An 83,729-nucleotide genomic window follows, 5' to 3' on the forward strand; every position below is an offset into this window, starting at 1 on the left:
TCACCGGAACCCCGCTGACCCGGCGGCTTGCTTGCCGTTGTTCCGTGTCAGTGGAGGCGCATTATAGGGAGTAATTCCGAGGTGACAAGGGGAAATGCAAAAAAACTTTTCGTTCGCTCGCTTTTCCATCAAGACGCTGTTTAAACGCCCGGTTTGCTGATCATTTGCGCGATTTCTCGGGCAAATCGGGAGACCTGTTGCCAGTCGGTATAGACCACTTCTTTACGGGTATCCGTTTCGCCCCCGGTCATTTTCATAATCAGGCGGATCATAAACCGATCGTACCAGCGGTAACGCGGGTAACGTAGCGCCCCGGCAAACACCGCGCAGCTCTGCGGCTGCCAAGGCGAGTTGAGCAGAAACTTGCGCGTATAGCTATTGGTCTGCGGCGTGCGCTTCTCGGGTTTGCGCGCAACCAGGTTCACCGAAAAGAATGCCCCCGGCAGCGCCTGCAATGCTGCCAGGTGCTTTTTCACAAAGCGGTCCACCGCCGGATGAAAGTGTCCGTAGCGAATCGATGCGCCAATCACCACGCGATCATAATGATGCCATTCCACGTTATCGGTACGGTTCAGATTCAGGGTATCCGCATCGATACCCAGCTCTTTCAGCTCAGAGGCGAGAAACGAAGCGATTTCACGGGTCTGCCCGTCGCGGGTGGAAAAGAGAATTAAAGTTTTCACGAGCACTCCTGTTATTCGCGCCAGAAAGTGGGAGTAAAGAGCACCAGTAAGGTGAACACTTCCAGACGACCAAACAGCATATTAGCAATCAGGATCCATTTCGCGACCGGGTTCATGGTGGCAAAGTTGTCCGCGACGACGCCGAGCCCAGGCCCGAGGTTGTTCAATGTCGCCACCACGGAGGCGAAAGCAGAGAAGTCATCCACCCCGGTGGCGATAATAGCCAGCATACTAATGATAAAGACCAGCGCATAGGCGGAGAAGAATCCCCACACCGCTTCCAGAATACGTTCCGGCAGCGCGCGGTTACCTAATTTAATGCTATACACCGCATTCGGGTGAACCAGACGCTTAAGCTCACGGTTGCCCTGCTTGAACAGCAACAGGATACGGATCACCTTTAAGCCACCGCCCGTGGAGCCAGCGCAGCCGCCGATAAATGCGGAGCACAGCAGCAGCACCGGCAGGAACAGCGGCCAGCGCGCAATGCTATCGGTGGTGAATCCTGCGGTGGTCGCCATCGACACCACCTGGAAAAACGCCTGATTCAGCGTCGTCAGCACCGAGCCGTACACGTTATGAAGCCATAGCACCAGCGTACAGACGATGACCAGCGTCAACTGGACGCCAATGAACATTCGAAACTCAGGGTCGCGCCAGTACACCTTCAGGCTGCGTCCGCTCAACAACGAAAAATGCAGACCGTAGTTACAGCCGGAGATCAGCAGGAAGATGGCAATGATGGAGTTGATCATCGGGCTGTTGAAATAGCCGACGCTGGCATCGTGAGTCGAGAAACCGCCGATAGCGATGGTGGCGAAGCTGTGCCCTATCGCATCGAAGGCCGGCATACCGGCAAACCAGAGCGCCAATGCGCAGGCGACCGTTAGTAACACATAGATAAGCCACAATGTCTTTGCCGTCTCGGCGATGCGCGGGCGCATCTTGTTATCTTTCAGCGGGCCGGGCATTTCCGCGCGGTAGAGCTGCATTCCCCCGACGCCGAGGATAGGCAGAATGGCCACCGCCAGCACAATGATCCCCATGCCGCCGAACCACTGCAGCATCTGCCGGTAAAAAAGGATAGCGTGCGGAAGCGAGTCCAGCCCCACCAGGGTGGTCGCCCCGGTCGTCGTCAGGCCGGAAAATGACTCGAAGAAGGCATCCGTCACCGTCAGGTTCGGCTGTTCGGCGAATATAAAGGGCAAGGCCCCTACGCTACCCAGCACGGTCCAGAACAGCACCACGATCAGAAACCCTTCACGAGATTTCAGTTCGCCCTTTTGCTTACGGTTCGGCCACCACAGCATGGAGCCGATCGCCAGAGCGACAAAAAAAGTTTGAGTGAAGGCCCGTCCCGCGCCATCGCGATATATCAGGGCCACTAATCCCGGGACGATCATTGTCCCCGAGAATAAGATGACCAGCAGTCCAACGATTCGGGTTATGGCGCGAAAATGCATCTCTGGCGCTTCCTTTGATAGGCAAAAAAACAGAGGGGATTATTCGTTAATCTTCAGCAATTGCAATGAACCGCGACTAAAATCAGCCAGTTTTGCTGAAAAAGCCGCCACTTCGGCCTGGGGAAGCGCCACGCGCAGCCGAACCGACGCCAGATATTCGCTTTCAACGACATTCCCGGAAAATTGGGCGAGCAACGCTTCAACGCCGGCCAGTTGCCCATATTCACATTGCAAAGTATATGCCGTTAACGGCGTCTTGCGCAGCGTCGTCAACTGCGCCAGCGCCTGATGGACACCGCCGCCATAGGCTTTCACCAGGCCGCCGGTGCCCAGCAGGATACCACCGTAATAACGTACGACGACAGCGGTTATCTCACCGACGCCGCTACCCATCAACTGCGCCAGCATCGGTTTACCCGCCGTTCCCGCCGGTTCGCCATCGTCTGAGAACCCAAGCTGTTGCGAATCATCAGGCGGTCCGGCGACCCACGCCACGCAGTGGTGGCGAGCATCGGGGTGATCCGCTCTGACCGACTCGACAAAGGCTTTCGCCGCCGCCACGCCGTCGGTATGCGCCAACAGCGTGATAAAACGGCTCTTTTTGATCTCCTCAACGACGGAAACTGGCGCCGCCGGGATTAACCAGCTCTCCATCAGGCCAGCTTCAGATCGCGCGTCATGTTTTCGATACTGTTTTCGTGAACCACCACGTTATCTTCGATACGGATCCCGCCGAATGGCTTCATGGCGTCAATTTTTTGCCAGTTGAAGTGCTTGCTGAACGGGCCTTCACGCCACGGCGCCAGTAACGACTCGATAAAGTAGATGCCGGGTTCAATGGTCAACACCATCCGCGGCTCGATAATACGGGTGCAGCGCAGATACGGGTATTTCGCTGGCGCCGCCAGATGCGTACCGGAGTCGTCTTGCATAAAGCCAGCAACATCATGCACCTGCAGACCCAGCGGATGACCAATCCCGTGCGGCATAAATGGCCCGGTCAGATCGTTCTCCACCATCGCCTCTTCGCTCATGTCAGTGACTAACTGGTGTTTACGCAGCAGCTTCGCAATACGCTGATGGAACTGGATATGGTAATCAACGTAGCGCGTCCCGGCTTTCATGGTGCTAATCAGCGCCAGCTGCTCGTCGTTAACGTCTTTAATCAGATGGGCGAAATCGTTATCGCCGTGTGCCGCCCAGGTCCGCGTCAGATCCGCGGCATAGCCGTTATATTCCGCGCCGGCGTCGAGCAGGAAGCTGCGCATCTCCGCCGGAGCGCGATGGTCCAGTTTGGTGTAGTGCAGGACGGAAGCATGCTCGTTCAGCGCCACGATGTTGCTGTAAGGCACGTCGGTATCGCGGTGACCGGTGGCGGTAAGATAGGCCTGGTTGATATCGAATTCGCTCATCCCGGACTGGAAAGCCTCATAGGCCGCACGATGACCATTCACCGCCGACTTCTGCGCTTCACGCATACAGGCCAGCTCGTAATCGGTTTTGTAAGCCCGGTAGTAATGCAGATAATCGATAACCCCTTTCGGGTTGATCTTATCCGCAGCGATTCCCAGGCCCAGCGCGCGCTCCGGCACCGGCCCGATATAGCCAATATTACCGCGAGCGGCAGGCAGTTGGCTGCCGATGCCATCGGCCTTCGGCAGCGCGACCACATCGACCTCTTCGGTCCAGAACGAGGTCGGCAGCGGCTCAACGTTATGCCAGTAATCAACCGGCAGATAGAACCACAGCTTCGGTTTATTCACACCGTCCACCAGCAACCAGCAGTTAGGCACCTGAGTCACCGGCACCCAGGCTTTGAACTGCGGATTGACCTTGAACGGGTATGGATGGTCATCAAGGAAGACGTTAACCAGCTCGCCGGAGTGAATCAGCAGAGCATCCATCTGAAAACGGGCCAGGACGTCGCGGGTACGTTCTTGTAGGGTAACAATATGATTTTTATAGAGCGCGGCCAGGGATTCCATCTTTTGTCCTTTGCTTTTATGGGATCGTGATACTCCGCATCTTAGCACATCGACCTGCGTGCGGGTGATTTCCGCCGGATGTGATCCGACCAGCAATTATTTAAAGAGTAATTTGCAATTCTTTAACATAAATTCCACACTCCGTCTCATCTGGTATGACCAGATCATATTGCTGGATTCAGGAGACTGACATGCTCTACAAAGGCGACACCCTGTACCTCGACTGGCTGGAAGATGGCATCGCCGAACTGGTGTTCGATGCCCCAGGTTCGGTCAACAAGCTTGATACCGCAACCGTAGCCAGCCTCGGTCACGCGCTGGATGTACTGGAAAAACAAAACGATCTCAAAGGCCTGCTGCTGCGCTCTGAAAAAGCGGCGTTTATCGTCGGCGCGGATATCACTGAATTCCTCTCTCTGTTCCTGGTCCCTGAGGAGCAGTTAAGCCAATGGCTGCATTTTGCTAACAGCGTCTTCAACCGTCTGGAAGATCTTCCCGTCCCCACTATCTCTGCCGTCAATGGTTACGCGCTGGGCGGCGGTTGTGAATGTGTCCTGGCGACCGATTACCGCCTGGCGACGCCGGATCTGCGCATTGGTCTGCCGGAAACCAAACTCGGCATTATGCCAGGCTTCGGCGGCTCAGTTCGTTTGCCGCGTCTGCTCGGCGCCGACAGCGCGCTGGAGATCATTGCTGCCGGGAAAGATGTCGGCGCCGAGCAAGCGCTGAAAATCGGCCTGGTGGATGGCGTGGTCGCTGCGGAAAAACTGCGCGACGGCGCGCTGGCGATCCTGCGCCAGGCGATTCAGGGCGACCTGGACTGGAAAGCGAAACGTCAACCGAAGCTGGAGCCGCTGAAACTCAGCAAAATTGAAGCGACGATGAGTTTCACCATCGCCAAAGGCATGGTCGCGCAAACCGCCGGGAAGCATTATCCGGCGCCTATCACCGCGGTGAAAACCATCGAAGCCGCTGCGCGTCTTGGTCGTGAAGAAGCTCTGGTGCTGGAAAATAAAAGCTTTGTCCCGCTGGCTCATACCAACGAGGCCCGCGCACTGGTCGGTATCTTCCTGAACGACCAGTACGTCAAAGCGAAAGCGAAAAAACTGACCAAAGATGTCGAAACACCGAAGCATGCTGCCGTACTGGGCGCTGGCATTATGGGCGGCGGTATCGCATACCAGTCGGCCTGGAAGGGCGTGCCGGTGGTGATGAAAGACATTAGCGACAAATCGCTGACCCTTGGGATGACCGAAGCGGCGAAGCTGCTGAATAAACAGCTGGAACGCGGCAAAATTGACGGTCTGAAGCTGGCCGGAGTCATAAGCACCATTCAGCCGACGCTGGAGTATAGCGGTTTTGATCGCGTGGACGTGGTCGTTGAAGCGGTGGTGGAAAACCCGAAAGTGAAGAAAGCGGTACTGGCGGAAACCGAGGCAAAAGTGCGCCCGGATACCGTACTGGCATCCAACACCTCAACGATCCCCATCAGCGAGCTGGCCAGCGTTCTGCAGCGCCCGGAGAACTTCTGCGGCATGCACTTCTTTAACCCGGTGCATCGCATGCCGCTGGTTGAAGTGATTCGCGGCGAAAAAACCTCGGATAAGACCATTGCCAAAGTGGTGGCCTGGGCCAGCAAAATGGGCAAGACGCCAATCGTGGTCAATGATTGTCCCGGTTTCTTCGTCAACCGCGTGCTGTTCCCCTACTTCGCCGGATTTAGCCAGCTGCTGCGCGACGGGGCGGATTTCCGCAAAGTCGACAAAGTGATGGAGAAACAGTTTGGCTGGCCGATGGGCCCAGCTTATCTGCTGGACGTGGTCGGCATCGATACCGCGCACCATGCTCAGGCGGTCATGGCGGCGGGCTTCCCGCAGCGGATGCAGAAAGATTATCGCGACGCTATCGACGCCCTGTTTGACGCCAACCGTTTCGGGCAGAAGAACGGCCTCGGCTTCTGGCGCTATAAAGAAGACAGCAAAGGTAAGCCGAAGAAAGAAGAAGATGCTGCCGTCGACAGCCTGCTGGCCGACGTCAGCCAGCCGAAGCGCGATTTCAGCGATGAAGAGATTATCGCCCGCATGATGATCCCGATGGTTAACGAAGTCGTCCGCTGCCTGGAAGAAGGCATTATCGCCAGCCCGGCGGAAGCGGATATGGCGCTGGTATACGGCCTCGGCTTCCCTCCGTTCCACGGCGGCGCCTTCCGCTGGCTGGATACCATCGGCAGCGCGAAGTATCTCGATATGGCGCAGCAGTACCAGCACCTTGGGCCGCTGTATGAAGTCCCTGCCGGTCTGCGAGACAAAGCGCGCCATAACGAAGCGTATTATCCCCAGGTAGAGCCAGCCCGTCCGGTTGGCGCTCTGAAAACGGCTTAAGGAGTCACAATGGAACAGGTTGTCATTGTCGATGCTATTCGCACCCCGATGGGCCGTTCAAAGGGCGGCGCATTTCGCCACGTGCGCGCGGAGGACCTCTCCGCGCACCTGATGCGCAGCCTGCTGTCGCGCAACCCGTCTCTTGAGGCAAGCGCGATAGACGATATCTATTGGGGCTGCGTACAGCAAACCCTCGAGCAGGGTTTTAACATCGCCCGTAACGCGGCGCTGCTGGCGGAGATCCCGCATTCGGTACCGGCAAACACGGTTAACCGTCTGTGCGGTTCTTCCATGCAGGCGCTGCACGATGCCGCACGCATGATCATGACCGGCGATGCCAGCGTCTGCCTGATTGGCGGCGTGGAGCACATGGGCCATGTGCCGATGAGCCACGGCGTCGATTTCCACCCGGGCCTGAGCCGTAACGTGGCAAAGGCGGCAGGGATGATGGGGCTGACCGCTGAAATGCTGGCGCGTCTGCACGGCATTAGCCGGGAAATGCAGGATCAGTTCGCCGCGCGCTCCCACGCCCGCGCCTGGGCTGCGACCCAGTCCGGCGCATTCAAAGCCGAGATTATCCCCACCGGCGGCCACGATGCCGATGGCGTACTGAAGTCCTTTAACTATGACGAAGTGATCCGCCCGGAAACCACCGTCGAGACGCTGTCTACCCTAAGGCCGGCGTTTGACCCGGTGACCGGTACGGTAACGGCGGGCACCTCTTCCGCCCTTTCCGATGGCGCGGCGGCGATGCTGCTGATGAGCGAAAGCCGCGCCCGCGAACTGGGTCTGAAGCCACGCGCCCGCGTCCGTTCGATGGCGGTGGTCGGCTGCGACCCGTCTATTATGGGCTATGGCCCGGTTCCCGCTTCGAAGCTGGCGCTGAAAAAAGCGGGCTTATCCACCAGCGATATCGACGTCTTTGAAATGAATGAGGCCTTTGCCGCGCAGATCCTGCCGTGCATTAAAGATCTGGGCCTGATGGAGCAGATCGATGAGAAGATCAACCTCAACGGCGGGGCGATCGCGCTCGGTCATCCGCTGGGTTGTTCCGGGGCGCGTATTAGCACCACGCTGATTAATCAGATGGAGCGTAAAGATGCCCAGTTCGGCCTCGCCACCATGTGCATCGGCCTGGGACAAGGGATCGCCACCGTGTTTGAGCGGGTGTAAATTTACAAAAGGATATCTCACAGCCAATGGCGTCAGAACAAGGCGGCAAGCGAGCGAATCCCGATGAGCTTACTGAAGTAAGTGATTCGGGTGAGCAAGCGCAGCCAACGCAGTGATGACGTCATTGGCGAAGAGAGACAGTTTAGTTGCCGTTCTTCCCGCCTGTCAGGGGCGGGTTTTTTATTTGCAGATATCAGATAAAGGCAAACGCGTCGCCAAACAGGCGATCTTCGCGCGCGCCGCGTTCGTTGCAGAACAGGTCGCGAGCAATCTTAGCCATCTCGAAACGCCCGGCAATATAGATATCGTGATCGGCCAGGGTACCGTAATCCTGCAGCACCGCGGTCAGCACGGTGCCGGAACGCCCACGCCAGCCCTCTTCCGGCTGCTCAACCACCGGCTCGATGCGCAGATTTGGATGCTTGACGCTCAAGGCTTCCAGCTCGGCCAGATCGTACAGATGTTTGGTCTCGCGACCGCCCCAGTAAATCGCGATATCGCGCTGAGGATTGCGTGACAGCGCGGTGAGCAGAATAGAACGCACATAAGAGAAGCCGGTACCGCCGGCAATCAAAATCAGCGGGCGGTCTTCATCTTCACGCAGCCAGGCTTCGCCATGCGGAATATCAACCTCAATTTCACGCTCTTTCAGGATGCGATCCATGACCGCCATCGCGTACAGATTGAGCTCCGAGGCGCCGATATGCAGTTCGATAAACTCCTGTTCCGCCGGCGTGGAGGCCATGGAGAATGGGCGTTTGTCGCGCTCATCCATTACCACCATCAGATACTGGCCAGCGCGGAAAGAGAATGCCGCTTCCGGTACTAATCGAACACGATACACGGTATCGGTAATCGCCTCCACCGAGGTCACTTTACAGCTTAAGGTTGTCATGCGTCCCCTCTGTCGGGTCTAAAGAGCAAAACAGCGGCGTTAGCCCCGCTTACTGTTGTTTAAAGATGGCCAGATCATCCCAGATGGCGTCAATGCGCGCCGTGACGGCAGGATCTTTTTTGATTGGGCGACCCCATTCACGCTGGGTTTCGCCAGGCCATTTATTGGTGGCATCCAGCCCCATTTTTGAACCCAGGCCGGAAACCGGCGAGGCAAAATCCAGATAATCAATTGGCGTATTCTCTACCAGTACCGTATCACGAGCCGGGTCCATACGGGTAGTGATCGCCCAAATCACATCGTTCCAGTCGCGGGCGTTAACATCGTCATCGCAGACAATCACGAATTTGGTGTACATAAACTGGCGCAGGAACGACCAGACGCCCATCATCACGCGCTTGGCATGGCCTGCGTACTGTTTTTTCATCGTCACCACCGCCAGGCGGTAGGAGCACCCTTCCGGCGGCAGATAGAAATCGACAATTTCCGGAAACTGTTTCTGCAGGATCGGGACGAAGACTTCATTCAGCGCCACGCCCAGCACCGCAGGCTCATCCGGCGGACGGCCGGTATAGGTCGAATGATAAATCGCGTCTTCACGCTGGGTAATATGGGTGACCGTAAACACCGGGAACTGGTCTACTTCATTGTAGTAGCCGGTATGGTCGCCATACGGACCTTCCGGCGCCATCTCCCCGGCCTCGATATAACCTTCCAGCACAATCTCTGCGCTGGCAGGCACCTCAAGATCGTTCGAGACGCATTTCACCACTTCGGTTTTGGTGCCGCGCAGCAGCCCGGCAAAGGCATATTCCGACAGCGTATCCGGCACCGGGGTCACTGCACCAAGAATGGTCGCCGGGTCGGCGCCGAGTGCCACAGAAACCGGGAAGCGTTCCCCCGGACGCGCCGCGCACCACTCCTGGAAATCCAGCGCGCCGCCGCGATGAGACAGCCAGCGCATAATCAGTTTGTTTTTGCCAATCAGCTGCTGGCGATAAATCCCCAGGTTTTGCCGCTCTTTGTGCGGCCCACGGGTCACCGTCAGCCCCCAGGTGATCAGCGGCGCGGCATCTTCCGGCCAGCAGGTCATAATCGGGATTTTCCTCAGGTCGACGTCATCGCCCTGGATGATTTTTTGCTGACAGGGGGCGCCGCGCAGACGTTTGGTGGGCATATTCAGCACTTGCTTAAACTGCGGCAGCTTATCAAACAGATCGCGGAAACCTTTGGGCGGCTCAGGCTCTTTCAGAAAGGCTAACAGCTTACCCACCTCGCGCAGCGAACTGACGTCCTCCTGACCCATCCCCAGCGCCACGCGCCGCGGCGTGCCGAACAGGTTGCACAGCACCGGCATGGTATAGCCTTTCGGATTCTCAAACAGCAGCGCAGGACCGCCAGCGCGCAGGGTGCGGTCGGCAATTTCGGTGATTTCCAGGTGAGGATCGACCGGCAGAGTGATACGTTTTAGTTCGCCCTGTTGTTCCAGGAGTGTCAGAAAGTCGCGAAGATCGTGATATTTCATGAAAGTGTTATTGACCTCTCTACAGGCGGCTAATTATACGGTGTTCAACGGCGAGATGCTGTAATTTTGTTAAATTAGCGTGAAAGAATGCTGAAATTTGGATTTCAATTATAATGGCTTTCGCGATTACACCAGCCATTTGTTATGCTTGCCGTTATTAGAAGTGGAATGAGTCATTATGCAAGCCTGGTACTTACTGTATTGCAAACGTGGGCAGCTACAACGAGCCCAGGAACATCTGGAACGTCAGTCAGTTAACTGCCTGATGCCGACGATTGCGCTGGAAAAAATCATTCGCGGTAAACGCACCATGGTCAGCGAACCGCTGTTCCCGAACTACCTGTTTATTGAGTTCGATCCAGAGGTGATTCATACCACCACCATCAGCGCCACCCGCGGGGTTAACAACTTCGTGCGCTTTGGCGCCCTACCCGCTATCGTCCCCTCGGCGGTCATCCACCAGCTCTCTATCTACAAACCGGAAGGCATTACCGACCCGGAAACGCCGCATGAGGGCGATAGCGTACTGATCACCGACGGCGCGTTCGAAGGCTTACAGGCTATCTTTACCGAGCCGGACGGTGAAGCACGCTCTATGTTGCTGTTAAACCTGCTGAATAAGCAAGTCCTGCAGAGCGTTAAAAACACCGATTTCCAGAAAATCTAAGCGCCGTTAACGTCGACGCCAAACAGCGCCCTGACGTTGGCGTCCGTTTGCATCTCAAGCCACTGCGCCTCCTCGCCGCGCCAGGCCGCGACGCTGGCCAGGATATGCGGCAAATACGCGGGCTCGTTACGACGCGAGGCGGGTTTCGGCTTGAGGTCGCGCGGCAGCAGATAGGGCGCGTCAGTTTCCAGCAGCAGACGTTCCGCCGGGATCGCCGGCAATAGCGCTCGCAGCTCGAGCCCGCGCCGCTCATCGCATACCCAACCGGTAATGCCGATAAACAGCCCCAGATCCAGACATTCCTGCACCTCGCTGCGGCTGCCGGTAAAGCAGTGCAGCACCGCGCCCGGGATCTTCCCAAGCCAGGGTTTAAGCAGCGCCAGAAACCGGTCGTGGGCGTCGCGGCAGTGTAAAAACACCGGCATCGACAGCTCGGCGGCCAGCGCCAGCTGGGCACTGAACGCCTCCTCCTGCTCCTGGGGCGTGGAAAAATTACGATTAAAATCCAGACCGCACTCCCCTATCGCCACCACCTGCGGCTCGCGGGCGAGGGCATAAATCGCCTCGGCGACCGCTGGCGTCCAGCTGCTGCCGTCATGGGGATGAACCCCCGCCGTGGACCAGCAGCCGGCGTAATGACTCGCCATTCTCTGCGCCTGCTGGCTCTCCGGTAAATTTGTGCCGGTCAGCAGCATGCCGTGAACCCCTGCCGCCCGGGCGCGCGCCACCACCTCATCATGGTCGCGGGCAAACTGTGAACTGGTCAGATTAACGCCGATATCAAACATGATCGCTCCATATGACAACCGCCCTGACGGGCGGTTGGCGGTATTACTCTTCTCTGTGCTCAGCGGCTTCAGCTTCGGCCGCGGCATCGTCATCACGCGTCAGGCGCTTCCCGGTGTAGAAGCGGGCGAAGAACACCCCGACTTCAAACAGGCAGTACATCGGAATAGCCAGCAGCGTCTGCGAGAACACGTCCGGCGGCGTCAGCAGCATCCCCACCACGAAGGCGCCCACCAGCACATACGGCCGTTTTTTGCGCAGCTCTTCCGGCGTGGTGACGCCCATCCAGCAGAGCAGCACAATAGCGACCGGCACCTCAAAAGAGACCCCGAACGCCATAAACAGCGCCATCACGAAGTCGAGATAACTGCGGATATCGGTCGAGACCAGCACCCCCTCCGGGGCAGCATGGGTCAGGAAGCCGAACGCCAGCGGAAACACGACAAAATACGCGAAAGCCATGCCGATATAGAACAGCAGCGTGCTGGAGACCAGTAAGGGCACCACCAGCCGGCGCTCATGCTTATACAGCGCCGGCGCGACGAAGGCCCATACCTGATACAGAATAATCGGCACCGACAGGATCACCGACACCATGAAGGTCAGCTTTATCGGCGTAAAGAAAGGTGAAGCGACATCGGTGGCGATCATCGTCGCGCCTACCGGCATCTTGCTGATAAGCGGGGCCGAGACCAGCTGATAGATATCATTGGCGAAATAGACCAGCGCCAGGAAGATCACCAGGATAGCAATGATGCTGTTGAGCAGACGCTTGCGCAGCTCAATCAGATGCGAAATTAGCGGTTGTGTATCGTCTACGCCCATGTTTACGGTTTATCACTCGATGCGGGGGAAGAATGGGGGGCAGCCGCCGTAGCGGTTGTTTTCTCTGCCGGTGAAGCGGGTTGCTCGTCGGCCACGGGATCCGGCGCATGAACCGGAGCGCTGGCCTGATGTTCTGCCGTCGCCGGCGTGACGTCCTGCCGCTGCGCTTCGCTGCCTTTCACCACCGGATTATGGATGGTATTCGCTTCGTCACTGGCCTTTTCCGGGTCGTGGGCACTATAGGAGCGCTTCATCGACTCCGCGGCCTCGCGCAGCTCATCCATGGAGGCTTTCAGCTCCGGCGTCAGGTTATTCAGGCTGGCCTTTTCCACCTTCTTGAGGCTCTCCTGGAACTCCTGCAGTTTTAGCTCCTGAGCCAGCTCATTCTGTACCGTGGTCGCCAGCGACCGTAGCGTACGGATCCAGCCAACCACCGTTTTAACCGCGACGGGAAGCCGCTGTGGCCCCAGAACGATGAGGCCAATCACAAACACCAGCAGTAGTTCACTAAAACCAATATCGAACACGAGTTACACCTGCTCTTTGTCGTGGCGTTTTGTCTCGTCTTTTTTTGCATCATCCTGTTTATCGGCGATAGTTTTCGCCGTGAAATCTGCGTCTGGCGCCGACTTTTCAGGTTTATCATCATCACTCATGGCTTTTTTAAAGCCTTTGATGGATGCCCCTAAGTCTGACCCCAGTGAGCTCAGCTTCTTCGTCCCGAAAAGCAGAACTACGATGACGACAACAATTAATAACTGCCAAATACTGATACCACCCATACACGTTCCCCTATGACAGATGATGAATTATGTGGACGCATTATACACGCCATCCTGCCAGCCGCCTCGCCGTCAGGCCACCGGCATGATTTTGCGCAAATAAGCCTGCGTCATGAAGAGGCGAACCGATCAGCGGGTTTTTCGCCAGCCAATCAGCCAGGTCACGATACCGCCGGCCATCAGCCAGCCGGGCATCATTCCCCACTCAGGGCGATGGATAAAGAGCAGCGTACCACTGAGCAATAAAACCGCGCCTATACCAAACAGATAACGGGATTGGCCCTGGCGCACATGGCGCACATGCATATCCCGCACGATAGTATCGACGCTGGTCTGCAGCTGTTTGCTCTGCTGCAGGCTCTGATACACCAGCTCAGGTATTTCAGGCATTCTTTCGATCCAGAACGGCGCTTTGTCTTTAAACGCGCGCACCAGCGCCGGAATACCGACCTGATCTTTGATCCACGACTCAAGGAAAGGCTTCGCCGTTTTCCACAAGTCTAACTGAGGATAGAGCTGCCGGCCTACCCCTTCTACGTAAAGTAATGTCTTCTGTAGCAAAACAAGCTGCGGCTGGACTTCCATATTGAAGCGCCGCGCGGTGTTGAACAGATTTAGCAGCACGTGGCCGAAGGAGATCTCCGCCAGCGGCTTCTCAAAGATGGGCTCGCAGACCGTGCGGATCGCGAACTCAAACTCTTCAACATTGGTGTCCGGCGGAACCCAACCGGAGTCGACGTGCAGCTCGGCAACCTTACGATAATCGCGGTTGAAAAAGGCGATAAAGTTTTCCGCCAGATAGCGCTTATCTTCTTTGTTCAGCGAGCCGACAATGCCGCAGTCGATGCCAATATACTGCGGATCTTCCGGGTGCTCGTAGCTGACGAAGATGTTGCCAGGGTGCATATCGGCATGGAAAAAGCTGTCGCGGAACACCTGGGTGAAGAAGACCTGCACACCCCGCTCCGCCAGCAGTTGCATATTGGTTCCCTGAGCCTCGAGCGCCTCCACGTCGGACACCGGAATGCCGTAGATGCGCTCCATCACCATCATGCTTTCGCTGCAGTAATCGGGGTACACTTCCGGCACATACAGCATCGGGCTGTCTTCGAAATTACGCCGCAACTGAATGGCGTTGGCGGATTCCCGCAGCAGGTTCAGCTCGTCCAGCAGCGTTTTTTCATACTCACGAACCACCTCCTGCGGGCGCAGACGTCGGCCGTCAGGCAGCAGTCGCGGCACCCAGCGCGCCAGGCGGTAGATGAGCTTCATGTCCGCTTTAATGATCGGCAAGATATCCGGGCGGATAACCTTGATCACCACCTCTTTGCCGTTCTCTTTCAGACGCGCGGTATGCACCTGGGCGATAGACGCCGAGGCTAACGGCTCAACGGAGAAATCATCAAACCAGGCCTCCACCGGTAGGCCACCCATCGCTTTTTCTATCTGCTGCTGCGCAAGCTTCCCTTCAAAGGGCGCCACGCGGTCCTGCAACAGCGCCAGCTGATCGGCAATATGCGGCGGAAAGAGATCCCGCCGCGTGGAAAGCATCTGGCCGAATTTAATCCACACCGGCCCCAGCTCCTGGAGCGCCAGCCGCAGACGGGCGCCAAGAGGTTGATCCTGATGGCGGTTTGGCATCCAGAAGAGCATCCGCCGCCAGATACGCAGCGGCAGCGTGATCCGCATTTTGGGGATAAGCTCATCGAGCCCGTAGCTCAAAAAGGTGTGGATGATGAAATACAGGCGCCGTAATTCTCCTGGCGTCATTTGCCCTCCAGCGTTTCCAGCCGTTTTTCCAGTGCGGCCAGCGCGCGTTCAATAGCCGTCGTCTCTTCAGCAAACCAGGCCAGCTCCAGCGGCCCCGGTGCCAGGCGCCACTCTTCAGTGATCGCTTCAGCGACATAACGCTGCTGGCGCTGCGCGCCCTTCAGTAAAAACTGAGCGCCGCCGCGGAGGACTTTACCGACGCCTTCGGCCACGATGTCACCGGTATAAGGCGCCAGCAGCTCAGCGGGATCGAACTCTGCCAGATCGCACAGGGTGACCATGTTCTGCACCACCTGCAGATCGCCCTGCACTTCCAGCTCGCCGCTACGGATAAGCGCCGTCAGTTGTTGACGGTTGCGTAGTTTTGGCAGCACGCTGAGCCGGGTAATCACGGTGCAGTCAGCCTCTCCGTCCCAGGCGCTCAGAACATCAACCTGGCGTTCACTGAACACCAGCACCACGGGCGTAGCGAAATCCTGCAGCTTTACCCGCAATACCTTGCCCAGCAGGCGCTGGCGGGCGGGTTTTAGCGCTTTGTCGCGCCAGAGGAAAGTATTTAGCGCCGTTTCAATGCCAGCGGTCACCAGGGGTGTGAAAGGCATAGCGTCCCTCCTGTCAGAACTTGTAACCGCGATGCAAAGCAACGATACCCGCCGTCAGGTTGTAGTAGTCCACGCTTTCGAAGCCTGCATCCTGCATCATCCCTTTCAGGGTTTCCTGGTCCGGATGCATACGAATAGATTCCGCCAGGTAGCGATAGCTGTCGCCATCTTTTGCCACCAGCTCGCCCACTTTCGGCAGGATATGGAAGGAGTAAGCGTCGTAGGCTTTGCTCAGCGGTTCGATAATGGGTTTAGAAAACTCCAGCACCAGCAGACGTCCACCCGGCTTCAGCACGCGGTACATCGAGCGCAGCGCTTTCTCTTTGTCGGTCACGTTACGCAGACCGAAAGAGATGGTGATGCAGTCAAAGGTATTATCAGCAAACGGTAGGGCTTCCGCGTTGGCCTGAACATACTCAACGTTACCCACGATGCCGATATTGCGCAGCTTTTCGCGGCCCATTTTGAGCATTGAATCATTGATATCAGCAAGCATAACGCGGCCGGTTTCCCCTACCAGACGGGAAAACTTAGCCGTCAAATCACCGGTCCCCCCCGCCAGATCCAGCACGGTCTGCCCGCGACGTACGCCGCTGCAGTCGATGGTGAAACGCTTCCACAAACGATGGATACCAAACGACATCAAGTCATTCATCACATCATACTTTGCGGCGACAGAATGGAATACATGCGCCACCATGTCTGCTTTCTGCTCTTTAGCGACCGTCTGAAAGCCAAAGTGCGTCGTTTCTTGTGAATCCTCAACCATCTTTATGCCTGCTTGCTTTTCAAGAAAATGTTCACTGAGTGTATCAGACTCAGCGCATTTCCCATACGTTTCAGCGTGGCGGAGCCGCCTCCCGGCTACGCACCGGCTCGGCAGAGTCGGGTGAAAATGCCTCATTTTCCGGCAGGTTATCCTCCGCTTCGAGACGATATTGATCGTCCTGAGCAATGGCTTGTTCAACTAAATCAGGATTAATCCCGCGCTTGACCTCCACGCCCAACCCGCGAAAAGCCTCCGCCTGGGCCAGAAGATTACCGCGCCCGGAAGCGAGCTTTTTCATCGCCTGGCGATAGTTCTCTTGCGCTTTATCCAGACTCTGGCCGATAGCGGACATATCGTCCACAAACAGGCGCATTTTGTCGTAAAGGCGCCCCGCCCGCTCGGCGATCTTCTGCGCGTTGCGGCTTTGGTGCTCATAACGCCACAGATTGGCGATGGTGCGCAGGGCCACCAGCAGCGTCGTCGGGCTAACCAGCATAATATTATTTTGCAGCGCCTCGCTGATGAGCTCGGGCTGACGGTCGATGGCCAGCAGGAATGCCGGCTCGACGGGAATAAACATCAGCACATAGTCTAGGGAGCGCAGGCCTGGCAGTTGCTGATAATCCTTGCGCCCCAGCAGGCGAATATGATTTCGCACCGAAGCAAGGTGCTCCTGCAGCGCGACTTCGCGGGTGTAGTCGTCCTCGGCGTTGAAATAACGCTCATAGGCGACAAGGGTCATTTTGGCGTCGATAACCACGTCTTTACCCTGCGGCAGGCGCACGATGACGTCCGGCTGCATCCGCGAGCGGTTGTCGGTCTCGATGCTGACCTGGGTTTGGTACTCATAGCCTTCCCGCAGGCCGGAGGCCTCCAGCACGCGGGTGAGAACCACTTCCCCCCAATTGCCCTGGGTTTTGTTATCGCCCTTCAGCGCTTTGGTCAGGTTCAGCGCCTCCTGCGCCATCTGCGCGTTCAGCTGCTGCAGGTTACGGATCTCATGCGCCAGGGTGTGCCTTTCTCGCGCCTCCTGACCGAAGCTCTCCTGCACCTGCCGGCGGAACCCGTCCAGTTGTTCGCGCAGCGGTGTCAGCAGGCCATGCAGGCTCTGGCGATTTTGCTCATCGACGCGTCGGTTGCTGTGTTCGAAAATGCGGTTGGCGAGGTTTTCAAACTGCTCGCTCAGGCGCTGCTCGCTGTTCACCATCTGGCGGATCTTATCTTCCGCATGCAGCTGGGTGGATTCGAGCCGGGTGGTAACCTCACGCAGATCGGCCTCCAGCGAGGTATTGATATCCCGCAGGCTGCGCAGCTCGTTGTTCAGCAGCTCGCACTCTTCACGCCAGTGGGCTTCCTGGACCAGTTGCTGACGGGCAGCGCTCAGCTCAATATCCAGCTCTCGCCGCTCCTCGATAAGATCGGCCCGAATTTGATCGGCGCGCGCTTTGGTCGCCAGCCAGCCGACGATTAACCCGGCAGCCAGTGCGATAACCGCGCTGATAATAATGGAGAGATCCACGACGCCCCCTGCGATAACCTGATGACACAAAATAGAATTGTGCTGTACAAACGTCCAGTTTAAAAGGAATTTCCTGCGAGAGGCGACGCAAAAAAAAGGCCGGAGGATCCGGCCTGAAGGGAAAGCGGTTTAATTACAGCAGACGGCGCGCCGCTTCGACGACGATTTTCACCGCGTGGCTTTCGGTTTGCTTCATGGTTTCGGCGTTAGGGATCTCTTGCTGGGTACGGTTAACGATAACCCCAGCCACCATCCCGGCGCGCAGGCCCTGGCTGGCGCACATGGTCAGCAGCGTAGCGGATTCCATTTCATAGTTCATCACGCCCATCGCCTGCCACTCTTCCATAGAGCCTTTGAAGCGGCTCACCACGCGACCGGAGAACGTGTCGTAACGCTCCTGGCCCGGGTAGAAAGTATCCGAGGAGGCGGTCACGCCGATATGGGTGGTGGCGCCAATGGATTTCGCCGCTTCCACCAGCGCGGTGGTGCAGGCGAAATCTGCGACGGCCGGGAATTCCATAGGCGCGAAGTGCAGGCTGGCGCCGTCCAGACGCACGGAGGCGGTGGTGACCAGCACATCGCCAACGTTGATGTGCGGCTGAATGGCGCCGGTGGTGCCAATGCGCAGGAAGGTACGTACGCCAAGCTGCGCCAGCTCTTCCACAGCGATAGACGTAGACGGGCCGCCGATGCCAGTGGAGCAGACGATCACCGGTTTGCCGTCCAGCTCCGCGCGCCAGGAGGTAAATTCGCGGTGGGATGCCAGCTTAGCCGGCTTATCCATCAGCGCGGCGATCTTTTCCACACGCTCCGGATCGCCAGGGACGATAGCCAGCGTAGCCCCTTGTAAATCGTTCTTGGTGAGGCCGAGATGAAAAACATCAGACTTGGACATAAAAAACTCCTCTGTGGGTCGAATTATCAGCAGAAGCAAAACGGTACTGTACAGAAGCCCCAGGCAACATTTTGTGATGATAGTCACCAAGAACAATAATGATTGCAGTTGTTTTTCAGTAAATAGTGATACACATCACATTAACAAGTTATATTCATCGTCACAGAACAAAAGATAGCCGCTTTCAGGCACTGTGCGTTATTACCGCCCGAACTAAAGGTAAAGGGTCTATAGTTACTGATGCGCTAATAAATAAGGGTACGGAGAATACCATGACCACCACCAAGCAACCTGGATTCGCACCTGCAGCCTCGCCGCACGCCGCAACCGCCGTTCATACGCCGGAAGAGCATATTGTCGCCGGAGAGACCTCTATTCCCTCTCAGGGTGAAAACATGCCGGCTTACCATGCCCGTCCGAAAAACGTCGATGGCCCATTGCCGATCGTCATCGTGGTACAGGAAATTTTCGGCGTGCATGAGCATATTCGCGATCTTTGTCGCCGCCTGGCGCAGGAGGGCTATCTGGCTATCGCGCCTGAGTTGTACTTCCGTCAGGGCGATCCGAATGAGTATCACGATATCCCAACCCTGTTTAAAGAGCTGGTTACCAAGGTGCCGGACGCGCAGGTGTTGGCGGATCTCGACCACGTCGCCAGCTGGGCGGCGCGTCATGGCGGCGATGCCCATCGTCTGCTGATCACCGGCTTCTGCTGGGGCGGACGCATCACCTGGCTGTATGCCGCACATAACCCGCAGCTTAAAGCGGCAGTGGCCTGGTACGGCAAGCTGGTGGGAGAAAAATCGCTGAATTCGCCAAAACATCCGGTGGATATCGCCGTCGATCTCAACGCCCCGGTGCTCGGCCTGTACGGTGCGAAAGACGCCAGCATTCCGCAGGACACCGTCGAGACGATGCGTCAGGCGCTGCGGGCGGCTAACGCCACAGCGGAAATCGTGGTCTATCCCGAAGCCGATCACGCCTTTAACGCCGACTATCGCGCCAGCTATCACGAAGAGTCAGCCAAAGACGGCTGGCAGCGAATGCTGGCCTGGTTTGCGCAGTATGGCGGAAAAAAAGGGTAATCGCCCAAAGCATGAAAAAAGGAGGCAAATGCCTCCTTTTTGATTTTTCCGGTGACGATCAAGCGGACTGGCGCAGATTCCGCGCCGCTTGCACCATATTCGCCAGCGCGGCGCGCGTCTCCGGCCAGCCGCGGGTTTTCAGGCCGCAGTCCGGGTTGACCCACAGCCGCTCCGCCGGGATACGCTGCGCGGCTTTTTCCAGCAGCGCTTCGATCCACTCCACGCTCGGTACGTTTGGCGAGTGAATATCATATACTCCCGGCCCGATCTCATTGGGATACTCGAACACTTCGAACGACTCCAGCAGTTCCATGTCGGAACGCGAGGTTTCAATGGTGATCACGTCAGCATCCAGCGCGGCGATGGAGTCCATGATGTCGTTGAACTCGCAATAGCACATGTGGGTATGGATCTGAGTATCGTCTTTGGCCACCGCAGCGTTAAGACGGAAGGCTTCCACACCCCACTGCAGATAGGCATCCCAGTCGCTGCGCTTCAGCGGTAAACCTTCGCGCAAGGCTGGCTCATCAATCTGGATGATGCCGATACCGGCCGCCTCCAGATCCGCCACTTCATCACGCAGGGCCAGCGCAATCTGTTTCGCGATGGTTTCACGGCTGACGTCTTCCCGCGGGAAGGACCAGCACAGAATCGTCACCGGTCCAGTGAGCATTCCTTTCACCGGCTTGTCGGTCAGCGACTGCGCGTACTTCGCCCATTCGACGGTGATCGCCTGCGGACGGCTGACGTCGCCGATCACCACCGGCGGCTTCACGCAGCGGGAGCCATAGCTCTGCACCCAGCCGTTTTGCGTGAAGATGAAACCGTCCAGATGTTCACCGAAGTATTCCACCATATCGTTCCGCTCGGCTTCCCCGTGCACCAGTACGTCTAATCCTAACCGCTCCTGCTCGACGATCGCCTGCTTAATATGTTCCGCAATGCCGGTACGATAATGACTGGCGTCAAGATTTCCCTTTTTGAAGTCCAGGCGCAGGCCGCGGATCTCGGTCGTCTGCGGGAATGACCCGATGGTGGTGGTCGGCCAGGCCGGCAGGTTAAAGCGTTGACGCTGTGCCTGAGCGCGAACCTCATAGGGGCTGGCGCGCTGGCTGTCCTGAGGAGTGATCGCCGCCAGCCGTTTTTCCACCGCCGGGTTGTGTACGCGAGACGAATGGCGACGAGCATGGACTGGCGCGCTCCACTCGGTAATCGCCGCCGTATCGCCGCTGTTCAGCGCATCGCGCAACAGCGCCAGCTCACCGCATTTTTGCAGAGCGAAGGCAAACCAGCTCTTCACTTCCGCATCAAGGCGCGTCTCCACGCTCAGGTCGATCGGGCTGTGCAGCAGAGAGCAGGATGAAGCGACCCACAGCTCGCGCTTACCGACGAGGTCTTTAATTTGCGCATACTTTTCGGCGAGATCGGCGCGCCAGACGTTACGCCCGTTGATCAGGCCGGCGGACAGCAGCCAGTCGGCCGGCAGACGTTTATGCAGTTCGGCGACATCATCTTTACCGTGGACCAGATCGACGTGCAGCCCCTGGACCGGTAGCGCAGCAATGGTCTCGAGATTGTCGCTAACGCCTTCAAAATAGGTGGTCAGCAGCAGTTTGACCTGGCCCTGCAGGGCGTCATAAGCCGGTTTAAAGGCCTCCAGCCACGCTGGCGGCAGCTCCAGCACCAGCGCCGGTTCATCAATCTGCACCCACGCAATGCCGCGCTTCGCCAGTTCGGCCAGCACCTGCTGATAAACCGGCAGGATGGCATTCAGCAGGCTCAGACGGTCAAACGGTTCGCCTTTCACTTTGCCCAGCCACAGATAAGTCACCGGCCCCAGCAGCACGGGCTTGATCTTGTGGCCCAGCGCCAGCGCTTCGTCCACTTCATCCAGCAGTTGGGTCCAGGTCAGTTTGAACTGCTGGCCCTGCACGAACTCCGGCACCATGTAGTGATAGTTGGTGTTGAACCACTTGGTCATTTCCGCGGCGGCCGCTGGCTCGCCGGTGGGCGCGCGGCCGCGGCCAATGCGGAACAGGGTATCGATATCGACAGAGCCGTCTTTGTTCTGATGACGAGCCGGCACGTTGCCAAGCAGCAGGCTGGTGGTCAGAACATGGTCGTACCAGGCGAAATCGCCCACCGGCAGCAGGTCAATACCGGCCTGCTTCTGCTGCTCCCAGTGACGGGCGCGCAGTTCCCGGCCTACCGCCAGCAGCTCCTCGCGAGTGGCATTGCCCGCCCAGTAGCTCTCTTGCGCTTTTTTCAGCTCGCGACGCAGGCCAACGCGAGGGAAACCGAGGGTGTGGTTAATAATTGTCATTTTTTGAGCCTCATAATTGCAATCCGAAAGATTTCGGATTTAGGGAAGGCGGCAAACTTGCTCATCCCCAGGAGCTTACTGAAGTAAGTGACTGGGGTGAGGAAGTGCAGCCAACGCACCATAAATTCGAAAGATAAAGGATTTAGCCGTCCAGATGTTTACACATCCATAATTGGCAGTTACTGTATATTCCTCAAGCGCAAAATGCTCATGGCGAAGTGAAGGACTTTCATGATCGAAATTAAACATCTGAAAACGCTGCAAGCGTTGCGGAATAGCGGTTCACTGGCGGGCGCAGCGGCTGCCCTGCACCAGACCCAGTCCGCCTTGTCTCACCAGTTCAGCGATCTGGAACAGCGTCTTGGCTTTCGTCTCTTTGTGCGTAAGAGCCAGCCGCTGCGTTTTACCCCTCAGGGGGAGATCCTCTTACAGCTGGCCAACCAGGTGCTGCCGCAGATCGCCCGCGCCCTGCAGGACTGTAACGAACCGCAGCAGACCCGGCTGCGGCTGGCTATCGAATGCCACAGCTGTATTCAGTGGCTGACGCCGGCGCTGGAGAATTTCCGCGCCCGCTGGCCACACGTGGAAGTCGACTTCCATTCCGGCGTCACCTTCGACCCGCAGCCTGCGCTGCAGCAGGGCGAACTGGATCTGGTGATGACCTCCGATATCCTGCCGCGCAGCGGTCTGCATTACTCGCCAATGTTTGATTATGAGGTGCGCCTGGTGCTGGCGCCTGAGCACCCGTTAGCCATGAAGACGCTGATTACGCCGGAGGATCTGGCCGCGGAAACGCTGCTGATTTATCCCGTTCAGCGCGGACGCCTCGACATCTGGCGCCATTTCCTGCAGCCGGCCGGTATCAGCCCCCAGCTAAAAAGCGTCGATAACACGCTGTTGCTGATCCAGATGGTGGCAGCCCGGATGGGCATCGCCGCGCTGCCGCACTGGGTGGTGGAAAGTTTTGAACGCCAGGGTCTGGTGGTGACCAAAACCCTGGGAGAGGGATTATGGAGCCGGCTGTACGCGGCCGTTCGCGATGGCGAGCAGCGTCAACCGGTCACCGAAGCGTTTATTCGCTCTGCGCGGAACCACGCCTGCGATCATCTGCCGTTTGTCCGGAGTGCGGAGCGACCCAGCGTCGATGGACCCACAGCGAGGCCAGGATCACCAACGCTCCGCTAATAAAGCTCGGCCAGTGCGGCTGCTCCTGCCAGATGGCAAGGTTAACCAGCAGCCCGGCGGGGACATGGACGTTATTCATGATCCCCAGCGTGCCGGCATCCACCTGTGTGGCGCCATAGTTCCACATAAAGTAGCCCAGCCCGGAAGCCACCACGCCCAGCCACACCAGCACGCTCCACTGCAGCGTGGTGGTCGGCAGCTTCTGTGGGTTGCCCAGCATAAACCATGCCGCCACCGCCACGATAAAGGCCCCGACATAGAACCAGGCAAAGGCATTGTGCTGCGGCATCGGTCGCACCTCCATCAGGCGCTTATACCCCACCATACCGATGGCGAAGCAGAGGTTTGACAGCTGCACCAGTAACAGCCCGGTCCAGAAATGATCGCTGACTTTGTCATAGCGGATAATCGCCGCCCCCAGAACCGCCAGCGCGGCGCTCAGCAGATAGCCCCAGCGCAGTTTCCGTCCGCTGAGCAGATCGTAGATCAGCGTGATATACAGGGGAGTAAACACGGTAAACAGCAGGAATTCCGAGACCGTCAGATAGAGATAGGCGCGGAAAGCCAGCAGGTACATGATGCCAAGCTGCATCGCGCCCACCAGCATATAGAGCACGATCGTGCGCGGAGAATGGCCTCGCGTGCGCAGGAAAGGCAGGAACACCAGCGCCGCCAGGCCCACGCGCATCAGTACCGAAAAATAGCTGTCGACGCTACCGGCCAGGTACTCGCCAATCAGGCTAAAAGAAAAGGCCCACAGGATAGTGGTGATAATTAACAGCGCCACAATGGTCGTCTCGTTGGATAAAGAACAGGCATTGTAGCGAAGAGTCAGGTTGACGACTGGGTAATTATTCGCCAGTCGTCAATCTTTGTCAGTCGAGGTACAGCTTACGCAGGTAGTGCGGGACCGCATCGTCGGCGTTGCTACCGATCACTTCCAGTTCCGGATGCAGATCCTTCAGCCGCTGGTGGGCGTTGGCCATAATGCAGCCTTTGCCGGCCATCGACAGCATCTCGGCGTCGTTCATGCCGTCGCCGAAAGCGATGCAATCTGACAGACTGTAGCCGAGCATTTTCGCCACTGCCTCCAGCGCATGCCCCTTCGATACCCCGCCCGCCATCACCTCCAGGCAGGTTAAGGTGGAGAAGCTGACGTTCACGCGATCGCCCCAGCGGGCGTTCATCGCCTGCTCAAGCGGCAGCAAATGTTCGTGATCCTCACAGGTAAAGAACACCTTGCTGATCCCCTGCGGATCCAGTTCGCCCGGCTCATACAGCTTGTAGTTAAACACCGCCTCTTTGAAAAAGCGCATCTCTTCCGGGCGATGGCGGTTCATATACCACTCATCTTCCCGATAGACGTTAGTGACGATTTTCGGGTCGTTACGCACGATCTCAAACAGGTCGGCGGCAATATCACGGTCAAGGTTATGGGCGAAGATTTGCTGACCATCGCTATCGTGAACGCGGGCGCCGTTAGAGGTGATCATGTACGACCGGATGCCAAGATTATCGCGGATCTGCCCGACGTCGATGTAGTGTCGGCCGGTGGCGAAGACGAAATTGATCCCACGGGCGGTAAGCAGCTTCAGCGTCTCTTTGGCATAGGGGGTCAGGAAATGATCGGGGGAAAGCAGCGTGCCGTCTAAATCAGACGCAACAACCTGGTACATAAAAAAGTTAACCTCTAAGCAGGGCGACGAGCGTTATCGTCGGATTAAGTATGTCGATTGAAAAACTCGACGATGGCATTGAGCGCGACTGAGCGCATAGCGTCCTTTTCAAAAAGGATCTCATGGTATGCCCCTTCAATGACGAGCGGCTTTCCGCCCTCACAGGGATGGCCGGCGGCGGCCCGTAATTCACAATAGCGGTCGTGCATCAGATTATCGACCACCCGCTCCTCCTCCGCCTGCAGCAGCAGCGTCGGGGCGGTATCTTTATCCACATTCGCCAGCACTTCGTCACCGGCCAGCATGCCTTCGCGCACCCAGTGCCAGGTCGGGCCGCCGACCTGCAGTCGCGGCTCGTCGGCATAGAAGCGCAGGTTACGACGATAGCGTTGTCGACTGTGCGTCAGCACGTTAACGGCAAAAGGCAGCGCCCGCCAGCGTCCGGTGCCGATGGCATACTCTTCGCGAATGCGCTGATGGCCCTCAGCCCAGTCGAGAATATGGCGCACCATCCAGTCCGGCAGCCTAATGATAATCCCGAACATCGGCGCGCAGAGCGCAATCGCATCGCAATGCGCCTGGTAGCGTTGCAGAAAGAGCGTGGCAATCGCCCCGCCCATAGAGTGAGCGAGGATAAACCGTTTTCGCCAGTGGCCGGGGACCACCTGCTGCTGCCAGAGCGCAGCCAGGTCATCAACATAATCGCTGAAGTTCACCACGTGCCCGCGGTGAGTATCAGAGAGCAGACGACCCGAGCGACCCTGACCGCGATGGTCGATGATCATCACGTCAAAGCCGCTGTGAAAGAGATCGTAGGCCACTTCAGCATACTTCACGTAGCTTTCAATGCGCCCAGGGCAAATCAGCACCAGTCGATCGTGATTTTGCGCGCAAAAGCGAACAAAGCGTACCGGTACGTCATCGACGCCTTTAAATTCAGCCTCTTCGCGCTGTCGCCAGAAATCCGTCAGCGGCCCCATGCTAAAGGCCGCAAACGCGTTTTCTCGTGTTTCCCAGTCCTTTTTCTGCCCAAACATCGGGTTTACACCCCTGTTAACCGCTGAAAATCGTTTTTTTGCCGTGCATCACACAATGCTGACACAATAGCGTATTGTGGCATAAAAACAGACAATCAGGGAGTTTCTCATGACCATTGAGTGGTGGTTCGCCTACCTGCTGACATCAATCATTCTCAGCCTGTCCCCGGGTTCCGGAGCGATTAATACCATGACCACCTCCATTAACCACGGTTACCGCGGCGCGGCGGCGTCAATTGCCGGTTTGCAGACCGGGCTGGCCATTCATATCGTGCTGGTCGGCGTCGGTCTCGGCACCCTGTTCTCCCGCTCGGTGCTGGCCTTTGAGGTGCTGAAATGGGCCGGCGCAGCCTATCTTATCTGGCTGGGTATCCAGCAATGGCGCGCGGCAGGGGCCATCGACCTGAATACGCTGGCGAAGGCGCAGACGCGCGGCAAACTGTTCCAGCGTGCGGTGTTCGTGAATCTCACCAATCCCAAAAGCATTGTTTTTCTGGCCGCCCTGTTTCCGCAGTTTATCCTGCCCCACCAGCCCCAGGTGATGCAGTATCTCGTTCTGGGCGTCACCACCATCGTCGTCGATATCATTGTGATGATTGGCTATGCGACCCTGGCGCAGCGCATTTCAGCCTGGATTAAAGGGCCAAAGCAGATGAAGGCGCTGAATAAAGTCTTTGGTTCACTGTTTATGCTGGTTGGGGCGCTCCTCGCCTCCGCCCGTCACGCCTGAATGATGAAATCTCGCTCGCAAAGAGAGGTTCGCCTGGCGGGCGAAGCAATCTCTCTGCGCGAGCCGGCGCGCAAAGCGGGAAATTAATTTTTTTGCCCGCTGTCGACGCTGAGCCCACCGTGCCAGGATGCCGCCAGATAGGTGATTCACGGATGAACGGCGATGGCAGAAACGGCGACCCCTCATGATGCGGTATTTAAAACTTTTCTCTCACGGATAGAGACGGCGCGCGATTTCATCGAGATCCACCTGCCTCCGGCGTTAACAGCGATCTGCAAACTGGATACCCTACGTCTGGAATCCGGCAGCTTTCTTGAAGACGACCTCAGGCCCTACTACAGCGATATTCTCTACTCGCTGGAAACCACCCGCGGTAAGGGGTATGTCCATGTTCTGATCGAGCACCAGAGCGCCCCCGATAAACTGATGGCCTTTCGCTTAATGCGCTATGCCGTCGCCGCCATGCAGCGCCATCTGGAGAACGGCCATAAAACGCTGCCTCTGGTTATCCCGGTCCTCTTCTATCAGGGACGACGCAGCCCCTATCCCTGGTCTATGAGCTGGCTGGATAATTTCGCCGATCCCGAGACCGCCCGCCAGCTCTATAGCGGAGCGTTTCCGCTGGTCGATATCACGGTGATCCCCGACGACGACATTATGCAGCACCGCAGCATGGCGGCCCTGACGCTGGTGCAAAAACACATCCGTCAGCGCGATATGGCGCAATTGCTGGATAAGTTGACCCAACTCTTAATGCTGGAGCCGATGAGCGGACAACAAATCACCGTATTGGTAAACTATATGGCTCAGGCAGGGGATGCCGAGGATACTCGGACACTCTTATACGGGCTGGCACAGCGCGTGCCGCAGCATGGAGGATTACTGATGACGCTGGCGGAAACATGGCTCGCAGAAGGTATGGAAAAAGGCATCAGGAAAGGCGTACAGCAAGGTATAAAGGAAGGCAAACATCAGGCCCTGCTGCAGGTTGCCGAAGCGATGCGCAAACGCGGTATTGATGACGAAGCGATTATGGAAATGACCGGTCTGTCTGAAGACGAGCTGCAGCGGCTTCGCCACTGACACTTTCTCCACCCGGATATAGCCGGGTGGAGCATCACGCCAGGTTAACGCGAGATAATCAGGTGGATGCCGAAGCCCGCAAACAGCGTGCCGGCGATACCGTCGATCCACTTCGCCATCCGCTGATAGCCGCGGCGCATCCCCGGCAGGGCGAACAGGCTGGCAACCACCATAAACCAGGCCAGCGTCTCCATGATAATCAGCAGAAAAATACCCCAGCGCGCGCCGGCGCCAACGCTGTCACCGACGAACAGCGAGAACACCGAGCCGAAGTAGATAATCGCTTTCGGGTTCGCCAGATTGGTCAGCAATCCCTTCAGAAAGCTGCGTCCGCTGCGAGCCAGCTCAACCTGCGGCTCTGGCGGGGATACCGCCTCTTTTTTCAACGCGCCGCGCAGCATCTGGTAGCCCATCCAGCACAGGTACAAGCCCCCGCCGACCATAATGATGTTGTGCAGCCACGCCATTCTGGCGAGGATCAGATTCAGGCCGAGCAGCGCTACCCCCGCCCAGATCATTACGCCGCAGGTGATCCCCAGCACTCCCATCATCGCCTCTCTGCGCGAGCGGCTGATGGCCGTTTGTGAGACAAAGAAAAAATCCGGCCCCGGACTCATCAGCGCAATGATATGCACCAGCGCCACGGTAAGGAAAAGCATCAGCATAGTTAACTCGCAGGAAAATAATGAAGAGGATAACTATTCTGGCACTTTTATAGCCAGCTGACTACTCGTCGTCGCCATCGACATGCGACCGGATCAGCGCCATAAACGGCTTGCCGAAACGCTCGAGTTTACGTGTCCCCACGCCGTTGACGCTGAGCATTTCGCCGGCGGTTAGCGGCGACTGCTCCGCCATCTCAATAAGCGTCGCGTCGTTAAAGACCACGTACGGGGGAATGTTTTCTTCATCGGCAATCGCTTTACGTAATTTGCGCAGCTTGGCAAACAGCTTACGATCGTAATTACCGCCGAAGGATTTCTGCATCGCCTTCGGCTTCAGCGCCACGATACGCGGTACGGCAAGCTGCAGCGGGACGTCGCCGCGCAGCACCGGGCGTGCGGCTTCGGTCAGCTGCAGCGCGGAGTGCTGGGCGATATTCTGCGTCACCAGCCCAAGGTGAATCAGTTGGCGGATCACGCTCACCCAGTGCTCGTGACTCTGTTCCCGGCCGATGCCGTATACCGGGAGCTTATCGTGGCCCATCTCACGGATGCGCTGATTGTTGGCGCCACGCAGGACTTCCACCACATAACCCATCCCGAAGCGCTGGTTGACCCGATAAATAGTGGAGAGCGCCTTACGGGCGTCCATTAAGCCATCGTACTGCTTCGGCGGATCAAGACAGATATCGCAATTGCCGCACGGCTCCTGGCGTCCTTCGCCAAAGTAGTTCAGCAGCACCAGACGACGACAGGTCTGGGCTTCAGCAAACGCCCCCATCGCGTTCAGCTTATGCCGTTCGATATCCTGCAGCGGCCCGGCGGGCTTCTCTTCCAGACAGCGGCGCAGCCACGCCATGTCCGCCGGATCGTAAAACAGCATCGCTTCCGCCGGCAGGCCGTCACGCCCGGCGCGGCCGGTCTCCTGATAGTAGGATTCAATATTGCGCGGGATATCAAAATGCACCACAAAGCGGACGTTCGGCTTGTTGATGCCCATCCCAAAGGCCACTGTCGCCACCACAATCTGCAGATCGTCGCGCTGGAATTTCTCCTGCACGTCGGCGCGCACGTCGTTTTCCAGGCCGGCATGGTAAGCCGCCGCGCTGATGCCGCGGCTCTGCAGACGCGCGGCGGTATCTTCCACTTTCGAACGGCTGTTGCAGTAGATAATGCCCGATTTGCCGCGCTGATCCTGGACGTAGCGCATCAGCTGGTCGAGCGGCTTGAATTTCTCCATCAGCATATAGCGGATGTTCGGCCGGTCGAAGCTGCTGACCTGTATGAGCGGATCGTTAAGTCCCAGCAGACGGACGATATCGCGGCGGGTGGTGTCATCGGCGGTGGCGGTCAACGCCATAAACGGGATCTGCGGCATCCGCTGACGAAGCTGGCCCAGCGCGGCATATTCCGGGCGGAAGTCATGGCCCCACTGGGAGATGCAGTGCGCTTCGTCCACCGCCAGCATCGCCAGATTCCAGTTCGCCAGATGCTCAAGGAAATTGTCGAGCATCAACCGTTCCGGGGCGATATACAGCAGACGAACCTGCCCGCTGCGGCAGCCGGCCATCACGTCCTGCTGCTGTTCGCGGCTCTGGGTCGAGTTCAGACAGGCCGCCGCCACGCCGTTGGCCAGCAGCTGATCGACCTGATCTTTCATCAGCGAGATCAGCGGCGAGACCACTACCGTCAGGCCGCCCATAACCAGCGCCGGTACCTGATAACACAGTGACTTGCCGCCACCGGTCGGCATGACCACCAGGCAGTCACGGCCCTCGAGCACCGTCTCGATAATCGTCTCCTGGCCAGGGCGGAACTGCTGGTAGCCGAAGGTCTCTTGTAAAACCTGCTTAGCCAGCGATTCCTGATTTAATACTTCCGCCTGTGCCACGTTGACCCCATTTGCCTGAAAAGAAAACAGGCGCTATTTTCAGCGCCTGCGAGCCAGAGTGCAACGATTAAAACAGATCGTTGAGCATTAGCCCGACGCCGACGCGCGTTTGATTAAAGTTATAGTCGATAAGCGATTCGCCGTAGCCGCTGTAGATCTGGGTGTAAGCGCGAACATGTTTGGTGATGGGATAGCTCACCCCCAACTCCGCCCCGCCGTAGCCAGTGTTCCAGTTATATTGCCCCTGCGCGCTGAGGATCGCCTCGCCCAGCTGGTAACCCACCTTCAGGCGGTAATAGCCCATATATTTGGTGATATCCGGGTTATCATCGGTGCTGCCCACCACATACCAGGGTTTCACTTCCACCAGCCAGTTGCCATTTTGCGCCATCAGGCGGGCATAGAGCCGGTTCCAGCTGCGCGAGGTGGGATCGGAGCGGCCATTCGAGTCGTGGTTATATCCCATTTCGATATCGCGCAACGTCCAGCCGGCAAACTGATAGTCGGTGGCAAAGCCAAGAAACAGCTGGGGTTCGTAGTTGGTTTCGCGAAACGGCGCCGACTCTTTGCTGTTGGAGAGCTGCCACCAGGACTTCTGGGTATAGGACGCGCCGAGCAGCGAATTATCCCCCAGGATGCCGCGCCACAGCGGGAAGGCGAGGCTCAGTTGAAACTTCACTTCATCTTTACGGGCATTTTCGGCCCAGTCATAGCTGCGAATCGCCTCTTTATTGAGATCGCTGGTCCACGTGTAGAGCAGATAGTTGCTTTCATAAGGGTAGAGCAGAAAAGGATTATCATGATCCTGTAGCAGGTTGGCGATAATACTGCCGCGCACTGCTGGTTTGTCGTGTACCGACGCATCCTGCGCCATAACACCAGCCGGTAGCGCGCACAGCGCCGCCAGGCAGGCCAAAGAGATACGCATGCTGGTCTCCTGATAAATAGTTTTTATTTTTGTTTCACCTGAAGACATTCTACCTGTTTATTAATCCCCTGCCCCCAAATCCACTCCGAAAGTGGAAATCAATATTTTAGAAGCATAAAATCAACATTTTATTAACGAATGGAACCGGTGTTATGTCTGAACTTACTGCCGAAGCAGCTCTGAAACTGGTGGGGGAGATTTTCGTCTATCACATGCCGTTTAACCGCGCCCTCGGCCTCGAACTGGAGCGCTATGAAAAAGCGTTTGCCCAGCTCAGCTTTAATAATCAGCCGATGATGGTCGGCAACTGGGCGCAAAGCATTCTGCATGGCGGTGTAATCGCCTCCGCGCTGGACGTCGCCGCAGGTCTGGTCTGCGTTGGCAGCACCCTTACCCGCCATGACACCATCAATGAAGAAGAGCTGCGCCAGCGGCTTTCCCGCATGGGAACCATCGACCTGCGCGTGGACTACCTGCGTCCGGGCCGCGGCGAACGTTTTACCGCGACCAGCACCCTGCTGCGCGCCGGCAATAAAGTGGCGGTAGCCCGTGTGGAACTGCATAACGAAGCTCAGGTATATATTGCCAGCGCAACAGCGACCTATATGGTGGGTTGATTGCCCAAAATCGAGTAACATCACTCTCTTTGGCAATGGATTTTACCGATGGATGCGAAACAGACGCGGTTGGGGATTATTCTGGCCCTCGCCGCCTACTTTATCTGGGGTATCGCGCCGGCGTACTTCAAACTTATCTACTATGTTCCCGCCGATGAAATTCTGACCCATCGCGTGATCTGGTCTTTCTTCTTCATGGTGGCGCTCATCAGCGTTAGCCGTCAGTGGCCGCAGGTGAAAAAGTTGCTGAAGACGCCGCGCAAGATCTTCCTGCTGGCGCTCTCTGCGGTGCTGGTCGGCGGCAACTGGCTGCTGTTCATCTGGGCGGTGAATAACCACCATATGCTGGAAGCCAGCCTCGGCTACTTTATCAACCCGCTGGTGAATATTCTGTTAGGGATGATTTTCCTTGGCGAACGTTTCCGTCGCCTGCAGTGGCTGGCGATGATCCTCGCCTTTTGCGGCGTGCTGGTGCAGCTCTGGACCTTTGGTTCGCTACCGATAATCGGCCTTGGTTTGGCCTTCAGCTTTGCCTTTTATGGTCTGGTGCGGAAGAAAATCGCTGTCGATGCGCAGACCGGCATGCTGGTGGAAACGCTGTGGCTGTTGCCGGTGGCGGCGATTTGGCTGTTCGGCATCACCGACAGCCCCACCAGCCATATGGGGCAGAACCCCTGGTCGCTCAATCTGCTGCTGATGGCGGCGGGCGTGGTGACCACCATCCCTCTGCTGTGCTTCACCGGGGCGGCAACGCGTCTGCGGCTCTCCACGCTGGGCTTTTTCCAGTACATCGGCCCGACGCTAATGTTCCTGCTGGCGGTGACGTTCTACGGCGAAGTGCCGGGCAAGGATAAAATGGTCACCTTTGGCTTTATCTGGGTGGCGCTGGCGATATTCGTGATGGATGCGGTGTATACGCAAAGGCGGGGGCGTCGGAGCTAGGACATTGCCGGATGGCGGCTCCGCCCTATCCGGCTTACAAAAGTACAGCACTCAGGCCGGATAAGCGCAGCGCATCCGGCACAACAACTACAGCCAGTTTTTACGCTTGAAGTAGAGATACGGCGCCAGGCCAGCCAGCATCATAAAGACGATCGCCCCCGGGTAGCCGAAGCTCCAGTGCAGCTCAGGCATAAATTCAAAGTTCATCCCGTAGCTGGAGGCCACCAGAGTTGGCGGCAGGAACACCACCGACACCACCGAGAAGATCTTGATGATGCGGTTCTGCTCGATGTTGATAAAGCCCATCGCCGCCTGCATCAGGAAGTTCACCTTCTGGAACAGCGATTCGTTGTGCGGCAGCAGGGATTCGATATCGCGCAGGATCTCCCGCGCCTGCTCCAGTTGGCCCGCCGGCAGGCGCGCTTTGCGCACGAGAAAGTTCAGCGCGCGCTGGGTATCCATCAAACACAGGCGGACCTTCCAGCCGATATCTTCCAGCTCCGCCAACGTCGACAGCGCTTCGTCGTACTCATCGCCCTGGTGGCCTTCCATAATCACGCGGCTCAGCTTTTCCAGGTCGCTGTAGATGTTTTCTATCTCATCCGCCAGCTGTTCGATTTTGGTCTCGAACAGATCTAACAGCAGCTCGTAGGCGTTGCCGTCCACCAGGGTCTGGTTACGCACGCGCATGCGGTAGAGGCGAAAAGCGGGCAGTTCACGCTCACGCAGCGTAAACAGGCGCCCTTCGCGGATGGTAAACGCCACGGTAGAGTTACCCGCGTGATCGTCGGCATCTTCGAAAAAGAAGAAGGAGTGGATATGTAACCCGTCTTCATCTTCAAAGAAACGCGCGGAGGCTTCGATATCTTCCAGCTCCGGGCGCGTCGCCAGGTTCTGACCCAGTTCCGTCTGCACGCGGCTTCGCTCATCGTCGTCAGGCTCGACCAGATCGACCCACACCGAGCTGGCGAGGTGCTTGATCTCATCGGCTTCCAGGCGCGTTAAACGATTGTTTTCCAGTTGAAATGCGCTCAGCATGACCGGGACTCCCAATGCAAAAAAATTATCGGACAGTTCGGTGGGCACACAGAAACAAATTGGGTTTCAGACCATTAAGCCTGACTCAGCGCGACGGGAATGGGGCAGGTCGCTGACAACCGCTAAGGCTATCAGCATAAGAGGATAGCCTTAGGAGTTGTTCCTGAATGACAGGAAGTTGAGCCAGCATCTACTGGGTGTGTCCAAGGCGAATGTCCTCTTAGCGTAATCGTGCGCGCATGTTACGCCAGCGCAAAATCGGCGTCAACACGCAACGGAACGCGAAAGCGCAAATCAGGCGCCTTAACGTATAAAGGTAGCAGAATATTACAAAATAATGATATTTTTCTTAAAGTTACACTTCCTCGAGCCGGGCGTAAGCCGCGACCAGCCATTTGATCCCCTGACCCTGAAAAGCCACCTGCAGCCGGCTGTGCTCGCCGCTGCCTTCGAGGTTGACGATGGTGCCTTCGCCAAACTTCGGATGCCGTACGCGCTGGCCTAATTTGTAGCCGGTATCGCTCTCGGCAATCGGCGCGCCCAGTCGCTGATGGTTTACCGGGCGGCTCACCGTAGCCCGCAGACGCACTTCTTCTACGCACTCCTGCGGCAGTTCTCCAATAAAGCGCGACGGCCGATGGTAAACCTCTTTGCCGTACAGACGGCGGGTTTCCGCGTAGGTCAGCGTCAGCTTCTGCATGGCGCGCGTCACGCCAACGTAGGCCAGACGACGCTCTTCTTCCAGGCGGCCGCCTTCATCAAGGGCCATCTGGCTCGGGAACATCCCCTCCTCGACGCCGACGATGAACACCTGCGGGAACTCCAGCCCTTTCGCCGAGTGCAGGGTCATCAGCTGAACCGCGTCCTGCCAGGTATCCGCCTGTCCCTCGCCCGCTTCCAGCGCGGCGTGGGAGAGGAACGCCTGCAGCGGCATCAGATCTTCATCTTCTTCGTTGTAGCTAAACTGGCGCGTCGCCGTCACCAGCTCCTCTAAGTTTTCAATACGGGTCTGACCCTTCTCGCCTTTCTCCTGCTCGTACATCGCGCGCAGCCCGGAGTCTTTAATCACCCGATCGGTCTGGACGTGCAGCGGCATATCGGTGGTCTCCTGCGCCAGCGCGTCAATCAGCTCCATAAAGCGCTGCAGGGCGCTGGCGGCGCGACCGGCCAGCGCTTTATCTTTCAGCAGCTCGCGGCTGGCCTGCCACAGCGTCAGCTGACGATCGCGCGACGTCTGACGCACCACGTCCAGCGTGCGGTCGCCGATGCCGCGAGTCGGCGTATTGACTACGCGCTCAAACGCCGCATCGTCGTTACGGTTGGCGATCAGACGCAGGTACGAGAGCGCGTCTTTGATTTCCTGGCGTTCGAAGAAGCGCATGCCGCCATAGATGCGGTACGGCATACTGGCCTGCAGAAGCGCCTCTTCCAGCACGCGCGACTGGGCGTTGCTGCGATAGAGGATGGCGCACTGCTCCAGCGCCCCGCCGTTCTCCTGCCAGGTTTTTATCCGGTTCACTACGAAGCGTGCTTCGTCGAGATCGTTGAAAGCGCAGTACAGCGAGATCGGCTCGCCGTCGGCGCCGTCGGTCCATAGCTTCTTGCCCAGGCGACCGTTGTTGTTTTCAATCAGGGCGTTGGCGGCGCTGAGGATGTTGCTGGTCGAGCGATAGTTCTGCTCAAGGCGGATGGTTTCCGCACCGGGAAAATCGTTAAGGAAACGCTGAATGTTCTCGACCTGCGCGCCGCGCCAGCCGTAAATCGACTGATCGTCATCGCCGACGATCATCACCTTGCCGGTATCGCCCGCCAACAGGCGGATCCACGCGTACTGAATGTTGTTGGTATCCTGGAATTCGTCGACGAGGATATTGGTGAACCGCTCACGGTAGTGCTGGAGGATATGCGGCTTATTCAGCCACAGCTCGTGGGCGCGCAGCAGCAGTTCGGCGAAGTCCACCAGCCCGGCACGATCGCAGGCTTCCTGATAGGCCTGATAGACCTTCTGCCAGGTCTGCTCGACCGGGTTGCCGTAGCTCTGAATATGATGCGGGCGCAGCCCTTCATCTTTCTGGCTGTTGATGTACCACATCGCCTGACGCGGCGGCCACTGCTTCTCATCGAGGTTCATCGCCTTAATCAGACGCTTCAGCAGGCGCAGCTGGTCTTCGCTATCGAGGATTTGGAAATCCTGCGGCAGGTTGGCGTCCAGATGGTGCGCGCGCAACAGGCGGTGGGCCAGGCCGTGGAAGGTGCCCACCCACATGCCGCCCTGGGTGGTGCCCATCAGCTGGCCGATACGGTGGCGCATCTCTGCCGCCGCTTTGTTGGTAAAGGTCACCGCCATAATAGAATACGGCGAGCAGTTCTCCACGCTCAGCAGCCAGGCGATACGGTGCACCAGAACGCGCGTCTTACCACTGCCCGCCCCTGCCAGAACCAGCATGTTGGTGCGCGAGGCCGCTACGGCTTCACGCTGTTTGTCATTAAGGCTGTCGAGCAGGTAAGAAACGTCCATTGGCACCGCCGGAAGAGAAGGGGTTACACGAACCCCTGTTAATATATACAGAGTAACTGGTGATTATATCAGCGAGGTCAGAGATGCCAACTGTGAAATTTCAATATGCGGCAGCAGGCGGCTGTCCGCGGTGTGCATCAGGTCCGCGCCTTGCGGTTTGATCCAGCAGGCCTGCATGCCACAGCGCAGCGATCCGGCGACGTCAGTGGTCAGGTCATCGCCGACGTGCAGAATATGCCCGCGCGGTAAGTTCAGGCGCTCCGCCGCCAGATGGTACATGTCGGCAAACGGCTTGGAGCGGCCATCCGGCCCGGCGCGCAGCACAAAGCGGAAATAGTCGCTCAGGCCGAACAACTCTGGTCGGGCGTTGCCGTTGGTAATCGCCACCAGCGGCCACTTCTCCGCCAGCTTCGCCAGCGTATCGTGGGTCTCCTGCGGGACATCGACGCGGCTGCGCCACTGGGCGAAGTGTTCCATCGCCGCATCGGCCCCCGCTTTCGCCTCGTCGGCGGAGAGTCCGGCGTTACGCATGCCTAACTCCAGCGCACGGTGGCGCCAGACGGTCACGTCGTGATAGATCTCAGGCTCGGATGCCAACAGCGTCTGGCGCAGCTGATTAAGCTCATGGGCGTCGAACTGGCTGAGCGACGGATGGTAGCTGCGTACAAAAGCCAGCGACTCGTGCATCGTCCGGTCAATGACCGGGCGGTTATCATAAAGGGTATCGTCCAGGTCAAACGTCAGCGCGGAAATCTGGCCCAGAGGTCGGTAAAAACGCATTATTTCCCCCGTTTTGCGCGCGGATGCGCGGCATCGTACACCGAGGCAAGGTGTTGAAAGTCGAGATGGGTATAGATTTGGGTGGTGGAGAGGTTAGCATGACCCAACAGCTCCTGCACACCGCGCAGATCGCCGCTGGACTCCAGCATATGGGTGGCAAAGGAGTGGCGAAGCTTGTGCGGATGCACATGGCTGTTCAGCCCCTGCTTAATGCCCCACTCGGCGAACCGCTTCTGTACGTTGCGCGCCGAAATGCGCTTGCCCAGTTTCGACAAAAACAGCGCGTCGTCGTCAGTACCGAACAGGCCGCGTAAATCCAGCCAGTGCTCAATCCACATCACGGCGTTGCGACCGATCGGCAAGCGGCGCTCTTTGCTGCCTTTGCCCATCACCCAGACCTCGCCGCTTTCGAGATCGAGATGTTTGATATCAAGGTTGACCAGCTCGGACAAACGCAGCCCCGCGCCGTACATCACCTCCAGCATCGCCCGGTCGCGCACCGCCAGCGGATCGTTGAGATCAATATCCAGCAGCCGATTGACGTCATCGACATCGATATTTTTTGGCAGGTGACGGGGAATTTTCGGCGCGGCAATCCCTTTCGCCGGATTGGCGCTGAGCTCGCCCTGGCCGACCAGCCAGTCAAAGAAACTGCGCAGCGCCGACAGGCGAAGCGCCAGGCTTGCCGGGCCTAATCCCGCGCGGCGACTGCGCACCGCAAAACTTCGCACCTGAGCGGCATCGCACTGCGACCAGCTTTTCAGACCCGCCTCATCCGCCAGGGCAATCAGCGCGTCCAGCTGTCGCTGGTAATTCAGTAACGTGATCGGGCTGAGCTGGCGTTCAACGCCAAGGTGGCGCAGAAAGCGGGCGACGGCGGAGAAGAGAGGAGAATCGGTCATGCGCGTTCAATCCAGCGCTCCAGCAGGCCGGGCAGCATCTGGGCGATCTCCTGCAGCAGTTGCGTCCCCTGTCCTGGCTGATAATGCTGCGCATCGCGGCTGCTAAAGAGCATCACGCCAGGGGCATTATCGCCGCCCAGCAGCGACATCGCCACTGACCCAATGGCTTTCGCCTCCGGCAATACCACCAGCAGCTCCGGACCGTTCAGCGGCCCAAGGTAGTGGCGCGCCTGGCCCAGACGCTGAATACGGATCGGCTCAAACGCCTGCCGGCTTAACGCCAGGTGGGTAAACTTCGAAGGCGCGCCCAGGCGCCAGCTGTCAGGGAACAGGCGCACCGTGGCGCCCGCCAGCCCCAGCTCGCGCGCCCAGCGGTGAAGGCGGTTAAGCATATCGTCGAGGCTCTCCGCCGCCGCCAGCCGCGTTTGCAGCTGCAGCAGGCGCTGGAACAGGCTTTCATTGGCTACCGCCTGCTCCATCAGCAGCGACATATTCTCTTCCAGCACATGGATATGGTTACGCGCCCGCATCATGTGCCACTCCACCAGCGAAATCGTACCGCGCACCGGATGCGGGACGCGGAGATGTTCGACCTGGGCGGCATTACGAATAAAAAATTCAGGATTTTGCAACAGATAGTCCACCACTGCACGATCGTTCAATGCGCTGGCGACCTCCTGCTGTTCTTCCCCGATTGGTTTCATAAATGAATAAATCCATCATAGACATGGGCCGCCGGGCCGGTCATAAACAGCGGCTGGCCCGGGCCTTTCCAGGCGATATCAAGACGACCGCCGGGTAATTCCACACGTACCGTTTCAGCGAGCAACCCCTGCTGGATCCCCACCGCCACCGCGGCGCAAGCGCCGCTGCCACAGGCCTGGGTTTCCCCCGCGCCGCGTTCGTAGACGCGCAGACGAATATGGGACCGGCCGACCACCTGCATAAAACCGATATTCGCGCGCTCCGGAAAACGCTCATGGCTTTCCATCACCGGGCCGAGGGTTTCCACCGCCGCCGTATCCACATCATCCACCTGGATAACGCAGTGCGGGTTCCCCATGGACACCACGCCGCACAATACTGTCTGCTCGGCGGCACGCATGATATAGGTCTTTTCCGCTTTGTTGGCGCGGAACGGCACCTGGGAGGGCTCGAAGTTGGGCTCGCCCATATTCACCCGCACCAGATCGTCTTCCGTTACGCTTAATACCATACGGCCGTTGGCCGTACTCACGCGGATATCACGTTTATTGGTCAGGCCTTTCAGCCGGACGAAACGCGCGAAACAGCGCGCGCCGTTGCCGCACTGCGACACTTCGCTACCGTCGGCATTAAAGATCCGGTAATGGAAATCCAGATCCGGATCGTAGGGCGGCTCCACCACCAACAGCTGATCGAACCCGACGCCAAGGTGGCGATCCGCCAGGCGGCGAATCAGCTCCGGCGAGAAAAAAACATTCTGCGTTACCGCGTCAACGACCATAAAATCGTTGCCAAGGCCATGCATTTTAGAGAACTGCATCATCTACTCCAGTTGCGCGGAACAGAACGTTATCGTTAGTAATTGACCTGGCTCGGACCACCGGTATCGCCACGATCGTTACGATCCGGCGTTGAGCTCTGAATGCCCGGGTTAACCGGTTTGGTCGGCGGCGGCGCGGTTTTATCAGCCGGCGGGAAATAGAGAGGCCCTTTCAGACCGCAGCCGGTCAGGCTGAAGATCGCAAACAAAACGGCAAGCGTAGGAAAAACGTTTTTCATTGATAGTTGCCCGTGATTCATTCTTTCTGCTTTCTATCATCGCAGGAGAAGACGTAAAAGCAAGCCTTTAGCATCCGACTGCGCGCGCTTTTGTTTCGCGCTATACTGCGACCCATCTTCAAAAATCAAAAAAGCAGAATAAAATTATGAACGACAGTGAATTCCATCGCCTGGCCGATAGCCTGTGGATGACCATCGAAGAACGCCTGGATGACTGGGACGGCGATAGCGACATCGACTGCGAAATCAACGGCGGCGTGCTGACCATTAGCTTTGAAAACGGCAGCAAAATCATTATTAACCGTCAGGAGCCGCTGCACCAGGTGTGGCTGGCCACCAAACAGGGCGGCTACCATTTCGATCTCAAAGGCGACGAGTGGATCTGCGATCGCAGCGGTGAAACCTTCTGGGATCTGCTGGAGCAGGCGGCGAGCCAGCAGGCCGGTGAGACGGTGAGATTCCGTTAATGACATGTTTCCCGGATGACGGCGCATTGCGCCTTTTCCGGGCCAAATCTACGAGTAGCGCTGCTGCAGCACCGGCGAGGCGGTAACGTCCTGGCTGGTGGGTATCGCGGCGGCAATCGCCTGGGTGCGGAAAGGGATCACCTGGGTGCGCCCGTCCACCTCGACAATCTGATAGAACTGCGGCAGGTTGAAGTTGATAAAACTGGAGCCGTAGGTAAAACGATCGTGCGATGACGAATAGAAGCGGCTGACGTCGCGCACCAGCTCCTCTTTGCTGCCCTCGCAGTGGTGATAGACCTCAGCGCGGTTGCTCTCATCGAGAATATAGATGTTAAAGCCGCTGTCGTTGTTATCCGCGTCTTCAAAGAAGAACTGGATAATCCCTTCGCTGGCGAATCCGTCCACTACCGCCGGCAGCTTAACGTGATTGGTTTCCACCTGCACCGACAGGCCATGGAGCTTGTTGTGCGAGATAGCGCCGTAGAACTCAATGGCGTTTTCCAGCTTCTGCACCGAAACGTTAAGACGCTCGAAGAACAGTCCCCAGGTCTGGCCGGAGACGCGCAGCGCTTTAAAGCGCCCGGTATCCTGACGGGTACTGGAGAGACGCAGTTCGATGCACTCGGAGATCATCTGCTGTACGCGGGTGCGGATCAGGCCGCGCAGATGCTGGCTATAGCAGAAGACCTCCACGCTATCCGGCGGCGCGGCATCCTGATGCATTTTACCAAGGATCGTTTTCAGCGCTTCAATCATCGCCTGCTCGCCGTTGAAATGCAGCGTACGCACTTCATTCCACGAGTTGCGATACAGCAGGTCGACGCTGCCGATCAGGCATTTTTGCTCTTCGCCGAAGCTGAAAACATCGAGCTTACGGAAATCGAAGTGCACCACCTGATTGCGGAAGGCCGCCGTCGGGTCATATTCGAGGTTAACGATAATCGCCAGGTGGCGAATTTCGCACGGGCTGTATAGCGCTTTTGGCGTGGGCGCCGGCAGGCGCAGCGGGAAGTGGTGCGACACATCGGCCACCATCTCCTGCAGCTTCGCCAGATCGACGATGCCGTTGCCCTTAATAAACAGGCGGGTGCGTGAGGTCAGCAGGCCGTTAAACCAGGCCCAGGCCACCAGCTTATTAAGATAACGGTTATATTCCAGCGGCTGATGGCTGATGATCGATTCCATATCCGGCGCGCGGTTATACAGATACCAACCGGTACGGTTGGCGCGACCCGGCGGCACGTGGATAAAGGTCAGATTCGGTTCCGAGAGATCCGGCGAAATTTGCGGGTTCACCAGCGTCACTTTGCCCGGCAGCGCTTCAAAGGCCGCATACAGCTTACGCGTCAGCACGCCGATATCCTGCGGACTGGCGGAGACGCTGAGGTTATTGCGCCGTGCGAAACGGATCAAATTACGATAGCTCTGCATCATCGCATCGAGCAGTTCGTTGTGCGCCTTGCGCACTTCATCAATTTTCCAGTTCGCCCGGTTGTCGAGCATCATCAGACGCTTTTCATCCCAGCCCCACGCGTTGACCAGCTGGCTGACGACTTCGCGACGCCAGCCGACGCAGGCGCGCTCGCGGCTGAGTTTTTCGCACACTTTCAGGTAGAAGCAGCGGCGCACCAGGTCGAGACGAGTTTCATCGTCAATGGCCTGGAGGTAGGTGGTCACGCGCTCCAGCATCATGCAGTAGGGGTCGAGTCCGAAGGAGACGATCTCGCCGTCGTGCAGGCGCTGTTTGATATCTTTCGCCAGCAGGCGGTTGTTGGGGTATTCCCAGGAGTAGGCTTCCAGCAGCAGCGTTTTCAGCACCGCTTTATAGGGCGAGTCGATACTCTTATACAGCTGCCACAGGCTGGCGCCGAAGTACTCTTCCGCCGACAGTGAACTAAGGCCGCCGAGATCGAGCCACTCGTTTGGCGTCAGCACGCCCTGGGCATACAGCCCCATGACGTAATCGTCGTAATGCTCTTCTTCATCGCACGGCACCATATTCCACAGAATACGCTTGCCGGCGAGACGCACCGCGGTGCGGTAGAACTCATCGAGCAGTAAAATATGCTGGGTCGAACCGCAGTCTTCGCCGCCGAGGCTGCCGCTTTCGTTATGGCGGAAGCGGTTTTCGTCGATCAGGAAGAAGCTGACTTCCACGCCGAGCGAGGCCGCCCAGCTCTCAAGCAGGCTGCATTTTCGCTGCAGCAGCTGGCGCTCTTCGCTATCCAGCCAGGCCTGGTGACATACCCAGATATCAAGATCGGAAGAACAGCTCTGGCCGACGGAGGAGGTACTACCCATCGAGTAGACGCCGGTGATCGGCAGCTCGCCTTTTGGCGGCTCCTGGGTCTGCATGCCGCGATGCAGTTCCAGTTCTTCAAGATAGTGGCGTTGGGTTTCATCAGGCGTGTAGAGGCAAATGCCACGGGGAACGTTACCGTCAAGGTAACCCGGCATCAGCGGGTGATGATAATGTAATAACGTTGGCAGTAGACTGTAAACCTGCTGGAAAGCGGGTCCCATGGCAGCAAGCGCGCGATCCACGCGCAATTGGTTGATGGCATCCAGTCTCTGTTTCAGTGTCTCAATATAGAGGTACAAGACATATCGCCTGATGTTCAAAAACCCGAGGTACAATAGTACGGAGGATTTCAGTATTTCAACAAAAACCGTCACCATTCGTCGTCGGTGTGGTTGTGATGAGCAGCGGACGGACAAATGGTTTAAAACGTGATCAATTTAACACCTTGCTCATTGACCGTAAAGAAAGATGCGCTACATACAAGTGTAGCACCGTTTATTACCTGTAAATTCCTCACTACGCCTCCGGCAACCGCCACGCGCATGAAAGGTTAAAAAAGAGTGGGCCGGAGCTATCTCCCACATAAACCGTGAAAACTAACATCCGTAAGACAACAATGTTAGGATGGTTAGTGGTCGACAATGACGGTAACAAGCATGTTAGACAAAGTTTTGAAAATTGCCACACGGCAAAGCCCGCTTGCGCTATGGCAGGCGCAATATGTTAAAGCGCGCCTCGAACACGCGCATCCCGGACTGAAGGTCGAGCTGGTGCCGATGGTCACTCGCGGGGATGTCATCCTTGATACTCCGCTGGCAAAGGTGGGTGGCAAGGGCTTATTTGTGAAAGAGTTAGAGCTTGCCATGCTCGAAGGGCGCGCCGATATCGCCGTTCATTCGATGAAAGATGTGCCGGTGGAATTCCCGGAGGGTCTGGGGCTGGTGACTATCTGCGAGCGCGACGATCCGCGCGACGCGTTTGTCTCCAATCACTATGCCTCGATTGATGAACTCCCGGCCGGCAGCGTCGTTGGCACATCAAGTTTACGCCGTCAGTGCCAGCTGGCCGCCACTCGTCCGGACCTGGTGATCCGCTCTCTGCGCGGTAACGTCGGTACCCGGCTGAGTAAGCTGGATAACGGCGAGTATGACGCCATCATCCTCGCCGCCGCCGGCCTGAAGCGCCTGCAGCTCGAGGCGAGAATTCGCCAGCCGCTGTCGCCGGAGCAATCCCTGCCGGCGGTCGGCCAGGGTGCGGTCGGCATCGAATGCCGTCTCGACGATGCATGGACCCAGGGGCTGCTAGCGCCTCTCAACCATACGGAAACGGCAGTGCGCGTGCGCGCCGAGCGGGCGATGAACACTCGTCTCGAAGGCGGCTGCCAGGTGCCGATTGGCAGCTATGCGGAACTCGTCAACGGCGAACTGTGGCTGCGGGCGCTGGTTGGCGCCCCGGATGGTTCGCAGATGGTACGCGGCGAACGGCGCGGGCCAGCAGAGCAGGCCGAAGCGCTCGGCATCTCGCTGGCGGAAGAGCTCCTGGATAACGGCGCGCGCGACATTCTCGCGGCAGTTTATGATGGAGAAGCCCCACGATGAGCATCCTGGTCACTCGTCCATTACCGCAAGGAGAAGCGCTGGTCAGCCGTCTGCGGGCCATGGGACGCGTGGCCTGGGGCTTTCCGCTGATAGAATTTACGCCTGGCCGGGAGCTTCCCGCGCTGGGCGACGCGCTTGCCCGCCTCGGGCCTGACGATCTGCTGTTTGCGCTGTCCCAGCATGCGGTGGAGTTCGCCCATGCCCGCCTGCAGCAACAGGGGCTGCCCTGGCCCACTTCCCCACGCTATTTTGCCATTGGCCGCACGACGGCGCTGGCCCTGCATACGGTCAGCGGGCAGCATATCCATTACCCGTTAGATCGGGAAATTAGCGAAGTCTTGCTACAATTACCTGAATTACAAAACATTGCCGGGAAAAATGCGCTGATCTTACGCGGCAATGGCGGGCGGGAACTCTTAGGCGCGACGCTGACCGAGCGCGGCGCCAGGGTCACATTTTGTGAATGTTATCAACGTAGTGCAAAGCATTACGATGGCGCAGAAGAAGCGATGCGCTGGCAATCTCGCGGGGTCACCACGCTGGTGGTCACCAGCGGCGAGATGCTGCAGCAGCTATGGTCGTTAATACCGCAATGGTATCGCGAACGGTGGCTCCTGCACTGCCGCGTTGTCGTTGTCAGCGAACGTCTGGCCCTTCAGGCCCGGGAGCTGGGCTGGCAGGAGATTCAGGTTGCCGATAGCGCCGACAACGATGCGCTGCTACGCGCATTACAATAACTCTCAACATTGGAAGCCATAATGACGGAACAACAAAATCAATCCGCCGTGGTTGAAGAGACCAGGGAGGCCGTGGAGACCACACCACAGCCAGAGAACACTGATAAGAAGAAGGCTGGCAACAAAACCAGCCTGGCGCTCAGCGCGATCGCTATCGCCATTGCGATAGCCGCCGGTATCGGTCTGTATGGCCTGAACAAACAGCAGGCCTCGCGTCAAAACGAAACCACCTCTGAATTATCAAGCCAGGTCGCGGCGCTGCAAAAAGCGCAGGAGAGCCAAAAAAGCGAACTGGAAGGCATTATCAAACAGCAGGCCGACCAGCTAAACGAAGCCAAACGCCAGCAGGAGACGCTGGCCAAACAGCTGGACGAAGTCCAGCAAAAAGTGGCGGTCATTTCCGGTAGCGACGCCAAAACCTGGCTGCTGGCCCAGGCCGACTTCCTCGTCAAGCTGGCGGGACGTAAGCTGTGGAGCGATCAGGATGTCACCACCGCCGCCGCGCTGCTGAAAAGCGCCGACGCCAGTCTCGCCGACATGAATGACCCGAGCCTGATCGGCGCCCGCCGGGCGATTACCGACGACATCGCCACTCTCTCCGCGGTGAACCAGGTGGACTACGACGGCATGATCCTCAAGGTTAATCAGCTGGCGAACCAAATCGATAACCTGCGGCTGGCGGATAATAACGATGACGATTCGCCGATGGATTCTGATAGCGATGAGCTCTCCAGCTCCATCAGCGAATGGCGCATCAATCTGCAGAAAAGCTGGCAGAATTTTATGGACAGCTTTATCACCGTGCGCCGCCGCGATGAAACGGCGGTCCCGCTGCTGGCGCCGAATCAGGATATCTATCTGCGGGAAAATATTCGCTCTCGCCTGCTGGTCGCCGCGCAGGCGGTGCCGCGTCATCAGGAAGAGACCTGGAAACAGTCGCTGGATAACGTCTCGACCTGGGTACGCGCCTATTACGATACCGATGACGCCACCACTAAAGCCTTCCTTGAAGAGGTGGATAAACTCAGTCAGCAAAGCATTACCATGACGGTGCCGGAGACGCTGCAGAGCCAGGCGTTGCTGGAAAAACTGATGCAGACCCGGGTGCGTAATCTGATGGCGCAGCCTGCCGTTTCCGCGGGCGGCGCGCCCGCACCTGCACCGTCTGCACCTGCTGCACCGGCCGCCCCCGCTGCGCCGCAAGGAGAGTAACGCATGCTGAAAATTCTTTTACTCTTCGCACTGTTGATCGCCGGGATCGTGCTTGGCCCGATGATCGCCGGCCATCAGGGCTACGTCCTGATCCAGACTGATAACTACAATATCGAGACCAGCGTGACCGGGCTGGTGATTATCCTGATCCTCGCCATGGTGGTGCTGTTCGCCATTGAATGGCTGCTGCGCCGCATTTTCCGCACCGGGGCGCATACGCGCGGCTGGTTTGTCGGCCGTAAACGCCGTCGCGCGCGTAAGCAAACCGAGCAGGCGCTGCTTAAGCTGGCGGAAGGTGATTACCAGCAGGTTGAGAAGCTGATGGCGAAAAACGCCGATCACGCCGAACAGCCGGTGGTGAACTATCTGCTGGCGGCGGAAGCGGCCCAGCAGCGCGGCGATGAAGCGCGGGCTAACCAGCATCTGGAGCGCGCCACCGAACTCGCGGGCGATGATCTGATCCCGGTGGAAATCACCCGCGTTCGCCTGCAGCTGGCGCGCAATGAAAACCACGCCGCGCGCCATGGCATCGATAAGCTGCTGGAGATCACCCCGCGTCATCCGGAAGTGCTGCGCCTCGCCGAACAGGCTTATACCCGCACCGGTGCCTGGCAGTCGCTGCTGGATATCATTCCGTCGATGGCGAAAGCTAACGTCGGCGATGAAGAGCACCGCGCCGCGCTGGAACAGCTGGCGTGGGTTGGCCTGATGGACAAAGCGCTGGCCGATGGCGGCAGCGAGGGGCTGCGTGAATGGTGGCGCAACCAGAGCCGTAAAACGCGGGCGCTGGTGCCGCTGCAGGTGGCGATGGCCGAGCGCCTCATCGAGAGCGACGATCACGATACCGCGCAGCAAATTATCATTGATGGTCTGAAGAAACAGTATGACGACCGTCTGGTGATGCCGATCCCGCGCCTGAAGACCAATAACCCGGAACAGCTGGAGAAAGTACTGCGCCAACAGATCAAAGCCGTTGGCGACCGTCCGCTGCTGTGGAGCACCCTGGGCCAGTCGCTGATGCGGCACGGTGAATGGCAGGAGGCCAGCATCGCCTTCCGCGCCGCGCTTAAGCAGCGTCCGGATGCCTTTGATTACGCCTGGCTGGCCGATGCCCTGGATCGCCTGCATCAGCCGGAGGAAGCGGCCACCATGCGCCGCGATGGCCTGCTGCTGACGCTGCAGAATAACCCTCAGCAATAACCTGGTCTGGCTATCGCCTCCTGCGGGGCGATAGCGCTTCTCCCCCGCCTTCGCGTTGACGATCCCCTGAAAGAAAAAAACGCCTGCGCTGAAATCAGGGCAGGCGTTAAAACAGGTCTGTTTGACAACAAATTGGGTGCTTCACTCAACGTAATGTCCATGGTGTTTGATGAGGCATAAATGCGACATCTGTCAGTGGACGATAAGCACCGTAAGAACGGCTCTGCATCATTCCGGAGTTTATGAGGCACGAAGGCGAACATAAGAGATGGAATGAGCATCTACCCGGTTATTATCGCACAGGATCCGGGGAAATTGCATCTACCACAGTGATGAATTGAGAGTTTTCCTGACGCGTATTCTTAAGCAAAGAGAAGATTTTTTATCAGCAAGATCAGGGGAATAAGTCATGGCAGGAAGTACCAGAAAACAAAAAACCCCGCCGAAGCGGGGTTCAAAATTGGTCGGCGAGAGAGGATTCGAACCTCCGACCCACTGGTCCCAAACCAGTTGCGCTACCAAGCTGCGCTACTCGCCGAAATACTGCTTTTTGAATTTTTAGTTCAATTCGTTAAAGTCGTGGTGCGAGGGGGGGGACTTGAACCCCCACGTCCGTAAGAACACTAACACCTGAAGCTAGCGCGTCTACCAATTCCGCCACCTTCGCAAATTCACAACTCTATCAAATAATGGGGTGGCTAATGGGATTCGAACCCACGACAACTGGAATCACAATCCAGGGCTCTACCAACTGAGCTATAGCCACCACTGCAAACCTTTTACGCGGTATTAAAACCACCGCAGCTCCAGCACCGGGTTAATGGTGCGCCCGACAGGATTCGAACCTGAGACCTCTGCCTCCGGAGGGCAGCGCTCTATCCAGCTGAGCTACGGGCGCTTAGCGCCGTTGCGGGGTCGGATAATACGGACTTCCTCCCCCGCTGTCTAGTGCCTTTTTAAAGAAAATTATCGTTTGCTCATGCTTTGTTCGTTTTGACGCTTATTCAGCCGGATTATTGATTTGTCCCTGTCTTCCGAGGCCAAACACCTTATAAATCAGGGTAACGGCAGCAAGGAAAATAATACCGACAAAGAGCGACATCCGGGTTTCATCATTCAGCCCCATCCCGACCAGCACGCAGATCAGGAAAGCCATGGTGAAATAGTTGGCCCACGGAAACAGCAGCGAACGGAACGGATGGCTGGCTATCGCTGCCTGATGTACGCGACGGAAACGCAGCTGGCTAATCAGGATCACAAACCACGGCACCATCCCCGGCAGGACGCTGGCGCTATAGACATAGACAAATACCCGCTGGGGATTAGGAATGATGTAATTCAGGCAGGAGCCTACCAGCAGGATCAGAATCGACAGCGCCACGCCGACGGCAGGAACGCCGTTGCGCGATACCTTACCGATCGCCGCCGGCAGCTGACGGTTCTTCGCCAGGGCGTACAGCATACGTCCGCAGCTGTACATCCCGCTGTTGCAGCCGGAAAGCGCCGCCGTCAGCACCACGAAGTTGATAATCCCCGCCGCAGCGGTAATACCGATTTTGGCAAACGTCAGTACGAACGGGCTGCCGTTGGAGCCGATTTGATCCCATGGGAAGATGGTGACGATAACGAAAATCGCGCCGACGTAGAAAATCAGGATCCGCCACAGCACTTTGCCCACCGCGCTGCGTAACGTGACCTGCGGATTTTTCGCTTCACCTGCGGTAATGCCGATGAGCTCCACGCCCTGATATGACGCAACCACGATACACAGCGCCGTCAGGAAGCCCTTCCAGCCGCCGGCAAAGAAACCGCCATGTTCGGTCAGGTTGCCAAAACCGATGGAGTGGCCGCCGTTGCCAAAGCCGAAGAAAATGACGCCCAGGCCCACGACGATCATCACAATAATGGTGGTCACTTTAATCATGGCGAACCAGAACTCGATTTCACCGTACAGCCGGACCGCCGCGAGGTTTGCCAGCGCCACCAGCCCCACGGCAATTAATGCCGGTATCCACTGCGCCATCTCCGGGAACCAGAACTGCACATAGACGCCGATGGCGGTAATCTCCGAGATGCCCACCGCCATCCACATAAACCAGTACGACCACGCGGTCAGGTAGCCGAAGAAGGGGCTCATATAGCGATGCGCATACACCGCGAAAGAGCCGGTGACGGGCTCAAGGAACAGCATTTCGCCCATTGAGCGCATAATGAAAAAGACGAACAGGCCAGCGATAATGTACGCCAGCAGCACGGAAGGTCCAGCCCACTTCAGCGTACTGGCCGCCCCCATAAACAACCCCACGCCAATCGTCCCACCAAGGGCGATCAGTTCAATATGCCGGGCCTCCAGTCCACGCTGGAGCTCCGCTTTTTTCTCAGTCATATATCCTCTTGTGTTTGCCGTATTCCGGGTACTCTCGGTTATTGTTATTAACTGAACTCATAGCCTTGCCGACGCGCAGGTCTCCCCCGCGCGTATAAAGCCTGCGAATGGTTAATTAATTTTGCGGAAATGGCAAATAAAGTATCAGGCGAGTGAAGAGATTACACAGAATATGTATGCAAACTCGCCTGGTTGCAGTGGAATATCAGAGCTTACCGGAATAATGCCAACGTAAATAGCGCAGTAGGCGGAACTGTCTCTTGATGCGGCTCGGCTGTAAAAGCAGACGATAGAACCATTCCAGCCCCAGATCCTGCCAGAACTTCGGCGCCCGATGCACGTGCCCGGTGAAAACATCGTAAGTGCCGCCGACGCCCATATACAGCGCGTGCGGGTACAGACGCCGACAGTCGCGCATAAAGATCTCCTGACGCGGGGACCCCATGGCGACGGTGACGATTTTCGCCCCGCTGTCGCGAATGCGTTCGAATAATGCCTGGCGCTGTTCAGGAGCAAAATAGCCGTCCTGGGTGCCGACGATATTCACCTGCCAGCGCTGGCGCAGGCTGGACGCCGTCTGCGCCAGGACTTCAGGTTTACCGCCGACCAAAAACACCGGTGTGCCTTCAGCGCCGGCGCGCTGCATTAACGCTTCCCAGAGATCGGCCCCTGCCACGCGGGACACCTGGGCTTGCGGATATTTTTTACGCAGCGAACGCACCACGCTGATGCCATCCGCATATTTAAACTCCGCCGCCTCAATCAGCGCCCGCACCTCCGGGTTATCCTCTACGGCCAGCATTTTCTCGGCATTAATCGCCACCAGCGTCCCCTCGCGGAGAACGCCGTCGGCATACAAATAATCCAGAGCGTGCTGCATATCGCGCCAGCCTATGAGCTGCAGCCCTCTTAACAGGTACAACGGCGCGGAAATGGTCCCAGTCATGTCCATCCTTCTCAGACTTGCGGTTGCGAAAGCGGTTTTACGCGCTTATGAATCAGTCCCACGCTATCCAGGAACCAGTACAGCAGTTTCGCCGCCAGCAAGCAGATACCAAAGATCACGAGGAAAAACACCACGCGGGAGCCGAACGAATCCAGGCCCTCGCGCGCCAGCACTATCATGTTGAAGATAGCGCCGAAACAGAAACTGTGCAGGATAGCCGCTTTATAGCGATTGCTCTCCCGGTTGCCCAGCTCATACAGCCAGTCGAACCATTTAATAATCAACCCGACCGCCACGGCGCCCAGCGGCACAAACCAGACGCCGCCCATCACCACCAGCGAGCCAATCAGCGTCGGCGAAATCGCCAGCCCCGAATGGTTGTTTAATACTTCCCAGGTAAAGTAGTTGGCGGTATTGAGCACCATCGTCGGGCGACCGTGCCACATCCAGCTGGGGATAAAGACGTAGAAATCGCGGATCATCGGCGCCAGACCCTGAAAATCGATCTTGTCGTAGTTTTGCAGCAGCAGCGCCAGGTTCTCCCACGGCGAGAAGGTATCGCGTGTGAGATAGAGGAAGGTATAAAACGCTTCGTCGCCGCTGACGTTCATCCCGTAGCGCTTCAGCGCCAGCCAGAACATGCCGACGATGCCCAGCACGCCCGCCGCCGCCAGCATCCACAGGCTGATCCAACCGCGAATAATGCCGATAAACAGGAAGATGGCGAAGGCGATGATGATATTGGCGCGCGTCCCGCCGACGATAGCGTAGGTCAGCAAACCAAAGGCCACCGTGCTGACGAGGAAGAAGATCCACGCCTTATAATCCTGGCGCAGGAAATAGACCACCAGCATCGCCGGAATAAAGAAGTAGAAGAAGCGCTTCAACGCCACGCCGGAGACTTCAGCAGAGAAAATCTGGCTGTAGGAGTTGAGCTTAAACAGCAGGAAACCGTTGTGGGCGAAGAAGATGCCAACGCACAGCAGCGCCAGCCCCATCAAAATGCCCCACGCCAGATGGGTTTCTACCCGGTTCATGGTGAACAGCGGCCGACGCGCAACCTCACGCGATGCCGGACGCAGCCGCGTTTTATAGGTCACGTAGTAAATCGCGTAGAAGCACACCGCGATCAGCAGCGTCTGCAGCAAAATCTCCGGCGGCGCCACGCTGACGTCAAAGCGGAACACCAGAATACTGGTCAGCGGGAAACCGAAGAAGAAAGTCAGCAGAAACAGCAACGAGAAAAAGACGTTGAAGTTGAAGCGTACCCGGCGGAACTCAAACCAGGTGGCGGTAGCGATAAACAGCGTCGACAGCAGCCAGACTACCAGCAGCCCGCTAAATTGCATTAACGTCATGCCAGCCCCTCCGCCGCTAACCGTAGCGCCCGCTGCCAGCCCGTCAGATAGTTCGGCCGGAAGAAAGCGATACCCGACTTATCCACGCTCGCCAGTTGGCGCTGCGCTTCGCGCACCACGCTGACGTCCAGCGCATCGCTGGTGAACAGCACCGGCACATGCTGCTCGGTCATATCCTGCCAGAACGGGTTTTCGCGGTTGAGCACGCAGGGAATGCCCGCCTGAATCAGCAAGCACAGGGTGCCGATCCCCTGCTGACGCGCGAACAGGAAATAGCCCAGATCGCAGCGGCGCAGCAGCGCCAGATAATCATGAAACTCCAGTTTCTCGCTGAGGATCTGCAGATGCTCACCGCTAAACAGCGCCGCCCCCGCCTCACGAACCTCATTGATATAGGCCTCGTTATTCGCCGGATAGCCCATCGGCACGATGACGTTTACCGTATCGCCAAACTGCTGATGAATAGCCTTCATCGCGGCAATATGTTCATTGCTGCGATCCCCGGAGTTACCCACCAGAATGGTCAGCGTGTCGCCGCGCGGCGCGTTTTCGGCCAGGGTATTCAGCGCCGGATCCATACGGGTCGGGAAATAGAGCAGTTCGCCCGGGACGCGCGGATGACGGTTTGCGAACCAGCTCAGATCGCCGCGGGTGGCGAAAACGCGCCCTACCCGCCCCTGCGCCAGGCGGCGCAGCGGATAGAACAGACGGAACTTCAGGCTGGTGGCGTTTTCGTACAGATCCGCCCCCCAGATATGCCAGTTAAACTGCGACGGGCGGATACCACCGCCCAACAGCGCCAGCCACAGGCCGGTATTGAACTGGCCGTGGAAGAAAAAGCGCTGCTGGCGGTTGGCTTTGGCTTGCGCAATCACCGCCTGCGCCAGCGACTTCTTCCCCGGATAACAGGTGATGTCCAGCGCCGGATACCCATCACGCACGCTGGCCTCATCACCGACGATCATAAATCTCCTGGCCTGCGGATCGGCGGCCAGTTCGTCGTTAAAGAACCGCAGTACGGTCTGGTTATGATGCGGGATATCTGATCCCAGTACATGTATCAGTGCTGTCATGCCCGTTTACGCCAGAGTAAAAACACGCCACTACAAAGGGCGAAATAAACAATATAAGTGGCCATATACGCCTGCGCCGCGCCAACCGCGCCGTGCGCCGGTATAAGCCAGTGTGAGAATGCGGTCAGCAGTGTGAACTGACTGATTTCCGTCAGAATATAAAAACGCAGCGACGCTTTGGCGATCACCAGATAGCCATAGACGTAGGCGCCTACTTTTAAAACGTCGCCCACCAGCTGCCAGGCGAACAGGTCACGCATCGCGGTAAAGCGATCGGAAAACAGCAGCCAGATGGCAAAATCGCGCAGCAGCCAGACCGTCAGGCTCGCCGCCGCCACTGCCGGCAGGACGAATTTCAGCGACTTGACTATCTCGCGGGTGATATCCGTTTTGGCGCTCAGCCGCGACAGCGTCGGCAGGAGATAGACGCTGAACGAGGCGGTAATAAACTGCAGATAGGCATCAGAGATGCTGCTCACCCCCTGCCAGATACCCACCGCCTCCCAGCCATAATGCGCCGCCAGCAGATTACGCATCATCACATAAGCCACCGGCAGGGTCACTGAGGTTATCAGCGCCATCAGGGTAAATTTCGATAGCTGTCCCGCCAGACCGTTATCCCAGCGCGGACGCAAGGCGCTCAGCGGGATATTACCCCGCCGCCAGAGCATAATACCCGCCGGAACCACCACCAGCGCCGGAACTAACGCCAGCCCCAGCAGCGCGCCCTGATAGCCTCCCAACACGTAGCAAGCATAGTAAGCCGCCACGCCGATCAGGCTCCCGGCAATCAGCGAGAAGGCGTTACCCGCCGCATCGCGAAAGCCTTTCATCAGCGCCAGCAGGAAGTTTGCCCAGGCGATCCCCATCTGTACCAGCGCCACCAGCCGTACCAGATTCTGATAATGAGTATGGCCGAACAACCCCTGGCTTATCGGCGCCGCGGCCAGTAAAAACACCAGCGCCAGCAGTGTGGAAAAGCCAAGCACCATCGCCGACGAGGTGCCCACCACCTGCTTCAGGCGCGGGGGATCGTCGTGATGCTGCGCCACCAGCTTCGTGACGCCATTAAATATCCCGGCCCCGGCCAGCACGCCGAGCACGGTGACCAGTTGCCGGAAGTTACCGGCCTGGCCAACGCCCGCGGGCCCAAACGAGACGGCCAGCAGTTTGACGACCAACAGCCCGGCGCCGATTTTGACCAGCGTCGATGCCGCCGTCCACAATGAAGCTTTTGCTAACGACATATCAGGAGAAGTAGCTCAGCAGCGAGTTAATCACCGTCCGCTGGTTCACCACAGACAGATTGTAAAACAGCGGCAGGCGTACCAGGCGCTCGCTCTCCAGGGTGGTATAACGGTCTTCACCGTGGAATTCGCCGAAGTGTTCGCCTGCCGGACAGCTGTGCAGAGGAATGTAATGGAATACCGCGAGGATCTCCGCCTCTTTCAGCCAGGCGATCAGCCTGCTGCGATCCTCGATATCGCGCAGCTTAATGTAGAACATGTGCGCGTTTTGCCCGCAGTCGGCCGGGATCGTCGGCAGTTCGATACGTCCCGCGCGGGCCAGCGGCAGCAGGGCGTCATAGTAGTTCTGCCACAGCGCCAGGCGCTGTTGGTTGATGCGCTCCGCCGCTTCCAGCTGCGCCCACAGGTAGGCGGCCTGCAGGTCGGACATCAGATAGCTGGAGCCAATGTCCCGCCAGGTATATTTATCCACCAGGCCACGAAAGAACTGGCTGCGGTTGGTGCCTTTTTCGCGAATGATCTCCGCGCGCTCCACCAGCGTGCGATCGTTGATGAGCGTCGCCCCGCCCTCACCGCCAGCGGTGTAGTTTTTGGTTTCATGGAAGCTGAAGCAGCCGATATGGCCGATGGTGCCCAGCGCACGCCCCTTGTAGGTGGACATCACCCCCTGCGCGGCATCTTCCACCACGAACAGGTTGTACTTGTCGGCGATGGCCATGATGATATCCATCTCGCAAGCTACGCCGGCATAATGCACCGGGACGATCGCCCGGGTTTTATCGGTGATAGCGGCTTCGATTAACGTTTCATCGATATTCATGGTATCGCGACGGATATCGACGAAGACGATTTTCGCCCCGCGCAGCACAAAAGCATTGGCGGTGGAGACAAAGGTATAGCTGGGCATAATCACTTCGTCGCCCGGCTGGATATCCAGCAGCAGCGCGGCCATCTCCAGCGAAGCCGTGCAGGAAGGGGTTAGCAGGGCCTTTGCCGTGCCAAAACGCTGCTCCATCCACTGCTGGCAGCGGCGCGTAAAGCCGCCGTCGCCGCACAGCTTGCCGCTGTTCATCGCAGACTGCATGTAATCAAGCTCGGTTCCAACCACCGGCGGCGCGTTAAATGGGATCATGAGGTCACCTGTATAGCCAGTAGGCGGTGCTTTCCACATTAGCACCGCTGAGAATATAACGTTTAAGCGCGGCGGTGTTGCCCATCTGGGTCGCCACCCGCAGTGTAGAAAGTCCGCGCGAAGCGGCCCAGTACCGCGCCGCCTGCATCAGCTGCGCCCCGGCGCCGCGTCCGGCCAGCAGGCCGATACGCGCCTCGGTGGCATTGAGCTGGCGCAGGGAGACAAAGGCGCGAATATCGCCCTCAGGATGGCGGTAAATCAGGCACTGATGATCGAAGGTGCCGCGCACCGCATTTTCAATCCACTGGGCATAGAAGCGGCCGCTGGCATCGGCAGCGTACCAGGGCGCACGAAAGCGGCTCAGGGCAAAGGCCTGCGCCGCCAGCTCGCGCAGTGGCGCAATATCCGCCTCCACGGCGACGTCGGCGCCCGCATCCGCAGGGTTGCCCACCGGTAGCGCCAGATCGACCTCGCCTTCCACCAGCTGAAAACCCAGCTGCTGCAGCGCGTCGAGCCGGACGGTGTCGCTGGCGGCTACCTTCGCCTGCACCCGCGACCACCCCGCCAGCGCCTCAGGCGTCAGCAGCGGCGCACGCTCGTCAAAGTGAACGACGGCGCTGTTAACGGCAAAGAAGCGGTTCTCCCACTCCAGGGGATCAATACTGGCGCGGGCGGGCACGGAGCAGATCCAGCAGATATTGGCCGTAGCCGGTTTTTTCCAGCCGCTTCGCCGCGCGTTTGACGCCGTCGTCGTCCAGCCAGCCGTTGCGCCAGCCGATCTCTTCCAGACAGGCGATTTTAAAGCCCTGACGCTTCTCGACGGTCTGCACAAACATGCTGGCCTCGATCAAGCTATCGTGGGTGCCGGTATCCAGCCACGCAAAGCCGCGTCCAAGCAGTTCGACGGTTAATGCGCCATCTTCAAGGTACATCTGGTTGATGGAGGTGATTTCCAGTTCGCCGCGCTCGGATGGCTTGACCCGTTTGGCGTACTCCGCCACCTTGCCATCGTAGAAATAGAGACCGGTGACCGCCCAGTTCGACTTCGGCTGCTTCGGCTTCTCTTCCAGCGACAGCGCGCGGAAGTTGTCATCAAACTCCACCACGCCAAAGCGTTCAGGATCCATCACCTGATAGCCAAAAATCGTCGCCCCTTCCGTGCGGGCAGCCACGCTGCGCAGCTTGGGGCTGAAGCTCTGGCCGAAGAAGATGTTGTCACCTAACACCAGGCACGCCGGTTCACCGTTAAGAAAGGCTTCGCCGATGATAAACGCCTGGGCTAAACCATCCGGCGACGGCTGTACGGCATAGTGCAGCGCAATGCCAAACTCTGAACCATCGCCGAGCAGGCGCTGGAAATCGCGCAGATCGTCCGGTGTGGTGATGATCAGGATCTCACGGATCCCGGCCAGCATTAATACCGACAGCGGGTAGTAGATCATCGGCTTATCGTAGATCGGCAACAGCTGCTTCGACACGCCGCGGGTGATAGGATGCAGTCGCGTTCCGGACCCCCCCGCCAGAATAATACCTTTCATCATTCCCCCCAGAGATGATTAGCCTTGCAGCCCAAGACGCTCGCCCTGATAGCTACCGTCCTGAACCTGGCGCCACCATGGCTCGTTCGCCAGATACCACGCCACGGTCTTACGCATACCGGAAGTGAAGGTCTCAGCCGGCGTCCAGCCCAGCTCACGGGCAATCTTCGAGGCATCAATGGCATAGCGCAGATCGTGGCCCGGGCGGTCGGCAACAAAGGCGATCAGGTCGCGATAGTGCGCCACGCCCTGCGGCTTATTCGGCGCCAGCGCTTCGAGCAATTCGCAAATGGTTTCCACCACCTCGATGTTTTTACGTTCGTTATGACCGCCGATATTGTAAGTCTCGCCCGGTTCGCCGCGGGTCGCCACCAGATATAGCGCCCTGGCGTGATCTTCCACGTACAGCCAGTCGCGGATCTGCTGTCCATTGCCATATACCGGCAACGGCTTGCCCGCCAGCGCGTTGAGGATCGTCAGCGGGATCAGCTTCTCGGGGAAGTGATACGGGCCGTAGTTGTTCGAACAGTTGGTGATAAGCGTCGGCAGGCCATAGGTTCGCAGCCAGGCGCGCACCAGGTGGTCGCTGCTGGCTTTCGAGGCCGAATAGGGACTGCTTGGCGCATAGGGCGTGGTCTCGGTAAAGAAATCATCGCTGCCGTGCAGATCGCCATACACTTCATCGGTGGAGATGTGATGGAAGCGAAACGCCGATTTTTGCGCCGTAGCCAGCGTATTCCACCAGCTACGGGCCGCCTCCAGCAGCGTATAGGTGCCCACGATATTGGTTTCAATAAACGCCGCCGGGCCGTCAATCGAACGATCGACATGGCTTTCCGCCGCCAGGTGCATCACTGTATCCGGTTGATACTGAACGAAAATACGATCAAGCTCGCCGCGGTCGCAAATATCCACCTGTTCAAAGGCGAAACGCGCATCCTGCGCCACCGTCGCCAGCGACATTAAATTGCCGGCGTAGGTCAGTTTATCCACCACCACCACGCGATCGGCGGTGTGCTGGATAATCTCCCGCACTACCGCCGAACCAATGAAGCCCGCGCCGCCGGTGACCAGAATGGTTCTCACCGCCACACTCCTTTGGTGTCGATGATATACGCCTGGGTGACGCTATCGCCGCTAACGGCTTTAAATTCCTGGTGATCGACCAGCATCACCAGCACATCGGCGCTGGCCAGCGCCGCATCGAGGGTCGCCAGCGTACACAGACCGTCGAGCTTCTTCGGCAGCGCGTGAATGTTGGGCTCAACCACCTGCGTCGTGCCGCTGTGCCAGCGGGCAATCTGCGCGGCAATTTCCATTGCCGGGCTTTCGCGCAGGTCGTCAATATTCGGCTTAAAGGCGAGGCCAAAACAGGCAATGGTCAGTTCGCTGGCCCGTTTGTTGGTGGCATTCAGGCAGTCCGCTACCTGCGCTTTCACCTGTTCGATAACCCATTCCGGCTTGTGGTCGTTAACCTCACGGGCCGTGCGGATTAGACGCGCCTGCTGCGGGTTCTGCGCCACGATAAACCACGGGTCGACGGCGATACAGTGGCCGCCGACGCCCGGACCCGGCTGCAGGATATTCACCCGAGGATGACGGTTCGCCAGGCGGATCAGCTCCCAGACGTTAATGCCCTGGTCAGCGCAAATCAGCGACAGCTCGTTGGCAAAAGCGATGTTGACGTCGCGGAAGCTGTTTTCCGTCAGCTTGCACATCTCAGCGGTACGCGAGTTGGTCACCACACATTCGCCTTCAAGGAAGATTTTATACAGCTCGCTGGCGCGAGCGGAGCAGACTGGCGACATGCCCCCGATAACGCGGTCGTTTTTAATCAGCTCGACCATCACCTGACCGGGCAATACCCGCTCCGGGCAGTAGGCGATATTCACGTCCGCCGCTTCACCCACCTGCTGGGGGAAGCTAAGATCCGGGCGCATCTCCGCCAGCCACTCAGCCATCTGTTCGGTCGACCCGACCGGCGAGGTGGACTCGAGGATCACCAGCGAACCTTTCTTTAACGTTGGCGCAATGGATTTTGCCGCCGACTCGACAAACACCATATCCGGCTCGTGGCGATCTTTAAACGGCGTCGGCACGGCAATCAGGTAGGCATCCGCTGCCACCGGGGTGGTGGTGGCGCTTAAATACCCCTGCTCGACCGCGGTCTTCACCACGCTCGCCAGATCCGGCTCCACGATATGAATCTCTCCACGGTTAATGGTCTCCACGGCATGTTGATTGACATCAACGCCGACCACCCGCTTCTGCCGGGAGGCGAACGCGGCAGCGGTTGGCAGCCCGATATAGCCAAGGCCAATCACTGAAATGGTAGAAAAACTCATAGCGTTACCTGATTATTTTTAAGTGCAGACAAAATTCGACGACATGCTTCGCCATCGCCATAAGGATTATGCGCGCGGCTCATCGCCTGGTATGCGGCATCATCCTCCAGCAGACGCGTCACTTCCGCGACGATGCGCTGGCTGTCAGTGCCCACCAGACACACGGTGCCGGCGGCCACCGCTTCCGGACGTTCGGTCATATCGCGCATGACCAGCACCGGTTTCCCCAGGGAAGGCGCCTCTTCCTGAATGCCACCGGAATCGGTCAGGATGAGCCAGGCCCGATCCATCAACCAGACGAACGGCAGGTAGTCCTGCGGTTCAATCAACAGCACGTTGTCGATATGGCCGAGAATACGGTTCACCGGTTCGCTGACATTAGGATTCAGGTGAACCGGATAGGCAATCTGCACCTCAGGGTGGGTATGGGCTATCTCCGCCAGCGCCTGGCAGATCTGCTCAAAACCGCGGCCGAAGCTTTCCCGCCGATGGCCGGTAACCAGAATCATTTTTTTACCGTGGCTAATGAAAGGGTAGCGCTGCAGCAAGGTCTCCCGTAGCGCTTCATCGCCCAGAACCCGATCGCGCACCCAGAACAGAGCATCGATGACGGTATTACCGGTCACCGTGATGCGACTGTCGGCAATGTTCTCCCGCAGGAGATTCTGCCGCGAGGTTTCCGTAGGGGCGAAGTGGTACGTCGCCAGATGCCCGGTCAACGTACGGTTGCCCTCTTCCGGCCACGGCGAACTTAAATCGCCGGTCCGCAGCCCCGCCTCTACATGGCCCACCGGTATGCGCTGGTAAAACGCCGCCAGGCTCGCCGCCATCGTGGTGGTGGTATCGCCATGCACCAGCACCACGTCGGGTTTAAACGACTCCAGGACCGGCTTCAGCCCCTCAAGAATACGGCAGGTGATCTCGGTGAGCCCCTGCCCCGGCTTCATGATGTTGAGATCGTAGTCCGGGGTGATGGAGAATAGTTTCAACACCTGATCGAGCATCTCCCGATGCTGCGCGGTCACGCATACTTTCGCCTCAAAATGAGGATCCTTTGCCAGCGCATGGACCAGAGGAGCCATCTTGATGGCTTCCGGCCTCGTGCCAAATACAGTTAGTACTTTCACATCGATTCTCTTCGATTAGGCGATGAAGGTCATCTGCCCTTCACCACAGGCCGCAATCACAGGACACGACGACGCGATAACGCCACGCCTGCGCCGATGAGCGCACCCACAATCCCCCACATCACCATCAGAAATACACGGCGCGGGCTATCGCGTTTTACAGGTTCTTCCGGCGTTCGCAAATACCGGTAAGTCTGAAAACGCGGGTCCAACGTTGGACCGACGTTCAACGTGCTCAGCATGGCGCGATTCTGGTCGTAATCGAGGTCATATTCCGGTCCGACGGCCTGCAGGTTTTCCAGTCTGGCCTGCAGCATCGGCCTGCCCAATAAAAATAGCTCTGAATCCGGCAACTGATCGGCAGGAACATCCGTTTCGCTGCGTGAGATGTTATGCTGCTGAGCGACCTTCAGCGCTTGCTCCACGCTGTGGGTCCGGCGGTTGAAAATAGCCTCGGCCACCTCCTCCTGGCGCTTCACCTGCGCCTTCATTTGCACCGTCCGCGCCGCCCAGGCGCCTTTGAGTTCGTCGTTAAGATGGCCGGCCGCCCGCTGGCTGGCGAAAGCCACATACTGGCGCAGCAAATTATTGGCATCCTGCCCAGTCTCGGCAGTCAGTTTGACGCTGTCATTGACGCTCTTGGCCGCATCGCCGGGCATAAACTGGATATTGTTAATCAAATCATCCAGCATCGCCGCATCGGCGCGAGCATTACCCGACTGGCGCTGCTTGTAGTAGTCCGTTTGCAGCCAGAAATCACGCCGGGTGTCCCAGGAGGCCAGCTGCATGATGAACTCTTTATACGCTTCATCCATGGCGGAAGGCTGATCCACCGAGGCCAGGTCGGCTTTGATATCCAGATTGCGTAAGAACTGCTGCTGGGAATAGTACCCCCCCAACATGTTGACAGTAGGCCGATCGGTGATCGCCGTGGCGCTCCACTCCTGGCGAGCAAAGAAGGTGTACACCAACACGATAGCGGCGAAGAGAACAGCGCCGCCGACTATCCAGCCTTTTCCTGCCCATAAAGCGCGAAACAGCCCGCGAATATCCAGCTCGTTCTCAACGTTCACTGCTTGTGCTCCCGGTAATGGTTGAGTCATCACATCCCCAGCTTTACTTGGTTAGTTTCGGATTATTGCCGCTGTGTCGCCGAATTCTGCGTCTGATGCGCTTAACCAGACGCGCCACTTTCCAGGCGCGCTTAATACAGTAGCCATAAAGGAAGAAGGCCACCAAAAAGAGAATTAACATCACCCATTCCGGCACAATGCGGGTATATTCCGCCGCGACGCCAACCAGCGCCAGCAGGGCAGCGGCCAGGGTAATCAGGACGAACGCCTGGCGGGAAGTAAACCCGGCGCGCATGATCAAATGATGAATATGCTGCCGGTCCGGTGAGAAAGGACTCATGCCTTTACGCAGGCGGCGATACATAATCGCCACCATATCCATCAACGGGATAGCGATAATCCACAGCGCAGTGACCGGGCTGATGGGATGCGTTTTACCTTGGGTGGTTTCCAACAGGATCCAGATGATGGTGAAGCCAATCATGGTGCTGCCGGCGTCACCCATAAAAACTTTATAGCGGCGGCCGAGGGCGCCAAGATTAAGAAGAATATAGGGCAGAATGGCGGCGATCATCGCAAAACACCACATCGCCAGGCTGTACTGGCCATCAAACCAAAGGATGATCCCGGTCGCCGCAAAGGAGACCGATGACAGGCCGCCGAGCAGACCGTCAATCCCATCGACCATATTAAACGCATTGATGGCGGCCCAGACGGCAAACAGAGTAAGGAAGAAGCCGAAGGGCCCCAGCACCAGCTCCCACGAGCCAAAAATAAAGCCCAGACTACTCAGATGCAGATTCCCTGCCATCATCATAATCACGGCGATCGCGGCCTGAATGACCGCGCGAATTTTCACGCTGATGTCGAAGCGATCGTCCAGCGCACCAACCAGCACCAATACCCCCGCACAGGCCAGATACAGCGAGGCGTGAGGAATATAATAATCGGCGATAGCGAAGGTAAAACAGATGCCTGCATAAACTGAGATACCACCGACCAACGGAATCAACCCCTGATGCCGTTTGCGATAGTTTGGTTTATCCACTAACCCAATCTTTTTTGCCACTTTCCGCGCGACAAAAATAAAGAGGGTCGTGAATAAGAAAATACTGATTAATTCAGTAATAGCAGTGAGTAAATTCACAACGCATGTGCTCTCAGCATAGTTAATCCGGGAAGTATAGCGATGATGCCCCAACTCCAGAAGGGGAAAAGCAGAACATTACAAATTTATTGTATAGATTTTAGTCTGTTAAAGCTGTCTCCGCCTGCTGTCCGGCGCCATTATACGACAACTTTCGTCCCGCTTTCTCTGTCTCTGGATCATACAAATCCCAAAATGAAAACGCCACGCAAAGGCGTGGCGTTTCTGGCTTTTTTTACCTTACGAGCGCTTCATCATATCGAAGAAGTCATCATTCGTCTTAGTCATTGCCAGTTTATTAATGAGGAATTCCATCGCGTCGATCTCACCCATCGGATGGATAATTTTGCGCAGGATCCACATTTTCTGCAGCTCTTCCTGAGTGGTGAGCAGCTCTTCTTTACGCGTACCGGAACGGTTGTAATCGATAGCCGGGAAGACGCGTTTTTCAGCAATCTTACGAGAGAGGTGCAGCTCCATGTTACCGGTGCCTTTAAACTCTTCGTAGATAACTTCATCCATTTTGGAGCCAGTGTCGATCAGCGCCGTGGCGATGATGGTCAGGCTACCGCCCTCTTCAACGTTACGCGCCGCGCCGAAGAAACGCTTCGGACGGTGCAGGGCGTTAGCGTCCACACCACCGGTCAGCACTTTACCGGAAGCCGGGACCACGGTGTTGTAGGCACGCGCCAGACGGGTAATGGAGTCGAGCAGGATGATAACGTCTTTCTTGTGTTCAACCAGACGTTTCGCTTTCTCGATAACCATCTCAGCAACCTGAACGTGGCGGGATGCCGGTTCGTCGAAGGTGGAAGCAACGACTTCACCTTTGACCAGACGCTGCATCTCGGTCACTTCTTCCGGACGTTCGTCGATCAGCAGCACCATCAGCACGCAGTCCGGATGGTTGTAAGCGATGCTCTGCGCGATGTTCTGCAGCAGCATGGTTTTACCGGCTTTCGGCGGCGCGACGATCAGACCACGCTGGCCGCGGCCAATCGGGGAAGCCAGATCCAGTACGCGAGCAGTTAAGTCTTCGGTAGAACCGTTACCACGCTCCATACGCAGACGAGAATTCGCGTGCAGCGGCGTTAAGTTCTCGAACAGGATCTTGTTACGGGCGTTTTCCGGCTTGTCGTAGTTAACTTCGTTAACTTTCAGCAGCGCAAAGTAACGCTCACCCTCTTTCGGAGGACGAATCTTACCGGAAATGGTGTCACCAGTGCGGAGGTTGAAACGGCGGATTTGGCTGGGGGATACGTAGATGTCGTCAGGGCCGGCGAGGTAGGAGCTGTCTGCGGAGCGGAGGAATCCAAATCCATCCTGCAGTATCTCCAGTACGCCGTCGCCAAAGATATCTTCGCCACTCTTCGAATGCTGCTTGAGGATGGCAAAAATAATATCCTGCTTACGCATACGAGCCAGATTTTCCAGCCCCATATTTTCGCCGAGAGTAATCAGCTCAGAAACCGGCGTATTCTTTAATTCGGTAAGATTCATAGTGGTGTGGGTTCTTAAACTCGGGGTAAATCTCGAACTTAATGTTGTGAATGGTATGGCAGGAACTTCCATGCCTGTTAACGGCCTTCATCTCGTGTCTGTACGTTGCCTGGTCACAGGAAAGAACGCAGAACTGAAACGACTAGACGGAATGAGTGAAAAGCCCGGAATTAATAGCTTCACGCGCATTTTTTTGCGGGATGCTTCGGGTAAAACAAGATTCAAACAAGGTATGTTTAAAACGAAGTCTGTGGATTAACTTAGCACGACTCCAGCCGGGCGTCCAGAGTTCCGCAAAAAATAGGAATCTGGACGCCGGAACAGCAATTCGCTTACGCCAGGTTGGCGTCGAGGAACTCTTTCAGCTGACCCTTGGACAGGGCGCCAACTTTGGTGGCCGCCACTTCGCCGTTTTTGAACAGCAGCAGGGTTGGGATGCCGCGAATGCCGTACTTCGGCGCGGTACCCGGGTTCTGGTCGATGTTCAGCTTAGCTACGGTCAGTTTGCCCTGATACTCTTCAGCGATCTCATCCAGAATCGGGGCGATCATTTTGCACGGACCACACCACTCTGCCCAGAAATCGACGAGGGTCAGCCCGTCAGCCTTGAGTACGTCCGTGTCAAAACTGTCGTCAGTCAGGTGAATAATTTTATCGCTCATATTTAACTCCACAGGAATAAGCCTGGTGTGTTGGTGTCGTAGCCATCAACGACGCGCTGCAGCTACGTTATGCACGCTATTCTTCAGGATACCTCAATTCTCTGGTCTGCCAACTGGCGTGATCCATCATGGACCCACCTTTTGACGCCAGGGTTGCCCGAACGCGAACTGCATGCTGCAGATTTATCGCTCCCGACTCGCTTAGTGGTCTAAGCTATCCTGGATTCGTTCAGTTACCGTAGACGTACCTTGAATAATTTCGCACACCGCCAACGAAAGGTTGACGTTATTTCACCGGATACGCTTTCTTAATGCAATAGTTAGCTGATATTCTACCACACTATGAGCAAAACACATTTAACAGAACAGAAGTTTTCCGACTTCGCCCTGCACCCGGCAGTCATTGAAGCCCTTGAAAAGAAAGGGTTTCATAATTGCACACCTATTCAGGCCCTCGCCCTTCCGCTGACGCTGGAAGGCCGCGATGTCGCCGGGCAGGCGCAAACCGGTACCGGTAAAACGATGGCGTTCCTGACGTCGACGTTTCATTATCTTCTCTCTCACCCGGCTATCGCCGATCGCCAGGTAAACCAGCCGCGCGCGCTGATTATGGCGCCGACGCGTGAACTGGCGGTACAGATCCACGCGGACGCTGAACCGCTGGCGCAGGCCACCGGTCTGAAGCTGGGTCTGGCTTACGGCGGCGACGGCTACGATAAGCAGCTGAAAGTGCTGGAAAGCGGCGTCGATATTCTGATCGGCACCACCGGTCGTCTGATCGATTACGCGAAGCAAAACCACATTAACCTCGGCGCCATTCAGGTCGTCGTGCTGGACGAAGCCGATCGCATGTACGATCTCGGCTTTATTAAAGATATCCGCTGGCTATTCCGCCGCATGCCGCCGGCCACTCAGCGTCTGAACATGCTGTTCTCCGCGACCCTTTCCTATCGCGTACGCGAACTGGCGTTCGAACAAATGAACAACGCCGAGTACGTTGAAGTCGAGCCGGAACAGAAAACGGGCCACCGTATTAAAGAAGAGCTCTTCTACCCGTCCAACGAAGAAAAAATGCGCCTGCTGCAGACGCTGCTGGAAGAAGAGTGGCCCGATCGCGCCATCGTCTTCGCCAATACCAAGCATCGTTGTGAAGATATCTGGGGCCATCTCGCCGCCGACGGCCATCGCGTAGGTCTGCTGACCGGCGACGTGGCGCAGAAAAAACGTCTGCGTATTCTCGAAGAATTTACCCGCGGCGACCTCGATATCCTGGTCGCGACTGACGTTGCCGCTCGTGGCTTGCACATTCCGGCCGTGACCCACGTCTTTAACTACGATCTACCAGACGATTGCGAAGATTACGTTCACCGCATTGGCCGTACCGGTCGCGCTGGCGCAAGCGGTCACTCCATCAGCCTCGCCTGCGAAGAGTATGCGCTGAACCTGCCGGCTATCGAAACCTATATTGGTCACTCAATTCCGGTCAGCAAGTACAACCCGGACGCGCTGATGACCGATCTGCCGAAGCCGCTGCGCCTGACCCGTGCTCGCCCAGGCAACGGCCCGCGCCGCAACGGTCCACCGCGCAATCGTCGTCGTTCAGGTTAAGAAATCTATGCTATACGCTCAATCATTCAGAATGTGCCAGGGCGCGCTTCCCCGGCAACCCGCTCAGTTACACGGATTGGGCACAAGCGCCCCGTCGACCAGGGAGCCTTCTGAACGATGAAGAGCATGAGCTCCACCTCGCTGTATGCCGCCATTGATTTGGGCTCCAACAGTTTTCATATGTTGGTGGTGCGCGAGGTGGCTGGCAGTATCCAGACGCTGAGCCGCATTAAGCGCAAAGTCCGTCTTGCCGCCGGCCTGAATAGCGACAACACGCTCTCCGCAGAAGCGATGGAGCGCGGCTGGCAGTGCTTACGCCTGTTTGCCGAACGCCTGCAGGATATTCCGCCGGCGCAAATCCGCGTCGTGGCCACCGCCACGCTGCGTCTTGCCGTCAATGCCGGCGAATTTCTGGCGAAAGCGCAGGAGATCCTCGGCAGTCCGGTACAGGTCATTAGCGGCGAAGAAGAAGCGCGTCTGATTTATCAGGGGGTCGCCCACACCACCGGCGGCGCCGATCAGCGACTGGTGGTCGATATCGGCGGCGCCAGCACCGAACTGGTGACCGGAACCGGCGCGCAAACGACCTCGCTATTTAGCCTGTCGATGGGCTGTGTGACCTGGCTTGAACGCTATTTCGCCGATCGCAGCCTGACGAAAGAAAATTTCGATCTTGCCGAGGCGGCCGCGCGTGAGGTGCTGCTGCCCGTCGCCGATGTGCTGCGCTATCACGGATGGAAAGTGTGCGTTGGCGCCTCCGGCACCGTTCAGGCTCTGCAGGAAATTATGATGGCGCAGGGGATGGATGAGCGGATCACCCTGACCAAACTCCAGCAGCTTAAACAGCGCGCCATTCAGTGCGGACGCCTGGAAGAGCTGGAGATCGAAGGCTTAACCCTTGAGCGAGCGCTGGTGTTTCCAAGCGGGCTGGCGATCCTTATCGCTATCTTCAGCGAACTGAATATTCAGTGTATGACCCTCGCGGGCGGCGCGTTACGTGAAGGTCTGGTGTACGGCATGCTGCATCTCTCCGTTGAACAGGACATCCGCAGCCGCACTCTGCGTAATATTCAGCGTCGTTTTATGATCGACACCGAACAGGCCCAGCGCGTCGCTGGTCTCGCCAGCCACCTGCTCAGCCAGCTGGACGGCAGCTGGGAGCTGGATCCGCTAAGCCGCGACTTGCTCCTCAGCGCCTGTGCATTGCATGAAATTGGCCTGAGCGTGGATTTTAAGCGCGCGCCGCAGCACGCGGCCTATCTGGTCAATAATCTCGACCTGCCCGGCTTTACCCCGGCGCAGAAGAAGCTGATTGCGACGCTGCTGCTTAACCAGACTAACGCCATCGACCTCTCATCGCTTCATCAGCAGAATGCCGTCCCGCCGCGAGTTGCCGAACATCTTTGTCGCCTGCTGCGACTGGCGATCCTCTTTGCCAGCCGGCGGCGTGACGATTTGCTGCCCGCCATCAATCTTGTGGCCGGTGATGAAAAACTGTCCCTGACGCTGCCGGAAAACTGGCTGGATAATCACCCGCTTGGGGCTGAGCTGATCGAACAGGAATGCCAGTGGCAGAGCTATGTGCACTGGGTGCTTGAGGTGAAGTAATACGCTGAACATTGCCGGGCGGCGGCTTCGCCTTACCCGGCCAGCTTATCGCTATCCTTTCTCTTTAGCTTTTGCCAGCATGGCGCGAATGTTCGCCACGTTAGCCTGTCCTTTATGCATTCGCTCTTCAGCGGTAATCACTTTGCGCGCCTGCTCCCAAATCAGATCGTCCTGGGGTAGCTCCAGCAGAAAACGGCTCGGTTCCGGGCGCACCACCTCACCATACTGCCGGCGCTCCTTACAGAGCGTAAAGGTCAGCTCTTTCTGCGCGCGGGTGATGCCCACGTAGGCTAACCGGCGCTCTTCATCGACATTATCTTCATCAATGCTGCTCTGGTGCGGGAGCAATCCCTCTTCCATTCCCACCAGGTAAACATACGGGAACTCCAGCCCTTTTGAGGCATGAAGGGTCATCAGCTGCACCTGATCCAGCTCTTCATCCGATTCACCGCGCTCCATCATGTCGCGCAGCGTAAAGCGGGTGACCACCTGCGTCAGGGTCATCGGCTCATCGATTTCGCTGCCTTCCAGCATCTCGGTCATCCAGGTGAACAGCTGGTTGACGTTTTTCATGCGCATTTCTGCGGCCTTCGGGCTGGGCGAGGTTTCATACAGCCAGGATTCGTAGTCAATTCCGCGGATTAAGTCGCGCACGGCGTTGACCGGCTCGCGTTCGGCCAGCTGCTGGATCTCACGCAGCCAGTGGGTGAAGCGGGTGAGTGATTCATACCCGCGCCCGGTCAGCGTCTGGCTGAGACCCATATCAAAGCTGGCGGTGAACAATCCTTTGTTGCGGCCCATCGCCCACTCACCGAGCTTTTGCAGCGTCGCCGGGCCGATCTCGCGCTTCGGTGTATTCACGATACGCAGGAAGGCGCTGTCGTCGTCCGGGTTGGTCAGCACGCGCAGATAGGCCAGCAGATCTTTAATTTCCGGGCGCGAGAAGAACGACGTGCCGCCGGAGATTTTGTACGGGATGCGGTTCTGCATCAGCATCTTTTCAAAGACCCGCGACTGGTGATTGCCGCGATAAAGGATCGCGTAGTCTTTGTAATTGGTTTTATTAATGAAGTGGTGGGCGATCAGTTCCCCGGCCACGCGCTCCGCTTCATGATCTTCATTGTTGGCGGAGAGCACTTTCAGCTCAGCGCCGTATCCCAGTTCGGAGAACAGACGCTTTTCAAAAACGTGCGGGTTGTTGGCGATCAGAATGTTAGCGGCTTTCAGAATACGCCCGGAGGAGCGATAGTTCTGCTCAAGCTTGATAACCTGCAGCGCCGGGAAGTCCTGGCTGAGCAGCACCAGGTTCTGTGGCCGCGCGCCGCGCCACGAGTAGATCGACTGGTCATCGTCGCCTACCACTGTAAAACGCGCCCGCTGGCCCACCAGCAGCTTCACCAGCTCATACTGGCTGGTGTTGGTATCCTGATACTCATCCACCAGCAGGTAGCGGATCTTATTCTGCCAGCGTTCGCGCACCTCCTCATTGCGCTGCAGCAGCAGCGTCGGCAGCAGGATCAGATCGTCAAAATCGAGGACATTGCAGGCCTTCATATGCGCATCGTACAGTCCATAGCAGTGGGCGAAGATGCGGTCCCGTTCGCCTTTCGCACCCGCGGCGGCCTGGGCCGGGGTTTTCAGATCGTTTTTCCAGTTGGAGATCGTCGAGATCAACTGCTGGAGCACCACTTTGTCATCTTCGATCAACCCTTCGGTCAGCTCTTTGAGCAGCGCCACCTGGTCAGTATCGTCGAATAAGGAGAAGTTAGACTTCATGCCCAGCGCGGCGTATTCCCGCTTGATGATATCCAGCCCCAGAGTGTGGAAGGTGGAAATCATCAGCCCGCGCGCCTCTTTGCGCCCCAGCGTTTGCCCAACGCGCTCTTTCATCTCGCGCGCGGCTTTGTTGGTAAAGGTCACGGCCGCGATATGGCGCGCCTGATAGCCGCAGCCGCGGATCAGGTGGGCGATTTTATTGGTGATCACGCGGGTCTTACCGGAGCCGGCGCCCGCCAGCACCAGGCACGGTCCGGTTACAAATTCGACGGCTTGTTGTTGGCCAGGGTTTAAACGCATGGAGTCTTGCTCAATCTTCGAACGGGGTGGGGATTGTAGCAGAAAGCGGAGCCGAGATTTACCGACTGATGGTAAAGTGAAGAAATCGCGATTAACCCGTAGAGCAGAACCATGAAAAAGACCGCAGCAGCCCTGCATATCCTGGTCAAAGAAGAGAAACTGGCCCAGGAGATCCTTGCCAAACTGGAACGCGGCATCAGCTTCGATCATCTGGCGAAGCGCTATTCGAAATGCCCGTCCGGGCGTAACGGCGGCGATCTGGGGGAGTTTCAGCAAGGCGCGATGGTCGGCCCATTCGATCAGGCGGTCTTTAGCTGCCCACTTCTCAAGCCCTACGGTCCGGTAAAAACCAAATTTGGCTACCATATCATTAAGGTGCTTTATCGCCGCTGACGCGTGGTATATTGCGCCCCGATTTATCTCAACCTATTCAAGGCACGATCATGGCAAAAACAGCAGCAGCACTGCATATTCTTGTTAAAGAAGAGAAACTGGCTCTGGATCTTCTGGAGCAGATTAAAAACGGCGCCGACTTCGGTAAGCTGGCGAAGAAGCACTCCATTTGCCCATCAGGCAAACGCGGCGGTGATTTAGGTGAGTTCCGCCAGGGCCAGATGGTGCCGGCGTTCGATAAAGTGGTTTTCTCCTGCCCGGTGCTGGAGCCAACCGGCCCGCTGCATACCCAGTTCGGCTACCACATCATCAAAGTGCTGTACCGGAAATAATAAAAAACCCGGGGATCTTAATCTCCGGGTTTTTGCCTGATGGCGCTTCGCTTATCAGGCCTATTAAACAAATCCATTCCTCTATGGATTTCGGCTTGCCGGAAGGCGGCAAGGAAGTACATCCCCGTGAACATAGATTACTATGTGACTGGGGTGTACGTACCGTAGCCAACGCATCGGCAAGTCGAAAGACGACGAGGAATTAGCCGGCTACCGCGATACGTTTCATATCGGTCATATAACCGCGCAGTTTCTTACCAACCTGCTCAATAGCGTGGCTGCGAATGGCTTCGTTAACATCACGCAGCTGAGCGTTGTCTACCGCGCCTTCGGCAATCGCCGTACCCAGGTCGCCAGTCTGCAGGGTGGTCATGAACTCTTTCAGCAGCGGTACGCAAGCATAAGAGAACAGGTAGTTACCATATTCAGCGGTATCAGAGATAACCACGTTCATCTCGTACAGACGCTTACGGGCAATAGTATTGGCGATCAGCGGCAACTCGTGCAGAGATTCATAGTACGCGGACTCTTCGATGATGCCGGAGGCCACCATGGTTTCGAAGGCCAGCTCAACGCCCGCTTTCACCATCGCGATCATCAGAACGCCTTTATCGAAGTACTCCTGCTCGCCGATTTTACCTTCATACTGCGGCGCGGTTTCGAACGCGGTTTTACCAGTCTCTTCACGCCAGGTCAGCAGTTTCTTATCGTCGTTCGCCCAGTCCGCCATCATACCGGAGGAGAATTCGCCGGAAATGATGTCGTCCATGTGTTTCTGGAACAGCGGCGCCATAATCTCTTTCAGCTGCTCGGAGAGCGCATAAGCGCGCAGTTTCGCCGGGTTAGAGAGGCGATCCATCATCAGGGTAATGCCGCCCTGCTTCAGCGCTTCGGTGATGGTTTCCCAGCCGAACTGAATCAGTTTTTCTGCATACGCCGGATCGGTACCTTCCGCCACCAGCTTGTCGAAGCACAGCAGAGAACCCGCCTGCAGCATGCCGCAGAGGATGGTCTGCTCGCCCATCAGGTCAGATTTCACTTCGGCAACGAAGGAAGATTCCAGCACGCCCGCACGATGGCCGCCGGTCGCCGCCGCCCATGCTTTCGCAATGGCCATGCCTTCGCCTTTCGGGTCGTTTTCCGGATGTACCGCGATAAGCGTCGGTACGCCGAAACCGCGTTTGTACTCTTCACGCACTTCGGTACCCGGGCACTTCGGCGCCACCATCACCACGGTGATGTCTTTACGGATCTGCTCGCCCACTTCCACGATGTTGAAACCGTGGGAGTAGCCCAGCGCCGCGCCGTCTTTCATCAGCGGCTGTACGGAGCGCACAACGTCAGAGTGCTGTTTGTCCGGAGTCAGGTTAACCACCAGGTCCGCCTGCGGGATCAGCTCTTCATAAGTGCCGACTTTGAAGCCGTTTTCGGTCGCTTTACGCCAGGAGGCGCGCTTCTCGGCGATCGCTTCTTTGCGCAGCGCATAGGAGATATCCAGGCCGGAGTCACGCATGTTCAGACCCTGGTTCAGGCCCTGCGCGCCGCAGCCGACGATGACCACTTTTTTACCCTGAAGGTAGCTTGCGCCATCGGCGAATTCGTCGCGCGCCATAAAGCGGCATTTGCCCAGCTGTGCCAGCTGCTGGCGCAGGTTCAGTGTATTAAAGTAGTTAGCCATGTCTGTAACTCCGTGATGTTGTGTCGTGCTTATTGTTCGGTTCGCTTTTGCGAGAATGAACTTACTATATGACAGGAATTTTATTGCGGAAATTGATATATTCACAACGTCACGTTGCATTTTATGAAATACAAAACCGGGGAGTACGCGCCGTGGATTTACGCGATCTGAAAACCTTTCTGCATCTGGCGGAAAGCCGCCATTTTGGCCGCAGCGCGCGGGCCATGCACGTCAGCCCGTCGACGCTTTCGCGCCAGATCCAGCGTCTGGAAGAGGACCTCGGCCAGCCGCTGTTCGTGCGAGATAATCGCACGGTGACCCTTACCGAAGCCGGGGAGGAGTTACGTACCTTTGCCCAACAGACTTTACTGCAGTATCAGCAGCTTCGTCACGTCATCGATCAGCAGGGCCCTTCGCTCTCCGGCGAGTTGCACATCTTCTGCTCCGTCACCGCCGCCTATAGCCATCTGCCGCCGATCCTCGACCGCTTTCGCGCCGCGCACCCCTCGGTGGAGATCAAGCTGTCGACCGGCGACGCCGCCGACGCCATGGAGAAGGTGGTCACCGGCGAAGCCGACCTGGCGATTGCCGGTAAGCCGGAGACTCTGCCAGGGTCGGTGGCGTTTTCGATGCTGGAGAACCTCGCCGTGGTGTTAATTGCCCCGGCCCTTCCCTGCCCGGTGCGCAACCAGGTGACCGTCGAGCGCCCCGACTGGTCGACAGTGCCCTTTATCATGGCCGACCAGGGGCCGGTACGTCGGCGCATCGAGCTGTGGTTTCGGCGGCATAAAATCAGCAATCCGTCGATCTACGCCACCGTCGGCGGGCACGAAGCGATGGTGTCGATGGTCGCCCTGGGATGCGGCGTGGCGCTGCTGCCGGAGGTGGTGCTGGAGAACAGTCCGGAGCCGGTACGCAACAGGGTGATGATCCTGGAACGCAGCGATGAGCAAACCCCGTTTGAGCTCGGCGTTTGCGCACAAAAAAAGCGGCTGCATGAGCCGCTTATTGATGCTTTCTGGAAAATTCTGCCGAACCACTAGCCCGCGAGGAAAAAGCGGAATGCCGGGTTATGGGTCTCATCATGACACTCATAGCCCAATTCATTAAGACGGGTTTCAAAATCCGGCTCGTGCTCGCCCAGCTCGAAGGCCGCCAAAACCCGACCATAGTCGGTGCCGTGGCTACGGTAGTGGAATAGCGAAATATTCCAGTGGGTGCCGAGGGTGTGCAGGAACTTCAGCAGCGCCCCCGGCGATTCCGGAAACTCGAAGCTGAACAGCCGCTCCTGCAGCGCTTTTGACGGTCGGCCGCCGACCATATAGCGCACATGGAGCTTGGCCATTTCGTCATCGGAAAGGTCAACGACGCTGTAGCCACCATCGTTCAGTAACTGAAGGATCTCTTTCCGCTCCTCCAGCCCACGACTCAGACGTACCCCCACAAAGATGCAGGCGTCTTTGGCATCGGCAAAGCGGTAGTTGAACTCCGTCACCGAGCGGCCCCCCAGTAGCTGGCAAAACTTCAGAAAGCTGCCCTTCTCTTCCGGGATCGTCACCGCCAGCAGCGCTTCGCGCTGTTCCCCGAGCTCGCAGCGCTCAGACACGTAGCGCAGACCGTGGAAGTTGACGTTGGCCCCGGACAGGATGTGAGCCAGTCGCTCGCCGCGAATATTGTGCTGAGCGACATATTTCTTCATCCCCGCCAGCGCCAGCGCGCCGGAAGGCTCTGCCACCGCCCGCACATCTTCGAACAGATCCTTCATCGCCGCGCAAATAGCGTCGCTGTCGACGGTGATGATGTCGTCCAGATACTCCTGGCACAGACGGAAGGTTTCATCGCCGATGCGTTTGACCGCCACGCCTTCGGCAAACAAGCCGACGCGCGGCAGGTCCACCGGATGACCGGCGTCCAGGGCCGCCTTCAGGCAGGCCGAATCTTCCGCTTCCACCGCGATCACTTTAATCTGCGGCATCAGCTGCTTGATCAGCACCGCCACGCCTGCCGCCAGGCCGCCGCCGCCCACCGGGACGAACACGCGGTCGATGTGGGCATCCTGCTGCAGCAGCTCCAGCGCCAGGGTTCCCTGACCGGCGATGACCATCGGGTGATCGAACGGCGGCACCCAGGTAAAGCCCTGCTGCTGCGCCAGCTCAATCGCCCTCGCCTTCGCTTCATCAAAGTTGGCGCCATGCAGCAGCACTTCGCCGCCAAAGCCGCGAACGGCATCCACTTTGATGTCGGCGGTCGCTACCGGCATCACGATCAGCGCCTTAACGCCCAGCCTCGATGCGGAGAACGCCACGCCCTGGGCATGATTGCCCGCCGAGGCGGTGATCACCCCGTGGGATTTCTGTTCCGCGGTCAGGCTGGACATCATCGCGTAGGCGCCGCGCAGCTTAAAGCTGTGTACCGGTTGGCGATCTTCGCGCTTCACCAGAATAACGTTATCCAGGCGAGAAGAGAGTTTGTCCATTTTTTGCAGCGGCGTTTTCTGCACCGCTTCATAAACCGGCGCGCGCAGCACTGCTCTCAGGTATTCGGCGCCCTCAGGGGCGCCGGACAGGGGTTGTGAATCCGCCATGATTAGCCACCCAGTTTCGATTTATCGCGAACCGCGCCTTTGTCGGCGCTGGTCGCCAGGCTGGCGTAGGCGCGAAGGGCAAAGGAGACCTGACGCTGGCGATTCTTCGGCGTCCACGCCTGGTCGCCACGCGCTTCCTGGGCTTCACGACGCGCCGCAATTTCCGCATCGCTCAGCTGCAGCTGGATGCTGCGGTTCGGAATATCAATCGCGATCATGTCGCCATCTTCAATGAGCGCAATGTTGCCGCCGCTCGCCGCTTCCGGTGAGACGTGACCGATAGAGAGCCCTGAGGTGCCGCCGGAGAAACGGCCATCGGTGATCAGCGCACAGGCTTTGCCCAGCCCCATCGACTTCAGGAAGCTGGTGGGGTAAAGCATCTCCTGCATCCCCGGCCCGCCTTTCGGCCCTTCGTAGCGGATCACCACGACGTCGCCTTCAACGACTTTACCGCCGAGGATGGCCTCAACCGCATCGTCCTGGCTCTCATACACTTTCGCCGGACCGGTAAATTTCAGGATGCTGTCGTCCACGCCGGCGGTTTTCACGATACAGCCGTTTTCCGCGAAATTGCCGTACAGCACCGCCAGGCCGCCGTCCTTGCTGTAAGCGTGTTCCAGAGAACGGATACAGCCTTCGGCGCGATCGTCATCCAGCGTATCCCAGCGGCAGTCTTGCGAGAACGCCTGGGTGGTACGGATGCCCGCCGGCCCGGCGCGGAACATTTTTTTCACCGCGTCGTCCTGGGTCACCATCACATCGTACTGTTCCAGGGTCTGCGGCAGCGTCAGGCCGAGAACGTTTTTGACCTCGCGATTCAACAGCCCGGCGCGGTCCAGCTCGCCCAGAATGCCCAGCACGCCGCCGGCGCGATGCACATCTTCCATATGGTATTTCTGCGTGCTCGGCGCCACCTTACACAGCTGCGGCACTTTGCGGGAAAGCTTATCGATATCGCTCATGGTGAAGTCGATTTCAGCTTCCTGCGCCGCCGCCAGCAGGTGCAGAACGGTGTTGGTGGAACCGCCCATGGCGATATCCAGCGTCATGGCGTTCTCAAAGGCCGCCTTGCTGGCGATATTGCGCGGCAGCGCGGAAGCGTCATCCTGCTCGTAATAGCGTTTGGTCAGCTCAACGATACGTTTCCCGGCGTTAAGGAACAGCTCCTTACGATCGGCGTGGGTCGCCAACAGAGAGCCGTTACCCGGCTGCGACAGGCCCAGCGCTTCGGTCAGACAGTTCATGGAGTTGGCGGTGAACATCCCGGAACAGGAGCCGCAGGTCGGACAGGCGGAGCGTTCCACCTGATTACTCTGCTCGTCGGACACTTTCGGATCCGCCCCCTGGATCATCGCATCCACCAGGTCGAGCTTGATGATTTTATCTGACAGCTTGGTTTTCCCGGCTTCCATCGGGCCGCCGGACACAAAGATCACCGGAATGTTCAGGCGCAGGGAAGCCATCAGCATCCCCGGGGTGATTTTGTCGCAGTTGGAGATACAGACCATCGCATCCGCACAATGGGCGTTAACCATGTACTCCACCGAGTCGGCGATCAGCTCGCGGGATGGCAGTGAATAGAGCATACCCCCGTGGCCCATGGCGATCCCATCATCCACTGCGATGGTGTTGAATTCTTTGGCCACGCCACCGGCGGCTTCAATCTGCTCGGCAACCAGTTTGCCGAGGTCGCGCAGGTGCACGTGCCCAGGAACAAACTGGGTAAAGGAGTTAACGACGGCGATAATCGGTTTGCCGAAATCGGCATCGGTCATCCCGGTTGCGCGCCACAACGCGCGGGCGCCCGCCATATTGCGGCCATGTGTGGTGGTGGCGGAACGGTACTTAGGCATGCTCTTTTTACTCCCATCTGTGTTTATTAAATGGGACGGTGCGTGCCGTCCCATTTTTAATTACTTACTTACCGGATCCAACCAGCCCCATTTATCTTCTGTTTCACCGGTGAAGAGGCCAAAGAAGGCTTCCTGAATGCGTTTGGTGACCGGACCGCGACGGCCTGCGCCGACCTGGATGCCATCCACGCTGCGTACCGGGGTGATTTCCGCCGCGGTGCCGGACATGAAGACTTCATCCGCCAGGTACAGGGATTCACGGGACAATACCTGCTCGCGGACTTCAATACCGAGATCTTTCGCCAGCTTGATGATGGCGTCGCGGGTAATGCCCGGCAGCGCGGAAGAGGTAAACGGCGGAGTGAACAGCACGCCGTCCTTCACTTCAAACAGGTTTTCGCCAGCGCCTTCAGAGATATAGCCGTTAACATCGAGGGCGATACCTTCCTGGTAGCCATGGCGACGCGCTTCGCTGCCAACCAGCAGCGAGGAGAGATAGTTGCCGCCGGCTTTCGCCGCCGTCGGGATGGTGTTCGGCGCCGCGCGGTTCCAGGAAGAGACCATGGCATCGATCCCCTGCTCCAGCGCTTCTGCGCCGAGGTAGGCTCCCCACGGGAACGCCGCGATGATCACGTCAGTGTTGTAACCCGGAGGCGGGTTTACCCCCATGCCGACATCGCCAACAAACACCAGCGGGCGGATATAAGCGCTGGTCAGATTATTAGTGCGAATGACTTCGCGGCAGGCTTCCATCAGTTCGTCGACGCTCTGGGAGACCGGGAAACGATAAATTTTGGCTGAGTCATGCAGACGCTGCATATGTTCGCGATGACGGAACACCACCGGGCCTTTGTGCGAGTCGTAGCAACGGATGCCTTCGAATACCGAGGTGCCATAGTGCAGCGCATGGGACATCACATGAACTTTCGCTTCGCCCCACGGAACCATCTCGCCATTGAACCAGATGTAATCAGCTTTTTTCGTCGTCATTTTTCTTCCTTTGCGCTCAGGCGCGGATTTGTTGTGATGTGGGTTGCTGGATCTCGACGCAGGCAACGTCGACCAGTTTACTTAATTGACTAAACAGTAATTCGACGGGCCGCGGGCTGGCAACGGTCAATTCGATATTTATGTTCTGTGCGTCCGCTGCGGTTTCCATGTTCATTGCGCAGATTTGAAAACCACGGTGACGGACAACGCGCAGCACGCGCTCTAAGGTTTCCGGGTTGAAACGTGCCTGTAAAGCGACCTGATGTTGCATCATGATAATTTCTCCAGCATTTCAGAGTTACTGGCGCCGGGCGGCACCAACGGCCAGACATTCTCAAGTTCGTCGATTGAGACATGAAGCAGGTATGGCCCCTGGCTCGAAAGCATGGTGTCGAGTGCCGCTTCAACCTGGTCTTTACGGGTGATGTGTTGGCCAGGAATACCGAAGGCGCTGGCCAGCGTGAGGAAATCAGGGTTATCAGTCAGAGTGGTTTCGCTATAACGTTCCTGGAAAAACAGCTGCTGCCATTGTCGAACCATCCCTAACCGCTGGTTGTCGAGTAATACGATCTTCAGCGGTAACTGCTTGCGTTTTACGGTGCCCAGCTCCTGCACATTCATCATGAAGGAGCCGTCACCAGAGATACAGATCACCGTATCGTTAGGGCGCGCCACCTGGGCACCAACGGCGGCCGGCAGGCCAAAGCCCATGGTGCCTAAGCCGCTGGAGGTGATGAAGTTTTCCGGGCGGGTATAGGTCATATGCTGAGCCGACCACATCTGATGCTGGCCTACGTCGGTTGTCACCACGCTGTCCGCCGGCTTGCGGTCGGAAAGCTGTTTCAGCAGCAGCGGCGCGTAGATAGCCTCACCGGGATGATCGTAACGCCAGGCGTGATCGGCACGCAGTGCGGCACTCCGCTCGCGCCAGCCATCGATCGCTAACGGCTGCTGCAGCGCCGGCAGCAAGCGGTTCAGATCGCCGGTCAGACCAATGTGCGCCTGGCGCAGCTTGTTCAGCTCCGCCGGATCGATGTCCATATGGATCACTTTGGCATGCGGCGCGAAGGTGTTGAGCTTGCCAGTCACGCGATCGTCAAAGCGCGCGCCGACAGCGATCAGCAGATCGCACTCCTGTACCGCCAGATTGGCCGCCTTGGTGCCGTGCATTCCCAGCATGCCGAGATAATACGGGTAATCGGCGTCCACCACGCCCAGCCCTTTCAGGGTGCAGGTCGCCGGCATCCGGGTCACTGCGAGGAATTCGCGCAGCGCCGGTACCGCCTGCGCCATGCCGACCCCGCCGCCAACATACAGCATCGGTTGCTGCGATTGAGCCAGCATCTGCAGAGCCTGAGCCACTTCCGCCTGCGGGAATGCCATCTCATCGGCGACCATAGAGAAATGGGGATCGAGATCGCCCTGCGCCATCTGAATATCCTTAGGGATATCAACCAGCACCGGGCCTGGACGGCCTGAGTTTGCCACCTGGAAAGCTTCAGCAATGACCCGCGGCAGCTCGTCCAGAGACTGCACGAGGAAACTGTGCTTAGTACAGGCCAGTGACAAACCGAGAACGTCTACCTCCTGGAACGCATCCGTGCCGATGAAGGGTGCGGCCACCTGGCCGGTGATAGCGACAATGGGGATGGAGTCAAGCAAAGCGTCCGCCAGGCCGGTGATCAGGTTGGTTGCGCCCGGGCCGGAAGTCGCGATACATACCCCGGTTTTACCGGTTGCTCGCGCATAACCAATGGCCGCCATGGCTGCCCCTTGCTCATGCCGGCACAGCAGGTGCTCCACGCCGCCGTCATACAGTGCATCGTAAACCGGCATAATTGCGCCACCCGGATAGCCAAAAACGGTGTCGACCCCCTGTGTCCGCAAAGCATGTACCACCCACTGCGCGCCATTCATAGTTAGTTCCCCGTCATAAATCGGGAGAAACAGAATTTTATGCTAAAAGTCATCATCTGCTCCTCGCTTAGGTTATTTCAGTTATAAAAAAACCCCCGGACCTTTCGGTGCGGGGGTCTTAGTTCGTTAAGGCTTGATTATTAAGCCTTTCCTCGTCCAAGTGCAGCCCCGCACGGTGGGATAATAATCACCACCACGCTAATCACGACCAGGCTAATCACTCGTAGAAGGGCTGTCATTTTCTGTACTTTCTGGCTTCTTGTTCGAAGGAATACCTAAAGAGGTACCACAGACATCACATAAAACACAAGATTTTTTTATATCTCTGTTGCTGAGCAGCCTAACAGTTTCAGCAAAAATAATTGTTTTATATGAAAAAATTCGAAGATGAAAAAAACTCAGTTTTCTCTCGCCTGCCGCGCTCTTTTGCGCCCTCCTTCCCAACGCCGCTCTGTTTTGCGAGCGAACTTCCAGTTTCGGCTAAATGTAACAATATGGCGCGAAAAGTATGGATTTATGGTCCTAACTTCTGACTATTACCGATCCCGTTTTAACACAGGTCAGCCATAATCCTGCCTGGTCCAGGAGGTTTTATGTCGCTCGCCATCGTCTATACCCGCGCGGCGCTCGGTATCGAAGCGCCATTGATTACTGTCGAGGTTCATCTCAGCAACGGTCTGCCCGGCCTGACTATGGTCGGACTGCCGGAGACCACCGTGAAAGAGGCCCGTGACCGGGTTCGCAGCGCCCTGATCAACAGCGGCTACGCTTTCCCTGCGAAGAAAATAACCATTAACCTGGCGCCAGCGGATCTGCCTAAAGAGGGCGGGCGATACGATCTACCTATCGCTCTCGCGCTTCTCGTTGCCTCAGAGCAGCTCAACACGACGCGACTGAATCAATATGAGTTTGTGGGCGAACTCGCCCTCACAGGTGGGTTACGCGGCGTTCCAGGGGCGATCCCCAGCGCAATGGAAGCCATCAAAGCCGGCCGGCGCATCGTCGTCTCCTCTGATAATGCGGCTGAGGTCGGCCTGATCGGCGGCAGCGATTGCCTGGTCGCCGACCACCTGCAGGAGGTGTGTGCTTTTCTCGCGGGGCAGACATCGCTTTCGCCGCCTCTCGCCGAGGCACCCACCGTTGATGAACGCGGCGAAGATCTGCGCGATGTTATCGGCCAGCAGCAGGGCAAGCGAGCGCTGGAGATTGTGGCCGCCGGGGGTCACAACCTGCTCCTGATCGGCCCACCCGGCACCGGGAAAACCATGCTTGCCAGCCGGCTACCCGGTCTCCTGCCGCCATTAAGCAATCAGGAAGCCCTGGAGAGCACGGCCATTCAGAGCCTGGTCAATCTGCATACCGCGAAGACCCGGTGGCGTCAGAGGCCGTTTCGCGCGCCTCACCATAGCGCCTCGCTGGCAGCGATGGTGGGCGGCGGCTCAATACCGGTCCCCGGTGAGATTTCCCTGGCCCATAATGGCGTGCTGTTTCTTGATGAACTGCCTGAGTTTGAGCGGCGTGTACTGGATGCGCTGCGCGAACCCATTGAGTCAGGCAAGATCCACATATCACGCTCGCGCGCCAAAATTGACTATCCGGCGCGCTTTCAGCTTATCGCGGCGATGAACCCAAGCCCGACAGGGCATTATCAGGGCAAACATAATCGTACATCGCCTGAGCAGACATTACGTTATCTGGGACGTCTGTCAGGCCCCTTCCTTGACCGCTTCGATCTCTCCTTAGAGATCCCGCTGCCGCCGCCAGGGATACTGAGCCAGGGCACGCAGGGCGAAGAGTCTAGCGCAACGGTCCGGCAGCGGGTGCTGGCGGCGCGCGAACGGCAAATGCTCAGGCAAAATAAGCTCAATGCTCATCTTGAGAATCGTGAAATGAAGAGCTGCTGCCACTTACGGCGGGAGGACGCTGTCTGGCTGGAACAGACGCTAACGCAGTTGGGGCTCTCTATTCGAGCCTGGCAGCGTCTGTTAAAGGTGGCGAGAACCATTGCCGATCTGGCAGAGGCTGAAGAGATTGAACGCCGTCATTTGCAGGAGGCGCTCAGCTATCGGGCGATAGACCGGATGCTAAACCATCTGCAGAAAATGATGGCGTAAAAAAAGGGCTTACGCCCTTTTTTCTTAGTCATCGCTTTCGGTGTAATCGTCAGCGCCTTCCATCTGCGGTTTGCCGCCGGAAAGGGTATGGAAACGCTTCGGCCGCTTGATGCGCGCCATATACTTAATCCATACGCGTTCTGCTTCCGTTACCGGCTCACGCTCACCACGGCACACCGAGACAAACTGTTTTTCATCATCGGTAACAGGTTCGCGTTTACCCAGTTCCAGTTCGTTAAAGGCATAACCATGACGTTCCAGCAGTTGCGCCTCTTTGATGGTGAAATCACCGTGACGGGAGAACCCGCGTGGATAATTTTTATTGTCGAAAAAACGATTAGTCGTCGTAAAGCTTTCCGCCATCCTACACGCTCCTGATTCTTTGGCCGAGCTATTTATGGCGCGGAGTATTAGTTACGCTTGACAGAGCGTCAAACAAAACATTTAAATCATCACGACAAATAATTTTGTGGAGAACGGTGTGGATACGGAATTGCTCAAGACTTTCCTGGAAGTGAGCAGAACTCGTCACTTTGGGCGAGCAGCAGAGGCGCTTTACCTGACGCAGTCAGCGGTCAGCTTTCGTATTCGTCAGCTGGAAAATCAACTTGGTGTGAACCTGTTCACCCGACATCGTAATAACATTCGCCTGACGACGGCCGGAGAAAAGCTCCTGCCTTACGCCGAAACGTTAATGAATACCTGGCAGGCTGCGCGCAAGGAGGTCGCACACTCTTCGCGACATAATGAATTCTCCATCGGAGCCAGCGCCTCGCTGTGGGAATGCATGCTTAACGGCTGGCTCGGCACCCTCTACAGCGCACCTTACAATCTCCAGTTTGAAGCGCGTATCGCACAGCGGCAGTCGCTGGTTAAACAGCTTCACGAACGCCAGTTGGATCTGCTGATCACCACCGAATCGCCGAAGATGGATGAATTAAGCAGCCAGCTGTTGGGTAATTTTACCCTTGCCTTGTATTGCGCATCGCCTGCAAAAAACAGAAATGAATTGAATTACTTGCGCCTTGAATGGGGGCCTGATTTTCAGCAAAACGAAGTGGGTCTGATAGGAAGTGATGATGTTCCGCTGCTCACTACCTCTTCAGCTGAACTGATCTACCAGCAATTATCACGCCTGAACGGCTGCTGTTGGCTACCTGTTCGCTGGGCCAAAGAGAAGCATGGGTTACATACGGTCATGGACAGCGCTACGCTTTCCCGCCCACTCTATGCGATCTGGTTACAAAATAGCGATAAGCAGGGGCAGATCCACGAGATCCTGAAAAGCCCTATCCTGGAATAAGCGGTACTCTCCATGGACGGAGAGAAGCAAGGTATTTTGAACAGGGATATTGCAGATAGAGAGCAGAGATAAAAAAAATCCTTTGCCTGAGCAAAGGATTCTTATAAATGGCAGGGGCGGAGAGACTCGAACTCCCAACACCCGGTTTTGGAGACCGGTGCTCTACCAATTGAACTACGCCCCTAAAGCTTTCTTACCACTAAGCCTGCTATCTGAGCAGGCTTAATGTTAAATAAGTGGCGGAACGGACGGGACTCGAACCCGCGACCCCCTGCGTGACAGGCAGGTATTCTAACCGACTGAACTACCGCTCCACCGAATTTTTTCGCTTTATGACCACCG

General features: G+C 57.5%; 77 protein-coding genes and 6 tRNA genes. 21 read left to right on the plus strand and 62 right to left on the minus strand.

Annotated features, from left to right (window positions below; translation table 11 throughout):
* Positions 1–140: 140 nt before the first annotated feature.
* From hemG to pepQ, 4 genes are read right to left on the minus strand one after another with little or no spacing between them, the layout of a single operon-like run.
* Complete coding sequence (hemG, locus tag ACLEXF_RS24100; protein ID WP_004886722.1) at positions 141–683, minus strand: menaquinone-dependent protoporphyrinogen IX dehydrogenase; 543 nt, start codon at positions 681–683, stop codon at positions 141–143.
* A gap of 11 nt (positions 684–694) precedes the next feature.
* Complete coding sequence (gene trkH / locus ACLEXF_RS24105) at positions 695–2,146, minus strand: Trk system potassium transporter TrkH (protein ID WP_004886724.1); 1,452 nt, start codon at positions 2,144–2,146, stop codon at positions 695–697.
* Between the two features lie 39 nt (positions 2,147–2,185).
* Complete coding sequence (locus ACLEXF_RS24110; RefSeq protein WP_004886726.1) at positions 2,186–2,800, minus strand: IMPACT family protein; 615 nt, start codon at positions 2,798–2,800, stop codon at positions 2,186–2,188.
* Positions 2,800–4,131, minus strand: coding sequence for a Xaa-Pro dipeptidase (pepQ, locus tag ACLEXF_RS24115; RefSeq protein WP_004886728.1), 1,332 nt, complete (start codon positions 4,129–4,131; stop codon positions 2,800–2,802). Before pepQ ends, ACLEXF_RS24110 begins: the two co-directional genes overlap by 1 nt.
* Positions 4,132–4,322: 191 nt before the next feature.
* On the opposite strand from pepQ, the gene fadB reads away from it, so the two are divergent.
* Positions 4,323–6,512, plus strand: a complete 2,190-nt coding sequence (gene fadB / locus ACLEXF_RS24120) for a fatty acid oxidation complex subunit alpha FadB (RefSeq protein WP_043521010.1) — start codon at positions 4,323–4,325, stop codon at positions 6,510–6,512.
* Positions 6,513–6,521: 9 nt separating this feature from the next.
* Entirely contained in the window at positions 6,522–7,685 is a 1,164-nt protein-coding gene (gene fadA, locus ACLEXF_RS24125) for an acetyl-CoA C-acyltransferase FadA (RefSeq protein ID WP_004886733.1), read from the plus strand.
* Positions 7,686–7,878: 193 nt separating this feature from the next.
* Here the strand turns inward: fadA and fre are convergent, their stop codons facing one another.
* Complete coding sequence (gene fre / locus ACLEXF_RS24130) at positions 7,879–8,580, minus strand: NAD(P)H-flavin reductase (RefSeq protein ID WP_004886735.1); 702 nt, start codon at positions 8,578–8,580, stop codon at positions 7,879–7,881.
* Between the two features lie 49 nt (positions 8,581–8,629).
* On the minus strand, positions 8,630–10,105 hold the full coding sequence (ubiD, locus tag ACLEXF_RS24135; RefSeq protein ID WP_004886738.1) for a 4-hydroxy-3-polyprenylbenzoate decarboxylase: 1,476 nt from the start codon (positions 10,103–10,105) through the stop codon (positions 8,630–8,632).
* A 178-nt stretch (positions 10,106–10,283) separates the two neighbouring features.
* Between ubiD and rfaH the strand changes: the two genes are divergently transcribed.
* Positions 10,284–10,772: a transcription/translation regulatory transformer protein RfaH gene (gene rfaH, locus ACLEXF_RS24140; RefSeq protein WP_004886742.1), complete on the plus strand. Its 489-nt coding sequence runs from the start codon at positions 10,284–10,286 to the stop codon at positions 10,770–10,772.
* On the opposite strand, the gene tatD is transcribed toward rfaH, so the two are convergent.
* From tatD to udp, 9 genes are all read right to left on the minus strand, one after another.
* A complete protein-coding gene (gene tatD, locus ACLEXF_RS24145) occupies positions 10,769–11,560 on the minus strand; it encodes a 3'-5' ssDNA/RNA exonuclease TatD (RefSeq protein ID WP_048293982.1) in 792 nt (263 codons plus the stop codon). The two genes, rfaH and tatD, sit on opposite strands and share 4 nt — an antisense overlap.
* A 43-nt stretch (positions 11,561–11,603) precedes the next feature.
* The gene (gene tatC / locus ACLEXF_RS24150; protein ID WP_004886745.1) at positions 11,604–12,383 is read right to left on the minus strand and encodes a Sec-independent protein translocase subunit TatC; all 780 of its coding nucleotides are present in this window, start codon (positions 12,381–12,383) and stop codon (positions 11,604–11,606) included.
* Between the two features lie 2 nt (positions 12,384–12,385).
* Positions 12,386–12,910, minus strand: a complete 525-nt coding sequence (gene tatB, locus ACLEXF_RS24155) for a Sec-independent protein translocase protein TatB (protein WP_064188025.1) — start codon at positions 12,908–12,910, stop codon at positions 12,386–12,388.
* A gap of 3 nt (positions 12,911–12,913) precedes the next feature.
* Positions 12,914–13,165, minus strand: a complete 252-nt coding sequence (gene tatA / locus ACLEXF_RS24160) for a Sec-independent protein translocase subunit TatA (RefSeq protein WP_002883425.1) — start codon at positions 13,163–13,165, stop codon at positions 12,914–12,916.
* Between the two features lie 129 nt (positions 13,166–13,294).
* Positions 13,295–14,935, minus strand: a complete 1,641-nt coding sequence (gene ubiB / locus ACLEXF_RS24165; RefSeq protein WP_004886748.1) for a ubiquinone biosynthesis regulatory protein kinase UbiB — start codon at positions 14,933–14,935, stop codon at positions 13,295–13,297.
* On the minus strand, positions 14,932–15,537 hold the full coding sequence (gene ubiJ / locus ACLEXF_RS24170; protein ID WP_094333814.1) for a ubiquinone biosynthesis protein UbiJ: 606 nt from the start codon (positions 15,535–15,537) through the stop codon (positions 14,932–14,934). The genes ubiB and ubiJ overlap by 4 nt, the downstream gene beginning before the upstream one ends.
* Positions 15,538–15,550: 13 nt before the next feature.
* Positions 15,551–16,306 carry a bifunctional demethylmenaquinone methyltransferase/2-methoxy-6-polyprenyl-1,4-benzoquinol methylase UbiE gene (gene ubiE / locus ACLEXF_RS24175; RefSeq protein WP_004886751.1) on the minus strand — a complete coding sequence of 252 codons (756 nt, stop codon included), beginning with the start codon at positions 16,304–16,306 and terminating at the stop codon, positions 15,551–15,553.
* Positions 16,307–16,376: 70 nt separating this feature from the next.
* Positions 16,377–17,825: a DNA recombination protein RmuC gene (gene rmuC / locus ACLEXF_RS24180; protein ID WP_064183894.1), complete on the minus strand. Its 1,449-nt coding sequence runs from the start codon at positions 17,823–17,825 to the stop codon at positions 16,377–16,379.
* Positions 17,826–17,958: 133 nt separating this feature from the next.
* Positions 17,959–18,720, minus strand: a complete 762-nt coding sequence (gene udp / locus ACLEXF_RS24185; RefSeq protein ID WP_407259971.1) for a uridine phosphorylase — start codon at positions 18,718–18,720, stop codon at positions 17,959–17,961.
* A gap of 272 nt (positions 18,721–18,992) precedes the next feature.
* On the opposite strand from udp, the gene ACLEXF_RS24190 reads away from it, so the two are divergent.
* Entirely contained in the window at positions 18,993–19,805 is an 813-nt protein-coding gene (locus ACLEXF_RS24190; RefSeq protein WP_004886756.1) for a dienelactone hydrolase family protein, read from the plus strand.
* 58 nt (positions 19,806–19,863) lie between these two features.
* Here ACLEXF_RS24190 and metE read toward each other — a convergent pair whose 3' ends face one another.
* Positions 19,864–22,128: a 5-methyltetrahydropteroyltriglutamate--homocysteine S-methyltransferase gene (metE, locus tag ACLEXF_RS24195; RefSeq protein WP_032455980.1), complete on the minus strand. Its 2,265-nt coding sequence runs from the start codon at positions 22,126–22,128 to the stop codon at positions 19,864–19,866.
* A gap of 231 nt (positions 22,129–22,359) precedes the next feature.
* On the opposite strand from metE, the gene metR reads away from it, so the two are divergent.
* A complete protein-coding gene (gene metR / locus ACLEXF_RS24200) occupies positions 22,360–23,313 on the plus strand; it encodes an HTH-type transcriptional regulator MetR (protein WP_017899391.1) in 954 nt (317 codons plus the stop codon).
* Here metR and ACLEXF_RS24205 read toward each other — a convergent pair.
* The 3 genes from ACLEXF_RS24205 to pldB form a co-directional block, all read right to left on the minus strand.
* Positions 23,201–24,100 (minus strand): carboxylate/amino acid/amine transporter, encoded by a 900-nt coding sequence (locus tag ACLEXF_RS24205; protein WP_048326213.1) that lies wholly within the window; start codon positions 24,098–24,100, stop codon positions 23,201–23,203. The genes metR and ACLEXF_RS24205 overlap by 113 nt on opposite strands.
* 88 nt (positions 24,101–24,188) lie before the next feature.
* Positions 24,189–24,989 (minus strand): sugar/pyridoxal phosphate phosphatase YigL, encoded by an 801-nt coding sequence (gene yigL, locus ACLEXF_RS24210; protein WP_017899394.1) that lies wholly within the window; start codon positions 24,987–24,989, stop codon positions 24,189–24,191.
* A 44-nt stretch (positions 24,990–25,033) separates the two neighbouring features.
* Positions 25,034–26,026, minus strand: a complete 993-nt coding sequence (pldB, locus tag ACLEXF_RS24215; protein WP_043521013.1) for a lysophospholipase L2 — start codon at positions 26,024–26,026, stop codon at positions 25,034–25,036.
* A 109-nt stretch (positions 26,027–26,135) separates the two neighbouring features.
* On the opposite strand from pldB, the gene rhtB reads away from it, so the two are divergent.
* Both rhtB and ACLEXF_RS24225 read left to right on the plus strand, forming a co-directional pair.
* Positions 26,136–26,756, plus strand: coding sequence for a homoserine/homoserine lactone efflux protein (rhtB, locus tag ACLEXF_RS24220; RefSeq protein WP_002883411.1), 621 nt, complete (start codon positions 26,136–26,138; stop codon positions 26,754–26,756).
* Between the two features lie 162 nt (positions 26,757–26,918).
* Positions 26,919–27,839, plus strand: coding sequence for an Rpn family recombination-promoting nuclease/putative transposase (locus ACLEXF_RS24225; protein ID WP_108450753.1), 921 nt, complete (start codon positions 26,919–26,921; stop codon positions 27,837–27,839).
* Positions 27,840–27,883: 44 nt separating this feature from the next.
* Here ACLEXF_RS24225 and rhtC read toward each other — a convergent pair whose 3' ends face one another.
* The 3 genes from rhtC to pldA all read right to left on the minus strand — a co-directional run bounded on the left by rhtC (position 27,884) and on the right by pldA (position 31,320).
* Positions 27,884–28,504: a threonine export protein RhtC gene (rhtC, locus tag ACLEXF_RS24230; RefSeq protein WP_004886772.1), complete on the minus strand. Its 621-nt coding sequence runs from the start codon at positions 28,502–28,504 to the stop codon at positions 27,884–27,886.
* A 61-nt stretch (positions 28,505–28,565) separates the two neighbouring features.
* The gene (recQ, locus tag ACLEXF_RS24235; RefSeq protein WP_004886773.1) at positions 28,566–30,392 is read right to left on the minus strand and encodes an ATP-dependent DNA helicase RecQ; all 1,827 of its coding nucleotides are present in this window, start codon (positions 30,390–30,392) and stop codon (positions 28,566–28,568) included.
* 67 nt (positions 30,393–30,459) lie between these two features.
* Entirely contained in the window at positions 30,460–31,320 is an 861-nt protein-coding gene (gene pldA, locus ACLEXF_RS24240; protein WP_004886777.1) for a phospholipase A, read from the minus strand.
* A gap of 152 nt (positions 31,321–31,472) precedes the next feature.
* Between pldA and yigI the strand changes: the two genes are divergently transcribed.
* Both yigI and rarD read left to right on the plus strand, forming a co-directional pair.
* Positions 31,473–31,937, plus strand: a complete 465-nt coding sequence (gene yigI, locus ACLEXF_RS24245) for an acyl-CoA thioesterase YigI (protein ID WP_002883404.1) — start codon at positions 31,473–31,475, stop codon at positions 31,935–31,937.
* 48 nt (positions 31,938–31,985) lie between these two features.
* On the plus strand, positions 31,986–32,879 hold the full coding sequence (gene rarD, locus ACLEXF_RS24250) for an EamA family transporter RarD (RefSeq protein WP_017899396.1): 894 nt from the start codon (positions 31,986–31,988) through the stop codon (positions 32,877–32,879).
* Positions 32,880–32,966: 87 nt separating this feature from the next.
* Here rarD and corA read toward each other — a convergent pair whose 3' ends face one another.
* The 8 genes from corA to lptM all read right to left on the minus strand — a co-directional run bounded on the left by corA (position 32,967) and on the right by lptM (position 39,881).
* On the minus strand, positions 32,967–33,917 hold the full coding sequence (gene corA, locus ACLEXF_RS24255) for a magnesium/cobalt transporter CorA (protein WP_002883400.1): 951 nt from the start codon (positions 33,915–33,917) through the stop codon (positions 32,967–32,969).
* A gap of 150 nt (positions 33,918–34,067) precedes the next feature.
* Positions 34,068–34,124, minus strand: a complete 57-nt coding sequence (gene ysgD / locus ACLEXF_RS24260; protein ID WP_349815745.1) for a YsgD/CorL family protein — start codon at positions 34,122–34,124, stop codon at positions 34,068–34,070.
* Positions 34,125–34,272: 148 nt separating this feature from the next.
* Positions 34,273–36,435 (minus strand): DNA helicase II, encoded by a 2,163-nt coding sequence (gene uvrD / locus ACLEXF_RS24265; RefSeq protein ID WP_004886784.1) that lies wholly within the window; start codon positions 36,433–36,435, stop codon positions 34,273–34,275.
* A gap of 63 nt (positions 36,436–36,498) precedes the next feature.
* On the minus strand, positions 36,499–37,215 hold the full coding sequence (yigB, locus tag ACLEXF_RS24270; RefSeq protein WP_064188030.1) for a 5-amino-6-(5-phospho-D-ribitylamino)uracil phosphatase YigB: 717 nt from the start codon (positions 37,213–37,215) through the stop codon (positions 36,499–36,501).
* Positions 37,215–38,117: a tyrosine recombinase XerC gene (gene xerC, locus ACLEXF_RS24275; RefSeq protein WP_004886788.1), complete on the minus strand. Its 903-nt coding sequence runs from the start codon at positions 38,115–38,117 to the stop codon at positions 37,215–37,217. Before xerC ends, yigB begins: the two co-directional genes overlap by 1 nt.
* Positions 38,114–38,821: a DUF484 domain-containing protein gene (locus ACLEXF_RS24280; RefSeq protein ID WP_004886790.1), complete on the minus strand. Its 708-nt coding sequence runs from the start codon at positions 38,819–38,821 to the stop codon at positions 38,114–38,116. Before ACLEXF_RS24280 ends, xerC begins: the two co-directional genes overlap by 4 nt.
* The gene (dapF, locus tag ACLEXF_RS24285) at positions 38,818–39,642 is read right to left on the minus strand and encodes a diaminopimelate epimerase (protein WP_002883394.1); all 825 of its coding nucleotides are present in this window, start codon (positions 39,640–39,642) and stop codon (positions 38,818–38,820) included. Before dapF ends, ACLEXF_RS24280 begins: the two co-directional genes overlap by 4 nt.
* Before the next feature lie 35 nt (positions 39,643–39,677).
* Positions 39,678–39,881, minus strand: coding sequence for an LPS translocon maturation chaperone LptM (gene lptM / locus ACLEXF_RS24290; protein WP_004886794.1), 204 nt, complete (start codon positions 39,879–39,881; stop codon positions 39,678–39,680).
* A 146-nt stretch (positions 39,882–40,027) separates the two neighbouring features.
* Here lptM and cyaY point away from each other — a divergent pair, with 146 nt between their 5' ends.
* Entirely contained in the window at positions 40,028–40,348 is a 321-nt protein-coding gene (cyaY, locus tag ACLEXF_RS24295; RefSeq protein WP_004886799.1) for an iron donor protein CyaY, read from the plus strand.
* A 48-nt stretch (positions 40,349–40,396) separates the two neighbouring features.
* On the opposite strand, the gene cyaA is transcribed toward cyaY, so the two are convergent.
* A complete protein-coding gene (cyaA, locus tag ACLEXF_RS24300) occupies positions 40,397–42,949 on the minus strand; it encodes a class I adenylate cyclase (protein ID WP_025999157.1) in 2,553 nt (850 codons plus the stop codon).
* Between the two features lie 357 nt (positions 42,950–43,306).
* On the opposite strand from cyaA, the gene hemC reads away from it, so the two are divergent.
* The 4 genes from hemC to hemY are packed head-to-tail and all read left to right on the plus strand — an operon-like array spanning position 43,307 to position 47,397.
* Positions 43,307–44,248: a hydroxymethylbilane synthase gene (hemC, locus tag ACLEXF_RS24305; protein WP_004886804.1), complete on the plus strand. Its 942-nt coding sequence runs from the start codon at positions 43,307–43,309 to the stop codon at positions 44,246–44,248.
* Positions 44,245–44,985 (plus strand): uroporphyrinogen-III synthase, encoded by a 741-nt coding sequence (gene hemD, locus ACLEXF_RS24310; protein ID WP_017899402.1) that lies wholly within the window; start codon positions 44,245–44,247, stop codon positions 44,983–44,985. Before hemC ends, hemD begins: the two co-directional genes overlap by 4 nt.
* A gap of 21 nt (positions 44,986–45,006) precedes the next feature.
* Complete coding sequence (hemX, locus tag ACLEXF_RS24315) at positions 45,007–46,197, plus strand: uroporphyrinogen-III C-methyltransferase (protein ID WP_004886808.1); 1,191 nt, start codon at positions 45,007–45,009, stop codon at positions 46,195–46,197.
* Between the two features lie 3 nt (positions 46,198–46,200).
* Positions 46,201–47,397, plus strand: a complete 1,197-nt coding sequence (hemY, locus tag ACLEXF_RS24320) for a protoheme IX biogenesis protein HemY (RefSeq protein WP_004886811.1) — start codon at positions 46,201–46,203, stop codon at positions 47,395–47,397.
* A gap of 461 nt (positions 47,398–47,858) precedes the next feature.
* Here the strand turns inward: hemY and ACLEXF_RS24325 are convergent.
* From ACLEXF_RS24325 to trxA, 19 genes are all read right to left on the minus strand, one after another.
* Positions 47,859–47,935, minus strand: a tRNA-Pro gene (locus ACLEXF_RS24325).
* 42 nt (positions 47,936–47,977) lie between these two features.
* Positions 47,978–48,064: transfer RNA gene (locus ACLEXF_RS24330), tRNA-Leu, on the minus strand.
* A gap of 23 nt (positions 48,065–48,087) precedes the next feature.
* Positions 48,088–48,163: transfer RNA gene (locus ACLEXF_RS24335), tRNA-His, on the minus strand.
* Between the two features lie 55 nt (positions 48,164–48,218).
* Positions 48,219–48,295 (minus strand) — tRNA-Arg (locus ACLEXF_RS24340).
* Positions 48,296–48,397: 102 nt separating this feature from the next.
* Positions 48,398–49,783, minus strand: a complete 1,386-nt coding sequence (gene thrP, locus ACLEXF_RS24345) for a bifunctional threonine/serine APC transporter ThrP (RefSeq protein WP_004886813.1) — start codon at positions 49,781–49,783, stop codon at positions 48,398–48,400.
* Between the two features lie 205 nt (positions 49,784–49,988).
* Positions 49,989–50,729, minus strand: a complete 741-nt coding sequence (wecG, locus tag ACLEXF_RS24350; protein WP_004886818.1) for a lipopolysaccharide N-acetylmannosaminouronosyltransferase — start codon at positions 50,727–50,729, stop codon at positions 49,989–49,991.
* Positions 50,730–50,740: 11 nt separating this feature from the next.
* Positions 50,741–52,087, minus strand: a complete 1,347-nt coding sequence (gene wzyE / locus ACLEXF_RS24355) for an ECA oligosaccharide polymerase (protein ID WP_017899404.1) — start codon at positions 52,085–52,087, stop codon at positions 50,741–50,743.
* Positions 52,084–53,160 (minus strand): TDP-N-acetylfucosamine:lipid II N-acetylfucosaminyltransferase, encoded by a 1,077-nt coding sequence (locus tag ACLEXF_RS24360; protein ID WP_043521017.1) that lies wholly within the window; start codon positions 53,158–53,160, stop codon positions 52,084–52,086. Before ACLEXF_RS24360 ends, wzyE begins: the two co-directional genes overlap by 4 nt.
* Entirely contained in the window at positions 53,157–54,407 is a 1,251-nt protein-coding gene (gene wzxE, locus ACLEXF_RS24365) for a lipid III flippase WzxE (RefSeq protein WP_004886828.1), read from the minus strand. The genes ACLEXF_RS24360 and wzxE overlap by 4 nt, the downstream gene beginning before the upstream one ends.
* 1 nt (position 54,408) lies before the next feature.
* Positions 54,409–55,539: a dTDP-4-amino-4,6-dideoxygalactose transaminase gene (rffA, locus tag ACLEXF_RS24370; RefSeq protein WP_043521018.1), complete on the minus strand. Its 1,131-nt coding sequence runs from the start codon at positions 55,537–55,539 to the stop codon at positions 54,409–54,411.
* Between the two features lie 4 nt (positions 55,540–55,543).
* Entirely contained in the window at positions 55,544–56,218 is a 675-nt protein-coding gene (gene rffC, locus ACLEXF_RS24375) for a dTDP-4-amino-4,6-dideoxy-D-galactose acyltransferase (protein WP_043521019.1), read from the minus strand.
* The gene (gene rfbA / locus ACLEXF_RS24380; protein ID WP_004886836.1) at positions 56,196–57,077 is read right to left on the minus strand and encodes a glucose-1-phosphate thymidylyltransferase RfbA; all 882 of its coding nucleotides are present in this window, start codon (positions 57,075–57,077) and stop codon (positions 56,196–56,198) included. The genes rffC and rfbA overlap by 23 nt, the downstream gene beginning before the upstream one ends.
* 18 nt (positions 57,078–57,095) lie before the next feature.
* Entirely contained in the window at positions 57,096–58,163 is a 1,068-nt protein-coding gene (gene rffG / locus ACLEXF_RS24385) for a dTDP-glucose 4,6-dehydratase (RefSeq protein WP_043521021.1), read from the minus strand.
* A complete protein-coding gene (gene wecC, locus ACLEXF_RS24390; protein WP_017899408.1) occupies positions 58,160–59,422 on the minus strand; it encodes a UDP-N-acetyl-D-mannosamine dehydrogenase in 1,263 nt (420 codons plus the stop codon). Before wecC ends, rffG begins: the two co-directional genes overlap by 4 nt.
* The gene (gene wecB / locus ACLEXF_RS24395; RefSeq protein WP_072042534.1) at positions 59,419–60,549 is read right to left on the minus strand and encodes a non-hydrolyzing UDP-N-acetylglucosamine 2-epimerase; all 1,131 of its coding nucleotides are present in this window, start codon (positions 60,547–60,549) and stop codon (positions 59,419–59,421) included. Before wecB ends, wecC begins: the two co-directional genes overlap by 4 nt.
* Before the next feature lie 56 nt (positions 60,550–60,605).
* Positions 60,606–61,652 (minus strand): ECA polysaccharide chain length modulation protein, encoded by a 1,047-nt coding sequence (wzzE, locus tag ACLEXF_RS24400; RefSeq protein ID WP_004886846.1) that lies wholly within the window; start codon positions 61,650–61,652, stop codon positions 60,606–60,608.
* A 13-nt stretch (positions 61,653–61,665) separates the two neighbouring features.
* On the minus strand, positions 61,666–62,769 hold the full coding sequence (gene wecA / locus ACLEXF_RS24405; protein ID WP_004886849.1) for a UDP-N-acetylglucosamine--undecaprenyl-phosphate N-acetylglucosaminephosphotransferase: 1,104 nt from the start codon (positions 62,767–62,769) through the stop codon (positions 61,666–61,668).
* Positions 62,770–63,009: 240 nt separating this feature from the next.
* Positions 63,010–64,269 (minus strand): transcription termination factor Rho, encoded by a 1,260-nt coding sequence (gene rho, locus ACLEXF_RS24410; protein ID WP_002883293.1) that lies wholly within the window; start codon positions 64,267–64,269, stop codon positions 63,010–63,012.
* 332 nt (positions 64,270–64,601) lie between these two features.
* Positions 64,602–64,931, minus strand: coding sequence for a thioredoxin TrxA (gene trxA / locus ACLEXF_RS24415; protein ID WP_002883224.1), 330 nt, complete (start codon positions 64,929–64,931; stop codon positions 64,602–64,604).
* Positions 64,932–65,273: 342 nt separating this feature from the next.
* On the opposite strand from trxA, the gene rhlB reads away from it, so the two are divergent.
* Positions 65,274–66,539, plus strand: coding sequence for an ATP-dependent RNA helicase RhlB (gene rhlB, locus ACLEXF_RS24420; RefSeq protein ID WP_002883222.1), 1,266 nt, complete (start codon positions 65,274–65,276; stop codon positions 66,537–66,539).
* A 117-nt stretch (positions 66,540–66,656) separates the two neighbouring features.
* Entirely contained in the window at positions 66,657–68,147 is a 1,491-nt protein-coding gene (gene gppA, locus ACLEXF_RS24425; RefSeq protein ID WP_231786923.1) for a guanosine-5'-triphosphate,3'-diphosphate diphosphatase, read from the plus strand.
* A gap of 51 nt (positions 68,148–68,198) precedes the next feature.
* Here the strand turns inward: gppA and rep are convergent, their stop codons facing one another.
* Positions 68,199–70,223 carry a DNA helicase Rep gene (rep, locus tag ACLEXF_RS24430; RefSeq protein ID WP_004886858.1) on the minus strand — a complete coding sequence of 675 codons (2,025 nt, stop codon included), beginning with the start codon at positions 70,221–70,223 and terminating at the stop codon, positions 68,199–68,201.
* A gap of 111 nt (positions 70,224–70,334) precedes the next feature.
* On the opposite strand from rep, the gene ppiC (ACLEXF_RS24435) reads away from it, so the two are divergent.
* Together ppiC (ACLEXF_RS24435) and ppiC (ACLEXF_RS24440) are read left to right on the plus strand one after the other, a co-directional pair.
* A complete protein-coding gene (gene ppiC / locus ACLEXF_RS24435; RefSeq protein ID WP_004886860.1) occupies positions 70,335–70,616 on the plus strand; it encodes a peptidylprolyl isomerase PpiC in 282 nt (93 codons plus the stop codon).
* 50 nt (positions 70,617–70,666) lie between these two features.
* Complete coding sequence (gene ppiC, locus ACLEXF_RS24440) at positions 70,667–70,948, plus strand: peptidylprolyl isomerase PpiC (RefSeq protein WP_004886861.1); 282 nt, start codon at positions 70,667–70,669, stop codon at positions 70,946–70,948.
* Positions 70,949–71,150: 202 nt separating this feature from the next.
* On the opposite strand, the gene ilvC is transcribed toward ppiC (ACLEXF_RS24440), so the two are convergent.
* Positions 71,151–72,626 carry a ketol-acid reductoisomerase gene (ilvC, locus tag ACLEXF_RS24445; protein ID WP_002883178.1) on the minus strand — a complete coding sequence of 492 codons (1,476 nt, stop codon included), beginning with the start codon at positions 72,624–72,626 and terminating at the stop codon, positions 71,151–71,153.
* Positions 72,627–72,778: 152 nt separating this feature from the next.
* Between ilvC and ilvY the strand changes: the two genes are divergently transcribed.
* Positions 72,779–73,669, plus strand: coding sequence for an HTH-type transcriptional activator IlvY (gene ilvY / locus ACLEXF_RS24450; RefSeq protein WP_002883176.1), 891 nt, complete (start codon positions 72,779–72,781; stop codon positions 73,667–73,669).
* Here the strand turns inward: ilvY and ilvA are convergent.
* From ilvA to ilvL, 7 genes are all read right to left on the minus strand, one after another.
* Positions 73,666–75,210: a threonine ammonia-lyase, biosynthetic gene (gene ilvA / locus ACLEXF_RS24455; RefSeq protein WP_017899412.1), complete on the minus strand. Its 1,545-nt coding sequence runs from the start codon at positions 75,208–75,210 to the stop codon at positions 73,666–73,668. The genes ilvY and ilvA overlap by 4 nt on opposite strands.
* A 2-nt stretch (positions 75,211–75,212) precedes the next feature.
* Positions 75,213–77,063 carry a dihydroxy-acid dehydratase gene (ilvD, locus tag ACLEXF_RS24460; protein ID WP_002883173.1) on the minus strand — a complete coding sequence of 617 codons (1,851 nt, stop codon included), beginning with the start codon at positions 77,061–77,063 and terminating at the stop codon, positions 75,213–75,215.
* Positions 77,064–77,123: 60 nt separating this feature from the next.
* Complete coding sequence (gene ilvE, locus ACLEXF_RS24465) at positions 77,124–78,053, minus strand: branched-chain-amino-acid transaminase (RefSeq protein ID WP_002883171.1); 930 nt, start codon at positions 78,051–78,053, stop codon at positions 77,124–77,126.
* Positions 78,054–78,069: 16 nt separating this feature from the next.
* A complete protein-coding gene (gene ilvM, locus ACLEXF_RS24470; RefSeq protein WP_004886870.1) occupies positions 78,070–78,327 on the minus strand; it encodes an acetolactate synthase 2 small subunit in 258 nt (85 codons plus the stop codon).
* A complete protein-coding gene (gene ilvG, locus ACLEXF_RS24475) occupies positions 78,324–79,970 on the minus strand; it encodes an acetolactate synthase 2 catalytic subunit (RefSeq protein ID WP_004886873.1) in 1,647 nt (548 codons plus the stop codon). Before ilvG ends, ilvM begins: the two co-directional genes overlap by 4 nt.
* Positions 79,971–79,972: 2 nt before the next feature.
* On the minus strand, positions 79,973–80,026 hold the full coding sequence (gene ilvX, locus ACLEXF_RS24480; protein WP_201281575.1) for a peptide IlvX: 54 nt from the start codon (positions 80,024–80,026) through the stop codon (positions 79,973–79,975).
* Positions 80,027–80,110: 84 nt separating this feature from the next.
* Entirely contained in the window at positions 80,111–80,209 is a 99-nt protein-coding gene (gene ilvL / locus ACLEXF_RS24485; protein WP_001311244.1) for an ilv operon leader peptide, read from the minus strand.
* Between the two features lie 354 nt (positions 80,210–80,563).
* Between ilvL and ACLEXF_RS24490 the strand changes: the two genes are divergently transcribed.
* Positions 80,564–82,084 (plus strand): YifB family Mg chelatase-like AAA ATPase, encoded by a 1,521-nt coding sequence (locus ACLEXF_RS24490; protein ID WP_023319436.1) that lies wholly within the window; start codon positions 80,564–80,566, stop codon positions 82,082–82,084.
* A gap of 24 nt (positions 82,085–82,108) precedes the next feature.
* On the opposite strand, the gene ACLEXF_RS24495 is transcribed toward ACLEXF_RS24490, so the two are convergent.
* Positions 82,109–82,447, minus strand: a complete 339-nt coding sequence (locus ACLEXF_RS24495) for a DUF413 domain-containing protein (protein WP_004886877.1) — start codon at positions 82,445–82,447, stop codon at positions 82,109–82,111.
* Positions 82,448–82,565: 118 nt separating this feature from the next.
* On the opposite strand from ACLEXF_RS24495, the gene hdfR reads away from it, so the two are divergent.
* On the plus strand, positions 82,566–83,387 hold the full coding sequence (hdfR, locus tag ACLEXF_RS24500) for an HTH-type transcriptional regulator HdfR (protein ID WP_032454492.1): 822 nt from the start codon (positions 82,566–82,568) through the stop codon (positions 83,385–83,387).
* Positions 83,388–83,495: 108 nt separating this feature from the next.
* Here the strand turns inward: hdfR and ACLEXF_RS24505 are convergent.
* A tRNA-Trp gene (locus tag ACLEXF_RS24505) sits at positions 83,496–83,571 on the minus strand.
* Between the two features lie 53 nt (positions 83,572–83,624).
* Positions 83,625–83,701 (minus strand) — tRNA-Asp (locus ACLEXF_RS24510).
* Positions 83,702–83,729 lie beyond the last annotated feature (28 nt).

The organism is Klebsiella pneumoniae complex sp. WS1778, assembly GCF_049472055.1.
Classification (GTDB): domain Bacteria; phylum Pseudomonadota; class Gammaproteobacteria; order Enterobacterales; family Enterobacteriaceae; genus Klebsiella; species Klebsiella quasipneumoniae.

What these genes read in the sequence shown, in the direction of transcription:
- trkH (WP_004886724.1), bottom strand. Translation starts at nt 2,146, where the DNA reads ATGCATTTTCGCGCCATAACCCGAATCGTTGGACTGCTGGTCATCTTA.
- ACLEXF_RS24110 (WP_004886726.1), bottom strand. Translation starts at nt 2,800, where the DNA reads ATGGAGAGCTGGTTAATCCCGGCGGCGCCAGTTTCCGTCGTTGAGGAG.
- pepQ (WP_004886728.1), bottom strand. Translation starts at nt 4,131, where the DNA reads ATGGAATCCCTGGCCGCGCTCTATAAAAATCATATTGTTACCCTACAA.
- fadB (WP_043521010.1), top strand. Translation starts at nt 4,323, where the DNA reads ATGCTCTACAAAGGCGACACCCTGTACCTCGACTGGCTGGAAGATGGC.
- fadA (WP_004886733.1), top strand. Translation starts at nt 6,522, where the DNA reads ATGGAACAGGTTGTCATTGTCGATGCTATTCGCACCCCGATGGGCCGT.
- fre (WP_004886735.1), bottom strand. Translation starts at nt 8,580, where the DNA reads ATGACAACCTTAAGCTGTAAAGTGACCTCGGTGGAGGCGATTACCGAT.
- ubiD (WP_004886738.1), bottom strand. Translation starts at nt 10,105, where the DNA reads ATGAAATATCACGATCTTCGCGACTTTCTGACACTCCTGGAACAACAG.
- rfaH (WP_004886742.1), top strand. Translation starts at nt 10,284, where the DNA reads ATGCAAGCCTGGTACTTACTGTATTGCAAACGTGGGCAGCTACAACGA.
- tatD (WP_048293982.1), bottom strand. Translation starts at nt 11,560, where the DNA reads ATGTTTGATATCGGCGTTAATCTGACCAGTTCACAGTTTGCCCGCGAC.
- tatC (WP_004886745.1), bottom strand. Translation starts at nt 12,383, where the DNA reads ATGGGCGTAGACGATACACAACCGCTAATTTCGCATCTGATTGAGCTG.
- tatA (WP_002883425.1), bottom strand. Translation starts at nt 13,165, where the DNA reads ATGGGTGGTATCAGTATTTGGCAGTTATTAATTGTTGTCGTCATCGTA.
- ubiB (WP_004886748.1), bottom strand. Translation starts at nt 14,935, where the DNA reads ATGACGCCAGGAGAATTACGGCGCCTGTATTTCATCATCCACACCTTT.
- ubiJ (WP_094333814.1), bottom strand. Translation starts at nt 15,537, where the DNA reads ATGCCTTTCACACCCCTGGTGACCGCTGGCATTGAAACGGCGCTAAAT.
- ubiE (WP_004886751.1), bottom strand. Translation starts at nt 16,306, where the DNA reads ATGGTTGAGGATTCACAAGAAACGACGCACTTTGGCTTTCAGACGGTC.
- udp (WP_407259971.1), bottom strand. Translation starts at nt 18,720, where the DNA reads ATGTCCAAGTCTGATGTTTTTCATCTCGGCCTCACCAAGAACGATTTA.
- ACLEXF_RS24190 (WP_004886756.1), top strand. Translation starts at nt 18,993, where the DNA reads ATGACCACCACCAAGCAACCTGGATTCGCACCTGCAGCCTCGCCGCAC.
- metE (WP_032455980.1), bottom strand. Translation starts at nt 22,128, where the DNA reads ATGACAATTATTAACCACACCCTCGGTTTCCCTCGCGTTGGCCTGCGT.
- metR (WP_017899391.1), top strand. Translation starts at nt 22,360, where the DNA reads ATGATCGAAATTAAACATCTGAAAACGCTGCAAGCGTTGCGGAATAGC.
- yigL (WP_017899394.1), bottom strand. Translation starts at nt 24,989, where the DNA reads ATGTACCAGGTTGTTGCGTCTGATTTAGACGGCACGCTGCTTTCCCCC.
- pldB (WP_043521013.1), bottom strand. Translation starts at nt 26,026, where the DNA reads ATGTTTGGGCAGAAAAAGGACTGGGAAACACGAGAAAACGCGTTTGCG.
- rhtB (WP_002883411.1), top strand. Translation starts at nt 26,136, where the DNA reads ATGACCATTGAGTGGTGGTTCGCCTACCTGCTGACATCAATCATTCTC.
- ACLEXF_RS24225 (WP_108450753.1), top strand. Translation starts at nt 26,919, where the DNA reads ATGGCAGAAACGGCGACCCCTCATGATGCGGTATTTAAAACTTTTCTC.
- rhtC (WP_004886772.1), bottom strand. Translation starts at nt 28,504, where the DNA reads ATGCTGATGCTTTTCCTTACCGTGGCGCTGGTGCATATCATTGCGCTG.
- pldA (WP_004886777.1), bottom strand. Translation starts at nt 31,320, where the DNA reads ATGCGTATCTCTTTGGCCTGCCTGGCGGCGCTGTGCGCGCTACCGGCT.
- yigI (WP_002883404.1), top strand. Translation starts at nt 31,473, where the DNA reads ATGTCTGAACTTACTGCCGAAGCAGCTCTGAAACTGGTGGGGGAGATT.
- rarD (WP_017899396.1), top strand. Translation starts at nt 31,986, where the DNA reads ATGGATGCGAAACAGACGCGGTTGGGGATTATTCTGGCCCTCGCCGCC.
- corA (WP_002883400.1), bottom strand. Translation starts at nt 33,917, where the DNA reads ATGCTGAGCGCATTTCAACTGGAAAACAATCGTTTAACGCGCCTGGAA.
- uvrD (WP_004886784.1), bottom strand. Translation starts at nt 36,435, where the DNA reads ATGGACGTTTCTTACCTGCTCGACAGCCTTAATGACAAACAGCGTGAA.
- yigB (WP_064188030.1), bottom strand. Translation starts at nt 37,215, where the DNA reads ATGCGTTTTTACCGACCTCTGGGCCAGATTTCCGCGCTGACGTTTGAC.
- xerC (WP_004886788.1), bottom strand. Translation starts at nt 38,117, where the DNA reads ATGACCGATTCTCCTCTCTTCTCCGCCGTCGCCCGCTTTCTGCGCCAC.
- ACLEXF_RS24280 (WP_004886790.1), bottom strand. Translation starts at nt 38,821, where the DNA reads ATGAAACCAATCGGGGAAGAACAGCAGGAGGTCGCCAGCGCATTGAAC.
- dapF (WP_002883394.1), bottom strand. Translation starts at nt 39,642, where the DNA reads ATGCAGTTCTCTAAAATGCATGGCCTTGGCAACGATTTTATGGTCGTT.
- lptM (WP_004886794.1), bottom strand. Translation starts at nt 39,881, where the DNA reads ATGAAAAACGTTTTTCCTACGCTTGCCGTTTTGTTTGCGATCTTCAGC.
- cyaY (WP_004886799.1), top strand. Translation starts at nt 40,028, where the DNA reads ATGAACGACAGTGAATTCCATCGCCTGGCCGATAGCCTGTGGATGACC.
- hemC (WP_004886804.1), top strand. Translation starts at nt 43,307, where the DNA reads ATGTTAGACAAAGTTTTGAAAATTGCCACACGGCAAAGCCCGCTTGCG.
- hemD (WP_017899402.1), top strand. Translation starts at nt 44,245, where the DNA reads ATGAGCATCCTGGTCACTCGTCCATTACCGCAAGGAGAAGCGCTGGTC.
- hemX (WP_004886808.1), top strand. Translation starts at nt 45,007, where the DNA reads ATGACGGAACAACAAAATCAATCCGCCGTGGTTGAAGAGACCAGGGAG.
- hemY (WP_004886811.1), top strand. Translation starts at nt 46,201, where the DNA reads ATGCTGAAAATTCTTTTACTCTTCGCACTGTTGATCGCCGGGATCGTG.
- thrP (WP_004886813.1), bottom strand. Translation starts at nt 49,783, where the DNA reads ATGACTGAGAAAAAAGCGGAGCTCCAGCGTGGACTGGAGGCCCGGCAT.
- wecG (WP_004886818.1), bottom strand. Translation starts at nt 50,729, where the DNA reads ATGACTGGGACCATTTCCGCGCCGTTGTACCTGTTAAGAGGGCTGCAG.
- wzyE (WP_017899404.1), bottom strand. Translation starts at nt 52,087, where the DNA reads ATGACGTTAATGCAATTTAGCGGGCTGCTGGTAGTCTGGCTGCTGTCG.
- ACLEXF_RS24360 (WP_043521017.1), bottom strand. Translation starts at nt 53,160, where the DNA reads ATGACAGCACTGATACATGTACTGGGATCAGATATCCCGCATCATAAC.
- wzxE (WP_004886828.1), bottom strand. Translation starts at nt 54,407, where the DNA reads ATGTCGTTAGCAAAAGCTTCATTGTGGACGGCGGCATCGACGCTGGTC.
- rffA (WP_043521018.1), bottom strand. Translation starts at nt 55,539, where the DNA reads ATGATCCCATTTAACGCGCCGCCGGTGGTTGGAACCGAGCTTGATTAC.
- rfbA (WP_004886836.1), bottom strand. Translation starts at nt 57,077, where the DNA reads ATGAAAGGTATTATTCTGGCGGGGGGGTCCGGAACGCGACTGCATCCT.
- wecC (WP_017899408.1), bottom strand. Translation starts at nt 59,422, where the DNA reads ATGAGTTTTTCTACCATTTCAGTGATTGGCCTTGGCTATATCGGGCTG.
- wzzE (WP_004886846.1), bottom strand. Translation starts at nt 61,652, where the DNA reads ATGACTCAACCATTACCGGGAGCACAAGCAGTGAACGTTGAGAACGAG.
- rho (WP_002883293.1), bottom strand. Translation starts at nt 64,269, where the DNA reads ATGAATCTTACCGAATTAAAGAATACGCCGGTTTCTGAGCTGATTACT.
- trxA (WP_002883224.1), bottom strand. Translation starts at nt 64,931, where the DNA reads ATGAGCGATAAAATTATTCACCTGACTGACGACAGTTTTGACACGGAC.
- rhlB (WP_002883222.1), top strand. Translation starts at nt 65,274, where the DNA reads ATGAGCAAAACACATTTAACAGAACAGAAGTTTTCCGACTTCGCCCTG.
- gppA (WP_231786923.1), top strand. Translation starts at nt 66,657, where the DNA reads ATGAAGAGCATGAGCTCCACCTCGCTGTATGCCGCCATTGATTTGGGC.
- rep (WP_004886858.1), bottom strand. Translation starts at nt 70,223, where the DNA reads ATGCGTTTAAACCCTGGCCAACAACAAGCCGTCGAATTTGTAACCGGA.
- ppiC (WP_004886860.1), top strand. Translation starts at nt 70,335, where the DNA reads ATGAAAAAGACCGCAGCAGCCCTGCATATCCTGGTCAAAGAAGAGAAA.
- ppiC (WP_004886861.1), top strand. Translation starts at nt 70,667, where the DNA reads ATGGCAAAAACAGCAGCAGCACTGCATATTCTTGTTAAAGAAGAGAAA.
- ilvC (WP_002883178.1), bottom strand. Translation starts at nt 72,626, where the DNA reads ATGGCTAACTACTTTAATACACTGAACCTGCGCCAGCAGCTGGCACAG.
- ilvA (WP_017899412.1), bottom strand. Translation starts at nt 75,210, where the DNA reads ATGGCGGATTCACAACCCCTGTCCGGCGCCCCTGAGGGCGCCGAATAC.
- ilvD (WP_002883173.1), bottom strand. Translation starts at nt 77,063, where the DNA reads ATGCCTAAGTACCGTTCCGCCACCACCACACATGGCCGCAATATGGCG.
- ilvE (WP_002883171.1), bottom strand. Translation starts at nt 78,053, where the DNA reads ATGACGACGAAAAAAGCTGATTACATCTGGTTCAATGGCGAGATGGTT.
- ilvM (WP_004886870.1), bottom strand. Translation starts at nt 78,327, where the DNA reads ATGATGCAACATCAGGTCGCTTTACAGGCACGTTTCAACCCGGAAACC.
- ilvG (WP_004886873.1), bottom strand. Translation starts at nt 79,970, where the DNA reads ATGAATGGCGCGCAGTGGGTGGTACATGCTTTGCGGACACAGGGGGTC.
- ilvL (WP_001311244.1), bottom strand. Translation starts at nt 80,209, where the DNA reads ATGACAGCCCTTCTACGAGTGATTAGCCTGGTCGTGATTAGCGTGGTG.
- ACLEXF_RS24490 (WP_023319436.1), top strand. Translation starts at nt 80,564, where the DNA reads ATGTCGCTCGCCATCGTCTATACCCGCGCGGCGCTCGGTATCGAAGCG.
- ACLEXF_RS24495 (WP_004886877.1), bottom strand. Translation starts at nt 82,447, where the DNA reads ATGGCGGAAAGCTTTACGACGACTAATCGTTTTTTCGACAATAAAAAT.